At 69.7% G+C, this 115343-nt stretch carries 106 protein-coding genes, 1 tRNA gene and 1 riboswitch (2 of these 108 cut by a window edge); of the genes, 36 read left to right on the top strand and 71 right to left on the bottom strand.

The genetic code is table 11. The annotated features are described in order from the left end of the window. The 17 genes from rpsC to ncot_RS03400 all read right to left on the bottom strand — a co-directional run. Positions 1-16: the 5' end (the start) of a 30S ribosomal protein S3 gene (rpsC, locus tag ncot_RS03480; RefSeq protein ID WP_168616353.1), read on the bottom strand. It extends 821 nt beyond the left edge of the window; the window shows 16 of its 837 coding nt (coding positions 1-16); it begins with the start codon at positions 14-16; its stop codon lies beyond the left edge, outside the window. Next, positions 16-453 (bottom strand): 50S ribosomal protein L22, encoded by a 438-nt coding sequence (gene rplV / locus ncot_RS03475; RefSeq protein WP_168616352.1) that lies wholly within the window; start codon positions 451-453, stop codon positions 16-18. Before rplV ends, rpsC begins: the two co-directional genes overlap by 1 nt. Then, positions 450-731, bottom strand: coding sequence for a 30S ribosomal protein S19 (rpsS, locus tag ncot_RS03470; protein ID WP_056599671.1), 282 nt, complete (start codon positions 729-731; stop codon positions 450-452). Before rpsS ends, rplV begins: the two co-directional genes overlap by 4 nt. A gap of 5 nt (positions 732-736) precedes the next feature. Then, complete coding sequence (rplB, locus tag ncot_RS03465; protein WP_168616351.1) at positions 737-1573, bottom strand: 50S ribosomal protein L2; 837 nt, start codon at positions 1571-1573, stop codon at positions 737-739. Positions 1574-1605: 32 nt separating this feature from the next. Then, entirely contained in the window at positions 1606-1911 is a 306-nt protein-coding gene (gene rplW / locus ncot_RS03460; protein ID WP_168616350.1) for a 50S ribosomal protein L23, read from the bottom strand. Further along, positions 1908-2825, bottom strand: a complete 918-nt coding sequence (rplD, locus tag ncot_RS03455) for a 50S ribosomal protein L4 (protein WP_168616349.1) — start codon at positions 2823-2825, stop codon at positions 1908-1910. Before rplD ends, rplW begins: the two co-directional genes overlap by 4 nt. Then, positions 2822-3481, bottom strand: a complete 660-nt coding sequence (rplC, locus tag ncot_RS03450) for a 50S ribosomal protein L3 (protein WP_168616348.1) — start codon at positions 3479-3481, stop codon at positions 2822-2824. Before rplC ends, rplD begins: the two co-directional genes overlap by 4 nt. A gap of 11 nt (positions 3482-3492) precedes the next feature. Then, on the bottom strand, positions 3493-3801 hold the full coding sequence (rpsJ, locus tag ncot_RS03445) for a 30S ribosomal protein S10 (protein ID WP_008360994.1): 309 nt from the start codon (positions 3799-3801) through the stop codon (positions 3493-3495). A gap of 520 nt (positions 3802-4321) precedes the next feature. Beyond that, positions 4322-5041: a tRNA (guanosine(46)-N7)-methyltransferase TrmB gene (gene trmB, locus ncot_RS03440; RefSeq protein WP_168616347.1), complete on the bottom strand. Its 720-nt coding sequence runs from the start codon at positions 5039-5041 to the stop codon at positions 4322-4324. A 12-nt stretch (positions 5042-5053) separates the two neighbouring features. Then, a complete protein-coding gene (locus tag ncot_RS03435) occupies positions 5054-5626 on the bottom strand; it encodes a mismatch-specific DNA-glycosylase (RefSeq protein WP_206065128.1) in 573 nt (190 codons plus the stop codon). A 115-nt stretch (positions 5627-5741) separates the two neighbouring features. Then, positions 5742-6935 (bottom strand): elongation factor Tu, encoded by a 1194-nt coding sequence (tuf, locus tag ncot_RS03430; protein WP_168616345.1) that lies wholly within the window; start codon positions 6933-6935, stop codon positions 5742-5744. 75 nt (positions 6936-7010) lie between these two features. Continuing rightward, the gene (gene fusA / locus ncot_RS03425) at positions 7011-9122 is read right to left on the bottom strand and encodes an elongation factor G (RefSeq protein WP_168616344.1); all 2112 of its coding nucleotides are present in this window, start codon (positions 9120-9122) and stop codon (positions 7011-7013) included. A gap of 56 nt (positions 9123-9178) precedes the next feature. Next, positions 9179-9649, bottom strand: coding sequence for a 30S ribosomal protein S7 (gene rpsG / locus ncot_RS03420; protein ID WP_057323076.1), 471 nt, complete (start codon positions 9647-9649; stop codon positions 9179-9181). After that, a complete protein-coding gene (gene rpsL, locus ncot_RS03415; RefSeq protein ID WP_057323077.1) occupies positions 9649-10020 on the bottom strand; it encodes a 30S ribosomal protein S12 in 372 nt (123 codons plus the stop codon). The genes rpsG and rpsL overlap by 1 nt, the downstream gene beginning before the upstream one ends. A gap of 160 nt (positions 10021-10180) precedes the next feature. Beyond that, positions 10181-11482: an MFS transporter gene (locus tag ncot_RS03410; RefSeq protein ID WP_168616343.1), complete on the bottom strand. Its 1302-nt coding sequence runs from the start codon at positions 11480-11482 to the stop codon at positions 10181-10183. A gap of 8 nt (positions 11483-11490) precedes the next feature. After that, entirely contained in the window at positions 11491-11940 is a 450-nt protein-coding gene (locus ncot_RS03405) for a MarR family transcriptional regulator (RefSeq protein WP_240938043.1), read from the bottom strand. 159 nt (positions 11941-12099) lie between these two features. After that, positions 12100-13581 (bottom strand): NCS2 family permease, encoded by a 1482-nt coding sequence (locus ncot_RS03400; protein WP_168616341.1) that lies wholly within the window; start codon positions 13579-13581, stop codon positions 12100-12102. Positions 13582-13664: 83 nt separating this feature from the next. On the opposite strand from ncot_RS03400, the gene ncot_RS03395 reads away from it, so the two are divergent. Then, the gene (locus tag ncot_RS03395) at positions 13665-13961 is read left to right on the top strand and encodes a DUF2530 domain-containing protein (protein WP_240938042.1); all 297 of its coding nucleotides are present in this window, start codon (positions 13665-13667) and stop codon (positions 13959-13961) included. A gap of 11 nt (positions 13962-13972) precedes the next feature. Here ncot_RS03395 and ncot_RS03390 read toward each other — a convergent pair whose 3' ends face one another. Beyond that, entirely contained in the window at positions 13973-14767 is a 795-nt protein-coding gene (locus ncot_RS03390) for a DUF3027 domain-containing protein (RefSeq protein WP_168619145.1), read from the bottom strand. A gap of 103 nt (positions 14768-14870) precedes the next feature. Between ncot_RS03390 and ncot_RS03385 the strand changes: the two genes are divergently transcribed. Continuing rightward, the gene (locus tag ncot_RS03385) at positions 14871-16412 is read left to right on the top strand and encodes an MFS transporter (protein ID WP_168616340.1); all 1542 of its coding nucleotides are present in this window, start codon (positions 14871-14873) and stop codon (positions 16410-16412) included. 172 nt (positions 16413-16584) lie between these two features. Here ncot_RS03385 and ncot_RS03380 read toward each other — a convergent pair whose 3' ends face one another. Beyond that, positions 16585-16980: a cold-shock protein gene (locus ncot_RS03380; protein WP_168616339.1), complete on the bottom strand. Its 396-nt coding sequence runs from the start codon at positions 16978-16980 to the stop codon at positions 16585-16587. Positions 16981-17050: 70 nt separating this feature from the next. Further along, positions 17051-17713, bottom strand: coding sequence for an HAD family hydrolase (locus tag ncot_RS03375; RefSeq protein WP_168616338.1), 663 nt, complete (start codon positions 17711-17713; stop codon positions 17051-17053). Positions 17714-17921: 208 nt separating this feature from the next. Between ncot_RS03375 and ncot_RS03370 the strand changes: the two genes are divergently transcribed. After that, a complete protein-coding gene (locus ncot_RS03370) occupies positions 17922-19988 on the top strand; it encodes a S8 family serine peptidase (protein WP_168616337.1) in 2067 nt (688 codons plus the stop codon). 100 nt (positions 19989-20088) lie between these two features. Here ncot_RS03370 and ncot_RS03365 read toward each other — a convergent pair whose 3' ends face one another. From ncot_RS03365 to ncot_RS03345, 5 genes are read right to left on the bottom strand one after another with little or no spacing between them, the layout of a single operon-like run. Then, positions 20089-20931 (bottom strand): ABC transporter permease, encoded by an 843-nt coding sequence (locus ncot_RS03365; RefSeq protein ID WP_168616336.1) that lies wholly within the window; start codon positions 20929-20931, stop codon positions 20089-20091. Then, positions 20928-22082: an ATP-binding cassette domain-containing protein gene (locus ncot_RS03360; protein ID WP_168616335.1), complete on the bottom strand. Its 1155-nt coding sequence runs from the start codon at positions 22080-22082 to the stop codon at positions 20928-20930. The genes ncot_RS03365 and ncot_RS03360 overlap by 4 nt, the downstream gene beginning before the upstream one ends. Positions 22083-22107: 25 nt before the next feature. Continuing rightward, positions 22108-23661, bottom strand: a complete 1554-nt coding sequence (locus tag ncot_RS03355; protein ID WP_168616334.1) for an RDD family protein — start codon at positions 23659-23661, stop codon at positions 22108-22110. 17 nt (positions 23662-23678) lie between these two features. Then, a complete protein-coding gene (locus ncot_RS03350; protein ID WP_168616333.1) occupies positions 23679-25403 on the bottom strand; it encodes an FHA domain-containing protein in 1725 nt (574 codons plus the stop codon). Next, a complete protein-coding gene (locus ncot_RS03345) occupies positions 25400-26218 on the bottom strand; it encodes a protein phosphatase 2C domain-containing protein (protein ID WP_168616332.1) in 819 nt (272 codons plus the stop codon). The genes ncot_RS03350 and ncot_RS03345 overlap by 4 nt, the downstream gene beginning before the upstream one ends. 69 nt (positions 26219-26287) lie before the next feature. On the opposite strand from ncot_RS03345, the gene ncot_RS03340 reads away from it, so the two are divergent. From ncot_RS03340 to ncot_RS03330, 3 genes are all read left to right on the top strand, one after another. Beyond that, on the top strand, positions 26288-28240 hold the full coding sequence (locus tag ncot_RS03340) for a helicase C-terminal domain-containing protein (protein ID WP_168616331.1): 1953 nt from the start codon (positions 26288-26290) through the stop codon (positions 28238-28240). A 107-nt stretch (positions 28241-28347) separates the two neighbouring features. Then, positions 28348-28926, top strand: coding sequence for a CGNR zinc finger domain-containing protein (locus ncot_RS03335; RefSeq protein WP_168616330.1), 579 nt, complete (start codon positions 28348-28350; stop codon positions 28924-28926). After that, positions 28923-30596, top strand: coding sequence for a DNA repair helicase XPB (locus tag ncot_RS03330; protein WP_168616329.1), 1674 nt, complete (start codon positions 28923-28925; stop codon positions 30594-30596). The genes ncot_RS03335 and ncot_RS03330 overlap by 4 nt, the downstream gene beginning before the upstream one ends. A gap of 60 nt (positions 30597-30656) precedes the next feature. Here ncot_RS03330 and ncot_RS03325 read toward each other — a convergent pair whose 3' ends face one another. From ncot_RS03325 to ncot_RS03310, 4 genes are all read right to left on the bottom strand, one after another. Continuing rightward, complete coding sequence (locus ncot_RS03325; RefSeq protein ID WP_168616328.1) at positions 30657-31334, bottom strand: copper homeostasis protein CutC; 678 nt, start codon at positions 31332-31334, stop codon at positions 30657-30659. Between the two features lie 110 nt (positions 31335-31444). Further along, on the bottom strand, positions 31445-32164 hold the full coding sequence (locus ncot_RS03320) for a GntR family transcriptional regulator (protein WP_240938040.1): 720 nt from the start codon (positions 32162-32164) through the stop codon (positions 31445-31447). A gap of 79 nt (positions 32165-32243) precedes the next feature. Continuing rightward, positions 32244-34787 (bottom strand): FtsX-like permease family protein, encoded by a 2544-nt coding sequence (locus ncot_RS03315; protein WP_168616327.1) that lies wholly within the window; start codon positions 34785-34787, stop codon positions 32244-32246. Between the two features lie 6 nt (positions 34788-34793). Continuing rightward, positions 34794-35546: an ABC transporter ATP-binding protein gene (locus ncot_RS03310; RefSeq protein WP_168616326.1), complete on the bottom strand. Its 753-nt coding sequence runs from the start codon at positions 35544-35546 to the stop codon at positions 34794-34796. A gap of 133 nt (positions 35547-35679) precedes the next feature. Between ncot_RS03310 and ncot_RS03305 the strand changes: the two genes are divergently transcribed. Next, a complete protein-coding gene (locus ncot_RS03305; protein WP_168616325.1) occupies positions 35680-36399 on the top strand; it encodes an alpha-ketoglutarate-dependent dioxygenase AlkB in 720 nt (239 codons plus the stop codon). A 155-nt stretch (positions 36400-36554) separates the two neighbouring features. Here ncot_RS03305 and ncot_RS03300 read toward each other — a convergent pair whose 3' ends face one another. From ncot_RS03300 to ncot_RS03200, 21 genes are all read right to left on the bottom strand, one after another. Continuing rightward, positions 36555-37328, bottom strand: a complete 774-nt coding sequence (locus ncot_RS03300) for an SRPBCC family protein (protein WP_168616324.1) — start codon at positions 37326-37328, stop codon at positions 36555-36557. Between the two features lie 5 nt (positions 37329-37333). Continuing rightward, positions 37334-38188 carry a xanthine dehydrogenase family protein subunit M gene (locus tag ncot_RS03295; protein WP_168616323.1) on the bottom strand — a complete coding sequence of 285 codons (855 nt, stop codon included), beginning with the start codon at positions 38186-38188 and terminating at the stop codon, positions 37334-37336. After that, positions 38185-40665, bottom strand: coding sequence for a xanthine dehydrogenase family protein molybdopterin-binding subunit (locus tag ncot_RS03290; protein ID WP_168616322.1), 2481 nt, complete (start codon positions 40663-40665; stop codon positions 38185-38187). Before ncot_RS03290 ends, ncot_RS03295 begins: the two co-directional genes overlap by 4 nt. Further along, complete coding sequence (locus tag ncot_RS03285; protein WP_168616321.1) at positions 40662-41132, bottom strand: (2Fe-2S)-binding protein; 471 nt, start codon at positions 41130-41132, stop codon at positions 40662-40664. The genes ncot_RS03290 and ncot_RS03285 overlap by 4 nt, the downstream gene beginning before the upstream one ends. A gap of 162 nt (positions 41133-41294) precedes the next feature. Then, positions 41295-42548: a transcriptional regulator gene (locus tag ncot_RS03280; RefSeq protein WP_168616320.1), complete on the bottom strand. Its 1254-nt coding sequence runs from the start codon at positions 42546-42548 to the stop codon at positions 41295-41297. A 204-nt stretch (positions 42549-42752) separates the two neighbouring features. Then, positions 42753-43880, bottom strand: coding sequence for an XdhC/CoxI family protein (locus ncot_RS03275; protein ID WP_168616319.1), 1128 nt, complete (start codon positions 43878-43880; stop codon positions 42753-42755). Continuing rightward, positions 43873-44988, bottom strand: a complete 1116-nt coding sequence (locus tag ncot_RS03270; RefSeq protein ID WP_168619143.1) for a VWA domain-containing protein — start codon at positions 44986-44988, stop codon at positions 43873-43875. Before ncot_RS03270 ends, ncot_RS03275 begins: the two co-directional genes overlap by 8 nt. 2 nt (positions 44989-44990) lie before the next feature. Continuing rightward, on the bottom strand, positions 44991-45887 hold the full coding sequence (locus tag ncot_RS03265) for a MoxR family ATPase (RefSeq protein WP_168616318.1): 897 nt from the start codon (positions 45885-45887) through the stop codon (positions 44991-44993). Between the two features lie 124 nt (positions 45888-46011). Next, positions 46012-46569, bottom strand: a complete 558-nt coding sequence (locus ncot_RS03260) for a nucleotidyltransferase family protein (RefSeq protein ID WP_168616317.1) — start codon at positions 46567-46569, stop codon at positions 46012-46014. A gap of 69 nt (positions 46570-46638) precedes the next feature. Continuing rightward, positions 46639-46995, bottom strand: a complete 357-nt coding sequence (locus ncot_RS03255; RefSeq protein WP_240938039.1) for a hypothetical protein — start codon at positions 46993-46995, stop codon at positions 46639-46641. A 35-nt stretch (positions 46996-47030) separates the two neighbouring features. Beyond that, positions 47031-47579 (bottom strand): hypothetical protein, encoded by a 549-nt coding sequence (locus ncot_RS03250; protein WP_168616316.1) that lies wholly within the window; start codon positions 47577-47579, stop codon positions 47031-47033. Positions 47580-47813: 234 nt separating this feature from the next. Continuing rightward, a complete protein-coding gene (gene groL, locus ncot_RS03245) occupies positions 47814-49451 on the bottom strand; it encodes a chaperonin GroEL (RefSeq protein WP_168616315.1) in 1638 nt (545 codons plus the stop codon). A gap of 308 nt (positions 49452-49759) precedes the next feature. Then, positions 49760-50617 carry a hypothetical protein gene (locus ncot_RS03240; protein ID WP_168616314.1) on the bottom strand — a complete coding sequence of 286 codons (858 nt, stop codon included), beginning with the start codon at positions 50615-50617 and terminating at the stop codon, positions 49760-49762. Positions 50618-50628: 11 nt separating this feature from the next. Beyond that, on the bottom strand, positions 50629-50964 hold the full coding sequence (locus ncot_RS03235; RefSeq protein WP_168616313.1) for a cupin domain-containing protein: 336 nt from the start codon (positions 50962-50964) through the stop codon (positions 50629-50631). A gap of 13 nt (positions 50965-50977) precedes the next feature. Further along, positions 50978-51448 (bottom strand): hemerythrin domain-containing protein, encoded by a 471-nt coding sequence (locus ncot_RS03230; RefSeq protein ID WP_277345787.1) that lies wholly within the window; start codon positions 51446-51448, stop codon positions 50978-50980. Further along, positions 51441-52187 (bottom strand): respiratory nitrate reductase subunit gamma, encoded by a 747-nt coding sequence (narI, locus tag ncot_RS03225; protein ID WP_168616311.1) that lies wholly within the window; start codon positions 52185-52187, stop codon positions 51441-51443. The genes ncot_RS03230 and narI overlap by 8 nt, the downstream gene beginning before the upstream one ends. A 1-nt stretch (position 52188) precedes the next feature. Further along, a complete protein-coding gene (gene narJ / locus ncot_RS03220) occupies positions 52189-52923 on the bottom strand; it encodes a nitrate reductase molybdenum cofactor assembly chaperone (RefSeq protein ID WP_168616310.1) in 735 nt (244 codons plus the stop codon). Further along, a complete protein-coding gene (narH, locus tag ncot_RS03215) occupies positions 52920-54584 on the bottom strand; it encodes a nitrate reductase subunit beta (protein ID WP_168616309.1) in 1665 nt (554 codons plus the stop codon). Before narH ends, narJ begins: the two co-directional genes overlap by 4 nt. Beyond that, entirely contained in the window at positions 54584-58204 is a 3621-nt protein-coding gene (locus tag ncot_RS03210; protein ID WP_240938157.1) for a nitrate reductase subunit alpha, read from the bottom strand. The genes narH and ncot_RS03210 overlap by 1 nt, the downstream gene beginning before the upstream one ends. Positions 58205-58218: 14 nt before the next feature. Continuing rightward, positions 58219-59397, bottom strand: coding sequence for an MFS transporter (locus ncot_RS03205; protein WP_206065126.1), 1179 nt, complete (start codon positions 59395-59397; stop codon positions 58219-58221). A 171-nt stretch (positions 59398-59568) separates the two neighbouring features. Next, a complete protein-coding gene (locus ncot_RS03200; RefSeq protein WP_168616307.1) occupies positions 59569-60375 on the bottom strand; it encodes a DUF2249 domain-containing protein in 807 nt (268 codons plus the stop codon). Positions 60376-60494: 119 nt separating this feature from the next. On the opposite strand from ncot_RS03200, the gene ncot_RS03195 reads away from it, so the two are divergent. Together ncot_RS03195 and ncot_RS03190 are read left to right on the top strand one after the other, a co-directional pair. After that, entirely contained in the window at positions 60495-61139 is a 645-nt protein-coding gene (locus tag ncot_RS03195; RefSeq protein WP_168616306.1) for a helix-turn-helix domain-containing protein, read from the top strand. A gap of 65 nt (positions 61140-61204) precedes the next feature. Then, positions 61205-63868 (top strand): multicopper oxidase domain-containing protein, encoded by a 2664-nt coding sequence (locus tag ncot_RS03190; RefSeq protein WP_168616305.1) that lies wholly within the window; start codon positions 61205-61207, stop codon positions 63866-63868. On the opposite strand, the gene ncot_RS03185 is transcribed toward ncot_RS03190, so the two are convergent. Then, a complete protein-coding gene (locus ncot_RS03185; protein WP_168616304.1) occupies positions 63849-64694 on the bottom strand; it encodes an SGNH/GDSL hydrolase family protein in 846 nt (281 codons plus the stop codon). The genes ncot_RS03190 and ncot_RS03185 overlap by 20 nt on opposite strands. 133 nt (positions 64695-64827) lie before the next feature. Between ncot_RS03185 and ncot_RS03180 the strand changes: the two genes are divergently transcribed. Next, positions 64828-66441: an AMP-binding protein gene (locus ncot_RS03180; RefSeq protein WP_168616303.1), complete on the top strand. Its 1614-nt coding sequence runs from the start codon at positions 64828-64830 to the stop codon at positions 66439-66441. 37 nt (positions 66442-66478) lie between these two features. Here the strand turns inward: ncot_RS03180 and ncot_RS03175 are convergent, their stop codons facing one another. The 3 genes from ncot_RS03175 to thrC form a co-directional block, all read right to left on the bottom strand. Then, entirely contained in the window at positions 66479-66949 is a 471-nt protein-coding gene (locus ncot_RS03175) for an OsmC family protein (RefSeq protein WP_168616302.1), read from the bottom strand. 107 nt (positions 66950-67056) lie between these two features. After that, positions 67057-67335: a MoaD/ThiS family protein gene (locus ncot_RS03170; RefSeq protein WP_168616301.1), complete on the bottom strand. Its 279-nt coding sequence runs from the start codon at positions 67333-67335 to the stop codon at positions 67057-67059. A 124-nt stretch (positions 67336-67459) separates the two neighbouring features. Further along, positions 67460-68728 carry a threonine synthase gene (gene thrC, locus ncot_RS03165; protein WP_168616300.1) on the bottom strand — a complete coding sequence of 423 codons (1269 nt, stop codon included), beginning with the start codon at positions 68726-68728 and terminating at the stop codon, positions 67460-67462. Between the two features lie 9 nt (positions 68729-68737). Beyond that, a riboswitch (SAM riboswitch) is annotated at positions 68738-68887 on the bottom strand. Positions 68888-69062: 175 nt separating this feature from the next. Between thrC and otsB the strand changes: the two genes are divergently transcribed. Beyond that, positions 69063-69911 (top strand): trehalose-phosphatase, encoded by an 849-nt coding sequence (otsB, locus tag ncot_RS03160; protein ID WP_168616299.1) that lies wholly within the window; start codon positions 69063-69065, stop codon positions 69909-69911. Between the two features lie 180 nt (positions 69912-70091). On the opposite strand, the gene ncot_RS03155 is transcribed toward otsB, so the two are convergent. Further along, complete coding sequence (locus ncot_RS03155; RefSeq protein WP_168616298.1) at positions 70092-70586, bottom strand: LytR C-terminal domain-containing protein; 495 nt, start codon at positions 70584-70586, stop codon at positions 70092-70094. 4 nt (positions 70587-70590) lie between these two features. Next, complete coding sequence (locus ncot_RS03150) at positions 70591-70887, bottom strand: DUF3263 domain-containing protein (protein ID WP_168616297.1); 297 nt, start codon at positions 70885-70887, stop codon at positions 70591-70593. A 263-nt stretch (positions 70888-71150) separates the two neighbouring features. Here ncot_RS03150 and ncot_RS03145 point away from each other — a divergent pair, with 263 nt between their 5' ends. The 3 genes from ncot_RS03145 (at position 71151) to ncot_RS03135 (ending at position 74270) form a co-directional block, all read left to right on the top strand. Beyond that, entirely contained in the window at positions 71151-71573 is a 423-nt protein-coding gene (locus tag ncot_RS03145; protein ID WP_240938038.1) for a cyclic nucleotide-binding domain-containing protein, read from the top strand. 28 nt (positions 71574-71601) lie between these two features. After that, positions 71602-72696 carry an adenylate/guanylate cyclase domain-containing protein gene (locus ncot_RS03140; RefSeq protein WP_168616295.1) on the top strand — a complete coding sequence of 365 codons (1095 nt, stop codon included), beginning with the start codon at positions 71602-71604 and terminating at the stop codon, positions 72694-72696. 137 nt (positions 72697-72833) lie between these two features. Further along, positions 72834-74270, top strand: a complete 1437-nt coding sequence (locus ncot_RS03135; protein WP_168616294.1) for a trehalose-6-phosphate synthase — start codon at positions 72834-72836, stop codon at positions 74268-74270. A 48-nt stretch (positions 74271-74318) separates the two neighbouring features. On the opposite strand, the gene ncot_RS03130 is transcribed toward ncot_RS03135, so the two are convergent. The 3 genes from ncot_RS03130 to ncot_RS03120 form a co-directional block, all read right to left on the bottom strand. Continuing rightward, on the bottom strand, positions 74319-75668 hold the full coding sequence (locus tag ncot_RS03130) for an MFS transporter (protein WP_168616293.1): 1350 nt from the start codon (positions 75666-75668) through the stop codon (positions 74319-74321). Between the two features lie 153 nt (positions 75669-75821). Then, complete coding sequence (locus tag ncot_RS03125) at positions 75822-77657, bottom strand: GAF domain-containing protein (RefSeq protein ID WP_168616292.1); 1836 nt, start codon at positions 77655-77657, stop codon at positions 75822-75824. 11 nt (positions 77658-77668) lie between these two features. Next, positions 77669-79249, bottom strand: coding sequence for an FMN-binding glutamate synthase family protein (locus ncot_RS03120; protein WP_168616291.1), 1581 nt, complete (start codon positions 79247-79249; stop codon positions 77669-77671). Positions 79250-79304: 55 nt separating this feature from the next. Between ncot_RS03120 and ncot_RS03115 the strand changes: the two genes are divergently transcribed. The 13 genes from ncot_RS03115 to ncot_RS03055 all read left to right on the top strand — a co-directional run bounded on the left by ncot_RS03115 (position 79305) and on the right by ncot_RS03055 (position 94109). After that, positions 79305-80666 carry an alpha/beta fold hydrolase gene (locus ncot_RS03115; RefSeq protein WP_206065122.1) on the top strand — a complete coding sequence of 454 codons (1362 nt, stop codon included), beginning with the start codon at positions 79305-79307 and terminating at the stop codon, positions 80664-80666. A gap of 103 nt (positions 80667-80769) precedes the next feature. Next, positions 80770-82092 carry a hypothetical protein gene (locus ncot_RS03110; RefSeq protein WP_240938037.1) on the top strand — a complete coding sequence of 441 codons (1323 nt, stop codon included), beginning with the start codon at positions 80770-80772 and terminating at the stop codon, positions 82090-82092. Positions 82093-82262: 170 nt separating this feature from the next. Further along, on the top strand, positions 82263-83603 hold the full coding sequence (locus tag ncot_RS03105) for an MFS transporter (RefSeq protein WP_168616290.1): 1341 nt from the start codon (positions 82263-82265) through the stop codon (positions 83601-83603). Further along, a complete protein-coding gene (locus ncot_RS03100; protein ID WP_206065120.1) occupies positions 83600-85102 on the top strand; it encodes an aminotransferase class V-fold PLP-dependent enzyme in 1503 nt (500 codons plus the stop codon). The genes ncot_RS03105 and ncot_RS03100 overlap by 4 nt, the downstream gene beginning before the upstream one ends. Positions 85103-85474: 372 nt before the next feature. After that, on the top strand, positions 85475-86677 hold the full coding sequence (locus tag ncot_RS03095; RefSeq protein WP_206065118.1) for a substrate-binding domain-containing protein: 1203 nt from the start codon (positions 85475-85477) through the stop codon (positions 86675-86677). Positions 86678-86716: 39 nt separating this feature from the next. Continuing rightward, positions 86717-87481, top strand: coding sequence for an ABC transporter ATP-binding protein (locus tag ncot_RS03090; protein WP_168616289.1), 765 nt, complete (start codon positions 86717-86719; stop codon positions 87479-87481). Continuing rightward, complete coding sequence (locus tag ncot_RS03085) at positions 87478-88197, top strand: ABC transporter ATP-binding protein (protein WP_168616288.1); 720 nt, start codon at positions 87478-87480, stop codon at positions 88195-88197. The genes ncot_RS03090 and ncot_RS03085 overlap by 4 nt, the downstream gene beginning before the upstream one ends. Then, positions 88194-89075: a branched-chain amino acid ABC transporter permease gene (locus ncot_RS03080; protein WP_168616287.1), complete on the top strand. Its 882-nt coding sequence runs from the start codon at positions 88194-88196 to the stop codon at positions 89073-89075. Before ncot_RS03085 ends, ncot_RS03080 begins: the two co-directional genes overlap by 4 nt. Continuing rightward, positions 89072-90247, top strand: a complete 1176-nt coding sequence (locus tag ncot_RS03075) for a branched-chain amino acid ABC transporter permease (protein WP_168616286.1) — start codon at positions 89072-89074, stop codon at positions 90245-90247. Before ncot_RS03080 ends, ncot_RS03075 begins: the two co-directional genes overlap by 4 nt. Continuing rightward, positions 90244-91791, top strand: coding sequence for an AMP-binding protein (locus ncot_RS03070; protein ID WP_168616285.1), 1548 nt, complete (start codon positions 90244-90246; stop codon positions 91789-91791). The genes ncot_RS03075 and ncot_RS03070 overlap by 4 nt, the downstream gene beginning before the upstream one ends. Further along, positions 91778-92449: a TetR/AcrR family transcriptional regulator gene (locus ncot_RS03065; protein ID WP_168616284.1), complete on the top strand. Its 672-nt coding sequence runs from the start codon at positions 91778-91780 to the stop codon at positions 92447-92449. The genes ncot_RS03070 and ncot_RS03065 overlap by 14 nt, the downstream gene beginning before the upstream one ends. Beyond that, positions 92446-93198, top strand: a complete 753-nt coding sequence (locus ncot_RS03060) for a 3-hydroxybutyrate dehydrogenase (protein ID WP_168616283.1) — start codon at positions 92446-92448, stop codon at positions 93196-93198. The genes ncot_RS03065 and ncot_RS03060 overlap by 4 nt, the downstream gene beginning before the upstream one ends. Next, a complete protein-coding gene (locus ncot_RS03055; RefSeq protein ID WP_168616282.1) occupies positions 93195-94109 on the top strand; it encodes an alpha/beta hydrolase in 915 nt (304 codons plus the stop codon). Before ncot_RS03060 ends, ncot_RS03055 begins: the two co-directional genes overlap by 4 nt. Positions 94110-94164: 55 nt before the next feature. On the opposite strand, the gene ncot_RS03050 is transcribed toward ncot_RS03055, so the two are convergent. Beyond that, a complete protein-coding gene (locus tag ncot_RS03050) occupies positions 94165-94851 on the bottom strand; it encodes a uracil-DNA glycosylase (RefSeq protein ID WP_168616281.1) in 687 nt (228 codons plus the stop codon). Between the two features lie 129 nt (positions 94852-94980). On the opposite strand from ncot_RS03050, the gene ncot_RS03045 reads away from it, so the two are divergent. Further along, the gene (locus tag ncot_RS03045) at positions 94981-95754 is read left to right on the top strand and encodes a class III extradiol ring-cleavage dioxygenase (protein ID WP_168616280.1); all 774 of its coding nucleotides are present in this window, start codon (positions 94981-94983) and stop codon (positions 95752-95754) included. An 82-nt stretch (positions 95755-95836) separates the two neighbouring features. Here ncot_RS03045 and ncot_RS03040 read toward each other — a convergent pair whose 3' ends face one another. Together ncot_RS03040 and ncot_RS03035 are read right to left on the bottom strand one after the other, a co-directional pair. Then, entirely contained in the window at positions 95837-97396 is a 1560-nt protein-coding gene (locus ncot_RS03040) for a succinic semialdehyde dehydrogenase (RefSeq protein WP_168616279.1), read from the bottom strand. A gap of 14 nt (positions 97397-97410) precedes the next feature. Continuing rightward, positions 97411-99039 (bottom strand): GMC family oxidoreductase N-terminal domain-containing protein, encoded by a 1629-nt coding sequence (locus ncot_RS03035; protein WP_168616278.1) that lies wholly within the window; start codon positions 99037-99039, stop codon positions 97411-97413. 154 nt (positions 99040-99193) lie between these two features. Between ncot_RS03035 and pdxY the strand changes: the two genes are divergently transcribed. After that, positions 99194-100045, top strand: a complete 852-nt coding sequence (gene pdxY, locus ncot_RS03030) for a pyridoxal kinase PdxY (RefSeq protein ID WP_168616277.1) — start codon at positions 99194-99196, stop codon at positions 100043-100045. Then, positions 100042-100593, top strand: a complete 552-nt coding sequence (locus ncot_RS03025; RefSeq protein WP_168616276.1) for a hypothetical protein — start codon at positions 100042-100044, stop codon at positions 100591-100593. The genes pdxY and ncot_RS03025 overlap by 4 nt, the downstream gene beginning before the upstream one ends. A 161-nt stretch (positions 100594-100754) precedes the next feature. On the opposite strand, the gene ncot_RS03020 is transcribed toward ncot_RS03025, so the two are convergent. Further along, positions 100755-101327 (bottom strand): sugar O-acetyltransferase, encoded by a 573-nt coding sequence (locus ncot_RS03020; protein WP_168616275.1) that lies wholly within the window; start codon positions 101325-101327, stop codon positions 100755-100757. Between the two features lie 145 nt (positions 101328-101472). Here ncot_RS03020 and ncot_RS03015 point away from each other — a divergent pair. The 5 genes from ncot_RS03015 (at position 101473) to ncot_RS02995 (ending at position 106461) form a co-directional block, all read left to right on the top strand. Continuing rightward, a tRNA-Thr gene (locus ncot_RS03015) sits at positions 101473-101548 on the top strand. 57 nt (positions 101549-101605) lie between these two features. Beyond that, complete coding sequence (gene soxR / locus ncot_RS03010; RefSeq protein ID WP_168616274.1) at positions 101606-102061, top strand: redox-sensitive transcriptional activator SoxR; 456 nt, start codon at positions 101606-101608, stop codon at positions 102059-102061. A 50-nt stretch (positions 102062-102111) separates the two neighbouring features. Next, the gene (locus ncot_RS03005) at positions 102112-103917 is read left to right on the top strand and encodes an alpha-amylase family glycosyl hydrolase (protein ID WP_168616273.1); all 1806 of its coding nucleotides are present in this window, start codon (positions 102112-102114) and stop codon (positions 103915-103917) included. Between the two features lie 115 nt (positions 103918-104032). Further along, positions 104033-105238, top strand: a complete 1206-nt coding sequence (locus ncot_RS03000; protein WP_168616272.1) for a DUF4032 domain-containing protein — start codon at positions 104033-104035, stop codon at positions 105236-105238. 50 nt (positions 105239-105288) lie between these two features. Next, a complete protein-coding gene (locus ncot_RS02995) occupies positions 105289-106461 on the top strand; it encodes a GNAT family N-acetyltransferase (RefSeq protein WP_168616271.1) in 1173 nt (390 codons plus the stop codon). On the opposite strand, the gene ncot_RS02990 is transcribed toward ncot_RS02995, so the two are convergent. The 5 genes from ncot_RS02990 to ncot_RS02970 form a co-directional block, all read right to left on the bottom strand. Further along, entirely contained in the window at positions 106378-107964 is a 1587-nt protein-coding gene (locus tag ncot_RS02990) for a metallophosphoesterase (RefSeq protein WP_206065116.1), read from the bottom strand. The genes ncot_RS02995 and ncot_RS02990 overlap by 84 nt on opposite strands. A gap of 25 nt (positions 107965-107989) precedes the next feature. Then, positions 107990-108937: a 23S rRNA (guanosine(2251)-2'-O)-methyltransferase RlmB gene (gene rlmB / locus ncot_RS02985; protein WP_168616270.1), complete on the bottom strand. Its 948-nt coding sequence runs from the start codon at positions 108935-108937 to the stop codon at positions 107990-107992. Between the two features lie 2 nt (positions 108938-108939). After that, the gene (gene cysS, locus ncot_RS02980; RefSeq protein WP_168616269.1) at positions 108940-110373 is read right to left on the bottom strand and encodes a cysteine--tRNA ligase; all 1434 of its coding nucleotides are present in this window, start codon (positions 110371-110373) and stop codon (positions 108940-108942) included. Between the two features lie 84 nt (positions 110374-110457). Next, positions 110458-111225, bottom strand: coding sequence for an SDR family oxidoreductase (locus tag ncot_RS02975; protein WP_168616268.1), 768 nt, complete (start codon positions 111223-111225; stop codon positions 110458-110460). Beyond that, positions 111222-112745, bottom strand: a complete 1524-nt coding sequence (locus tag ncot_RS02970; RefSeq protein ID WP_168616267.1) for a molybdopterin-dependent oxidoreductase — start codon at positions 112743-112745, stop codon at positions 111222-111224. Before ncot_RS02970 ends, ncot_RS02975 begins: the two co-directional genes overlap by 4 nt. A gap of 29 nt (positions 112746-112774) precedes the next feature. Between ncot_RS02970 and ispF the strand changes: the two genes are divergently transcribed. After that, entirely contained in the window at positions 112775-113248 is a 474-nt protein-coding gene (ispF, locus tag ncot_RS02965; RefSeq protein ID WP_168616266.1) for a 2-C-methyl-D-erythritol 2,4-cyclodiphosphate synthase, read from the top strand. A 36-nt stretch (positions 113249-113284) separates the two neighbouring features. Here ispF and ncot_RS02960 read toward each other — a convergent pair whose 3' ends face one another. The 3 genes in view from ncot_RS02960 to nirB are tightly spaced (each overlapping or abutting the next) and all read right to left on the bottom strand, a layout consistent with a single transcriptional unit that may run on beyond the window. Next, positions 113285-114397, bottom strand: a complete 1113-nt coding sequence (locus ncot_RS02960; RefSeq protein WP_168616265.1) for a uroporphyrinogen-III synthase — start codon at positions 114395-114397, stop codon at positions 113285-113287. After that, the gene (gene nirD, locus ncot_RS02955; RefSeq protein WP_168616264.1) at positions 114394-114738 is read right to left on the bottom strand and encodes a nitrite reductase small subunit NirD; all 345 of its coding nucleotides are present in this window, start codon (positions 114736-114738) and stop codon (positions 114394-114396) included. Before nirD ends, ncot_RS02960 begins: the two co-directional genes overlap by 4 nt. Next, positions 114735-115343, bottom strand: the final stretch of a protein-coding gene (gene nirB / locus ncot_RS02950) for a nitrite reductase large subunit NirB (RefSeq protein WP_168616263.1). 1983 nt of this gene lie beyond the right edge of the window; only the last 609 of its 2592 coding nucleotides appear in the window; its start codon lies beyond the right edge, outside the window; the stop codon is at positions 114735-114737. The genes nirD and nirB overlap by 4 nt, the downstream gene beginning before the upstream one ends.

The following is a 115343-nucleotide window of genomic DNA, read 5'->3' as shown; positions in this document are numbered from 1 at the left end:
TGATTTTCTGCCCCATCAGGCAGTCCGTCCCTTCTTCACGTTCTTCTGCTCAGCGACGACGTCCGCCGGCTGGACAGCAAGGGTGATGTGGCTGGTGCGCTTGTTGATCCGGGTGGCCCGGCCCTGCGCACGCGGGCGCCAGCGCTTCATCGTGGGACCCTCGTCGACCATCGCGACCGACACGACCAGGGAACCGGCGTCCAGCCCCTCGGTGGTCTCGGCGTTGGCGACGGCGCTCTCGAGGATCTTGAACACGGTCTCGGCAGCCGCCTGCGGGGCGAACTGCAGCAGTGCGAGGGCATCCTCGACGGGAAGCCCACGAACCATGTCGACGACACGGCGGGCCTTCATCGGGGTGATCCGCACGAAGCGGGCGCTCGCGAAGGCTCCGGACTGGTCTCCGAGCAGCGACTCGCGGCGGGCGCTGGTGCGCTTGCGCTCTGTGACACTCATCGACGACGTCCCTTCCGGTCTTCCTTCACGTGCCCGCGGTAGGTGCGGGTCGGGGCAAATTCACCGAGCTTGTGACCGACCATGGAGTCGGTGACGAACACGGGAACGTGCTTGCGGCCGTCGTGCACGGCAATGGTGTGGCCGATCATGTCGGGCACAATCATCGACCGGCGCGACCAGGTCTTGATGACGTTGTGGCTGCCCTTCTCGTTCTCGGCGTCCACCTTCTTCTGAAGGTGGTCGTCGATGAAGGGGCCCTTCTTCAGGCTGCGTGGCATGTCGGTTACTTCCTACCCTTGCCGGACTTGCGACGACGGATGATCTGGGAGTCGGAGGCCTTGCTCTTGCGAGTGCGGCCCTCGGGCTTGCCCCAGGGGGACACGGGGTGACGTCCACCGGACGTCTTGCCCTCACCACCACCGTGCGGGTGGTCGACCGGGTTCATGACGACACCGCGGACGGTCGGGCGCTTGCCCTTCCAGCGCATGCGGCCGGCCTTGCCCCAGTTGATGTTCGACTGCTCGGCGTTGCCGACCTCACCGATGGTGGCGCGGCAGCGCACGTCGACGAAACGCATCTCGCCGGACGGCATGCGCAGCGTGGCGCGCGAGCCCTCCTTGGCGACCAGCTGGGCCGAGATGCCCGCGGAACGAGCGATCTTGGCGCCGCCGCCGGGGCGAAGCTCGACACAGTGGATGGTCGTACCGACGGGGATGTTGCGCAGCGGCAGGTTGTTGCCCGCCTTGATGTCGGCATTGGGACCGGCCTCGATGACCGTGCCCTGCTCCAGGCTGCGCGGCGCGATGATGTAGCGCTTCTCGCCGTCGGCGTAGTGCAGGAGCGCGATGCGCGCGGTGCGGTTGGGGTCGTACTCGATGTGAGCGACCGTGGCCGGCACGCCGTCCTTGTCGTAGCGACGGAAGTCGATGACGCGGTAGGCACGCTTGTGACCGCCACCCTGGTGACGCGTGGTGATGCGTCCCTGGTTGTTGCGGCCGCCCTTCTTGGGCAGCGGGCGGGTCAGCGACTTCTCCGGCGTGGTCCGGGTGATCTCGACGAAGTCGGCCACGGACGAGCCACGACGGCCCGGCGTGGTCGGCTTGTACTTGCGGATAGCCATTCTCTCTCAGTCCTCTGCTAGAAAGGCGCCGGTCAGGAGACCGGTCCTCCGAAGATGTCGATGCGGTGGCCCTCAGCGAGGCTGACGATGGCGCGCTTGGTGTCGGCGCGCTTGCCCATGCCGAAGCGGGTACGACGCGTCTTGCCCTGGCGGTTGATCGTGTTGACCGACGTCACCTTGACGTTGAACACCTTCTCGACCGCGATCTTGATCTCGGTCTTGTTGGCGTCGGGACGCACGATGAAGGTGTACTTGTTGGCGTCGAGGAGGGCGTAGCTCTTCTCGGACACGACCGGTGCGATCAGGATGTCGCGGTGGTCCTTGTGCAGGGTGCTCACTTGTCGTCCTCCTCAGTGGCAGCGGCCTTCTTGCCGGCCTCGACGAAGCCAGCGGCCTCGGCGTCAGCGGCAGTCTTGAACCAGACCTCGGCCACCGTGGCGTCGTACCAGCGGCCACCGGGGGCGTGGAACTTCATCGAGTCCTTGTTGCCCTTGACCTCGTAGCCCTCGGGCGCCTCGCCGTTCTCCAGCGGCTGCGCACCGCCAGCGTGGTCGGCGTCGGCGACAGCGGCGAACGACGTGACCTCGGCCGGGGCCTCGACGGTCTCGGACTCAGCGGCGACAGCCTTGACCGACTTGCCCTTGGGCGTGCCAGCCACCAGGGCGTCGAAGGCGCCCTTGGTGAAGACCACGTCGTCCGAGAGGAGCACGTCGTAGGTGTTCAGCTGGTCGACCGCGAGGATGTGGACCTCGGGGGCGTTGCGCAGCGAGAGCCAGGTGAGACTGTCGCTCCGCTCGAGCACGACCAGGAAGCGAGCGCGGTCGCTGAGCGAGGCCAGCGCGGCGATCGCGTCGCGGGTCGAGGGCTTCTCACCCGAGACCAGCGCCTCGACGACGTGCACGCGGCCGTTGGTCGCGCGGTCGGTCAGCGCACCCTTGAGCGCGGCAGCCTTCATCTTCTTGGGCGTCCGCTGGTCGTAGTCACGCGGCTGCGGGCCGTGGACGATGCCACCGCCGGCGAACTGGGGCGCGCGGGTCGAGCCCTGGCGGGCGCGACCGGTGCCCTTCTGCTTGTAGGGCTTGCGGCCACCACCGCGCACGTCGGCGCGGGTCTTGGTGGCGTGCGTGCCCTGACGAGCGGCGGCCTGCTGGGCGACGACGACCTGGTGCATCAGCGGAACGCTGACCTGGACGTCGAAGATCTCAGCGGGCAGATCGACGCTGACGACCTTGACATTGGCGTTGGCGCTCACTTGGAGCCCTCCTTCTTCACGGCCGAGCGCAGGACGACGAGTCCGCCCTTGGGGCCGGGAACGGCGCCCTTGAGCAGGACGAGGCCCTTCTCGGCGTCGACGGCGTGGACCGTGACGTTCTGGGTGGTGATCGTGTCGCCACCCATCCGGCCGGACATGCGCATGCCCTTGAAGACACGACCCGGGGTGGCGCAGGCGCCGATCGAGCCGGGCTTGCGGTGGTTGCGGTGGGCACCGTGGGAGGCAGAGACACCGTGGAAGCCGTGGCGCTTCATGACACCGGCGAAGCCCTTGCCCTTGCTGGTGCCGGTGACGTCGATCTCCTCGCCGGCGGCGAACAGCTCGGGGCTGATCTCCTGGCCGACGGAGTACGACGCGGCGTCAGCGGTGCGGATCTCCACGACGTGACGACGCGGCGTGACGCCGGCCTTCTCGAAGTGGCCCGCGGACGGCTTGGTGACCTTGCGTCCCTCGATCTCGCCGAAGCCGAGCTGGATGGCGTTGTAGCCATCGGTCTCGGGCTGGCGGACCTGGGTGACGACGTTGGTCGACGCCTGGATCACGGTGACGGGGACGATCTTGTTGTTCTCGTCCCAGGTCTGGGTCATGCCCAGCTTGGTGCCCAGAAGGCCCTTGATGTTGTGTTCAATAGTCATGACTCGCGACCTCAGAGCTTGATCTCGATGTCGACGCCCGCAGGCAGGTCGAGTCGCATGAGCGAGTCGACCGTCTTCGGCGTGGGGTCAATGATGTCGATGAGGCGCTTGTGGGTGCGCATCTCGAAGTGCTCGCGGGAATCCTTGTACTTGTGCGGCGAGCGAATGACGCAGTAGACGTTCTTCTCGGTCGGCAACGGCACCGGGCCGGCCACCTTCGCGCCCGTACGGGTCACGGTGTCCACGATCTTCCGCGCCGAGGTGTCGATCACCTCGTGGTCATAGGCCTTGAGCCTGATGCGGATCTTCTGTCCCGCCATAGGTCTCTCTCGTCCTTGTCTGTAGTACCGGTATGGGTACCGCGTGCAGTCCCACTCACCAAACTTCTGTCACGACACGGTCCCGGGTGGGTCCGTTCCGCCCTTGCTCCACCGACCCCCGCGGTCGGGCGTGTCGCGCTGGCTTTGCGCAACTGTGCCTTGTTCCTGAGCCCCTGGGGGCTTCGGATCCTGCGGTTCTGCTGGTGGCGCCCGACGGGTTCGTCGAGCTGATCGGGTCTCCTCATCGGTGCGGCCGCACGCCAACCACCGATTCACGAACTGGAGACGCGATTCAGTAGTCAAGTTTGGTCGCACCCCGGCAACCCGCCGGAGCAACCTGACTATCTTGGCAGACGCGACCCCGACTTACCAAATCGATTGGGTTGTGCTCCGCACAACACACCGGTCGGTCCGTCGGAGAGGCTCGGAGCCATGATGTCAAGGCCCCGAGTAGACCACGAACGGCCCCGCGGCAGCGATTCGTCGGCGTCCCCACGCTCGCGGTCACATGGCTACGCGGTCACACGCGGCGGTAGAGCAGGTCCGTCGGCTCGCGCCCCTCGGCGAGGCCGCGCCGTTCGAAGCGGGTCATCGGTCGCTCGTCCCACCGCGGCACGACGCCTCCCGTCAGCGCCGGTTCGCCATCAAGCACCGCGACCATCTGCTCGGCGTACTCGGCCCAGTCCGTGGCCAGGCGCCACACTCCCCCAACGGCCAGACGGCTCGCCACGAGTGCGGCGAACTCGGGGTTGACCAGGCGCCGCTTGTGGTGGCGCTTCTTGTGCCAGGGGTCGGGGAAGAAGGTCCAGAGCTCGGCGAGCTGCCCGGGGGCGACCAGGTGCTCCATCGACCAGACCGCGTCGACGCTGCACATCCGCACGTTGCCGAGGTCCAGCGCTCCCAGCCGGCCGATCGTGTCGGCGACGCCGGGGCGCCAGACCTCGAGTCCCACGATGTTGGACGTCGGGCGCGTGGTGGCCAGCGCGGAGGTGGCCTCCCCCACGCCGCAACCGATCTCGACGATCAGGGGCTGGTCCTGGGTGAACTCGCCGGCGAGCGAGAACCCCGGCTGGTCGACTGCGTCGTCCGCGATGACGTAACGGTCCGCGTACGCGTCCCAGGCCCGCTGTTGCTTGTCGGTGAACCGGCTCCCCCGACGCGAGTAGGTCAGCACCTCGCGCATCCGGCGACCGTCCTCGGTCAGCTTGTGGTGTGGGCGGGCTGGGCGCGATTCGTTCATGGTCGGGCGAGCCTATCCGCCCAGGAGTCCGGCCGCGCGTGCCGGTTCGGCGTACGCCAGCGCCAGTGTGTCCACGGTCTCGTGGGCGTTGAGGCCACTGGGGTTCGGCACCACCCAGAGCGTGGCACCGGCCAGGTCTTCCGGTTGCCGCCCCGCAACGGCCCTCGGCACCGCGAAGGCGGCACGGTAGGCCGTGATGCCGGCGACGGCCACCACGGCCGGCCGGTGACGGCCCACGAGGTCGACCAGGCGTTCGGCGCCCCTCCTCAGCTCATCCCGGTCCAGCTCGTCGGCCCGGGCCGTGGCCCGGCGCACCAGGTTCGTGATGCCGAGACCGCGCTCGACCATCGCCACGCGGTCCTCCGTGCTCATCCCGGCTGAGGGATCGATCGGCGCGGACGTCACCCCGGCCGCGTGCAGGGCGGGGTAGAACCGGTTCCCGGGATGCGCGAAGTGGGTCTGGGTCGCCGCGGTCCACAGACCCGGGTTGATCCCGACGAACAGCAGTCGCAGGCCGGGACCGATCAGGTCGGGGACCTCGGCACCACGGAACGACTCGAGTTCCGCACGGCTGAATCGGGGCACCCGACGATTGTGACCCATCAGCCTCCGCGCGAACCGCACCGGGGACCGGCCTCCACAAAGGCGAACGGCCCCGACTCCCTTGCGGGAGCCGGGGCCGTTCTGAGGTGCAGCTAGATCACTTGGTGATCTTGGTGACGCGACCGGCGCCGACCGTGCGGCCACCCTCGCGGATGGCGAAGCGCAGACCCTCGTCCATGGCGATGGGCTGGATCAGCTCGACGACCATCTCGGTGTTGTCACCGGGCATGACCATCTCGGTGCCCTCGGGGAGCGTCACAACGCCCGTCACGTCCGTGGTGCGGAAGTAGAACTGCGGACGGTAGTTGTTGAAGAACGGCGTGTGACGGCCGCCCTCCTCCTTCGAGAGGATGTAGACCGAGGCCTCGAAGTTGGTGTGCGGGGTCGTGGTGCCCGGCTTGATGACGACCATGCCGCGCTCGATGTCCTCGCGCTTGGTGCCACGGAGCAGGAGACCGACGTTCTCGCCGGCCTGGCCCTCGTCGAGCAGCTTGCGGAACATCTCGACACCGGTGACGGTGCTCTTCTGGGCGGTCTCGCGGATGCCGATGATCTCGACTTCCTCGTTCACCTTGATGATGCCGCGCTCGATGCGACCGGTGATGACGGTTCCACGACCGGTGATCGTGAAGACGTCCTCGACGGGCATGAGGAAGGGCTTGTCGGTCTCACGCTCGGGCGTGGGGATGTAGTCGTCCACGGCCTGCATGAGCTCGGCGATCGAGTCGCCCCACTTGGCGTCACCCTCGAGGGCCGGGAAGGCAGCAACCCGAACCACGGGGATGTCGTCGCCCGGGAACTCGTACTCGGAGAGGAGCTCGCGCACCTCCATCTCGACGAGCTCGATGAGCTCCTCGTCGTCGACCATGTCGCACTTGTTGAGCGCGACGACCAGGGCCGGCACGCCGACCTGGCGCGCGAGCAGCACGTGCTCGCGGGTCTGCGGCATCGGACCGTCGGTGGCGGCAACCACGAGGATCGCACCGTCCATCTGGGCCGCACCGGTGATCATGTTCTTGATGTAGTCCGCGTGACCGGGGCAGTCGACGTGCGCGTAGTGGCGGGCCTCGGTCTGGTACTCGACGTGCGAGATCGAGATCGTGATGCCGCGCTGGCGCTCTTCGGGCGCCTTGTCGATCATGTCGAAGGCCGAAGCCTCGTTCAGGTCCGGGAACTTGTCGTGCATCACCTTGGTGATGGCCGCCGTCAGCGTCGTCTTACCGTGGTCGATGTGACCGATGGTGCCGATGTTGATGTGCGGCTTGGTCCGCTCGAACTTCGCCTTAGCCACTGTGGGCTCCTCCTGGGTTGTTTGTTTCTTGACTCGTAAATGTGGGTGGTGCTGTGCCGAGGATCCGGACGAGGGTCACTCGCCGCGAACCTTCTTGATGATCTCGTCGGCGACGTTCGTGGGAACCTCGGCGTACGAGTCGAACTCCATCGAGTACGACGCCTGCCCTGAGGTCTTGGACCTCAGGTCGCCAACGTACCCGAACATCTCGGAGAGCGGCACGAGGGCGTTGACGACCATGTCGCCGTGACGCTCCTCCTGTGCCTGGATCTGGCCGCGACGCGAGTTGATGTCACCGATGACAGTTCCGAGGAAGCCGTCAGGGGTGGTCACCTCGACCGCGAACATGGGCTCGAGGAGGACCGGCTTCGCCATGCGAGCGGCTTCCTTGAACGCTTGGTTCCCGGCCAGCTTGAACGCCAGCTCGGACGAGTCGACGTCGTGGTAGGCGCCGTCCTCGAGGGTGAACTTCACGTCGACCATGGGGTAACCGGCGAGGACGCCGAACTCCATCGCCGCCTGGCCACCCTGGTCAACCGACGGGATGTACTCGCGCGGCACGCGGCCACCGGAGACGTTGTTGACGAACTCGTAGCCGGCACCCGTGCCGGTCTCCGGGTCGATGTTGGGGCCGAGCGAGATGACGACCTTGGCGAACTGACCCGAACCACCGGTCTGCTTCTTGTGGGTGTAGCTGTGGTTCGTGACGTCCTTGCGGATGGTCTCGCGGTAGGCGACCTGCGGCTTGCCGACGGTTGCCTCGACCCGGAACTCGCGACGCATGCGGTCCACGAGGATCTCCAGGTGGAGCTCGCCCATGCCGGCGATGATGGTCTGGCCGGTCTCCTCGTCGGTCTTGACCGTGAAGGTGGGGTCCTCGTCGGAGAGGCGCTGGATCGCGGTGCCCAGCTTCTCCTGGTCGGACTTCGTCTTCGGCTCGATGGCGACCTCGATCACCGGGGCCGGGAACGTCATCGACTCGAGGACCACGGGGTTCGCGGTGTCCGACAGCGTGTGACCGGTCTTGGTGTCCTTCAGGCCCATCACGGCGACGATCTGGCCAGCACCCACCGACGCGATCTCCTCGCGCTTGTTGGCGTGCATCTGGTAGACCTTGCCGACGCGCTCCTTGCGGCCGTTGACCGAGTTGAGCACGGTCGAGCCGGCCTCCAGCTTGCCGGAGTAGACACGGACGTAGATCAGCTTGCCCAGGTGCGGGTCGGAGGCGATCTTGTAGGCCAGCCCGGAGAACGGCTCGTCGTCCGAAGGCTTCCGGACGATGACCTCTTCCTCGTTGTTGGCCGCGTGGCCCTGGATGCCGTCGATGTCGAGCGGCGAGGGGAGGTACTTGACGACCGCGTCGAGCAGGGGCTGGACGCCCTTGTTCTTGAACGCGGTGCCGAGCAGCACCGGGTTGAGCTTGTCGGCGAGCGTCGCGCGACGGATGGCCGCCTCGAGCTCCTCGACGGTGAAGTCGCCCTCCTCGAGGTACTTCTCCATGATCTCGTCGTCGGCCTCGGAGAGCGTCTCGAGGAGCTTCACGCGCCACTCGTTGGCCTGGTCGGCCAGCTCGGCGGGGATCTCCTCGATCTCGTAGTCCTCACCGATCTTGGTCTCGCCGCGCCAGGTGAGCGCGCGCATGCCGACCAGGTCGATGACACCGAGGAAGTCGCCCTCGGCACCGATCGGGATCTGCAGGACCAGCGGGGTCGAGTTGAGGCGGTCGACCATCATGTCGACGCAGTTGAAGAAGTCGGCGCCGGTGCGGTCCATCTTGTTGACGAAGCACATGCGGGGCACGGAGTACTTGTTCGCCTGGCGCCAGACGGTCATCGTCTGCGGCTCGACGCCGGCCACACCGTCGAACACGGCAACGGCACCGTCGAGGACGCGCAGCGAGCGCTCGACCTCGGCGGTGAAGTCGACGTGACCCGGGGTGTCGATGATGTTGATCTGGTGGTCCTTCCACCAGCAGGTCGTCGCGGCAGACGTGATCGTGATGCCGCGCTCCTGCTCCTGCTCCATCCAGTCCATCGTCGCCGAACCCTCGTGGGTGTCGCCGATCTTGTAGTTGATGCCGGTGTAGAACAGGATGCGCTCGGTGGTGGTGGTCTTGCCAGCATCGATGTGCGCCATGATGCCGATGTTGCGGACCACATTGAGGTCCGTGGTGATGTCGACAGCCACTTAAGTGATGTCCCCTCGTGAAGAGTTGGTCGCGATGACGGGCTTGTGGGCCCGGGTCACCAGCGGTAGTGAGCGAAGGCCTTGTTGGACTCGGCCATCTTGTGAGTGTCCTCGCGCTTCTTCACAGCGGCACCGAGGCCGTTGCTCGCGTCGAGGATCTCGTTCATCAGCCGCTCGGACATCGTCTTCTCGCGACGGTCCTTGGCGTATCCGACCAGCCAGCGCAGCGCGAGCGTGTTGCCGCGGGTGCCCTTGACCTCGACCGGGACCTGGTAGGTCGCGCCACCGACACGGCGGGACTTGACCTCGATGGCCGGCTTGACGTTGTCGAGCGCACGCTTGAGCGTGACGACCGGGTCGGTGCCGGTCTTCTCCTGGCAACCCTCGAGCGCGGTGTAGACGATGCGCTGGGCGACCTGCTTCTTGCCGTCGACAAGAACCTTGCTGACGAGCTGGGAGACGACGGGCGATCCGAAGACCGGGTCGACGTCGATCGGGCGCTTGGGAGCGGGACCCTTGCGAGGCATTACTTCTCCTTCTTGGCGCCGTAGCGGCTGCGGGCCTGCTTGCGGTTCTTGACACCCTGGGTGTCGAGCGAGCCGCGAATGATCTTGTAGCGAACACCGGGGAGGTCCTTCACACGACCGCCGCGGACGAGCACGATGCTGTGCTCCTGAAGGTTGTGACCGACACCCGGGATGTAGGCGGTGACCTCGACGCCACTCGACAGGCGCACACGGGCGACCTTGCGGAGAGCGGAGTTCGGCTTCTTCGGGGTGGTGGTGTAGACGCGGGTGCAGACACCGCGTCGCTGGGGCGAACCCTTGAGGGCAGGCGTCGCGTTCTTGGACGCCTTGTCCTGACGGCCCTTGCGGACCAACTGCTGAATGGTGGGCACCTTGGTGGTTCCCCTTCGTTTTGTCTCTCAGAGCTCGACGCCTTGTCGAGCACGATGTGTGCTGCCGCCCGAGGTGGGCGTTCGTGTCCGGATGGTGCAGGCAAACCGTGTGTTGACGCCACCCCCGAGCTCGGGCGTGTCGACCTGATCTGCAGGTGAGCTACTTTCGAGCACGCACAACGGACCGGTTGTCCCAGACACGAGGGAACACGTTACCCGGTGCCCCAACGGGGGTCAAAATGACAGATCGGGCCCGTTGCATGCGCCAGAACACCAGGACCGCGAGGCCCACTCCGGCCATCGTGAGCAGCCCCCCGAGCACCAGTGTCCAGCGGGCCCCGAACGTCTCCCCCACCCATCCGATGATGGGCGACCCGATCGGCGTACCGCCCATCACGATGGTCATGTAGAGCGCCATCACCCTGCCCCGCAGCTGCGGGTCGGACTCGAGCTGCATGATCGCGTTCGCCGAGTTCAGCAGGGTCAGCACGAAGAACCCGATGGCCGGGCTGAAGAGCGCGAACGCGACGTACGTCGGGAGCAGGCCGGCGACGATCTCGGCCACACCGAAGCCGAGCCCAGCGAAGACCAGGAGACGCATCCGGATCCGCACCCGACGCGCCGCCATCAAGGCTCCGGTCAGCGAGCCGATCGCCATGGTGGAGCCGAGCAGGCCGAACTCGCCGGCGCCCTTGCCGTAGACCTCGGTGGCCATCAGGGCCGAGGTGATCTGGAAGTTCATCCCGAAGGTGCCGGCGAAGAACACGATGATCAGGATCATCACCATCTTGGGCTGGCCGCTGACGTAGCGGACCCCCTCGCGCAGCATCCCCGGCGTACGCGCCACGCGCTTGGGGCTGTGCAGCAGCTCGGGGTCCATCTTCTCGAGCTGCCAGATGACCGCGACGTAGGAGGCGGCGTTGATCAGGATCACCCAGCCGGTGGCCGCGGCGCCGCCCCCGAGGGCGCCGATCATCAGGCCTGCGAGCCCCGGGCCCATGATGCGGGCCATGTTGAAGGTGGCGGAGTTGAGCCCGACAGCGTTCGACACGTCCCCGGGGTCGACCATCTCCGAGACGAACGACTGACGTGCGGGGGCGTCGAACGCCGAGGCGATCCCGAAGACGAGGGCGATCGCGTAGACGTGCCAGACCTCGACCACGCCCAGGACGGTGATCAGGCCGAGCAGCAGGGAGGACAGGCCCATCGCGAGCTGCGTGAGCTGGAGGAGGCGCCGCTTCGAGAAGCGGTCGGCGACCACGCCGGCGTACGGGGAGAGCAGGAGGACCGGCAGGAACTGGAGGCCGGTGGTGATGCCGAGGGCGGTGCCGCTGCCGGTCAGTGCCAGGACCAGCCAGTCCTGGGCGATGCGCTGCATCCAGGTGCCGGTGTTCGACACGAGGCTGCCGGCGGCGTACCGCCGGTAGTTGGGGTTGTGCAGCGAGCGGAATGTGGGGCTCAACGGGTGGGTCAGTCCCCCTCTGCGAGGCGTTGGATGATCGGGGCGGCGGCACGGAGTGCGGCGCGCTCATCTGCGGTCAGCTCGGCGAGCCGCCGCGAGAGCCACGCGTCACGACGGGCCCGGTCGGCGCGCAACGTCTCGCGGCCCTTGTCGGTCAGCGCGACCACGACCTGGCGACCGTCGGTCTCATGCGGCCGGCGAGTCGCGTAGCCGCCGTCGACCAGGCCGTTGACGGTGCGGGTCATGGACGGCGGCTGGACACGCTCACGCCTCGCGAGCTCACCCACCGTGCTGTCGCCGTGGCGGTTGAGGCAACCGAGGACCGCCATCGTGGCGATGCTCAGCTCGTTGTCGGGGTGACGTTCCGAGGCCAGCCGCCGCCGCAGCCGCATGACGGACACGCGCAGCTCGGAGGCAAGTCCCGCACTGGTTCGCGCGGCGATCTCGACGGAGGGCATGTTCTTAGCATAGTTCATTACCCTTGCTAAGCAAAACGGCGAAGCCGCCGGCCGTGGTCCCGCCAACGCCGAGTCGGCACGAGGTGACGGGTTCTGCGTCACCTCGTGCCGACTGCACTCAGGCCTGTCCCCGCGTGCCGTCCCCGGCACCGGGGGTGATCAGCCGACCCAGGAGCTGATCGGGGTGTAGGCGAAGTAGACGACGAAGAGCGCGGCGACGAGCCACATCAGCGGGTGCACGTCGCGCACCTTCCCGACCACCAGCTTGATCAGCACGAAGGCGATGAACCCGGCACCGATGCCGACGCTGATCGAGTAGGTGAACGGCATCAGCACGATCGTGAGGAACGCCGGGATCGCGATCTCGGGTTCCCTCCAGTCGATGTCGGTCAGCTGCTGCATCATCAGGAACCCGACCAGCACCAGCGCCGGCACGGCGGCCTCGGACGGGATCGCCTTCACGACGGGGGTGAGGAACATGGCGACCAGGAACAGCAGGCCGGTGACCACGGAGGCGAGCCCGGTGCGGGCGCCCTCCCCCACACCGGATGCCGACTCGATGTAGGAGGTGTTCGACGAGACTCCGCCGGCGCCACCGGCAATGGCGGCCACCGAGTCGACGATCAGGATCCGCTGGGCGTTGGGCGGGATGCCCTCCGTGTCGTTGAGCCCAGCCTCGGCACCGATGGCGGTCATCGTGCCCATGGTGTCGAAGAAGTCCGCGAGCATCAGCGTGAAGATCAGGAGCACGGCAGCGAGGAATCCACCCTCGACCGTGTCGAAGGCACCGAACAGGTTGAACTCACCGAGCGTGGCGAAGTCGGGCGCCTCGAAGATCGAGCCGTCCAGGGTGGGGGCACTCAGCGCCCAGCCGTTGGGGTTGCTGCCGTCGGGCTGCACAGTGCCCAGGTCTCCGATCGCCTCGACCACGACGGCCAACACCGCGGTGACCGCGATGCCGATCAGGATCGCGCCTCGGACCTTGCGCACCCACAACGCAATCATCAGGAGCACGCCGATGATGAACACCAGCACCGGCCAGCCGAGCAGGTGTCCGTCGGGGCCGAGCTGCACCGGGACCGTCGTGCCGAACTCGTTGGGGATGCGTGTCACGAACCGGGCGTCGACCAGGCCGACGATGGTGATGAACAACCCGATGCCGACCGAGATCGCCACCTTCAGCTGTTGCGGCACCGCGTGGAAGACCGCCGTCCGGAAGCCGGTGAGCACCAGCACGAGGATCACGATGCCCTCGAGCACGACCAGTCCCATCGCGTCGGCCCACGTCGACTGGCGGGCGATGGCGTTGGCGACGAAGACGTTGAGTCCCAACCCGGTGGCCAGTGCCAACGGGAAGTTGGCGACCGCGCCCATCAGGATGGTGAGCAGTCCAGCGATGAGCGCCGTCCCGGCCGCGATCGCCGCAACGCCGGATCCCTCGGTCGTGCCGCCCCCCAGGTAGTGACCGGTCGAGTCGGGCACGTAGCCGAGGATCAACGGGTTGAGCACGACGATGTAGGCCATCGTCAGGAACGTGACGAGACCGCCGCGCAGTTCCTGTCCGACCGTCGAGCCGCGTTCCGAGATCTTGAAGAAGCCGTCGATTCCCTTGGCCGACCGGGCCTTTGCAGAAGAGTTCACGCAGCGAATGCTCGCAGATCGTCAACCCCGCGGTCACCCGGGTCGTTCACGCCCCGGTCATCGGGTGGACTAGGTTTCGTCCTGTGGAGCCCGAGGACAAGCCCCAGACGCACGAGATCGGCCGGCGCACCTACATCGTCGCGCCGGTCGAGCCACTCGACGTGGACGGCGTACGCACCCTCGAGGTCGGCACCGGGCTCTGGTTGCTGGGCTTCATCGCACTGCTGCCCTTCTACGGCCAGCTGGCGGACAACGGCCACCTCTGGTGGCTGTGGACCTGCATGGCCGGCTTCGGCCTGGGCCTCTTCGGGCTCGAGTTCTGCCGACGGCGGCGGCACTCACGCCGCGCTGGCGGCCGGGTCGACCCGCCCCTCCCCTGACCGACGGGTCCTCAGAAGTCCTCGAGGTCGTCGGTGGAGACGGTGTCGATGACGTGGTCCGGCAGCGGCACCGGCTGCTGCTTCTTCGAGAGCTGCACCTCGGAGTGGGCGCCGCACCCGTGGGAGAACGCGACCACACGGCCGTCGTCGTTGGCGTTGCCGTTGGCGCAGACGCCGAAGGTGCCCGAGAGCGACCCTGCGATTCGCAGCAGGAAGCCGCACGAGTGGCAGGAGGCCGGCGCCGACTGGGCGAGCGGGCTCTCCGGGCCGCCGTCGCCGGCGTACCAACGCTCGGCGGCCTGGTCGAGGCCCTCCACCGACAGCGTGCGGACCCTCCCGAGGCCGAGGTCGTCGGCCACCTGGCGGATCTGGGCCTGGTCCTGCTGGCTGAGCGGGTCGATGGCGTCGTCGCCCACGAGGTACGTCGGCACGAGGCGTACGTCGTCGTCCTCGACGGGGAGCAGGTCACCGGCAGACATGTCACCGGGCTGGATCCGGTCGCGGTAGGGAACCCACTCGGGGGCGGTGATCGCGTCGGCGCCGGGGATCAGCACGATCTCGTCGACCGTGGCGACCTTCTGACGGGACGCGCGGGTGACGGTCACCGACCAACGCCAACCCCGATAACCGGGCAACCGGCAGTCGAAGTAGTGGCTGACCACGCGCTCGCCCTCGACGTCGTGACCGAGGTGGTCACCGATGGCCGCGGCGTCGACGTCAGCAGCCAGCGCGGCACGGGCCGCGTCGACGGCGTCGACGAGCACGCTGTCGGTCTTGGTTCGAGAAGTCACAGACACGTGCGTGATTGTGTCCCATCCGGCCACGTATTGTCTTGCCGGGTGGTGATCTGCGAGACGACACGAGGGGATCGGCGCGAATGACCGGGTCAGCAACGGGCAGGATGGACGCATGAGCACGCGGCCACCTGAAGGTTCCCCCCAGGGAGATCCCCGCGACTCCGAGTGGGACGCCTCGCGCGACGATCGCTCGACCAGATCCTGGGGCCCACACGGCCAGGAGGCGCCGGCCGACGACCCGAACGCCGGCCCGCACCGCAGCGCCGGCGAGAACGCGGTGCGGGTCGCCAAGGGGACGGGTCTGGCAGCGCGCGCGATGGCCAGAGGCACCGCGAAGGCCAGCAGGGCCACCTTCCGGGTGGCTCGCCGGGCCTCCCACGCACAGGGGGCCGGCGACTCCGGCCTCTTCCGCCTGATCGAGCTCCACGCCTTCAACGCCGCGGGCGACACCGCCGTGGCGATCTCGCTGGCCGGCACCCTGTTCTTCCAGGTGCCCACTGGCGAGGCCCGCGGCCAGGTGGCCCTGTTCCTGGCCATGACGATGCTCCCGTTCGCGATCGTCGCCCCGTTGATCGGTCCGTTCCTCGACCGCTTCAGCCACGGGCGGCGGTGGGCCATCGGCAGCACGATGGCGATCCGGGCCTTCCTGTGCTGGGTGCTCGCCGCCGCCGTGGTCACCGAGTCGACGTGGCTCTTCCCGGCCGCCCTGGGCGTCCTCGTCTCGTCGAAGGCCTACGGAATCACCAAGGCCGCTGCGGCACCGCGCCTGGTGCCCGAGGGAGTCACGTTGGTCAAGGCCAACGCCCGCATCGGGCTGGCCGGGGTGGTGGGCGCCGGCGTCTCTGCGCCCCTGGCAGGCCTGGCGGCGACCTTCGGCCCGGAGTGGTCGCTGCGCTACGGCTTCCTGGTCTTCGTCGGGGCCACCATCCTGGCCATCCTCCTGCCACGCAAGGTCGACTCGTCGGCCGGCGAGGTGCGTCTCGAGCTGATGCCGGGCCCCTCGGCTGCTGCCAACCCACAACGACCCAACGTGCGCATCCCAGCCCCCGTGGCCTTCGCCCTGCGCGCGAACTGCGGGCCTCGCTTCCTGTCCGGGTTCCTGACCATGTTCATGGCGTTCCTGCTCCGCGAGAACCCCATCGACGGGTGGGAGGACAGGCCCGAGCTGCTCCTCGGGGTGGTGATCGGTGCCGCGGGCATCGGCAACACCCTGGGGATCTTCCTCGGCTCCGTCCTGAAGAAGGTCAACCCCGCGGTCACGGTCGTGGTCGCCCTGCTCGCCGACGCTGCGATGGCGCTGGTGGCCGCACTGTTCTACGGGTTGATCCCGCTCGCTGCCCTCGGGCTCACCGCCGGACTCGCCCAGTCCCTGTCCAAGCTCTCGCTCGACTCGACCATCCAGACACACGTGCACGACCGCGTGCAGACCTCGGCATTCGCCCGCTCGGACACCACGCTCCAGCTGGCCTGGGTGATCGGAGGATTCGTGGGCATCGCGATGCCGCTCATCCCGCAGCTCGGGCTCGGCGTCGGGTTCGGCATCCTCGCAGCCTGGGCGGCCCTGGTGATCATCGTGCGCGGCGGCCCCCTGCGCCGACCCCCGCAGCCCCCGGCGGCCCCGCGGCCGAGGACGGTCCGGGGCGAGGCCTGCTGAAGCCCGGTCCCGCGGGAGGTCACCGGTGGTGCCACCACGGACGATCGCGGGCCACCGACACTCCGTGACTGCAGACCGCACGCGAGTCACCGGTCGGCAGCTCGCCCCCGACCGGGTCGATCAGCAAAGAGGACCCTCCCGGGATCGCCGGCGGCGAGCGCCAGGGGGAAGCTCAGAGCTCGAGCTCCGAGGCCAGGGCGCGCAGCAGCTTGGCGGTCGGACGAGCCGTCCTGGCATCCGGGTGGTGGCCCCGGCGGTAGCCCTCGCCGACATCGTCGAGGAGACGGATCAGGTCTTCGACGATCGTGACCATCTCCTCCGGCTTCTTGCGCTGCGCCTTCGACTTGTTGCGCGACACCGACGCCGGTGCATCGAGGACCCGCACCTGCAGGGCCTGGTCGCCCTTGCGTCCCTGCGCGATGCCGAACTCGACCTTCGTGCCGGCCTTCAGGACCGTGACACCCTCGGGGAGGGCTTCGGCGCGCACGTAGACATCGGGTCCGTCCTCCTGTGACAGGAAGCCGAAGCCCTTCTCGCCGTCGTACCACTTCACCTTGCCACTGGGCACTGGATGCCCCTTCCTGGGTGTGCTGTCTGATGCTGCCTGCACCGGGCCACGTTGGCCGCGGCAGCAAAGCCTAGGCCATCGGTGTTGCGCCGTGGGACCGAGTATTTGTCCCGGTGCCGTCCCGAGGGGATCGGTGCGACTCCAACCACTCGGGGAACTGGCCCAGGTCGTCGAGAACGACGTGGGTCCCGGCCGCCTCGAGCTCGTCGCGGCTGCATCCTCCGCTCAGCACCGAGACGCTCGTGACACCCGCCGCCAACGCGCCCTCGACGTCATGGACGTGGTCTCCCACATAGACCGACGCACCCATCTCCTTGAGGATCGCGGCCTTCCCGACGCCCCAGACCATGCCCTCCAGGTGGTCGATCTCCAGGCCCAGGTGGTCGACGTGCAGCTGGGCGTTGGGGGTGAACTTGCCGGTGACCACGATGCTTCGACCGCCAAGGCGGCGTACGGCGGCCAGCGCCTCGTGGGTGCCCGGGAACGCGGTGACCGGGGTGATCGCCGAGCCCGGGTAGAGCTCGCGGAACCGGTCGACCGCGGCCGGGATGCGGTCCGCGGACAGGTACTCCTCGAGCATCGACCCGAGAGGCGGCCCGAGCCTGGCGGTCAGCGTCTCGACCGGGAAGTCGACGTCGAGCTCCAAACCGAGGGCGACGAGCGTGGCCGAGAAGCCCGGGACGGTGTCGATGAGGGTCATGTCCAGGTCAAAACCCACCACGAACGGATCCATGTGTGACAGCCTAGGCAACGACCGGCGACGACCGAGCAGGGCGTGGGACCTGCGGGTCCGAGGCCTGTGCAGAAAGAATTGAATCCGGTTCCGATGGCTGCCACCATGGTGACTTCGGCAACCCGTGCGACTGGTGGGACTCGTGATGCGACGCGTGCTCGTGGGCTGCGCCCTTGGTGGCGTGACGCTCCTCGCTGCGCTCACACCCTTGGCATCCACCCCGACGGCGCATGCCGACGAGACCACCGGTCTCTATCTCGTCACCCTGTCAGGCCCGGGCACCGCGGGCTACCGCGGCGACCTGAGCGCTCCTGACTATCGCACGACCTTGGTGGCCGAGCAGGACGCCACGCTGGCGCGTCTCGGAGTCGATGAGCCGACCTATCGCTGGACCGCCGCGCTGAACGGCTTCGCCGCCGAGCTCACCGCGGAGCAGGCGAGCCAGGCACGCTCGATCTCCGACGTGGTGCGGGTCGAGCACAACTCCCTGCGCCGGGTCGCCGGCCACACTGCCCCGGCCGCCGCACGAGTCGCGTCGCCCACGACGGGCACGGGCGGGAAGGGCACCGTGATCGGCGTGATCGACACCGGCGTCTCCCCCGGCACCCCGGCCCTCGGTGTGAGCACCACCCTGGGCCGGCTCCCCGCGACGTTCTCCGGCAGCTGCGAGCCTGCCCAGGGCTGGTCCGACGATGCCTGCAACGACAAGATCGTGGCGGCGAGCTGGTTCGTCGAGGGCTTCGGCGCGTCCAACCTGCGCTCCGGCGCCTCACTCTCTCCCCGTGACGACTCCGGGCACGGCACCCAGGTCGCCTCGGTCGCCGCGGGCAACAGCGACGTCACCGCGCTCGCGTCCGGAGACCGGCTCGGCACGTTCTCCGGTGCAGCACCCGACGCCCGCCTGGCCGTCTACAAGGCGTGCTGGTCGGCGCCCGACCCCGAGGACGACGGCTGCGCGACCGCCGACCTGGTCAGCGCGGTGGACAGGGCAGTGGCGGACCGGGTCGACGTCCTCAACCTCTCGGTGGCCTCCAGCCCCGGCACCGACACCCTGGACCTTGCCCTGCTCGGCGCCGCTGAGCGCGACATCGTCGTGACCACGGCGGCGGGCAACTCGAGTGGCCGGACGGGCTACCAGCAGCCGTGGGTGACCACGGTCGCCGCCAGCTCCGGTCCTGACCGCACCGGAGCGCTGAGCCTGCCGGGGCAGGCCCCGATCCCGGGCATCCTGACCGCGCAGGAGCTGCCGAGGGCGGCCCGCGTCGTGCTGGGCGGCACCATCCCGGCTCCCGGCCACCGCCGCTCCGAGGCACGGTTGTGCATCCCCGGTTCCCTCGACGCGGCCCGGGCCAGTGACGCCATCGTGGTGTGCGCCCGCGGCAGAATCGCTCGCGTCGACAAGTCGTCGGCGGTCGACCTGGCCGACGGTGTCGGGATGGTCCTGGTCAACGCCGTCGGCGAGGAGCTCAGCACCGACTTCCACGCCGTGCCGACCCTCCACGTGAAGGCTGCCGAAGGTACCCGTCTGCGTCGTGCGGTGCGCGCCACTCCTCGTCTCGAAGGCCGCCTGGTGCACACGCCCGGGGCGGCAGGGCCGGCGCGGGTGATGCCGTGGTCGGCCACCGGCTCGCCCCGCGCCGACGTGGCCAAGCCAGACCTCGCAGCGCCGGGCTTCGGGCTGCTCGCCGCATCCACGCCGGCCGCGGACGGCAGCGGATGGGCCCTCCTCAGCGGCACCTCCGGGGCTGCCGCCAAGGTCAGCGGGCTGGCTGCTCGCCTACGCTCGGCCCACCCGGGCTGGAGCGCGAACCGAGTGCGTTCAGCCCTGATGACGAGCGCACGCTCCGCCGCTGGCCAGCCCGGTGCGCTCAAGCAGGGAGCCGGCATCGTGAAGGCTCGCACCGGCGTCGCTCCCGGGCTCGTCTACGACCTGTCCCCCACGGCCTACCGCCGCGCCCTCAAGAACCGCAGCGACTACTCCCGGCTCAACCTGCCCTCGGTCCAGCGGCGCGTCCCCGCACGCGGCACCGTGGTCACCCGGCGCGTCACCAATGTCGGGCACCGACCGATGTACTACTCCTCCGGCGCCTCCGGCTTCGACCGGCACCAGGTCTCGGTGCGGCCGGCCGCGATCAAGATCGCCCCCGGTGAGACCCGCAGCTTCCGGATCCGGGCCACCCGGGCGGGCACCGGAGCAGAGCCCGACAGCGGGTGGGTGACCTGGCGCGGCGCCAACGGCACGCGCGTGCGCATCCCTGTGGTCCTGACCCGCTGACCGAGCGTGCGCCGTCCCCGCACCCACTGGGACCAACAACCTGGTCGGGTCCGAGTCCGGGAACCGACCAATCCGTTGGTCTCAGCCCGGGGCTCGCGGGTCAGGCGTCGCGGGTCCTGAAGCTGAAGAGCGACCCGGCCATCACCAACGCCGTGATGCCACCGAAGATGATGGCCCCGCCCAGGGCGCTCAACGGCGAGTCGAAGACGCCGTCCACGGACTCATAGCCGTTGATCAACGAGAAGTCCTGGATGATCCGGCTGCCGGCGTTGAACGGCATGAACCGGGCCGCGTCGTTGATGCCCTGGTTGAACTGGCCGAAGATCAGGAAGAACAGGCGCAGCAGGCTCTCCACGCCCAGCGGCCAGAGATAGAGCAGCACCAGCGCAAAGGTCTGGTGACGGATCAGCTCGGTCACGGCCATCACCAACCAGGTCAACAGCACCGAGAACACGATGCGCTGGAAGACCGAGAGGAACAGCTCCCCCCAGTCGTAGTCGAAGTCGAGCGATCCGAAGAAGAGCATCGTCACCATCAGCGACACCACGCAGCTGATCACCACCACTGCCGCGACCCACGCCCCGATCGTGACGAACTTCGCGGCCCAGACCGCCGTCCGGTTGGGCACGGCGGTCAGCGTCGCGCGGATCATTCCGTGGCGGTACTCGTGGCCCCAGGACAGGACGCCCAGGATGGCGATCGCGAAGGCGACCAGGTAGTAGAACGGATCGACGTTGGAGAACTGCGTCATTCCGGCCTCGAGGAAGAACCGTGAGTCGTCCTTCGAGACGTCGCCCTTGAGCTCTCCGGGCAGGTTGAACCGGATGAACATGCAGACCAGCAGGGTGAAGCCGACGCTCACGCCCACCGAGGTGCCGGTGATCCACCAGGTGGAGGCCAACGACGTCAGTCGCCTCCACTCGTACTTGAACGCGGCGGTCATGCCCGGCCTCCTGCGTTGTCCTCGGGGTTCTGCGGTGTCTGCGGTGTCGGTTGCCCGGGGGTTCCCCACGGGACGCCCTGCTGGGGAGGGTGGGGCTGCCCCTGGCCGGCGTACGGCGGCTGCGGCTGCCCCTGGCCGGGGTACGGCGGCTGCGGCTGCGGCTGCGGCTGGCCGGGGTACGGCGGCTGCGGCTGCGGCTGCGGCTGGCCGGGGTACGGCGGCTGCGACGGCATCGGCGCGTGGGCCTGGAACTCCTCGGAACCACCCGTGAGCTCGAGGAACGCATCTTCGAGGGAGGCCTGGATGGTCGACAGCTCGTGCAACCGGATCTGACTCTCGAAGGCCATGTCACCGATGTCGTCGGCGCTGAGCCCGATGACGGTGAGCTCGCTGGGGCCGACAGCCTTCACCGATCCGTGACCGGCCAGTCGCTGGCCGATCATCGAGGCCAGCCTGGTGGCTTCGGGGCTGCGCACCTTCACGTGGTTGGCGCGGCTCTGCTTGGTGAACTCCTCGACGGGACCGTTGGCGATCATGCGCCCGCGCCCGATCACCACCAGCTCGTCGGCCATCAGGGCCATCTCGCTGAGCAGGTGGCTGGAGACGAAGACCGCACGTCCTTCGGATGCCTGCGCCTTGAGCAGGTCGCGCATCCAGCGGATCCCTTGCGGGTCGAGGCCGTTGGCCGGCTCGTCGAGGATCAGGGTGTGGGGGTTGCCGAGCAGCGCCGCAGCGAGGCCGAGTCGCTGGCCCATGCCGAGGGAGAAGGTGCCAGGTTCCTTGCCGGCCACGTCGGAGAGACCGACGATGTCGAGGACCGTGTCGACCCGGTGGTCGGGGATCGCGTTCGGGGCCGCGATCATCCGCAGGTGGTTGCGTGCCGTGCGAGTCGGGTGGAACGGCTTCGCCTCGAGCAACGCCCCCACGTGTTGCATGGGGTTGTCGTAGGCCGCGAACGGCCGACCGTCGAAGGTGCAGGTGCCGACCCCGGAGTCGAGGCCGAGCATCAGCCGCATGGTGGTCGACTTGCCCGAGCCGTTGGGACCCAGGAAGCCGGTGACGGTCCCCGGGCGCACGTCGAACGACAGGTTGGACACGGCATTCTTGCCTTTGTAGGCCTTTCCGAGCCCCCGGGCCTGGATCACCGCCATGAACACATCTCCTTGCGCATCTGCTTCATGAACCTTCCCTGGTGACCGTCATCTGGCGATCACCGAAGCACACCCGGTCACCGTCGACCAGCGTGGTCGGTCGACCCGCCGACAGCTCCCGCGACACTCCCTTGCGGAGCAACAGCGATCCATTCGTGGAGCCGCGGTCGATGACGACCAGAGCCCCGTCGGAGGCGATGTGGAACTGCGCGTGGGTCTTGGAGATCGACATGTCGTCGGAGCGCAGCGGCACGACGTGGCGCACCGGCTCCCCCGGTCGACCGGAGGGCTGGCGTCCGACCAGGCCCAGGCCCTCCACCACGAAGGACTCCCCCGTGTCGAAGGTGACTCGCCAGGTGATCGGCGGACGCGAGGGCTGCGCCCTGCGCTGACCCGCTGGCTGACCCGCTGGCTGGCCAGTCGGCTGGCCCGTGGTTGCCCGGGTGCTCGAGCCACTGGACCGGGGCGGCGGCCCAGCGTGCCGACCGGGGACAGCGCCGATCACACCGCTCCCGTCGTGCCGGGGTGGCGGCGGCGATGCTTGCTGTGCCCCCGGGTGAGGGGGCGGTTGGCCGGGCGAGCTCGGACTTCCCTGCTGGCCCTGGAGAGAACCGGAAGCGGCGGGTTGCTGGGGGCCGGGCTGCTGCGGTCCGGGCTGCTGGGGGCCGGGCTGCTGGGGCCCGGGCTGCTGCGGCCCCGACTGCTGCGAACTGGGCTGTTGCGGCCCCGACTGCTGCGAACTGGGCTGCTGCGACTTCCACGGCACGGACTGCCCGGACTGCCCGGACTGCCCGGGTTGCCCGGGTTGCGCAGGCCCAGCCGGCCGGTCCGCGCTGGGAGCAGTCGACGGTTGCGGACCAGGCGCAGAACCGGTCGCGGACGCATCTGTGTGCCACGGGGCATCGATCCTGCGACGCCTGGCCTCGGGGGTCTCGAACCCGCTGGGCGGCTTCATCGACTCGCCGACGGGCCGGCCGTCAGGCTGACCTGAGGGCGACGGGGTGGGGGCAGGCTCGGGCGCCGGGACGACGGGCGCACTCTGCTGGCGCACCGGCATCAGCTTCATCGCAGTCAGGTTCACGACATGGCGCGGCCGTTCGTCGGCCTCGACCTCCGCCACCGGACGCGGACGCACGTCGAGCACCACCGATCGGGCGACGTGGTCGTGCCAACCGCGGCGCTCGCGGGTCCGGTCCTCGACCGCCGTCCAGGCCAACGTGGCCAACCCGAGCCCGAACATCGGGAGCGAGCCCACGCCCAGGATGAGGCTACGGACCAGGGCACGTGGGATCCCGATGGGCTCACCGCCGTCGACGCCGACCACCCGCAGGCCGATCATCGACCTGCCGGGGCTGGTGCCCTTGATGCCCAGCACCACGACGAACGCCAGGCTCACCACCACGACAGTGGCGACGATGATCGCGATCCCGGGCCAGACCTCGTCCTCGCGGAAGAACCACCACCACCCTGCGACCGCAGCGGCCGCGAACAACGTCCACGCGATCGCGCGGTCGACCGCAAAGGCCCGGAACCGGCGTTCGGGCTCGGCGACCAGGGCGGTCTCGGAGGTGATGGCCATGGTGATCGCGAGGCGCCTCAGACGCTGGTGACCTGGATGGTCACACCGTCACCCAGGTCGATGACGGATCCCGGCAGCAGCTGCACGGCGATTCCCGGCTGGAGGTCCTCGGGAGCGAAACCCGGCTGGGTCAGCACGGTGCCGTTGGTCGATCCCATGTCGGTCACGATGGCGCTGCCGTGATCGACCCCCGAGCCCGGACGAACCTCGAGGTGAGTCGAGGAGATCTCCTGGTTGGGGCTGGTCACGGTCACCAGTCGCGGCTGGTCCGTCGAGGTGAACCGGCGGGCCTCGGGCGCCCGTCCGACCAGGACGGCCCGGTCGACGTCGACGGTCTCGCCGTTGGAGAAGACCAGCTTGGCCACCGGCTGTGCGGTCACGCTCGGCGCCTGCGGCTGGCCGGGGATCCCGGGGTGCTGGCGGGCGAACTCACCGGAGTTGAAGTTGCCGGCCTGCGTGTGTCCGTCGTGGTCGATGTTGCCCTGGTCGGGCTGCTCGCCCCATGCCGGAGTATCGGCCGGCGCACCCCACTGCGGTGCCTGCTGCTGCTCGGGGGGCGTCCACATCGGGGGCTCGGCGGATTCCGCGCCCGCGAACGGGTTCGACGGCGCTTCCGGAGGCGTGTAGACGTTGCCCTGCGGCGCTTGGCCCCAGATCGGTTCGGACGGTGCTGCCCCCTGGCCGCCCGGAGCGCCAGGTGTCCCCTCGGCGCCGTGCTGTGCGTCGGCCTCGGGCTCGACCTGCGCCGCGTCGGGCTCTGGGTCGTTGAAGAACGGGAAGGCGTGTGCCTCGGTCGGCTGCTCATCGACGAACGCAGCACCCTCGGTTCCCTCAGCGGCGTGCACCGACTCAGCCTCCTGCTCGTCGGCGTACGACGCCGACTCGGCCTCCGGCTCGGCGTACGACGCCGGCTCGGCGTGCACCGGCTCCGCCTCCGGCTCGGCGTACGCCGCCGGCTCGGCGTACGACGCGGGTTCCACGTCCGACGACTGCTCGACGTTCGACGACTGCTCATCCTCGCGCTGCTCGGCTGCGTGCGCGCCGCCGACCGCTCCGACGGAGAAGGCGCCGACCACGGGAGCGGCGTACGCCCCACCGACCGGCGCGGAGTCCTCACCGGCGGTGTCGCGCCCCGCGGCGGACGACTCGGCGGGCTCGACGGGAGACTCGTCAGACCCAGCAGGTGACTCCGGCTGGCGCTCGTCGTCGGCGACGGGCACGGCACCGGCATCGCTGGACACCGCGGCTGGAGCATCAGCGGCAGCACCTTCGGAGGCATCGCCGGAGCGCTCGGCGTACGGCGGCTGGTCGACCCGTGAGGCGCGGACCAGCCCTCCTCGGATGCCGAAGTCCACGGCCTCGCCGTCGTCCTCGAGCACCAGCTGCAGGCTCGCCACGTCGGACAGTGCCTTCTCGACCCACGTCGCGGCGGCGCCACCGTCGACACTGGCCCGCTCGCCGTTGCCGAGGGTGACCTCGGCCCGGGCCGAGCCACGCAGCACGATGCGAGTCGGCTCCTCGGCGGTGCTGACCAGCACGAACCCGGGGAGGCTGCGCAGACCCGTGGCGATCAGGGCATCGAGCAGCTCGTCGAAGCCGGCCTCGGAGTCGACCAGCTCCCACAGTGCCGCGACGCGGGGCTTCTCGCTCTCCGGCAACAGCACGCTGGCGTGCTCACCGAAGATCGCGTACCAACCGCCCGGGCGGTAGCTGCGGATCGCGTTCTGCGCGTTCTCAGTCATGGGAGGGCTCCCAACTTCTCTTCCAGGCTCACGGGCTCGGTCCGCGACGCATCGAGCATCGCGCTTTCGGTCAATCCCACCACATCGACCACAACCGCAGTCGCGTTGTCCTCGCCGCCCGCAGCGACCGCTGCGGCGACCAGTGCCTGCGCTGCGTCGCGGGGATCATCGGTGGTGCTGACGATGCGGTGGATCTCGGTGTCGTCGATCATCCCGCTCACCCCGTCGGAGCACAGCACGACGCGCTCGGCAGAGGTCAGCGGCAGGACGAAGAAGTCCGGTGCGCGGAAGACGGGGCCACCCAGGGCGCGGGTGATCACGTGGCGCTCCGGGTGCACCGCCGCTTCAGCGGCGTTGATCTCGCCGGCATCGAGCAGCTCCTGGACGAGGGAGTGGTCCACGCTGACCTGGTCGAGGCGGTCGTTGTGGAGCTTGTAGATGCGTGAGTCGCCGAGGTTCGCCAGCAACCACTTGGCCCCCTCCTCGTCCTCGCACAGCAACGCCGCCGCCACTGTCGTGCCGGCGTACCACTCGCCGTCTCCCTCGGAGCGGTGCTGCTCGCCGTAGGCCTGGATCCTGCGCTGGCACTCCATCAGGGTGGCGGAGACGACCTCGGTCGCCTTCGTGGAGTCATAGCCGTCGTGGGCCAGCCGGGCGAACTCCTCGACGGCGATCGCACTGGCGATCTCGCCGGACTGGTGTCCACCCATGCCGTCGGCGACCACGAAGACCGGGGAGGACGCGAAGTGGGAGTCCTCGTTGATCTCGCGGACCCGGCCGACGTCGCTGGCAGCGCCGCAATGGAGATGAACCACGCCTACGCCACTCCTCACTGGTTGCCCACCATGCTCGTTCCGCGACCTGACACTAGTAGCGTGGACGGGATGGCCGGAAACCCTGTCTTCCGCTCGCTGGCGGACCAGTTGCGCGCGTGGCCCGAGAATCGCCTCGCGCAGCTGTTGCGCGCCCGTCCAGATCTGGCCACTCCCGCTCCTCAGGATTCGTCTCAACTTGCCTCGCGGGCGGCCACTCGGGCATCGGTCCTGCGTGCCCTCGACCGACTCACCCATGCCGAGCTGTGGTTCCTTCATGCCCTCGTCGTCGGCGATGAAAACCTGCCAGCCGAAATCGATTCCCCTCCCGCACGCCGACTCCTCGACCTGGCACTGGTCTGGGAGTCCTCGACGGGGCTGCGGCCGCTGAGCGTCGTGGCCGAGCTGCTGCCCCGCAACGAGGACGGTGCCGGGCCGTCCACGGCCCTGCCGGACCTGCTGACCAGCGAGCGCGACCCACAGGTGTGCTCCCGAGCCGCAGCCGGAGCCGCGTTCGACGTCGTACGCCGCGTGGAGCTGTTGCTCGACCACTGGGGCACCCACCCACCAGCGGTCCTGCGCACCGGGGGGCTGGCGGTGCGTGACCTCAGGGCCACCGCGCTGCTGCTCCACGTCGACGACCGCACGGCCGCCTTCCTCGTGGAGCTCGCCGCCTCCGCGGGGCTGCTGGCCTCGGGCTCGCCCGGGGAGCTGACCGACAGCTGGCTTCCCACCGATGCGTACGACGCGTGGTGTCGCGCCTCGTTCGCCCAGCGGTGGACCGAGCTCGCCAAGGCCTGGTCGGCCTCTGCCCGACTCGTCTCACTCGTCGGCGCGAAGGACTCGACGGGCAAGTCGCTGAACGCACTGGCTCCCGGCCTGGTCGATCCCCACCTGGTCGACACGCGTGCACTGACGCTCGCCCAGCTGGCCGACCTCCCCGCCGGCACCGTGCTCGCCACCGGCACCGGGGTCGCATCGCTGGTCGCGCGGGTCCAGTGGCTGCGGCCCCGTCGTCCGTCGAGCCTGGCTCGACTCGTGGCCTGGTCGACCGAGGAGGCTGCGCTGCTCGGGGTCACCGGGCTGGGTGCGCTCTCCGACTTCGGTCGCCTTCTCGTCGACGGCGACCACGCCGCGGCAGCGAAGGCGCTGGCTCCGTTGCTGCCGGAGCCGCTCGACCACATCCTGGTCCAGGGGGACCTGACCGCGATCGCCCCCGGCCCCCTCGAGAGCACTCTCGCGGCGAAGCTCCAGCTCGTGGCCGACGTCGAGTCACGGGGCGGCGCCACCGTCTACCGCTTCTCATCGACCTCCGTCCGCCGCGCCCTCGACGCGGGCTGGGGTGCCCACGACATCCACGAGTTCCTCTCCTCGGTGTCGCGCACCGACATCCCGCAACCGCTGGCCTACCTGGTCGACGACACGGCCCGCACCTTCGGATCCCTGCGGGTGGGCTATGCCGAGGCGTTCATCCGCACCGACGACGAGGCCGAGCTGGAGGCCCTGCTGCGGGCTCGGGGCGCCTCGGCGCTGGGCCTGCGCCGGATCGCGCCGACGGTGTTGATCAGCACCACTCCGATCGACGTGCTGCTCCCACGACTGCGTGAGCTGGGTGCGGCTCCCGTCGTCGAGGCCGACGACGGCACCGTCCACGTCGCGCGCCCCGACGTACGCCGGGCACGCACGCCGAAGCAACGCTCCACCGGGCGCGACGCGGCCCGCGAGGTGGCCCAGGTCGGCCACGCGGTGTCGGCGATCCGGGCCGGGGACCGGGCCCGCGACCTGCGCCCCGAGGACCAGACCGCCACCACGCCGGCCGACTCCTTGGCCCTGCTCCGAGCCGCGATCGAGGCCGGCACCAACGTGTGGATCGGCTATCTCGACAACCACGGCACCTCGACCGAACGCGTCGTCCAACCGATCCGGGTCGAGGGTGGCCAGCTCACGGCCTTCGACCAGCGCAGCGACGACCAGCGCACCTTCGCGATCCACCGGATCCAGGCCGTGCGACACGTCAAGGGCTGATCCGCAGGGTCGAACGCGATCCGTGCGGTCGATGGAGGATGCCACGCACCTGCTGCGGGACGTCCTCCACGGTCGGGCGTCGCTGGACCGGCCCGTAGACTGGGGCCGTGGATTTCATCAGGTACGCCGAGTCGGCGGCGAGTCTGCTCAACGCGGACCTCGCCGATCTCGACGACCTCAATGCGTTCCTCGAGAGCCGGGCCTGGCTGCAGCGCCAGACCACCGAGAAGGACGTCGCCCACCTGCGCCACTTCGCGGCCGACCTGCGGCCGGTGTTCGTGGCCTCCGGCGACGACGACGTGCAGGTGGTCGTCGACGGCCTCAACGAGCTGCTCGACCGGCACCCGGTCACCCCGATGATCTCCACGCACGACTTGGGCAACCTGCACCTCCACGTCGCCAACCGTGCCGCATCCGTCTCCGAGCTGCTGGTCTCCGAGGCACTCCTGGGCCTGGCCACGCTGGTGTGCGACCTCGGCCCCAGCCGGCTCGGCGTGTGTGCCGCCTCGCCGTGCACCAACGTCTACGTGGACACCTCGCCCAACCAGTCGCGACGCTACTGCTCCGACCGGTGCTCCTCGCGTGCCAACGTCGCGGCCTACCGGGCGCGCAAGAGGATCGCCGCGGTGTCCACGCCGGTGGAGCCGGCCGATGCCCCGACTGCCCGCGAGAGTCGCGCCCTGTGAACGGTCCCCTGATCGTCCAGTCCGACAAGACACTGCTGTTGGAGATCGACCACGAGGACGCGCCCGACTGCCGGCGCGCGATCGCGCCGTTCGCCGAGCTCGAGCGCTCTCCCGAGCACGTGCACACCTATCGGCTGACCCCGTTGGGCCTCTGGAACGCGCGGGCCGCCGGTCATGACGCCGAGCAGGTCGTCGACACGTTGTTGAAGTACTCCCGCTACCCGGTGCCCCACGCCCTGCTGGTCGACATCGCCGAGACCATGTCGCGCTTCGGCCGGCTGCGGCTCGAGAAGCACCCGGTGCACGGGCTGGTGCTCTCCTCCAACGACCGCCCGGTGCTCGAGGAGGTGCTCCGCGCCAAGAAGATCAAGGGCATGATCGGCGAGCGGATCGGCACCAGCGATTCCGTCGAGGACGGCGACAGCGTGGTCGTGCACGGCTCCGAACGCGGCAACCTCAAGCAGGCCCTGCTCAAGCTCGGCTGGCCGGCCGAGGACTTCGCCGGGTATGTCGACGGCGAGGCCCATCCGATCGCGCTGCGCGAGGAGGGTTGGGGCCTGCGCCCCTATCAGGCCGAGGCAGCCGAGTCCTTCTGGCACGGTGGCTCCGGGGTCGTCGTGCTCCCCTGTGGCGCGGGCAAGACCATCGTCGGCGCGGCCGCGATGGGCCATGCCCGGGCAACCACGCTGATCCTGGTCACCAACACCGTCTCCGCGCGGCAGTGGAAGGACGAACTGGTCCGGCGCACGACGCTGACCGAGGACGAGATCGGCGAGTACTCCGGCGCCGTCAAGGAGATCCGGCCGGTCACCATCGCGACCTATCAGGTGCTCACGCTGAAGCGGAAGGGCGCCTATCCCCACCTCGAGCTTCTCGACGCGCGCGACTGGGGGCTGATCGTCTATGACGAGGTGCACCTGTTGCCGGCGCCGATCTTCCGGATGACCGCCGACCTGCAGGCTCGTCGTCGACTGGGGCTGACCGCGACGCTGGTGCGTGAGGACGGCCGCGAGGGTGACGTGTTCTCCCTGATCGGCCCGAAGCGCTTCGATGCGCCGTGGAAGGACATCGAGTCTCAGGGCTACATCGCGCCGGCCGACTGTGTCGAGGTGCGGGTGACGCTGCCGTCTGCGGAGCGCATGGCGTACGCCGTCGCGGAGCCCGAGGAGCGCTATCGCCTCGCCGCCTGCACGCACCACAAGATCGACGTCGTCCGACAGCTGGTCGAGCAGCACTCCGGCCAACCCACGTTGGTGATCGGGCAGTACATCGACCAGCTCGACGAGCTGGCCGCCGCGCTCGATGCCCCGGTGATCAAGGGCGAGACGACGGTGCGCGAGCGGCAACGCCTCTTCGACGCCTTCCGCTCCGGGGAGATCGACCTGCTGGTGGTCTCGAAGGTGGCGAACTTCTCCATCGACCTGCCCTCGGCCGAGGTGGCGATCCAGGTCTCCGGCTCGTTCGGCTCGCGCCAGGAGGAGGCCCAGCGGCTGGGCCGGCTGCTGCGGCCGAAGTCGGAGGGCAAGTCGGCGCACTTCTACACGATCGTCTCCCGCGACACCGTCGATGCCGACTTCGCGCAGAACCGGCAGCGGTTCCTCGCCGAGCAGGGCTATGCCTACCGCATCGTCGACGCCGACGACCTCTCCTCCACCCCCGACAGCCCCTGACGTCTCGATCCTCCGCGGGAAACAGTCCCTGACGTCTCGGTCCGCGGCAGAACGTGCCCGTCAGGAATCGAGCAGCAGCCGCCAGGAGCGGACGTGGCCGGAGTCGACGTACGCCTTGTAGGACGCACCGGGACGAGCCTGCACGCCGACGTGGAACTGGCCGATGCCGGCCCGCGCCAGCCACGGCACCTGCTCCGGCAGCAGGTCGGTGCCGGGCAGCATCAGGGCTGCCGCACGTTCGTCGCCCTGCGCGGTGGCCAGCAGGTCGTCGTAGCCGACGCCCAGCCCGCGCGGCGACCCCGAAGCGTGTACGGCGTCGAGTCCCGGGAGCTTGAGCAGGTCCCGCCAGGCGCGGCGACTGTCGAGACAGGAGTCGATGGCGTGGTGGAACGTCCACGGCACACCGGGCAGCCTGCCGGCGAGCTCGCGACACGTCGCGACGTCGACCTCGAGGTCGGCGTCGAGGAATCCGAAGGCCACACCCTGCGCACCGAGTGCGACGTACTCCTCGGCCAGTCCGACCAGGCGGGTGAACTCGCCGCCGTTTGTGGTGAACGAGTCGTTGAGCCGGAGCATGACGCGCACCGGGACCTGCGCGACACGCAACACCGCGGAGGTCGCGGCCAGGTCGGGCGAGAGCCCCTCGTTCCCGGTGAGGAACATCCGGTCAGCGCCGCCCTCCTCGGCTCCGGGGACGTCACGCTCGCTGCGGATCGCGACTTCGAGGAGAACGCTCATGGGGGCAGCCTAGACGCCCGCACTCGTGCGGCGGTGCTGACGAAAACGCGTGTCACAGCGCGTGTTGAGCGAGAGGACCACGCGTTGCTCGCGGGAAGGGGGAAGGCAGGTCAGCCGTGGGAGAACTGCACCCAGAGCGTGAACCGGTCGGCTCGATAGGTCGAGCGGGAGACCTCGATGACCTTGTCGTCGCGCAGTGCGCGACGCTCGATGCGCATCACCGGCGATCCGGGCTCGATCGACAGCACGGCCGCCTCCTGCGCAGAGGCCAGGTCGGCGCGCACCGAGTCCTCGGCCCAGGTGGGACGCAGGCCGCGCTCGTCCAGGTCGGCGTAGAGGCTGGTGGGCATCGCGGTCTCGAGGAAGCCGGGCAGCAGCACCTCGGAGAGGTAGGCGTTCTCCAGGCACATGGTCTCCCCGTCGGCACGACGCAGCCGCTGCCAGTGGATGACCGAGTCGCCCTCGGTGATCCGCAGGGCACGCGCCACTCCCGGCCCGGCCTTCTCCTGGCGCAGCACCAACGTCTGCGACTCCGGGAGCAGACCACGGTCGTGCATCTCGTCAGTGAAGCTGCGCAGCTCTCCGACGCGCGTCGGCGGCCGCATCACGAACGTGCCCTTGCCGGGCATCCGCTCCAGCAGGCCTTCGGCGACCAGTGCCTCGATGGCTTGGCGCACCGTCATCCTGGCCACGCCGAAGCGCTGCACGAGCTCACGTTCCGAGGGAGCGGGAGCTCCGACGGGCAGCCCGGTGATCACGTCGCGGACGTATTCGCGCACCGCGACGTGCTTGAGCTGCGTTGCCCGTCTCGCCGGGATGACCGGATTCACGTCCGGAGTGTAGGCAGCCGCACCCCCCGCTCATCCCCGGATTGCGCCAAAGATGGCCCGAGTGGGCTAGACATGCTGGCTATTCGGTTGCGATGGCCTTGAGCACGTCGAGGCGCGCCGCACGCCGAGCCGGGAAGACCGCGGCGAGCACGCCCAGCACCGCCGAGGCCAGCACGAAGATCGCCAGCATCCCCCAGGGGATCGAGAGCTCGGTGAGCCCTTGGTCCTCCAGGGCCCAGACCAGGGTCGAGCCGAAGACCACACCCATCACCATGCCGAGCAGCGCCCCGAAGACCGCGACCACCACCGACTCGAGTCGGATCATGGTGCGCAGCTGACGCCGACTGAGCCCGACGGCCCGGAGCAGGCCGACCTCGCGGGTGCGCTCGATCACCGACAGGCTCAGCGTGTTGACCACCCCCAGGATCGCGATGATCACCGACAGCCCGAGCAGGCCGTAGATCATGTAGAGGAACTGGTTGATCTGGGTCTTCTGCTCGTCGGCGAACCCCTCCGGGTCCTTGACGGTGACGGTGGGCAGGTCCTCGGTGATGCGCTCGATTCCGGCCTCCAGGTCCGCGGTCTCGGCGTCGTCCTTCTTGGTCACGAAGACCATCGAGTCGAGCGGCACCATCCCGCCCTTGACGAAGGTGTCGGGCGTGACCATGTAGTTGCCGGGAACGACGCCGCCGTCGAGGAAGGTGGCGACCACCTTCAGCGTGACCTCGCCGGCCTGGAACTCGAGGGTGACAGGGTCACCGATGTCGAGCCCCAGGTTCTCGGCCTGGTTCGCGGAGATCGCCACGGTGCCGGGCTGGAGGTCGTCGAGGCTCCCGGACGCAACGGGCACGCGGAAGGCGAACCTCAGGTCCTCGGCCTTCACCGCAACGGCGTAGACCACCTTCCCGTCGACCTTCGGGAATGCCTGGCGCAGGGCCGCGACGCCCGCCACGGTCGGCAGCTTGCGGATCTGGCGGGCCACGTCGGGAGAGAAGGGCTGGCCGACCGCGTTGGAGACGATGAACTGCGAGGTCAGCGACTTGCCGATGGTCGCGTCGGTCGAGGCTGAGGCCGACGAGCCGAAGATCGACATCATCGACATGAGGGCCAGCCCGATCATCAGCGCACTGGCGGTGGCACCGGTTCGCCGCGGGTTGCGCAGGGTGTTCTGCGCGGCGAGGTTGCCGACACTTCCGAAGATCCGGCGGTAGGCCACGGCGAAGAGGCTCAGGAGGGGCCGACCGAGCAGCGCACTCATCAGCGCCACCCCGATCAGGATGAACAGGATGCCCGCGCCGATCAGGACCAGGCCGGTGGTGCCGGATCCGGCGAGGCCGCCGATCATGCCGCCCGCGCCGAGCACGACGAGCACGGCGCCGGCGATCATCCGCTTGCGCAGGGTCGCCTCGGGCAGGGCGACGTCGTCGCGCAGGGCGGCCATCGGCGGGATCCGCGAAGCGCGTACGGCGGGGAGCACCGCCGCGATCGTGGTGACGACCAGACCGACCGCGTAGGACCAGAAGATGGTCCAACCGCTGACCGGGAACTCGGCTCCCCCGAGATCGAGCCCGAAGCGGCCGAAGAGGAACCTGAGGAGGAGCGCGAGCAGGTAGCCCAGCCCGAGGCCGACGGTCGAGCCGACCAGGCCGACCACCAGCGCCTCGGTGATCACCGACCGGTTGACCTGGCCGCGGGACGCGCCGAGGGCGCGGAGCAGGGCGAGCTCGCGGCTGCGCTGGGCGACCAGGATCGAGAAGGTGTTGATGATCAGGAAGATGCCGACCACCAGGGCGACACCCGCGAAGACGAGCAGGAAGGTCTTGAGGAAGCCCATGATCTCGTCGAGGCTGGCCTTGTTCTTCTTCACGGACTCGTCGCCGGTGCGGGCCACGACGTCCTTCGGCAACACCTCCTGAGCGGCCGCGGCGAGCTCCTCCTGGGAGACACCATCGGCTGCGTTGAGGGAGATCGAGGTGTAGACGTCCTTGCCACCGAAGAACGTGTCCTGCAGGAACTTCGTGTCGAAGACCGTGAGGGTGGCGCCGTTGAGCCCACCCGAGCCGAACTCGACGAGACCGGTCAGCTTGACCTTCATCGTCGGCGGCGTGCCGCTGGTGGCGAGGGTGACGGTGTCACCGACCTCGTAGCCGGCCTTCTCGGCGGCGTCGACGTCGATCGCCACCTCGTTGGGCCCGTCGGGCAGCTCTCCCTCAGCCGTGACCAGGATCGGCTTGCCGGTCAGGGAGGTGGCGGTGGTCGGGTTGAAGGCGAGGCCGGGTGGCCCGTTGCCGCCGACGACCTTGCCGTTCTCACCGATGATGTAGATCGACTGCAGGGCGTTCTGCGGGTGCACCGACTCGACCTCGGGCAGTGCCTCGAGGTCGTCGACCACGCTGGCCGGCATCGTGCGGTTGTCCTGGGCCGAGTCGAAGTCACCGGCCCCGGCGAAGCCGATCTCGACGTCGGCGGTCGATCCCTCGATGATGTCGTCGAACGCACCGCCCATGGCATCGGTGAAGATCATCGTGCCGGCGACGAACGCGACGCCCAGCACGATGGCGAAGCCGGAGAGCATCAACCTGACCTTGCGGGCCAGGAGGTTGCGCCAGGTGACCTTGAGCATCGGCGCTCAGACCCCGAGCTCGCGCGCGGTGAGGTCAGCCATCTTGTCGAGGATCGCCTCGCGGTCGGGGTGGCGCAGCTCGTCGACGATGCGACCGTCGGCGAGGAAGACCACCCGGTCGGTGTACGCCGCGGCGACGGGGTCGTGGGTGACCATCACGATGGTCTGGCCGTGCTGGTCCACGCTGTCGCGCAGGAGGGTGAGCACCTCGGCGCCGGACCTGGAGTCCAGGTTGCCGGTGGGCTCGTCGGCGAACACGATGCTCGGCCGGCTGGCCAGGGCGCGGGCCACCGCCACGCGTTGCTGCTGACCACCGGAGAGCTCGCTGGGCTTGTGCTTGAGCCGGCTGCCGAGGTCGACGGTGGAGATCACCGTGTCGTACCACTCCTGGTCGGGCTTGCGGCCGGCGATCGCCATCGGCAGCTTGATGTTCTCGTCGGCGGTCAGCGTCGGCACCAGGTTGAAGGACTGGAAGACGAAGCCGATCTCGTCGCGTCGCAGCCGGGTGAGCTGCTTGTCGTTCATGTCGGTGAGCTCGTGCTCCCCGATGTGCACGGTGCCGCCGTCTGCCGTGTCCAGGGCCGCACAACAGTGCATCAGCGTCGACTTGCCCGACCCGCTGGGCCCCATCACCGCGGTGAACTCCCCCGCACCGATCTCGAGCGTGACGTCGTCGAGGGCACGCACGGTCGCTTGTCCGGTGCCGTAGGTCTTGGTGAGGTTCGCAACGCGTGCCGCGGGCGCGGCGTCGGTGGTCATGGGCACCAACCTAGAGGATCGCGCCGACAGCCGAACATGGATCTGTGCGGAGTTCAGGGTTGGTTCCGGGACACCCCTGACACCCCGAGAACTGTTCGAACGGTTGTTCGATCAATCTGTTATCGTCGGCTCCATGAGCGTCGAGTTCCAGGCCAACCTCTTCGACGTCGCCCCCGCGCCCGAGGTCGGCTCGCTCGCGCCCACTCGGCGTACGCCGCTGGCCACACCCGGCGGCCGGGCAGCTTGGGTCGACGTACGCCCCAACTGGATCACCGGCGCCGACGAGGTCTTCGCCCGCCTGGTCGCCGACGTGCCGTGGCGTGCGGAGCGCCGCGAGATGTGGGACCAGGTGGTCGACGTGCCACGGCTCCTCCACACGTACGCCGCGGGCGAGGCCCTGCCGCACCCGACTCTGGTCGAGGCCCGCGAGGCCCTCAGCAACCACTACCTGCCGGAGTTGGAGGAGCCGTTCGTCAGCGCCGGCTGCTGCTACTACCGCGACGGGCGCGACTCGGTGGCATGGCACGGCGACACCATCGGTCGCGGCCGTCACGAGGACACCATGGTCGCGATCGTCTCGTTCGGCGACCCGCGTCGCCTGGCCCTGCGTCCGCGGCGTGAGGCCGCTGCGGGCCGGAAGCCGACCCGCGACCGTGAGACGGCGACCGAGCGGCAAGGGCGCCACACGAGCAGTCCACGGGGTGGCGGGGAGTCGATCTCGTTCACCATGGGCCACGGCGACCTGCTGGTGATGGGCGGCTCCTGCCAACGCACCTGGGAGCACTGTGTCCCGAAGACGGCCCGATCGGGCCCGCGCATCTCGGTGCAGTTCCGTCCGCTCAACGTCTTCTGAGATCGGGGTCGGCGTTCACTCCGACTCGGGACGACGATGCGCGCGATCCACTGTCACCAGGTGACTGCAAATCGCGCGTGAAGGTGGACCGGCGAGATGGTCGAACAGTTGATCCCTCGCTGCGACGAGGCGACCTCCGCGGGCGGGGCGGGAAGTCAGCGGCGGCGGGCGATCCACACGATCAGCGCGAGGACGCCCAGTGCCGCGGCCAGCTGCTTGCCGTAGGTCTTCAGCAGGATCGGCACCACCGTCGCACCCAGGTCGAGGGCGTCGTCCTGACCGGGTGGTGGCGAGGCACTGCCTGATGGGGCACTGCCTGATGGGGCACTGGCCGGTGGGGCACTGCCTGATGGGGCACTGGCCGGCGGTGCGGACGAGGGTCCGGCATCCGGGTCACCATCCGGTCCGGACACTGCCGCCGCACCCGTCGGCACCGAGGCCGGAGTGGCCTCGGCGTCCTCGGGTTCCGAGGCAGCTTCGGGCTCTCCCCCGACCTTGGTCTTGAGGCACTCCACGAACTGGCCGAGCAGCTTGTCGCTGATGTCCTGGATGACACCGCGGCCGAACTGCGCCGGCTTGCCGGTGATGCTCAGGTCGGTGACCACCTTGACGCTGGTCTCGGTCGGGCTGGTCTCGGTGATCGTGGCGACCACGTCGGCGCCGGCGGTGCCGTTGCCGCGCTTGTCCTTGCCCTTGGCCTCGATCTTCATGATGCCGGCGGCCTCGTCCTTCTCGGTGAAGGAGCCGGAGCCGTTGTAGACCAGCGCGATCGGGCCGAGCTTGACCTTGCACGACCCGGTGAACGTGTCGCCCTCGACGGACGACACCGTGGCACCCGGGAAGCACCCGGCCACCGACTCGAGGTCGTTGAGCGCAGCCCAGGTCTCGGCCTTGGTCGCGGGAACGGTGAACTCGTGCGTCAGGTCCACCGACCTCACGCCCCCGCAGCAGCGAGCACGGCTCGTCGGGTCAGCACGGTCGCCAGGTGCTTGCGGTAGTCGGCGTCGCCGTTGAGGTCGGAGGGCGGGTTGGTGCCCTCGGCGGCGGCCGCCGCTGCCCGGCGTACGGCCTCGTCGGTGGCGGGTTGGCCGACCAGCGCCTGCTCCACGGCGGTCGCCCGCAACGGGATCGAGCCCATGTTGGTCAGGCCGACGCGGGCCTCGGAGATGGTGCCGCCGTCGGTCTTCACGGTCGCTGCGACCGCGACGATCGGCCACTGGTGGGCCACCCGCACGAACTTCTCGTAGTGGGCGCCCCAGCCGGTGTGCTTCGGGATGCGCACCGAGGTGAGGATCTCGTCCTCGGCGATCGCGGTGGTCATGAAGTCCTCGAAGAAGTCGGCCGCCGAGACCCGGCGCTCTCCCCCGCTCCCGGTGATCACGAACTCCGCGTCGAGGGCCAGTGCCGGCGCACCGAGGTCGCCGGCCGGGTCGGCGTGGGCCAGCGCCCCACCGAACGTGCCGCGGTGGCGGACCTGGGCATCGGCGAGGTGCTCGATCGCCTTGGCTACCAGCGTCGCGTGCTCGGCCACGAGCGGGTCGTTGCCGACGTCGGTGTGCGTGGTCATCGCCCCGATCACCAGGGCGTCGCCGTCCTCGCTGACGCCGCGCAACGACTCGATGCGCCCCAGGTCGATGACGAGCTCGGGTGCGTTGAGCCGCATCCGCAGCACCGGCAGCAGGCTCTGACCGCCAGCGATGATCTTCGCGTCGTCACCGTGCTCGGCCAGGGCCGCCAGGGCCTCCTCCACCGTGGTGGGCGCCAGGTAGTCGAACTGTGCGGGAATCATTCACTTGCTCCGTCCGTGCGGTCTGCCGTGCCCTCGTCACCCGAGGCCGGATCGAAGTGGGGCTTGGCTGCCTCCGTGGTCGGCTCGCCGCCGCCACTGTGGTGGATCGCCTTCCACACCCGTTCGGGCGTGCAGGGCATGCGTACGTCGTTGACACCGAACTTGCGGATCGCGTCGACGACGGCATTGACCACCGCCGGCGTCGACGCGATCGTGCCCGCCTCGCCAACCCCCTTGGTTCCGAGTGTGTTCGTCAGCGCCGGTGTGGTCGTGTGGTCGATGTCGAAGCTGATCGTGTCGGCCGCGGTCGGCACCAGATAGTCGACGAACGACGCCGAGACCAGCGTGCCGTTGTCGTCGTACACCGCCTCCTCCCACAGCGCCTGAGCAATGCCCTGCACCAGCCCGCCGTGCACCTGACCGGCCACGATCAGCGGGTTGATCACGTTGCCGATGTCGTCGACGCAGGTGTATTTGCGCATCTTCACGGCGCCGGTCTCGGTGTCGACCTCCATCGCACACAGGTGGGTGCCGTGCGGATAGTTGAAGTTCACCGGGTCGTAGGTCGCGTCGCTGTCGAGGCTCGGCTCCACACCGTCGGGCAGGTTGTGCGCCGCGAAGGTCGCCAACGCCACCTCGGCCATCGCCAGGCCCTGGTCGGTGCCGCGGACACCGAAGCGGCCGGCCTTGAACTCGATGTCGTCGGGCGAGGCCTCGAGCAGGTGCGCCGCGATCGGCTTCGCCTTCTCGATCACCTTGTCCGCCGCCCTGACCAACGCCTCACCGCCGACCACGAGCGAGCGCGAGCCATAGGTGTCGAGGCCCTTCGGCGCCACCATCGTGTCGCCGTGGAGCACCTCGACATCTTCGAAGGGTACGCCGAGCCGGTCGGCCACGATCTGGCTGAAGGCCGTTTCGTGGCCCTGCCCGTGAGCACTCGCACCGGTGATCACCTCGACCTTGCCGGTGGCCAACATCCGCACCGTTGCGTGCTCCCAGCCACCGGCGCCGTAGTCGAGACTGCCGAGCACCCGTGACGGAGCGAGACCGCACATCTCGGTGAAGGTGGAGACACCGATGCCCAACTGGACGGGGTCGTTGCTCTCGCGTCGTTGCTGCTGCTCGGCGCGGAGTTCGTCGTACCCGAAGTTCTCCTTGGCCTTCGCGGTCGCTGCCTCATAGTTGCCGGAGTCGTATTCGAGGCCGGCCACGGTGGTGAACGGGAACTCCTCGTGCTTGATCCAGTTCTTCTCGCGGATCTCGAGCGGGTCGACACCGAGCTCGGCGGCCAGCTCGGTCATCATCCGCTCGATGCCGAAGGTCGCCTCCGGTCGGCCGGCGCCGCGGTAGGCGTCGGTCCAGGCCTTGTTGGTCAGCACCGTCTGCACGGAGAAGTGGTACGCCGGGAACTTGTAGATCGCGTTGAACATGAACGCGCCGAGCACGGGTACGCCGCCACCGATCAGGCTGACGTGTGAGCCGAGGTCGGCCGTCAGCTCGACCTTGAAGCCGGTGACGGTGCCGTCCTTCTCGGCACTCAGGGTGAGCTTCTGCCACTGGTCGCGGCCGTGGTGGGCGGCCATCATCGACTCGGAGCGGGTCTCGGTGAACTTGATCGGCTTGCCCAGCCGGCGGGCCATCACCATCGTGATGAACTCCTCCGGCGTGGTCTGCAGCTTGCCCCCGAAACCACCACCGACATCAGGCGCGATCACGCGCACCTTCGACTCGGAGACACCGAGCACCGCGGCCAGCAGGAACCGCAGGATGTGCGGGATCTGGGTGGCGCTCCACATCGTGATCTGCTCGCCGGTCGGGTCGACCACCGTGGAGCGGGGCTCCATGAACGCGGGGATCAGCCGCTGTTGGCGGAACTCGCGCTCGATGACGATGCCGTCGCCGTCCCTGGCTTTCTGGATGGCCTCGTCGACGTTGCCACCGGTGCCAGCGTCGCCGGAGTCGAAGACCCACTTGGCCGACTTGTTGGTGCCGAGGTCGGGGTGCGCGAGGGTGGTGTCGTTGGCCGCCTCCTTGAGGTCGAGGGCCGCGGGGAGCTCCTCGTAGTCGACGTCGACCAGCTCGGCCGCATCCCTCGCCTCGGCGGCACTCCTGGCCACCACGACGGCCACGATCTCGCCGGCGAAGGTGGCCCGGTCGATCGCGACGGGCGGGTGCGCAGGCGCGACCTGGTCGGGTGTGATCGGCCAGGCGTTCGGCAAGCTCCCCTGTTCCTCACCGAGATCCTTGCCGGTCACCACGGTCACCACGTTGGGGGCCTTCTTGGCCTCCTCCGTGTCGATGCTGGTGATCTTCGCGTGGGCGAACGGGCTGCGCACCATGGCCAGGTGGAGCATGCCCGGGAGGGTGATGTTGTCGGTCCAGCGGGTGCGGCCGGTGATCAGGCGCTGGTCCTCCTTGCGCCGTCGGTCCCTGCCGATCTCGAGCTGCTCGCTGGGAGCATCCTGTGTGGCGGTCACTTGTTGACCTCCTGCCCGGAAGCGGTCTGCACCGCGCGAACGATGTTGTGGTAGCCGGTGCACCGGCACAGGTTGCCCTCGAGCCCCTGCCGGATCTGTTGCTCGTCGGGCTTCGGGTTGTCGTTGAGCAGGTCGATCGACTGCATCACCATGCCCGGCGTGCAGAAACCGCACTGCAGGGCGTGGCACTCGTGGAAGGCGGCCTGCATCGGGTGCAGCTCACCGTCCTGGGCGAGGCCCTCGATGGTGGTCACCTCGTGACCGTCGGCCTGCACCGCCAGCACGTTGCACGACTTCACGCTGCGCCCGTCGAGGTGGACCGTGCAGGCGCCGCAGTTGCTGGTGTCGCACCCGATCACGGTGCCGGTCTTCCCGAGCTTCTCCCGCAGGTACTGCACCAGCAGCATCCGCGGCTCGACCTCGTCGGAGACCTTCGCCCCGTCGACGGTGACTTCGATCCTGGTCATGGACGACTCCTCGCAGGCGTGAACGCTGTGACGCCGCTCACGTTAGGGCTGCGAGGTTGGCGAATGGTTGGCCACGCACCAAATTCCGGATAGTCCCCAACGTCTCACAGGTGAAATGGCTGTTCGGACCTGCGAGACGTTGGGGACTATCGAGGAAATGGCTCAGCGGGAGGCGGCGGCGAGCCGTCCCCTGAGCAAGGGCTTCAGGGGGTGCGGCGACTCCCCCAACCGGGCCAGGCACGCCTCCACGACCTCGGTGTCGTACGGCGCCAGCTCGGTGTAGCGGGCCACGGCTGCGGGGACCGGATCGCCCAGCAACGCCTCCCGCACAGCGACGGCCAGGTAGTCGGCGTACTCGCCCAGCCCGGGGGAATCGGTGCCGGGGAGCAGGTCACCGCCGTACGCGGCGACGGCCTCGCGCACCCGCCCCTGGCGCAGGCAGCACACGACCGTCTCGACGTCGGTCTGCACCGGCAGCGTCAGCCGGTAGGGACGCGAGGCGAGCTGGCCGCCGACCGCGTGCCGCAGGTGGGAGACCTCGGCCTTGAGCGTCGACGGGCTGATCGACTGGTCGCCGTAGAGGAGTGCGTGCAGCTGGTCGAGGTTGAGGCCTTCGGGGTGGAGGGTGAGCAGGGCCAGGATCTCGGTCTGGCGACGGTTCAGCAGCAGCCGTTCGCCGTCGAGGCGCACGTCGGCCGAGCCGAGCAAGCGCAGGTCGAGGCCACACTCGGACGACGTCCGGGCGCCGGGCACGACCAGCGTGGACGACTGCCGGGGAACCACCTGGGCCATCGCCGACTCGATCAGCCGCGCCATCATCCGCGCCGTCGCCAAGCCGATCGGGTGGGAGCGGTCCCACGTCGTCGACAGGTCGATCACGCCCAGCTGCTCCCCGGTGGCCGGGTTGTGCACCGGGGCCGCCCAGCACACCCAGTTGTGCACGATCGGGGCGTAGTGCTCGGCGCTGAACACCATCGAGGGGGCACCGGTGTGCAGCGCGAGGGCGAGCGCGTTCGTCCCGACACTCGACTCGTCCCACTTGCCCCCGGCCACGAAGTTCACCGACTCGGCCTTGTGTCGCATCACGCGTCCGCCGTACGTCCAGAGGATGCGGGTCTCCGGGTCGGTCACCGCAAGCACGAGGTCGCCGTCATCGGCCGTACGCCGCAGCTCGTCCTCGACCTGCTCGACCGCCCGCTGGAGCGGTGAGCCCGCCCAGTAGGCGGCGGTGTCGGACTCGTCGGCCAGCGGAGCCTCGGTCACGTCGGGGGTGAGCACGGCGCCAGAACGCACCCACGAGTGGAGGATCTCCGGACGCACGAACCGCTCGGCCCGGTCGCCCTGCTCGACGAAGGCCGTCCACGCGCGCACGGCATCGAGCCTGCGGGTGTGCAGTTCGTGGCGATCGACGGACATCGGCTCTCCTGGCGGTCTGTCGCCACCGTAGCCCAGGCACGGGCAGGCGTCAGCCGTTCCGGACCCTGCACTTGTGCGGTGCTGCTGTCACCTCACGGGTGACTGGTCGCTCGTGACGTGGCACGGACACCGCGTTACTCGGAAGCGGCAGGACGGGGCGGGGGCGGGCGGGGGCGGAGCGGCGGCGGGGGCGGGGGCGGGCGGTCAGGCGTCGTGGTGGTGGATGGTGCCGTCGGTCTCGGCCAGGCGTTGGCCGCTCCCGCCCCAGGTGAACGAGATGATCTCGGCAGCCACGCTGATCGCGGTCTCCTCCGGCGTGCGCGCCCCGAGGTCGAGCCCGATCGGGCTGGAGAGCCGGTCCAGCTCCTCCGCGGTGAGGCCCGCCTCCTTCAACCGGTCCATCCGGTCGTCGTGGGTACGCCGCGAGCCCATCGCCCCGACGTACCCGACCTCGGGCAGCCGCAGCGCAACCTCGAGGAGCGGTACGTCGAACTTGGGGTCGTGGGTGAGCACGCAGAGCACGGTGCGGTTGTCGATCCGGCCACCCTCCTGCTCGGCGGCCAGGTAGCGGTGCGGCCAGTCCACGACGACCTCGTCGGCCTCGGGGAACCGCGTGTTGGTGGCGAAGACGGGACGGGCATCGCAGACCGTCACGTGGTAGCCGAGGAAGCTGCCGACCCGGGCCACGGCGGCGGCGAAGTCGATCGCACCGAAGACCAGCATGCGTGGCTTGGGCGCGAACGCCCAGACGAAGACCCGCATGCCCTCACCACGACGTTCCCCGTCGGGGCCATAGGTGAGTGTGCCGCTGTGCCCCGAGGCGAGCAGGCCGAGCGCGTCGTCACGCACCGCGTCGTCGGCCCGCCGGCTGCCGAGGGAGACGCTCGACTGCTCGCCGGGGTGGATCAGCATCCGGCGGCCGAGCCACGCAGGATCGGGATGCTCGACGACGGTGGCCACCGCCACCGGCCGCCCGGCCTCGAGGTCCTCGGCGATCGCACCCAGCTCGGGGAAGGTCTCCTGGTTCACCTTCTCGACGTAGACGTCGAGGATCCCGCCGCAGGTCAGGCCGACCGCGAACGCGTCGTCGTCCGAGATGCCGTAGCGCTGCAGGACGGGCGTGCCGGCCTCGCCGACCTCGGTCGCGAGCTCGTAGACCGCGCCCTCGACGCAGCCGCCGGACACCGATCCGACCGCGGTTCCCTGCGGGCCGACCAGCATCGACGCGCCCGCAGGACGGGGCGCCGAGCGGAACGTCGCGACCACGGTGCCCATCCCGACCGTCTCGCCGGCCCGCCACCACTCCAACAGCTCCGGGAGCACCTCACGCATGCGCCACCACCTCCACCAGCTCGTCGTACGTCGCCAGCGTGTGGCCGGCGAGGAAGTCATCGAGGTGCGGCAACGCGGCAGCGATGCCCTGCTGCACCGGCACGTAGCCGTCCTTGCCGCGGTGGGGGTTCACCCACACCACCCGGTGCGCGAGCCGCTGGAGCCGGGCCATCTGCTCGCCGAGCAGGGCGGCGTCACCGCGTTCCCACCCGTCGCTGCACAGCACGACCACCGAGCCGCGGGCCAGTCCACGCGCGCCCCACCGGTCCAGGAAGACCCGCATCACCTCACCGAGGCGGGTGCCACCCGACCAGTCAGGCACGGTCTCACCGGCGGCGATCAACGCCCGGTCCGGGTCGCGCTGCCGCAGGGCGCGCGTGACGTGGGTGAGCCTGGTGCCGAGGGTGAACACCTCCACGTGGCGCCCGTCGTCGGCGGTCACGAACCGGTGGGCCAACCGCAGCAACGAGTCGGCGTACGCACTCATCGAGCCGGAGACGTCGATCAGCAGCACCACCCTCCGCGGACGGGTGCCGCGGCGGCGCCAGGCCAGGTCCGCCGGCTCACCCATGCGGCGCAGGCTGTCGCGCAGGGTACGCCGCGCGTCGACGGTGCCGCGGTGCCAGCGCTGGTGGCGCGAGGCCCGCCGCTGGGGCAGCCGGGGGTTGATGCCCGAGAAGAGCGAGGACAGCAGGCGTTTCTCGGCGGTGCTCATCGCCGCGACGTCGCGGTGCCGCAGGCGCTCGGTGCGACTGGCCATCGCGCGCACCGGGTCCTGGTCGTCCTGGTCGTCTGCCCCGCCCGCCTCGTCGTCGCCCTCCGCCAGGTCGGAGGCGATCGGCCGCGGTGGGTCAGCGGACGGCACCGTGCGCGGCAGTCCGTCCCGGTGGTTGAACCAGGCTTCGAAGACCTGGTCGTAGCGAGCCAGGTCGTCGGGACAGGAGCAGAGCGTGGCCCGCCCCGACCAGTAGGTCGCCCGCTGGTCCGCCAGTCCGACCAGTGCCACCGCCCGGGTGAACTCCTGGGTCCGGTCCTGGGTGACGGGCACACCGGCAGCGCGCAGGGCCCGGGCGAACCCGAGCACCACCTCGTCTGCCTCGTGCCGCATGCTCACACCGCCATCATCCGGTCGAGGGCCTGGCGCACCCGGTCGCCGTCCTCGCGGTACTTCACCAGCGCCCCGAGGGTCGCCGATGCCGTGGCGAGGTCGAGCTCGGTGGCGCCGAGGGCCTCCAGGGCCCGTGCCCAGTCGAGTGTCTCGGCCACCCCGGGTGGCTTGAGCAGGTCGTCGCGCCCGCGCAGGCTCTGCACCACGGTGGCGACCTGGCGGGCCAGCTCCGCGCTGACCTCGGGTGCGCGCGAACGGAGGATCTCGACCTCACGCTCCAGGCCGGGGTGGTCGATCCAGTGGTAGAGGCAGCGCCGCTTCAGCGCGTCGTGCAGCTCGCGGGTGCGGTTGGAGGTGAGCACGACGATCGGCGGTGTCGCCGCCCTCACCGTGCCGATCTCGGGGATCGTCACCTGATAGGTCGAGAGCACCTCCAGCAGGAACGCCTCGAACTCGTCGTCGGCCCGGTCGACCTCGTCGACCAGCAGGACCGCCGGGGTCTCCCGGAGCGCCTTGAGGACGGGGCGGGCGAGCAGGAACCGTTCGTCGTACAAGCTCTTCTCGGCGTCCTGGACGGAACGGCCCGCGGCACTGCCCGCCACTGCTTCGATCGCTCGCAGGTGCAGGATCTGGCGCGGGAAGTCCCAGTCGTAGAGCGCCTGGGTGGCGTCGATCCCCTCGTAGCACTGGAGCCGGATCAACGGCAGGTCCATCGACTCGGCGATCGCCTCGGCGAGCGCGGTCTTGCCGGTGCCGGGCTCTCCCTCGAGCAGCAGCGGGCGTTGCATGCGCAGCGCGAGGAACACGACGGTGGCCAGCGACTCGTCACTGACATACCCGGTCTTGCCGAGGAGTCGCTCGACCTCCTCGACGTCGGCCGGAGCTGGTTGGTTGCCCATGCTCCCGAGGGTACCCAGCACCACGTTGGCGCCCGGTTGGACCTCGCCGATACCCCACCCCTCACTGCCCCCCGATAGTCCCCAACGTCAGACAGGTCTCAAGCGCCGATCGGCATGCGTGAAGTTAGGGAGTATCCCGGGTGTCGACGTCGTGGCCGGTGGCGAGATCGCCGCACTCGACGAGCTCGACCTCGTGCGTGGCCAGGTAGCCGCGAGCACCGCGGTCCCCCGTCGCCTCGGTTCGTACGCCGCCCCAGTGGTCGCGACCGATCAGCACCGGGTGGCCCGGCCGGCCGACGTACGACGCCCGGCGCAGGACGTCCTTCCCCGCGGCGCCTGCCAGCACCCGGCGTACGACGTCGGGCCCCACGTCGGGCAGGTCGACGAGCGTGACGAGGACCGCGTCGCACCGCGCGGGGTCCTCCTCCACAGCGGCCAGCCCTGCCCGGAGGGAGGCGCCCATCCCGTCGGCCCAGTCGGCGGCCTCGACGATGCCGACCTGAGCGTCCACCAGCAACGCCCGAGCCCGCTCGGACTCGGCGCCCAGCACGACGGTCACGTCGTCGCAACCACCGGCCCGCAGGCCCTCGACCGAACGCTCCAGCCAGTCGTCGACCAGCGCCTTCGGTGTTCCCATCCGGCGACCTGCGCCTGCAGCCAACAACAGTCCGTGCACCGTCATGCCCTCACCCTAGTGACGCGAACGGTCACTTCTTGCTGCGCGAACGGTCACTTGTTGCTGCGCGAACGGTCACTTGTTGATGGCCGAACCTCCGAGTTCGCCGAGCGGCGCCACCGTGGCTCCCGATTCCTCGCAGACCCAGACAGGGTCGGGGCCGCCGAGCTCGGGGTGGATGTAGAGCGCGTGCACGGCGGCGTCGCAGCGCGGGCAGACCGGCCAACGGCCCATTCGCTCGAGGAGCGCGTCCTGCACGTCCTGGGCGACCAGCCCACCGACGTACGACGCCCCTGCGGGCCATTGCTCAGCCCACCATCGTCGCTCGCTGACTGCGTCCTCCAGCACGGAGACGATCTCGGGGTTGGCGACCCCGGTGGCCTCGAGGTCACGCATCACGACGGCGCGGGCGTTGAGGAGTCGGTCGGTCACGAGTCCATTGTGCGTCGTGGGCGGTGACGACGGGCTCAGTGCTTGGTGAGTTCCTTCGGCAGCAGCGACCTCAGCTCGCTGGGGAGTTCCTTGAGCGCCGGCACGATGTCGGCGATCAGGTTCTTGCCGCAGGTCGTGGTGAGGTAGGCTGCGAGGGAGTTCACGTTGCTGCGTTGGGTCGAGCTCAGGTCGGTGTAGGCCTGGATCGCCGTCGATGCCTTGTCCAGCTGCGGGGCGATGTCGATCAGGACCTGGATGCCGTCGACCGCATCCTTCGGCATGTCCTCGGGAAGTCCGTCGGCCACGACCTGAGCCACTTGTTGCAGGATCTGGTCGGACGAGCTGCCGTGCAGTGCTTCCTGGGTGTCGGTGCAGAACTGCTCCCCGGTGACCGGCTGGGTGGTCTGAGCGGTCGGCTCCTCGGAGGGCTCCTCGCTCGGGGCGTCACTCCCCTCCCCACCCGGTGCAGCGCTGGCCGAGGTGGTCGGCTCCGGGCTCGAGTCGCTGTCCTTGTCGTCGTCGCCGCACCCGACGGTCACGGTGAGCACGAGCAGGAGCGGCACAGCCACGAGAGATCTACGCATGGCCTCGATCCTAGAGGTCGGCCCAACCCGTTCTTGTCTCCAGTCGTCAGGAGGCGGGCCGCAGTTCGACTTGGGCAGGCACCAAGAACTGCCCGCTCGCGCCACAACAACTGCACGCTGGCGCAGCAAGAATTGCCCGTTCGCGGAAAATGGGGAACGACCCCCGGGACGAATCCCGGGGGCCGTTCGGTGAAGCTGTCTCGCGTGGTGGCGAGGACTCCGATCGGGAACCGATCAGAAGTCCATGCCGCCCATGCCGCCCATGCCACCGGTCGGGTCGCCCATCGGGGCGGCCTTCTCCGGCTTGTCGGCGACGACGGCCTCGGTGGTGAGGAACAGCGCGGCGATCGACGCGGCGTTCTGCAGGGCCGAGCGGGTCACCTTGGCGGGGTCGATGATGCCTTCGGCGATCATGTCGACGTACTCGCCGGTGGCCGCGTTGAGGCCGTGGCCCGACTCGAGGTTGCGGACCTTCTCCGCGATGACGCCACCCTCGAGGCCGGCGTTGATCGCGATCTGCTTCAGCGGGGCGTCGGTGGCGACGCGCACGATGTTCGCACCCGTGGCCTCGTCACCCTCGAGCTCGATCTTCTCGAACGCGAGGTCGGCGGCCTGGACCAGCGCCACGCCACCGCCGGCGACGATGCCCTCCTCGACGGCAGCCTTCGCGTTGCGAACGGCGTCCTCGATGCGGTGCTTGCGCTCCTTGAGCTCGACCTCGGTGGCCGCGCCGACCTTGATGACTGCAACGCCGCCGGCCAGCTTGGCCAGGCGCTCCTGCAGCTTCTCGCGGTCGTAGTCGGAGTCGGAGTTCTCGATCTCGGCACGGATCTGGTTGACCCGGCCCTCGATCTGGGCCTGGTCGCCCGAGCCCTCGACGATGGTGGTCTCGTCCTTGGTGATGACGACCTTGCGGGCCTGGCCGAGGAGCTCGATGCCAGCCGACTCGAGCTTGAGGCCGACCTCCTCGGAGATGACCTGGCCACCCGTGAGGATCGCGATGTCCTGCAGCATGGCCTTGCGGCGGTCACCGAAGCCCGGAGCCTTGACGGCCACGGACTTGAAGGTGCCACGGATCTTGTTGACGACCAGCGTGGACAGGGCCTCGCCGTCGACGTCCTCGGCCAGGATCAGCAGCGGCTTGCCGGACTGCATGACCTTCTCGAGCAGCGGGAGCAGGTCCTTGACGTTGGAGATCTTGGAGTTCGCAATGAGGACGTAGGCGTCCTCGAGGACCGTCTCCATGCGCTCGGGGTCGGTGACGAAGTAGGCCGAGATGTAGCCCTTGTCGAACCGCATGCCCTCGGTCAGCTCGAGGTCGATGCCGAACGTGTTCGACTCCTCGACGGTGATGACGCCTTCCTTGCCGACCTTGTCCATCGCCTCGGCGATGGCGTCACCGACGGTGGTGTCGCCACCGGCGGAGATGGTGGCAGCAGACGCGATCTGCTCCTTGGTCTCGATGTCCTTGGCCATGCCGAGCAGCTGCTCGGACACGGCGGCGACAGCGGTCTCGATGCCACGCTTGAGACCCATCGGGTTCGCACCCGCGGCCACGTTGCGCAGGCCCTCTCGGACCATCGCCTGGGCGAGCACCGTGGCGGTGGTCGTTCCGTCACCGGCGACGTCGTCGGTCTTCTTGGCGACCTCCTTGACGAGCTCGGCCCCGATCTTCTCGTAGGGGTCCTCGAGCTCGATCTCCTTGGCGATCGAGACACCGTCGTTGGTGATCGTGGGGGCGCCCCACTTCTTCTCCAGGACGACGTTGCGGCCCTTGGGGCCAAGCGTCACCTTGACGGCGTCGGCGAGGGTGTTCATGCCCCGCTCGAGACCGCGGCGCGCCTCTTCGTTGAAAGCAATCAGCTTCGGCATAACTCCTGCGATTCCTTGGTGCTAAGAGTTGGAACGGAGTCGGAGAGCTGCCCGCGACGGACGATCCGGCTGACCCGGCGGACCCTTCCCGCCGACGCTTCGGACCTCAACTCACCGGTCCCGTTGTTGTCACTCTCATGACGAGAGTGCCAGCCTCATGTTTAGCACTCGACCCCGGCGAGTGCAAATGTACGTCGTTCCGGAAGGTGACCGACCGGAGAGCCGACCGAGCAGGGCGAACCGTCGAGGATGCCCGTTCGCGCATCAACAATTGCCCGTTCGCGCATCAACAATTGCGCGTTCGCGCATCAAGAGTTGCCCGTTCGCGCGACGAGGTCGGCGAAGGGATCGGCGTTGCCGGGGAGCAGGTCGAGATAGAGGCCGGGCTCGATCAGCTCGAGCTCGCTCACGGCCAGCGTGCCGTCGGCCAGGCGCATCATGTCGACGCGGGCGTAGTCGAGACCGGCGCCCGTGATCGCCTCGGCGGCCGCGACTGCCGCCAGGGCGAGCTCGGCGTGCTCGGGCACGATCGGGACAGGCATGCTGCGACCGCCGTACTCCTCGTGGACCCGGATCTCACCGTCTCCCGGCAGCTTGTTCACCTGGGAGACCACCTCTCCGCCGATCACGAAGACGGACGCCTCCCCCTCGGTGCGCACCGACTCGACCAGGGGCTGCACCACCCACGGGCCGACGGTCAGGCCGGAGAGGCGCTGGTCGTCGGCGGCCTCGACCACCACGACGCCCACCCCCGCGGCGCTCACCCGGCCCTTGAGGACGGCCGGGTTGTGGCGGTCGAGGGCGGCCTCGAGCCCGCCGCGCAAGTTGCTGTCGTCGAGCAGGCCGGTGGGTACGACGGCCACCCGCTCGCCGAGCTCGATCAGGTAGGACTTGTCGGCGTTCCACTCGAACACCGCGGCGCCGTTGAGCAGCGTGGTCAGCTGGTCCACGCGACGGGCCCACGCCATGAAGTCGTCGTGGCGGCGGTGGTAGTCCCAGGTGGACCGCACGGCGATGACGTCGGCGGCGGCCCAGTCGACCTCGGGGTCGTCCCAGCTCACCCAACGGGACTCGACGCCCCGCTCGGCGAGGGCAGGGACCAGGGCCTCGCCTCCGTGCTCACCGTCCGGCAGCAACGAGAAGGTCACCAGGAGCGCACGGGTCATCCGGGTGGCGGTCAACTCGCACGGGTGGCCACGGTGAGCAGCACGGCTGCATCGGTGACCGCCTCGAGGTCGTGGCGCTCCTGCGGGATCAGCAGGTAGTCACCCTCGGCACCCTCCCACGTCGACCCGCCGGCGTGCAGCCGCACCTGGCCACGCAACACCTGCAGAGTCGCCTCTCCGGGGGACTCGTGCTCGCCGAGCGAGCGGCCCTCCACCAGGGCGATCACGGTCTGGCGCAGGTCGTGCTCGCGCCCACCGTGGACGGTCGATGCGGACCGGCCGGCAGAGGCCGCTCGGGCCGCCTCGATCTGGGTGTCGACCAGCTGCTTCAGTGATGTGCTCTCCATGGACCCACCCTACTCAGTCGTGGAGGCTCGGAAGGAAGGACGGAAGCTCGTCCCGAGCCTGCTGCACCAGCTCCCAGCCCGAGGCACCGAGCGTGACCACGGAGACCGGGAAGATGCCGAGGTTCTCGCGGTCGATGTGCTCGGACAGCTCGCGGAACAGCTCGGAGACCACGTCGTCGAATCCCGGGTCCTCCGGGTCCAGGCCGCCGATGGCGGCGTCGAGGGAGCGGTGCTCGCCCTCGAGCTGCTGGACCTCCTCGACGAACTCCCCCTGGCTTCGCATGGCGGTGAAGATTCCTCGTTCCTCGCGCCGGACGTGGACGTCGAGGTGCGCCACGAGGCGCTCCATCAGCCGGCTCGCACCGGCCCGGTCGCCCGCCCCGAGCGCGCGGCGTACTTCGTGGGCGTCGTCGAGCAGCGCGTAGTGCTCGTCCATCAGCTCCGCGATCGGAGGCACCCCACGGCAGCCGCAGTGCTCACACATGTCGGTCCGCGCCCCGGTCGGCGGGATCCCACCCGCGCTGCGGCGCCCGGGCACCGGCATGGGCGTCGCGGGAGCGATAGACGATGTAGGGGCGGGTGAGGTAGCCCAGCGGAGCACTGAAGACGTGCACCAGGCGGGTGAACGGCCACAGCGCGAACAGCAGCATCGCCGCCATCCCGTGGATCTGGAATCCGATGGGTGCCTCGCCCATCAGGCCCGGGTGCAGGTCGAAGCGGAAGATGCCGCGGAACCAGACCGAGACGCCTTCGCGGTAGTTGTAGTGGCCGCCGAGGTTGAGGATCCCGCCGGCGATCGTGTTCCAGATGCCGAGCAGGATCACGATCGCCAGGACGGCGTACATCACCTTGTCCATCACGGTCGTCGCGGAGAAGACCGGGCCGACCGTGCGACGTCGGTAGACCAGGATCGCCAACCCGGCCAGGGTGGCGGCACCGGCGAGCACGCCACCCCCGACGGCGAACGCGTGGTAGACCTCGTCGCTGATGCCGACCGCATCGGTCCACGACTGCGGGATGCCGAGCCCCATGACGTGGCCGAAGAAGACCCCGATCATGCCGAAGTGGAACAACGGACTTCCCCAGCGCAGGAGGCGCTTCTCGTAGAGCTGCGAGGATCGGGTGGTCCACCCGAACTTGTCGTAGTTGTAGCGCCAGACGTGCCCCAGCACGAAGGTCGTCAGGCACACGTACGGAATGATCACCCAGAGCAACTCGTCCATCTCAGGCACTCCTCCACGTCGAAGCGGTCGACCCTGATCCTTGCGACCCGATCGGCACCGTCGGCATCGGCAGGTCGACCGGACCGCCGGAGGTGCGTTCCATCAGCGCCGCGTCGAACGACGGCGTGCCGTACGGCGTCAGGCCGACCTCCTCCTTCGGGGGTCCCGCCGCCACCAGCCGGCGGATCGCCTCCTCCTCGTCGCCGGCCAGGGTCGGCAGCGTCTCGGCGACGGCGTCGAGCAGGCTCACCCAGGGCGAACCCGCGGTGCGCAGGTGGAGTCGCAGGACCTCGAACCCGGCACGGTGGTCAAGCAGCAGCGCACGACCGCTCTCGAGGTCGACCGTGCCGGCGAACTCGAGCACGACGCACAGGTGGTCGGGCAGCTCCCCCGGGTCGAGGTCGACGCCGGCGGCCTCGTAGGTGTCCTTGAACCTGAGCAGCGCCATCCCCCGTTGACGGGTGTCACCGTGCACGAAGTAGGTCAGGAACAGGTTGCCGCGACGCCGGGTGTCGAAGGTCTCGACGTAGTCGGCGCGCAGCTCCACGATCGGGGTACCGTCCCGGTGCGCCAGGAACGTCTCCAACGGTTCCCGCACCGGGTCGGGCAGGTGCGGGACCGTGTGGCGGACGGCCTCGACGTCGTCGGCGGGGTAGTCCAGGAGGAGCGAGACGCACTGCCACGTCGCGCGCACCGCGTCGTCCTCCAGCCGCGGCTGGCGCTTCCAGAGCTTCATGACTCGTCCTCGTCACGCGGCGGGAAGAGCCCACTCGGGGTGCCCTTGCCGTCCCAGTTCAACAGGTTGATCCTGCTGTGCTTGTCCGGTGGGGACGCCACCGAGTCACTGGTCTGCCGGTCCTGGAGGACGGCGAAGTTCTCCACCGCGACCGGGACCACCTGTGAGCCGGAACCCTCACCGAACGGACCGGAGCCGCCCATCCCCGGCCCGCCCTCGAAGTCGAGCGAGCACTCGGTGGCGAGCTCCTCCAGCGAGTGGGCCTGCTCCACGTGTGCCGCCGGGATCACGTAGCGCTCGTCGTACTTGGCCAGCGCGAGCAGGCGGTACATGTCGTACATCTCCTCCTCGCCCATCCCGACCGCCTCAGGTATGGCGGCATTGGGCTCACGGCCCATGTTGATGTCGCGCATGTAGGAGCGCATCGCCGCCAGCTTCTTCAGCACGGCGTCCACGACGGTGGTGTCGCCGGCGGTGAACAGCTCGGCGAGGTACTCGACCGGGATCCGCAGGGCGTCGATCGCGGCGAACAGGTTGGTGTCGTCCTCGGCGTCCTCGCCGGTCTCCTTGACCACGTCGATGACCGGCGACAGCGGCGGGATGTACCAGACCATCGGCATCGTGCGGTACTCCGGGTGCAGCGGGAGCGCCACCTTGAAGACGTTGATCAGCGCGTGGATCGGTGACTTCTGCGCGGCCTGGATCCAGTCGAACGGGATGCCGTCGCGCTCGGCTGCCTTCACCACCTCGGGGTCGTTCGGGTCGAGCAGCACCGAACGCTGCGCCTCGTAGAGGTCCTTGTCGTCCTCCGTGGCCGCGGCCTCGAGAACCGCGTCCGCGTCGTAGAGGACGAGGCCGAGGTAGCGCAGCCGACCGACGCAGGTCTCCGAGCAGACCGTCGGCAGGCCCACCTCGATCCGCGGGTAGCAGAACGTGCACTTCTCGGCCTTGCCGGTGCGGTGGTTGAAGTACATCTTCTTGTAGGGGCAGCCCGAGATGCACATCCGCCAACCGCGGCACTTGTCCTGGTCGACCAGGACGATGCCGTCCTCGCTGCGCTTGTAGATCGCGCCGCTGGGGCACGACGCCACGCACGAGGGGTTGAGACAGTGCTCGCAGATGCGCGGGAGGTAGAACATGAAGGTCTCCTCCAGGGAGCGCTTCACCTCTCCCGAGACCTTGGACAGGACGGGATCGTTGGCCCAGGTCTCCTCGGAACCACCGAGGTTGTCGTCCCAGTTGGCCGACCACTTGATCGTCATGTTCTTGCCGGTGAGCAACGACTTGGGCCGGGCGACCGGGGTGTGCTCCTGGGCCGGGGCATCGGTCAACGTGGCGTAGTCGTAGGTCCACGGCTCGTAGTAGTCCTCGATGGAGGGCATCTTCGGGTTGCTGAAGATGGTGAACAGCTTCTTGACCCGGTTGCCGCTCTTGAGGGTCAGCTTGCCGCGCTTGTTGAGGGTCCAGCCGCCCTTCCAGGTCTCCTGGTCCTCGTAGCGGCGCGGGTAGCCCTGCCCGGGCCGGGTCTCGACGTTGTTGAACCACACGTACTCGGTGCCGGCCCGGTTCGTCCAGGCCTGCTTGCAGGTCACCGAGCAGGTGTGGCACCCGATGCACTTGTCGAGGTTCATCACCATCGCCATCTGCGCCATGACCTTCATCAGTACTGAACCTCCTGCGACCGCTTGCGGATCACGGTCACCTCGTCTCGCTGGTTGCCGGTCGGTCCGATGTAGTTGAACGCCCAGGACAGCTGGGCGTAGCCGCCGATCAGGTGACTGGGCTTGATCAGCAACCTGGTCAGCGAGTTGTGGATGCCGCCCCGCTTGCCGGAGGTCTCCGTGATCGGCACGTCGATCAGCCGGTCCTGCGCGTGGTGCATGTAGACCGTTCCCTCCGGCATCCGGTGGCTGACGATCGCGCGCGCGGCGACCACGCCGTTGCGGTTGACCGCCTCGATCCAGTCGTTGTCCTTGACCCCGACCTTGGCCGCGTCGGCCTCGCTCATCCAGATCGACTGGCCACCCCGCGAGAGCGAGAGCATGAACAGGTTGTCCTGGTACTCGGAGTGGATCGACCACTTGTTGTGCGGGGTCAGGTAGCGCACCGTCACCCCCTCGACCCGCGCCCCGCCGGCGTCGGCGACGTCGCCGATCGCGGGTTCGTCGAACAGGGCGGCCATGTTCAGCGGTGGTCGATAGACCGGGAGGCCCTCCCCGAGCTCCAGCATCCAGTCGTGGTCGAGGTAGAAGTGCTGCCGTCCGGTGAGGGTGTGGAACGGCTTGAGCCGCTCGATGTTGACCGTGAACGGTGAGTAGCGGCGTCCGCCCGACTCCGAGCCGGACCACTCCGGCGAGGTGATCACCGGCGCGGGCGCGGCCTGGGTGTCGGCGAAGGTGACCTGCTTGCCCTCGTGCTCGGCGGCCAGGTCGTGCAGCTGCTTGCCCACGCGCTTCTCCAGCTGCTTGAAGCCCTCGGTGGCCAGGTGGCCGTTGGTGGTGCCGGACATGGCCAGGATCGCCTCACACATGTGGACGTCGGTCAGCAGCGCCGGTCGGCCGTCCCCCGGCCCACCGCGCACGGCGCCGTTCTTCGCCCTGAGGTAGTCGATCGAACGGGTCAGGTCGAAGGTGATCCCCTTGGTGGTGGCACCGAGCTTGCTGGCCAGCGGACCGAGCGAGGTCATCTTCGCGTGGATCGCTCCGTAGTCGCGCTCGACCTCCACCAGCTTCGGCATGCTCACCCCGGGCACCGGCTCGCACTCGCCCTCACGCCAGTCGCGGACCACTCCGTGCGGGTTGGCCATCGCGTCGGGGGTGTCGTGCGACAGCGGCACCGCCACCACGTCACGGCGTACGCCGAGTCGCTCGGCCGCGAGCTCGCTGAACCTCGCGGCGACCGTCTTCCAGATCTCCCAGTCGGTGCGGGTCTGCCACGGCGGCGAGATCGCCGGGTTGAAGGAGTTCACGAACGGGTGCATGTCGGTGGTGGAGAGGTCGTGCTTCTCGTACCAGGTGGCGGCCGGGAGCACGACGTCGGAGAAGAGCGTCGTCGAGGTCTGCCGGAAGTCGAGGGTGAGCAGCAGGTCGAGCTTGCCCTCGGGGGCCTTCTCCTTCCACGTCACGTCACGCGGTCGCACGCCTTCCGGGGTCTCCTCCGCGCGCACCGAGGAGTCGGTGCCGAGCAGGTGCTTGAGGAAGTACTCGTTGCCCTTGGAGGAGGATCCGAGCAGGTTGGCGCGCCAGATCGAGAGGATCCTCGGAAAGTTCTCCGGGGCGTCGGGGTCCTCCCCCGCGAAGCCGAGGCGTCCCTCCTTCAGCTCCGTGACGATGTGCTCGGCGACCGGTTTCCCGGCCGCGGCCGCCTCGTCGGTGATGGCCAGCGGGTTGCGGTCGAAGGTCGGGTAGGACGGTGACCAGCCCATCCGGGCGGTCTTGGCGATCACGTCGGCGGTGGAGAGACCCGCGAGCTGTCCCTGCCCGGTGGTGGCCGAGAGGGTGTCGGCGCCGAACTGGTCGTAGCGGAACTGGTCGGTGTGCAGGTACCAGTAGGCCGTCTGGTTCATGTTGCGTGGCGGTCGACCCCAGTCGAGGGCGTTGGCCACCTGGTTGTAGCCGGTGAGCGGACGCACCTTCTCCTGCCCGACGTAGTGCGCCCAGCCGCCACCGTTGACGCCTTGGCAGCCGGTCAGCGTGGTCAGCGTGAGGAAGGCGCGATAGATCGTGTCGGAGTGGAACCAGTGGTTGGTGCCGGCTCCCATCAGGATCATCGATCGCCCGTTGGACTCCTCGGCGTTCTGGGCGAACTCACGTCCGATCCGAGCAGCAGCAGCTGCCGGCACGCCCGTGATCGGCTCCTGCCACTCCGGGGTGTAGTCGGCGAACTGCGCCAGCATCATCTCGAAGACCGTGGTGACGAGGTGGCCACCGACCCGGCGGGCGTTCAGGGTGGCCGTGGTGCGGGTCGGCTGGCCGTCGATCTCGCCGAAGCGGGGCAGCTCGACCTCGACCTGCTCCGTGCCCTCCCCGGTGAGTCGGAGCGCCGGGTCGACGCCGTCGAGGTCGAGGTTCCACCTGCCCTCACCGTCGGCGCCGTAGCGGTGGCCGAGGGAACCGTTCGGCACGACCGGCTGGTTGGTGGCGGAGTCGAGGAGCACGGTGCGGAAGGCGGCGTTCTCCTGGCCGGCGGTCTCCTCGAGGTCCTCGGCGGTGAGGAACTTGCCCGGCCTGCCGTCCTCGATCCTGACCAGGAACGGCAGGTCGCTGAACCGCTTCACGTAGTCGGAGAAGTAGGGCACCTGCCGCTCGAGGAAGAACTCCTTGAGGATCACGTGGCCCATCGACAGCGCGAGCGCCGCGTCGGTGCCCGGGTTGACGGCCAGCCAGTCGTCGGCGAACTTCACGTTGTCGGCGTAGTCGGGCGAGATCGCGACGACCTTCTGGCCGCGGTAGCGGGCCTCGGTCATCCAGTGCGCGTCGGGGGTGCGGGTCACCGGGACGTTGGATCCCCACATGACCAGGTAGCCGGCGTCCCACCAGTCCCCCGACTCGGGCACGTCGGTCTGGTCGCCGAAGACTTGTGGCGAGGCGACCGGCAGGTCGGCGTACCAGTCGTAGAAGCTCAGCATCGAGCCGCCGATGAGGTGCATGAAGCGGGCACCCGAGGCGTGGGAGACCATCGACATCGCCGGGATCGGCGAGAAGCCGGCCACCCGGTCGGGGCCCCACTTGTCGATCGTGTGCACGTGGGCCGCCGCGACGATCTCGACCGCCTCGTCCCACGTCGCGCGGACCAGCCCGCCCTTGCCCCGGGCCTTCTTGTACGCCGCGGCTCGCTGCGGGTTCTCGACGATGTGTGCCCACGCCCTGACCGGGTCGCCACCGTGCTGCGACTTGGCCTCACGGAACATCTGGAGGAGCGTTCCGCGCACGTAGGGATAGCGGACCCGGGTCGGCGAGTAGGTGTACCAGGAGAAGGCGGCACCGCGCGGGCAACCTCGGGGTTCGTACTCGGGGCGGTCGGCGCCCGTCGAGGGATAGTCGGTCTGCTGGGTCTCCCAGGTGATGATCCCGTTCTTGACGTAGACCTTCCACGAGCACGAGCCGGTGCAGTTCACCCCGTGCGTGGAACGGACCACCTTGTCGTGGCTCCACCGGTCGCGGTAGAACGAGTCCGAGTCGCGCCCACCCTTGAGCTGGATCGTGCGACGGTCGGAGCTGACTGTGCCCTTGGTGAAGAACCGTCGGGTGCCCACGAGAGCGTGGGTCAGCGGGTTGTCCAGTCCGGGGTCCGTGGTCACGGGATTGCCTCCTGAGTGGTGGTGCGTCGGACGATCGTGAGAGTGAGGACCAGGGTCAGCGCCGCGGTCACCGCGAGCAGCACCAGGCCGATCGCGTAGGAGTCGGTGCGGCCGTAGACGTAGCCCATCAACAGCGGCGGGACGAAGCCGCCGAGCCCGCCGGCGGCGCCGACGAGTCCGGTGACGCCACCCACGCGGGCCGGCTCGGTGACCTGGGCGATCAGCGCGAACGTGGCTCCGCTCCCGGCCCCGAGGGCGGCTGCCATCAGGAGGAACGCGCTGGTGCCGCGGATGTCGAGGGGCGGGTGGGTCGCGGCGACGCCCGCGCAGACCGTCACGACGGCGTACGTCGCGGCGAGCACCTGGACCGTGGGCAGCTTGTCGCACAACCAGCCACCCACCGGGCGCATGATCACGGCCAGGACGACGAAGCCCGCCATCCGGGTGCTGGCGTCGGCGGCGGTCAGGCCGTGCCCCGTCTTCAGGTAGGCCGGGAGGTAGACGGAGAACGCGACGTACCCGCCGAACGAGACGGCGTAGAGGATGCCGGCCTGCCAGGCGATCGGCAGGGCGGCGTTGGCCCGCAGCCGGGTCAGCATGCTGGTGGTGGGGACCTGGCGTCCCGGCGCGTCGCGCAGCACGAACCAGGACAGCAGCGCGTAGGCGACCAGGGCCGCGGCCGCGAACAGGAACGGTGCCCGGTGGCCGAGCCCGTCCCAGATCTGCACGGTGGTCAGGGCGCTGATCGCGGTGCCGCCCATGCCGGCACCGAAGATGCCGGTGGCGAGACCCCGTCGCTCGGGCGGGAACCACGCGTTCACGAACGGGACACCGATCGCGAACGTGGTGCCGGCGATGCCGAGGAAGAAGCCACCGAGCAGGATCAGGGCGAAGGAGTCGAGCGCGACGAACGCCAGGAACAGCACCGGCAGGACCGTGATCAGCGAGACCAGCGGGAACATCACCCGGCCGCCGTACCTGTCGGTCAGCGCACCGACGACGATGCGACCGATGGAGCCGACCAGCACCGGCACGGCGACCATCAGCGCGACGTCCGACTCGGTCAGCGAGCCGACCTGGCCCGTGTCACGGAACTTCGGGCCGAGGGGGCTGAGCAGTGCCCACGCCCAGAAGTTGACGGCGAAGCCGAGGGTGGCCACGACCAGCATGAGCATGGGCGATCCTGACGGAGCGCCACCCCCGCTCGGGGAGCCAGGTGTGAGACCCGATTCTCGACTCGCGACCAATTTCGCCACCTCCCGAGCACCACCATGTCGGCATTCGCCGGATAGGACAACCGTTCAGGGCAGTCGGGGCCGAAAGTCCCGTCGAAGAGGGGCCGAAGGTCAGGCGGGCCTGCGCGTCACCAGGAGCCGCCACGCCTCGGGGCCGCGCTGCAGGTACTCCACCTCGAAGACACCGGGCTGGCGCCCCTCGAGCTGGCGCAGCAGCGGGATCGGGTCGTGGGGTGCCAGGAGGACCAGAGCCTTCCCCGGCCGTACGGCGTCCAGCGCACCGAAGACCGTCGCGTGACGGATCGCATGGGGAACCGCACGCGCGTCGAGCTCGGGGAATGCCGAGGTGTCGCGCTCGTTGCAGGAGCACGCGGCCTCGTCGTGCACCGGGTGGCCGTATCCGTCGTCGGCCTCACTCGCCTGCTCGGCGAGCGTCGCGGCCTCTCCCCGGAGCTCCTCGAGGAGCTCGTCGACCGGGACGTCGGGGTCGCGGACCACCAGTGGCAGCAGCTGGTCGTTGACCTTGCTCAGGTGGACCGCGAAGAGCTGACGCAGGGAGTGCGCGAGGACCATCGTGTCGAGCACGTCGTCGGACTCCTCGACCTGGCCGACGATGTCGCGGATGACCCGGTGCTCCACCACCATCGCCTCGACAAGCAGGCGCCCGGCCGGGATCCCGGCGGCCGCCCGGCACAGCGTCGCCTCCGCGGCCATGACGTGCGGCACCAGGGTCGTGCGACACCAGTCCAGGAGCGCCTTCCGTGCGGCCACGGCGGCCTCGTGCTGCCCCGACCTGGCGCCGGTCGTGACCAGGTCGACCTTGAGCGCCAGCGTCGCGTCGATCTCCGCATGGTGTGTCACCAGCTGCTCGGCCGCCTGCGCATCGGCTTCCGTCGAAGCCAGAACCACGTCTTCCATCTCGTGCTCCTCGGGTCTCGTGGACCACCGCCTGGTGATCACGCGATCAATTTACTACACTCCATTCCGTGAAAAATAATTCACTCGCGGGACCCGGTCCCGGGCTGCCTCGACGACCCATGTCGACCTCGCGACGAGCCGTCCTCGAGATGCTGCGCGACCAGCCCGAGCCGACCACCCTGGCCGCCCTCGTCAAGCTCTCCGGACTGCACCAGAACACGGTCCGCGAGCACCTCAAGGCCTTGGTCGCGCACGGCTTCGTCCGCCGCGAGCGGGCCCTGCCACAGGGGCGCGGCCGCCCCGCCTGGCTCTACGAGACGACCGGCCCGGTCGGCCAGGCCGGCAACGAGTACGCCGCCCTCGCCTCGGTCCTGGCCACCAGCCTGGCCGAGACGAGCACCGACCCGGCCCGAGCAGGCACCGACGCCGGCACCTCCTGGGGCCGGCAGCTCACCCGCGATCGCGGGATGGTCGCCGCTTCAGAGGCGGCCGCGCGCGAGGGCGTGCTCGCCCTCCTGGACGACCTGGGCTTCGCACCCGAGTCCGGAGCCGAGGACCCGCGCGAGGTGCGCCTGACGCGGTGCCCGCTCCTCGAGGCCGCCCACCGCCAGCAGGACGTCGTGTGCGGGGTCCACCTCGGCATCGTCCGGGGCGCCTACGCCGAGCTCGGGCACGACGCCGACGGGGCCGAGCTGGAGCCGTTCGCCGAACCCGGCGCCTGCCAGCTCACCCTGCCCACCGTCACGGACCCGACACCGGCATGAATCCCGCCCTCGGGTCGACCGCAGGGTCCCCGCAACGATCCGCCAACGGCCGCGGGTTCTGGCCGATGCGTGACCTGCCCGTGGTGCTCTGGTTGGTGGCTGCACTGGTGGTGGCCCTGGCCCACACCTGGATCCCGGCGCCGCGATGGCTGCTGATCCACCTCACGCTGCTCGGCGCGGTGACCCACTCCATCCTGGTGTGGAGCCGCTGGTTCACCGACACGCTGCTGCGCACCTCGACCGATCGCACCCTGCAGAACCGTCGCCTCTCGCTCCTCGACCTGGGGGTGCTCACGGTCCTGGTCGGCGTGGTCGGCGGTTGGTGGCCGGTGACCCTGGTCGGCGGGGCAGCAGTGCTGGCCGCGGTGGCCTGCCACGGAGCCTCGTTGCAGCAGGCACTGCGCTCGTCGCTGGCCCCGCGCTTCGGGATCGTGGTGCGCTTCTACCTGGCCGCTGCTGCCCTGCTCCCGGTCGGCATCGTGATCGGCGTGCTGCTTGCCCGGACCCAGACCGATCCGTGGCACGAGCGGTTGCTGGTCGCCCACGCCGCGGTGAACCTGCTCGGCTGGATCGGGTTCACCGTCACCGGGACGCTGATCACCTTGTGGCCGACCATGCTGCGCACCCGGATGGCCGACGACGCCGAGCGGGTGGCCGCCCGGGTGCTCCCGGTGATGCTGCTCGGGACTGCCGTCACCCTCGCCGGCGCCCTGGCCGGCCTGCCGCGCGTCAGCGCGGTCGGTCTGGCCACCTACCTTGCCGGCCTGCTGCTCCTGGCCCCGGGATTCGTCCGAGTCGCCCGCCAGCGCCCGCCGTCCACCTTCCCCGCTGTCTCGGCGCTGGGCGCGCTCTGCTGGTTGGCCGGGTCACTGGTCGCCCTCGTCGTCGCGTTCGCCACCACCGAGTCGTGGGCGGTCGCCGGGGGTCGCTTCACCTGGTTCACGCCCTTCCTGGCCGCCGGCTTCGGGGCACAGATCCTGCTCGGCGCGCTCTCCTACCTGATCCCGGTGGCACTGGGCGGAGGGCCGCGCTCCGTTGCTGCCGCGACGAACGTCCTGGGCCGTGCCGGGATCTTCCGGGCCACGGTGCTCAACGGATCGCTGCTGGCCTGCGTGCTGCCCGTCCCACCCGCCGTGCGCGTCGCCTGCTCGGGTCTGGCGCTGTTGGTGCTTGCCTCGTTCCTTCCCCTGCTGGCGCTGGCGATCCGGTCCTCGCTGGCCGTACGCCGCACCCCGGCCGACCCGGTGGCGGGCCGCGGTCAGGGCACCGGCACGGTCGCGCCCACTCCCGTCACCGGCCCACCGCCGGGCACCGCCCTGGCGCTCGGCCTGGTCACTGTCCTGGTCGCCACCGTGGGCGGCATCGTCGCCGACGGGGAACTCGCGGCTGCCGGCCCCTCAGCGGCGGCGGGCGTGGTCGCCACCGGTGAGACGACCGTCGTCGAGGTCGAGGCGCACGACATGCGGTTCACCCCTGCCACCATCGAGGTGCCCGCCGGGGACCGCCTGGTGATCGACCTGACCAACACCGATGCGAGCGAGGTCCACGACCTGGTGCTGGACGACGGCACCGACAGCGGCCGCCTCGCGCCCGGCGAGAGCGCTCGCGTCGAGGTCGCGGTCGTGGGACGTGACGTGGCGGGCTGGTGCTCGGTGATCGGGCACCGCCAGATGGGGATGACCTTGCGGATCGTCGCCGTGGGGGCCACCGCGGAGACCGGTGAGTCCACGGAGCCGGGCGGCACGGAGCCGGGCGGCACGAAGGACAACGCGGGACCGGGCGCCGGCGCCCACCACGGTCCGGCGGGCGCCGGCGGTTCGGCGGGCGCCGGCGGTTCGACGGGCCAGCCCGCACCGCTGGACCCGCATGCCGTCCCGGGCACGGGCTTCGTCGCCCGCGACCCGGTGCTGCCGCCGCTCACCGGCGAGACCGTGCACCGGCACACGTTCCACATCCGTGATGCGCAGGTCGAGGTCGCTCCCGGCGTCACCCAGACGCTGTGGACCTATGACGGGACCGCACCCGGCCCGGTGCTGCACGGCCGGGTCGGCGACACCTTCGTGGTCACCCTGGTCAACGACGGGACGATCGGGCACTCTATCGACTTCCATGCCGGATCGCTCGCCCCGGACCGACCGATGCGCACGATCGCGCCCGGCGCCCGCCTGACCTACCGGTTCACCGCGCGCAGGGCCGGGATCTGGATGTACCACTGCTCCACGATGCCGATGGCCGCCCACATCGCCAACGGCCTCTTCGGAGCGGTGGTGATCGAGCCCGACGGACTCGCGCCCGTGGACCGCTCGTTCCTGCTGGTGCAGTCCGAGCTCTACCTGGGCGCCGAGGGCGGGCCGGTCGACATCGACAAGGTGAACGCCGAGGCGCCCGACCTCGTCGTGTTCAACGGCTACGCCGACCAGTACGACCACGACCCGTTGCGCGTGGACGTCGGTGAACGCGTGCGAATCTGGGCGCTCGACGCCGGCCCCAACCGGAGCAGCGCCTTCCACGTCGTCGGCGGGCAGTTCGACACGGCGTACGCCGAGGGTGACTACCTGCTGCGCCGCGGCACGGGCGGGAGCCAGACGCTCGGGCTGCTGCCCTCGCAAGGAGGTTTCGTCGAGCTGGAGTTCCCCGAGGCCGGGCACTATCCGTTCGTATCCCACGTGATGGTCGACGCCGAGCGTGGCGCGCACGGTGTCGTCGAGGTCACCCAGCCGGGTCGGTGAGACCGGACGACGGCGGTGGGACATGGTGGCCGAACGGGACCCGCTCGGCCACCCCGAGCGCCGCCAGCACCGACGGCAGGACCGCCTTCGCGGTGCGCTTGTAGCCCAGGGACGAGGGGTGGAAGCGGTCGAGGCTGAACATCTCGTCGGGATTCGTGATGAAGAACGGACCCACCACGTCGGCCAGCGACACCGCGCGAGCCCCGAGGGCGAGTGCCGCCTCTCGCTGTGCCGTCGCCAGCTGCCGCGACGCGCGCGAGCCCAGCGCACGCAGGGGCTGCGGAACCGGTCGCACCATCCCCAGGTCGGGACAGGTGCCGACCACGACCGCCGCGCCCCGCTCCTGCAACGTCGTGACGCACACCTCGAGGTGCGCCACCGACTCACCCGTCGGCACGCGATGGGTGACGTCGTTGCCACCGACGATCACCACGGCCACGTCGGCCCGGTAGGACGGCTCCAGCGTGGCCAGCTGGGCCTCGAGCATCGAGCTCTCCGAACCGACCCGGGCCACGGTGCGCAGCCGGACCGAGCGCTGGGTGGCCTTGGCGACGTACTTCGCCAGCCGGGCTCCCGGCGTGTGGCTCGGCAGCTCCGCTCCGAGACCGGCCGCGATCGAGTCCCCGACGACCAGCAGGTGGATCGGGTCGCCGTACCTCTTCTTGAAGGTGCGGTCGGCGTCGAGGGCGTCCTCACCGAGCGGCTTGCCGATCACCGCGCGGGCCTGGGCGGCCTGGTGGCGCAGGAGCTGGTGCGAGCCCACGAGGAAGCCGGCGGTCCCGACGCCCAGGATGCCGGCAAGGAGCGTGATCGGTCGAAGTCTCATCCCCGCCGTTGTCGCACGCCGATCCGTCCGCTGCCCCAACGGCCCGTGAGCACCGGGTGAATCCTGCGGCGTTCCACCCACGTGGCGGGACGGGCCATTTACGTGGCGCCCTCCAGCGGTCACCCTGTGCGGTGTGACCGAGACCACAGCCACCCCAGCCGTCCCTGCTGCTGCCCCGCGCCCGATCACCCTCGGCGACCTCGTCGAGGCCATGGCCGACGCCGTTCCCGACCGCCCGGCGGTCAGGACGATCGATCGCGACCACACCTTCGCGGAGATCGACGAACGCAGCACCCGGTTGGCCAACCACCTGGTGTCCATCGGCGTGCAACCCGGTGAGCACGTGGCCGTGCACTCCACGAACCGCATCGAGTGGGTCGACGCGTTCTACGGCTGCCTGAAGGCCCGTGCCGTGCCGATCAACATCAACTACAAGTACAAGCACGACGAGCTCGCCCACCTCTACGACGACGCCGAATGCGTCGTGTCGATCATCGAGGCCGAGTTCGTGGGCGCCGTCGACGCGTTGGACCTGCCGCAGCTGCGAGAGCTGATCGTGCTCGGCGAGGAGTACGACGCCGCCCTGGCCGCGGCCTCCCCGGAGCGTTCGGTGACCGGTCGCAGCGGCGACGACCACTACGTCATCTACACCGGAGGCACCACCGGCAGCCCCAAGGGCGTGGTCTGGCGCAACGAGGACATCATGCGGGCAGCGATGAACGCCAGCCGCTTCGGCGCTCCGTTCGACTCCATCGAGCAGCTGGTGGCGGAGGCCGCGGCCAACGAGAACCCGATGGTGCTGCTGGCCTGCGGGCCGATGATGCACGGCGGCAGCCAGTGGATCCTCGGCAACGCCCACGTCGCCGGCTCCCCGGTGGCACTGTTCACCGAACCCAACTTCGACCCGGTGAAGATCCTCGACCTGGTGGAGAAGGCCGGGGTGGTCTCGTTGACCTTCCTCGGTGACGCGATGGGTCGACCGGTCGCCGAGGCGATCCTGGCCGAGCCCGATCGGTGGGACCTGTCCTCCCTGGCGGCAGTCTCGAACGGTGCCGCACCGCTCTCGGAGGGCGTGCGCGAGGAGATCCGGCGGGCGTTGCCGGGTCGCTTCATCCTCGACTCGTACGGCGCCTCCGAGTCCGGCGCGACCGGGTCCCAGATGGACGACGGCACCTCCGGGGCGACGGGAGCACCACGTTTCGGGGTCGGCCCCGACGTCGAGGTCTTCGACGCTGACCTGGTGCCGTGCCCGCCCGGCGTCGACGGGCTGCTCGGTCGTTCAGGCGCCGTCCCGCTCGGCTACCACAACGACCCGGTGAAGTCGGCAGCCACCTTCCCGGAGATCGACGGCGTGCGCTGGTCGATCCCGGGCGACATGGCGCGACGCGAGGACGACGGCACGGTCACCGTGCTGGGCCGCGGCTCGGTCTGCATCAACACCGGAGGCGAGAAGGTGCACCCCGAAGAGGTCGAGGCAGTGCTGCTGCGCCACGACGAGGTCTTCGACGCCGCGGTGGTCGGCGTCCCCCACGAGCGCTGGGGCCAGCAGGTCACCGCACTGGTGCAGCGCCGTGACGGGTCCTCGGTCACCGAGGAGGCGCTGCGGCAGCACTGCCACGAGCTGATCTCGAACTACAAGGTGCCGAAGGCGATCCTGTTCGTCGACCAGGTGCCGCGCACCCCGGTCAGCAAGGTCGACTACCGGGCCAGCGCCGCGCTGGCCGCCGCGCGGACCGCGGGTTCTTGAGGCGCGGACCGCGGGTTGTTGAGGCGCGAACCGCGGGTCAGAGCGGGCGTTCGACCGACACCACCGGCTCGTGCGTCACCGGGAAGTTCACCGATGCCGCGATGAAGCAGTTCTCGCTCGCCTCGTGATGGATGCGCATCGCAGTCCCGACCTGGTCCTCCGAGGCCACGCTCACCCGGGGTCGCAGCACCACCGAGGTGAAGCGACCACCTTGGCCTGACTGCTCCATGGTGCCGACCGGCGAGTCGGCGTACGCCGTCACGAGGACGCCGTGGGTGACCGCCGAGTGCAGGTAGGACAGCAGGTGGCACTGGGCCAGCGCGGCGAGCAGCAGCTCCTCGGGGTTCCAGCGCGACGCGTCACCGCGGAAGGTGGGGTCCGCCGACCCTTCCAGCGCCGGCTTCCCGTCGGCCCGGAGCAGCACGTCGCGGGCGTAGTCGCGGTAACCGCTCGTGCCGGTGCCCCGATTGCCCTGCCAGGTCAGGTCGAGCGCATAGGTGTGGTCCATGTCGCCATCCTTGCTCATCCACGAACGGGCAGTTCTTGCTGCGCGAACGGGCAGTTGTTGCGCCGCGAACGGGCAGTTGTTGCTGCCAGCCCCACCCGTGGTGGTGCTCAGCAGCCCCCGGCGACCGCGGGAATGATCGAGACCTGGGTGCCGTCCTTGACGGGCGTCTCGAGGTTCTCGAGGAAGCGAACGTCCTCGTTGCCGACGTACACGTTGACGAAGCGACGCAGGGCACCGTTGTCGTCGAGCACGCGGGCCTTGATACCGGCGTGGTTGGCGTCGAGGTCGTCGAGCACCTCGGCGAGCGTGGCGCCCTCGGCGCTGACCTCGGACTCGCCGCCGGTGTAGGTGCGCAGGATGGTCGGGATGCGGACGGAAACGCTCATGGTGCTGGAACTCCTGGATGTGGTGGTGGGGTCACGCGACAACAATTGTCCGCTCGGGGCGCAAGCATTGCCCGTTCGCGCAGCAAGCGTTGCCCGTTCGCGCAGCAAGGGTTGCCCGTTCGCGTCAGATGAGGTCGGCGGCGACGAAGGCGTCGTAGGTCGGGGCGATGGTGGCGCGGGCGCTGACTCGGTCGGAGACCGCGTCGAGAGTCTTGAGGCCGTGGCCGGTGTTGATCACGACGGTCTCGAGCGAGGTGTCGAGCTGGCCGGTCTCGACCAGCTTCTTGAGCACGCCCACCGTGGTGCCGCCAGCGGTCTCGGTGAAGATGCCCTCGGTGCGGGCCAGGAGCACGATCGCGTCGCGGACCTGGTCGTCGGTGATGTCCTCGACCGCTCCGCCCGTACGCCGACAGACGTCGAGCACGTAGATGCCATCGGCCGGGTTGCCGATCGCCAGCGACTTGGCGATGGTGTCCGGCTTGACCGGACGGATCGCGTCGACCCCGGCCTTGTAGGCCACCGAGACCGGGGAGCAGCCCTCGGCCTGGGCGCCGAAGACGCGGTAGGCCTTGTCCTCCACGAGGCCGAGCTTGATCAGCTCCTGGAACGCCTTGTCGACCTTGGTCAGCTGGGAGCCGGAGGCCACCGGGATGACGATCTGGTCGGGCAGGCGCCAGCCGAGCTGCTCGGCGATCTCGTAGCCCAGGGTCTTGGAGCCCTCGGCGTAGTAGGGGCGGACGTTGACGTTCACGAACGCCCAGCCGTCCTCCTCGCCGGCGATCTCGGAGGCCAGCTTGTTGACGTCGTCGTAGTTGCCGTCGACCGCGACCAGGTTCTCGGTGAAGACCGCGGAGTTGACCTGCTTGGGCTGCTCGAGGTTGCTCGGGATGAACACGACGGTCTTGATGCCGGCACGGGCACCCGCGGCCGCGACCGCGTTGGCCAGGTTGCCGGTGCTCGGGCAGGCGAAGACCTTGGCGTCGAACTCGCGGGCGGCGCTGAGCGCACAGGCGACGACACGGTCCTTGAAGGAGTTGGTGGGGTTGGTCGAGTCGTCCTTCACCCACAGGTTGTCGATGCCGAGCTCGCGACCGAGGTTGGCGGCCTTGAGCAGCCGGGTGAAGCCCGGCTCCGTGTTGGGGCTCAGCTCGATGTCGTCCGGCACCGGCAGCAGCGCCTTGTAGCGCCAGATGTTGCGTGGCCCGGCCTCGATCTGCTCGCGAGTCACGGCCGGGAAGTCGTAGGAGATCTCCAGGGGACCGAAACACTCAGGACAGGCGTAGTTCGGGCCGAGCTCGATCTGGTGGCCGCACTCGCGACACGACAAGCCGGTCGCGTTGCCGAATGCACCTTCGCGGAGAGTCCTGCTGGTCTCGACGGTTGTTGCGCTCATGAGTCCTCCTTCTCATCTTCCCCGCGTCGTATTTCGCCGTGGGCCGGAATTGGCACCGTTTCCACGACTGGCCACGCCCGTGGTGGTGGGCGGGTCAGGGGGCTCGTGGCGGTTGCCGGGACTTCACTGGGCCGTTCCCTCAGTCCCTCTCGATGAGCTGTGGATCAGACTACGCAGGGCGTCTCACGATGTGCACATCGAGTCCGGGATGCGGACACGCGCGGGGCGCTCCCGCTGAGGGGGCGCCGTCCGGCGACGTCGCCCGGGATCGGGGCGGTGCTCCCTGCGGCGAGCACCCCTCCCGGCCGCCGGCGGCACATGGTTGGCTGGTGCCATGGAGTTCATCTCCGCCTCCGGCGAGGACAGGTACGCCGCGCTCGTGCGCGCGGCACGCGAATCCGTGATCGGCCTCGACCTCGACGGCACCCTCTCCCCCATCGTCGACGACCCGACACGGGCCAGGATCCACCCGGAGGCCGCCGAGGTGTTGATCGACCTTGCCGACCAGGTCGCCGCGATCGCGATCATCACCGGCCGACCCGCTCGCCAGGCCCTCGCACTGGCTGACCTCGACCACGTCGGCGAGGCGATCGGCGAGCACGGCAAGCAGCTGCACCTCTTCGGGCAGTACGGCAACGAACGATGGTCGTCGCTCAGCCAGAGGATCGTCTCACCGCGCCCGCCCCGCGGCCTGAGCAGCTTCCTGAGCGGCCTGCCCGCGGTCCTCCGCGGGGCCGATGCCACCGATGCCTACGTCGAGGAGAAGGGCCTGGCCGTCGCGGTGCACACCCGCCGGCTCGATGATCCCCACGCGGCGTTCGACCGGCTGCTCGCTCCACTGAGCGCGCTGGCCACGGCCAACGGTCTGGCCGTCGAGCCGGGGCGCAGCGTGATCGAGGTGCGCGCCCCCGGGACCCACAAGGGCGACGCCGTGCGCACCATCGCGGCCGAGATCGGCGCGAGAGGATTTCTCTTCGCCGGCGACGACCTGGGAGATCTCGAGGCGTTCTCCGCCGTGGACGACCTGGCCCGCGCCGGCGTGGCCACCCTGCTGGTCTGCTCGTCCTCCGACGAGCACGATGCGCTGCTGGGGCGGTCCGACCTCGCGGTCGACGGGCCGGTCGGCGTGCTCGCGCTGCTGCGCCAGCTCACGACGGACGCCGCCGCCGTACGCCGGCACTGAGCGTCGCCGTACCCCGGCACTGAGCGTCGCCGTACGGCGGCACCGAGGGGCGTCGTACGCCGACACTGAGGGGCGTCGTACGCCGGAACGGGCGCGGTGCCGTCCGACGCAGTGAGGCGTCAGGCACGTGCCCAACGACCGTGGCCGCGTTGCTCGCGAGCAGGGCAGGAACGCGACGGGTCAGCCGGAGTAGCTGGCGGTCAGGATCACCGTGAGCCGGTCGAAGTTCATCGGGTCCACGGCCGGCATCAGGCGGGTGATGTCGAGGTCCTTGGCGAGCAGCTTCGCGGCGGCCTTGAGCCGGGGTGGGTAGTAGACCGTGGGGGCCGGGATCATGCCCATCCAGTTGTCGGACCCGACCACCTGCCACCCGGCGTCGCGCGCGGTGGAGGCCGTCGAGCCGGCCAGGCCGGAGATGTTGGAGTTGTTGAAGATGGCCACGTAGACCTTGGCCCGGTTGACCTTCTTGACCTTCTTCTTCACCGGCTCCGGCTCGGGCGCGATCGTCGGAGAAGCGGTCGCCGAGGGCGCCGGCTTCGACACTGGCTCCATCTCGGAGGAGCCACCGCTGCCGGACGTGGCGACATAGGCGATCACCGCCATCGCGACGGCGACGATGCTCAGGATGACGAGCGGAGAGGGGAAGGCGACGCCACGGTCGTCTCTCGCGCGCACGGGATCAGACCTCGAAGCCGAGGCGGCGGGCCGAGCGCTGGCGCTGTCGGGCCGCACGGAGACGTCGGAGACGGCGGACCAGCAGCGGGTCGGAGGCCAGTGCTTCCGGCTTGTCGATCAGCGCGTTGAGGACCTGGTAGTAGCGGGTCGACGACATGTCGAACTTGTCGCGGACGGCCTGTTCCTTCGCGCCGGCATACTTCCACCACTGGCGCTCGAACTCGAGAATTTCGCTGTCGCGCTCGGAGAGCACCGAGCTTTCGGCGGATTGCTCCTGGTTGACGGACTCTGCGGCACCCACGTGGTCGACCCCTTCACTACTGATTTGCCCAAAGGGCAGTGATGCCATAGTAAACAACTGAATCACAAACCTGTCATTCGATTCCCGGCGAGTCCCCCGAGACTCGCCGGGCGCCGTTCCTCCCGGCCGAAGTGAGAGCCTCCCGGCCCATGACCGACCAGCGGACACAGCGGCCCGTTCTCTGGACAGGGCGGGGCCCGAACGGGAAGATCGGGGCGGGACGGAGCCCGACGCACTGCGTCGACCCTCGAGAGGATCCAGACGTGACCAGTTCACCCGAGCAGGCGGAGCTCACCCGCCTCGACCGATTCGCCAACCTCAGCGACGCAGAGATCCAGTCCATCGTGGACCACGGCACCGCCGTGAACGTTCCCGCCAACTGGTCGCTCATCTGGGAGAAGACTCCCGCCGACAAGGCCTACATCCTCCTCGACGGCGAGGTCTCCGTGCGTCGCGGCGGCCAGGAGGTCGCCCGCCTCGGCCCCGGCGACACCGTCGGCGAAGCCGCCATCGTGAGTCGCAGGCTCCGCAACGCGAGCGTGGTGTCACTGACCCCCCTGCGGGTGCTGCACTTCACCAGCGAGGCCGTTCAGGACCTGATCGACACGGTGCCGACCTTCCGCACCGCCCTCGAGCAGACGACCGCCGAGCGCCTGCCGGACTCCGCCGGCGGTCCTGCCTCATGAGCGGTCCGCATCACGAACGATCGTCGCCGTGAACGACGACTCCTCGGCCGACCGGCCCTCAGGTACCGACCGGCCCTCAGGTGCCGACCGGCCCCCAGGTACCGACCGGCCCCCAGTTGCAGACCAGGCTGCCCCCGGGCCCAGCATCGACGCGGACCTCTTCGCGGGTCTCGAGGCCACCCTGCTCGGGCAGGCGCCCCACCTCAGCCGCCTCGACGTGATCGCGCAGACCGGGGTGACCTCCGAGCGCGCCCGCGACCTGTGGCTCTCGCTCGGCTTCCCCTCCCCTGCGTCCGACGACGAGGTGCTCTTCACCGACGAGGACGTCACCGCCGTGCGCCTGCTCGGCGACCTCGTCGAGGGCGGGATCGTCGATCCCCGCACCGAGTTCGCCCTCACCCGCAGCATGGGACGCAGCTTCTCCCGGCTGGCCGAGTGGGAGATCGCGGAGGTCGCCGAGATGCTCGTCGAGCACGAGGTCCCGCTCGACATGGCCGAGATCGAGCCGATCATCTCGCGCACGCTGCCCACCCTGAGCAAGCTGCAGGAATACGTCTGGCGCCGTCACCTGGCCAACGCGGCCGGCCGGGTCCTGCTCAACGCCGACACCGACGCCGTCGTGCAGTGCGTGGGATTCGCCGACATCGTCGGCTACACACGACGCACCCGCAGCCTGTCCGCGGAGGAGCTCGCCGAGATGGTGGAGCGCTTCGAGTCCACGGTCAACACGGTCATCTCCGACCACGGCGGTCGCATCATCAAGACGATCGGCGACGAAGTCCTCTTCGTGGTCGACGAGCCGACCGCCGGCGGTCGCATCGGTCTGGCACTGGCCGGTGCGCACGAGCTCGACGACGAGTTCCCCGAGGTCCGCGTCGGCATGGCGCACGGCCGCGTCCTCGCCCGGCTCGGCGACGTCTTCGGCGAGACCGTCAACATCGCCTCCCGGCTCACCTCGCTCGCGCGCCCCGGGCGGGTGCTGGCCGACCGGGAGCTGGCCGACGCGTTGCGCGACCAGGAGACCGAGTTCCGCGTACGCCGCGCGCGAACCACGCCGGTCAAGGGATACACCCGACTCGAGACCTGGTCGGTCAAGGCCCCCAAGGCCCCGCGCAACCCGTGACGCCGTACGCCGTCGCGAACGTCGAGGGCACGCCGAGGGGGCACGTCGAGCCTCACGTCACGGGGCACATCGCCGAGCACGTCGCCGCGTGGGGAGACGACGTCCGCGATCGACCCGGATGCCCTAGGGTTCGATGCGTGACGACCGGATCCGCAGACCTCGTGATCGTTGCCAACCGCCTGCCCGTCGACCGGGTGACCCTGCCCGACGGGTCCCTCGACTGGCGGCGCTCCCCCGGCGGGCTGGTGAGTGCCCTCGAACCCGTCATGCGCAGCAACGACGGAGCCTGGATCGGTTGGCCCGGAGTGGCCGGCGAGGAGATCGAGCCCTTCGTCGACGACGGGCTCTCCTTGGTGCCGGTGGCCTTGACCGAGTCGGAGGTCGAGGAGTTCTACGAAGGGTTCTCCAACGGCACGCTGTGGCCGCTCTACCACGACGTGGTCGCGAAGCCGGAGTTCCACCGTGAGTGGTGGGACGCGTTCGTGACGGTCAACCAGCGGTTCGCCAACAAGGCCGCCGAGGTGGCCGCCAAGGACGCCACCGTCTGGATCCAGGACTACCAGATGCAGCTGGTCCCGCAGATGCTGCGCGACCTGCGCCCCGACCTGCGCATCGGCTTCTACCTGCACATTCCCTTCCCCCCGGCGGAGCTCTTCCAGCAGCTGCCGTGGCGTCGCCAGATCCTCGAGGGCCTGCTCGGCGCCGACCTGGTCGGCTTCCAGCTGTCCGGCGCGGCGCAGAACTTCGTGCGCCTGGTCCGCCAGCGGGTCGGGCACAAGACCCACCGGGACATGGTCTACCTGCCCGACGGCCGCAGCGTCCGGGCCGCGGCCTTCCCGATCTCGATCGACGCCGATGACTTCGAGAAGCTGGCCCGGTCGGACTCGGTGAACGAGCGGGCCGCGCAGATCCGGACTGCCCTGGGCAACCCCAAGCGGGTGCTCCTCGGCATCGACCGCCTCGACTACACCAAGGGCATCTACTCGCGACTGCGCGCCTACTCGGAGCTCGTCAAGGACGGTCACTTCGACGTCAACGACAGTGTCTTCGTGCAGGTGGCGACGCCGAGCCGTGAACGCGTCGAGCAGTACCGCGTGCTCCGTGACGACATCGACCGCCTGGTCGGTCGCATCAACGGCGACCTGGGCCGCATCGGCCAGCCGGTGATCGCCTACCTCCACTCCTCCTACCCCCGCCACGAGATGGCCGCGCTCTACCGGACTGCCGACATCATGGTGGTCACGCCGTACCGCGACGGGATGAACCTGGTCGCCAAGGAGTACGTCGCCTGCCGCTACGACAACGACGGCGCCCTGGTGCTCTCCGAGTTCGCCGGCGCGGCCAACGAGCTGCGCCAGGCATGGCAGGTCAATCCCTACGACATCAACGGGATGAAGTCGGCGATCCTCGACGCCGCCACCTCGGACGAGAGGGAGCGCTCCCGCAGAATGAAGGCGATGCGCAAGACCGTCAGCGAGCACGACGTGGCCAGCTGGGCCGACGGCTTCCTCGCCGAGCTGGCCGCCGTACGTCCCTCGCACGGCAAGCCGGTGCGACCGGTCCGGCCCAGCTGACACGGCACCCCACCGTGGCCGGTGGGGTGCCGTGGTCGACGGGTGGGCTCAGAGGACGCGGTCGTGGCGCAGCGAGCTGCGGCTGGTCTCCTTCGCAGCGAGCACCGCGACGATGGTGACCACTGACGCGATCGCGACATAGATGCCGACCGCGGTGGTGTTGCCGTCATCGACGTCCCCGAGCAGCTTGAGCGCGATGATCGGCGCCAACGCCCCCGCGAAGATCGAGGCCAGCTGGTAGCCGACCGAGGCCCCGGTGTAGCGCACCGACGTGCCGAACAGCTCGGAGAAGAAGGCCGCCTGCGGTGCATACATGAACGAGTGCAGGACCAGTCCGACCACGACCCCGAGCAGGATCCGGCTCGGCGATCCCGTGTCGACCAGGTGGAAGAAGACGAAGGTCCACACCCCCACACCCACGGCACCGAAGAGGTAGAGCGGTCGACGTCCGACCCGGTCGGAGAGCGCGCCGACCGCCGGGACCACGAAGAACTGGATCGCAGCGCCGATCAGCAGGGCCTTGAGCACGATGGCCTTGTCGATCGCCGCGTACTCGGCCGCGTAGGTGAGCACGACGACGGTGAAGATGTAGTAGGAGATGTTCTCCGCCATCCGCATGCCCATCGCGATCAGGACCTCGCGGGGGTATTCACGGATCACCTCCATGATGGGCAGGTGGCCGGCGTCCTCGGCCTTGGCCGCGAGGTCGGCCTTCGCCTCCTTGAAGACCGGTGACTCCTCGATCGAGAGCCGGACCCACAGGCCCAGGACGACGAGCACGGCGCTGAGCAGGAAGGGCACTCGCCAGCCCCACTCGAGGAACGCCTGCTCGCTCTGCACCGCGGCCAGCACCCAGAGCACGCCGGTGGCGAGCAGGTTGCCGAGCGCCACACCTGCCTGCGGCCACGAGGACCAGAAGCCGCGGTGGTCGTCATGGCCGTGCTCGGCGGCCATCAGCACCGCACCGCCCCACTCACCCCCGACCGCGAAGCCCTGCACGAGTCGGCAGACCACCAGCAGGATCGGCGCCCCCATCCCGATCGTGGCGTACGACGGCAGCAGACCTATCGCGAACGTGCCGAGCCCCATCATCAGCAGCGACACGACCAGCATCGTCTTGCGACCGACACGGTCACCGAAGTGGCCGAAGACGATGCCGCCCAGGGGCCGGGCGACGAACCCCAGTGCGTAGGTCATGAACGCATAGAGGGTGCCGTTCGTCCCGCCGATCTCTCCGAAGAACACGTCACCGAAGACCAGCGCTGCCGCCGATCCGAAGAGGAAGAAGTCGTACCACTCGACGGCGGTGCCGACCAGGCTCGCAGTGACGATGCGGACGATCGACCGCTTCCCGGGTTCGGACCCGACCACGTCGGAGGTGGGGGTCTGGGTGGTCATCGGATCACCCGCTCGGGGTGCGACGTGGCGCCGCTCGGGCGCGGACTGGTCAACGTGACAGAGGTCTCAGGCATGTCGCGGACGCTACGGGAGCACCACACCCACGTCCTATGGGTTGCGGGCACATGATGCGCCCGGTTGTGTGTGCTCCGATCACTGGACACGACGAAGGTGCAGCCACCGCAGGGCCAGCTGCAGGTCGAGCTGCCGCTCCGGATCCCGCCAGCCGCGGCCCAGCAGGGCGTCGACCCTCTCGAGCCGCTGGCCGACGGTGTTCGGGTGCACGTGCAGCTGCGCGGCCGCCCCCTTCAGCGACCCACCCGCCCGGAACCAGGCCTCCACGGTGTCCACCAGGGCGGTCCCGCGCTGGCGATCGTGGCCGAGGAGGGGGCCGAGCTCGGCGGTGAGGAAGTCGTCGAGGTGCCCGCTGCCACCGCCGCCCAGCAGCATGCGCGCCACACCGAGGTGCGCCGGGTCGCTGGCCTCGCCGGCGCGCCCCAGGGCGATGAGTGCGTCCACACATCGCCGGGCCTCGGCATGGGTGGCCGCAATGCCCTCGGGGCCCGGGGCGCCGGAGGCGACCCCGACCGTGCACCGCCCGCGGTTCTCGACCAGCCTGGCCTGCAGCTCACGTGCCACCTCGAGAGGTTCGTCCGCGGCGACCAGCAGCACCACGTCACCCTGGTGCGCGACCGCCAGGCCCTGCCACTCGCCGGCGAGGCGACCCGCCACCCGCACGGCCCGGTGAAGCTCGATGCCCTCGACCCGAGCAGCGATCACGCACGTCGCCAGTTCAAGGTCGGCACCTTGGCGCCGGGCCCGCTCGCGGAGCCGGTCCCCCGCTCCGTCGCGTCCCGAGAGCAGGTCGGTCAACAGCTCTCCCCGGACTCGTCCGTCGGCCTCCGCCTCGGTCCGGGCGAAGAGCAGGACCAGCGCGGTGACGATCGCCGCGCGTTCCAGCGTCCGGCGCTCTGCCGGCGCCAAGGTGACGCCATCGACGACCAGGCTGCCCAGGTGTTCCTCCCCCGCCGCCGCGGCGACCACGTACCTACCCGGCTCGAGCTCGATGCTGCGTCCGGATCGTCGGGCCTGCTCGACGCTCTCGGCCAGCCGGTCGTCGGCCGGAGCGTCCCCCGCGAGTCGCCGCTGCCGCTCGTCGTGGATGGTGACGCTGCCACCCAGGAGCTCGCCCAGGACCTCGGCGATGCCGGCCACCCCACCGCCGTGCAGGAGCACGTCGGTCAGCCGGTCGTGGGACAGGGCCGCGCGCTCGGCGGCGGCCGACCGGGCCCGCAGCTCCTTGTTGGCCGCGTCGACCTCCCCGATCGCCTCACGCGCCTGGTCGAAGAGCCGGGCATTCTCGAGTGCCACCGCCGCGTGGGCCGCGAAGGAGGTCAGCAGGCTGATCTCGCCCGGAGGGAACCGTCGGACCGTCCGGTGGACGGCCAGCAGGGCTCCGATCACCGTGCCGTCGACGATCAGAGGCACCCCGAGGATGGCCCGGATGGACTCCCCGGAGACGGCGGTGTCGATGTAGTCGCGGTGCAGGAACCGAGCGTCGGCCTGGTAGTCCTCGGTGAAGTACGGCGCCCCGGACTGCGCGACCAGGCCCAGCAGCCCGGTGCCCAACGGCAGCCGCAACTGCCGGAACTCGGCTGTCAGTGCACCGTCGGTGACCTTCATGTACGACGCGCCCTCGGCGACGTCGTTCAACGACAGGTACGTCATGTCGGCGTGCAGCAGCTGGCGGGCCCGCCTCACGATGGCGGCCAGGATCGTGTCGAGGTCACGGATGGCGGCCAGGTCGTTCGCGGTCTCGTAGAGCGCGGAGAGCTCCGCCTCACGACTGCGGTGCCGGGTCAGTCGCTCACGCATCTGCAGGGCGATGCGGTGCTGGTCGCGCGCGTCGTCGCCGAGCTCCCCGAGCAGGGCGTCGTAGGCCGACCTCGGGGCCTCGTCGTGAAGCAGGTCGAGGAAGGTGGGGTCCATGGTCGGGTGCGCTACGGCGTACGCCGCTCCGCGGTCTGGTCGTCGGCATCCGACCGGGGCTGCAGCGCCTGCATCAGGTCGACGATCTCCTTCTGCCGATGTTCGGGGAGGACGCCCCAGCCCGGCTCGTAGCCGTAGACCTCTGCCAGCGAACGCGTCGAGAGCAGGCCGTCGACGATGTCGATGTCAGCGGCGGAGACCATGGACGGGTGGACCACCCCACAGGCCTCGGAGAGCTTGAGCAGGTCGCGGCGCAGGGTCTTGATGTAGTTGGCCACCCGCACCGACTTCGACGCCGGATCCAGGCCGTGCGCCAACCACGGGTCCTGGGTCGCGACACCGGTCGGGCAGCGGTCCGTGTGGCACTTCTGGGCCTGGATGCAGCCGATCGCCAGCATCGCTCCGCGCGCGGTGTTGATCAGGTCGGCGCCCAGGCCGAAGGCGACGAAGGCGTTCTCGGGCAGCCCGAGCTTCGCCGAGCCGATCCAGGTGATGTCGTCGGTCAGGCCGGCCTCGGCGAACAGCTTGTAGACGCTGCTGAAGCCCAGGCGCCACGGCAGCGCCACCGAGTCACTGAAGACGAGGGGCGCGGCACCGGTGCCACCCTCACCTCCGTCGATGGTGATGAAGTCGACCGATCGTCCGGGCCCGGTCTGGTCGCGCAGGTCCTCCCAGAACTCCATGTTGCCGACCGCGGACTTGATGCCGACGGGCAGGCCGGTCTCCTGCGCGATCCTCTCGACGAAGTCGAGCATGCTGTCGACGTCGTCGAACTCGGTGTGCCGTGACGGGCTGGAGCAGTCCTGGCCCATCGGGATCCCGCGGATCTCGGAGATCTCCTTGCTGATCTTGGCGGCGGGCAGCATTCCACCCAGCCCGGGCTTGGCTCCTTGGCTCAGCTTGACCTCGATCGCCTTGACCGGGGCCGAGGCGACCACGTCCTTGAGCCGCTCGAGGTCGAAACGTCCCTGGTCGTCGCGGCAGCCGAAGTAGGCGGTTCCGATCTGGAACACGAGGTCACCGCCTTGGCGATGGTGCTCGGAGAGAGCCCCCTCGCCGGTGCTCTGCATGACGCCGGCCAGCGCGGCTCCCTTGTTGAGCGCCTGCACAGCCGCTCCGGAGAGCGAACCGAAGCTCATCGCGGAGATGTTGACGATCGAGTCGGGCCGGAACTTGTGCTTGCGGTCGCGCCGCTCGCCCACCACCTTGGCCCCGGGGACGGGGACGTTCTCATGGGCGTGGATGTCCGTCGGTGGTGCGGTGTCGGAGAAGGTGCGGTGCCGGATGATGGGATAGCCGACCACGTTCTCCATGTCGTTGTCCGTGCCGAAGCCGAAGTAGTTGTTCTCCAGCTTGGCCGATGAATAGATCCAGCGTCGCTGGTCTCGGCTGAACGGCCGCTCCTGGTCGTTGGAGGTGACGATGTACTGGCGCAGCTCGGGGCCGATCGCCTCGAGGAAGTAGCGCAGGTTCGCCACCACGGGGAAGTTGCGCTTCAGCGCGTGCTTCGTCTGGGTGAGGTCGCGCACTGCCAGCGCTCCGATGGCGGCGGCCCCGGCCGCGCCCACTGTCGTGATCGCATTCCACTTCATGGTCAGTGTCTAGTCGCCCGGCCCACGAATGTCGAGGTTCGGGTACTTTGCGAGCATGGATCTGATCCCGAAACCCGATCAGGTCGTCGCAGCCGCCAGCAACGTCGCTCACGCAATGTTGTACGGCGGCGTGGCGGACCTCCGCAAGATGCCTCGCACGCTGATCGACGAGGGACTGCTGCGACAGGTCTACCACTACCGGCCGGCCGGCAAGGTGAAGGACGAGGGCGACCCGATCCTCCTCGTCACTCCCCTCGCCGCACCGTCGAGCTGCTTCGACCTGCGCCGTGGGTGCTCGCTCGTCGAGCACCTGGTCTCGGGCGGCAGGCCCACCTACCTGGTCGAGTACGGCGAGGTCTCCTTCCGCGACCGCAACCTCGGCATGGAGCACTGGATCGACGAAGTCGTGCCCCAAGCGATCCGGCAGGTCTCCGAGCACGCCGGCGGACGCCCCGTGCACGTGATCGGCTGGAGCCTGGGCGGCATCTTCCTGACGCTGGCTGCCGCCGACAACCCCGACCTGCCGATCGCCTCCATGACCATCGTCGGCTCGCCGTTCGACGTGACGAAGGTGCCGTTGGTCGCTCCGTTGCGCCCGCTCCTCAAGTTTGCCGACGGTCCGGCCATGGGTGGCCTCACCCGCAGCGGTCGTGGCCCGGTGCAGCGCATCTACCAGGCGTTGGGCGGCGCACCGAAGCCCATCGTGCGTTGGGCCTTCCAGCTCTCCGCCGCCCAGAAGCTGGTCTCCAAGCCGCTGGTGAAGCTGCAGAACCTCGACGATGCCGACTACCTCGCCCAGATCGAGGCGGTCGACGACTTCACCGCGCACATGATGGCCTACCCGGGGCGCACGTTCGGGCAGATGTACCACCGCCTGATCAAGACCAACGACCTCAAGTACGGCCACTTCGAGTTCGGTGACCGCCGGATCGAGATCAAGGACGTCAAGGTGCCGGTCCTCATCTTCGGTGGGGCAACGGACGGCATCGCGCCCGCCGCCAGCGTGAGGGCCGGGGTTGCCCTGTTCAGCGGGTCGCCCGACGTGCGCTTCGAGATCGTTCCGGGCGGCCACCTCGGCATGCTCACCGGTCGCGCGGCACGCGGCACGACGTGGAAGTTCATCGACGCGTGGGTCGACGAGTGGTCCAGCGACCAGGACGCGCCCTCCACCGACGCGAAGGAGGTGTCAGCCGGCCGGCCGGCCGGGAAGAAGGCGACCAGGAAGCCGGTCGCGAAGAAGGCCACTGCGAAGCAGCCCGGCGCGAGGAAGGCCGGCGCGGGGAAGGCCGGCGCGGGGAAGTCCAGCGCGAGGACGCCCGGTGCGAGCACCAAGCCCGGTGCGACCGACGCGTCGGGGATCGGCGCCAACCGCCACCGACGCTACGGCTCGGGTGGGTCGCGCTCCTTGGCCCGCTGACACCCCGTCCCGCACGGGCCACGCCCTTGGGGATGACACGTTTGGAACCGCGCCGCCGGTGCAACAATGCAGCAGATGATCGACACCAAACTCGGAGGTTACGATGTCTGACGACGCACCGGTCAGTGGCAACGGCCAGGACCAGCGCCCACGCTGGCAGGTCCAGCCCGGCCCGATCGGCGGTCCAGAGGCACAGTTCACCGCCCCGGGCACGAACGGCCCCCGAGGCCCGTCGACCAACCCGAACCACCAGCCCGTCGCGCCCCCGCCGGGCGCCCCGCAGTCGCCGTACGACGGTGGGCCGACGTCGCACTCCGGCCGCCGGGCGCAGCAGGGCCCCCCACCCGGACACGAGGCGCAGCCCCGGCAGCATGCTGGCCCGCCCCAGCGGCCCGGGCACCATGCTGCCCCGCAGACCAGCCACCCCGCTCCTGTCCCACCGCAGCAGGTGGGCCAGCAGATGGGCCAGCAGATGGGCCAGCCCGAGCCGGTCCCGACGGCCCAGGACTTCCTGCGCAACCGGCACCAGACGCTCGACATCGGCCCGGCCACGTGGGGGTGGCGTGGCGTCATCCGCAGGATGACCTTCGGGTTGGTCAAGCCCAAGATGGGCAAGGCCGAGCGCGCGTTCCGTGAGGCCCGCGCCACCGTCCAGCGCTCCTTCTCCGGTCCGCGCACGATCGTGTTCGCCAACCCGAAGGGTGGCGCCGCCAAGACCACGTCCGTCCTCGCCGCCGGCTACATCTTCGGGACGGTGCGCGGCGGCGGCGTGGTGGCGTGGGACAACAACGAGACCCGCGGCACGCTCGGCATCCGCGGCGAACCCGCCAACCACCAGAACACCACGCGCGAGCTCCTCGACGACCTCGAGCGGTTCCAGGACGTCTACGAGTCGCGCATCGGCGACCTCGGCGCGTTCGTGCGCAGCCAGGGTGACGCCCACTTCGACGTGCTCGCCTCCGACGAACGAGCCGATGTCACGGGCACGATCAAGGCCAGCGACTTCGGTGCGGTCCACCGGCTGCTCGAGCGCTTCTACCACCTGATCCTGATCGACACCGGCAACAACCTGCGCGCCGAGAACTGGCTCGCTGCCGCCCAGACCGCCGACCTGATCGTGGTCACCTGCACGGTCCGCGAGGACACCGGCTACTCCGGCCTGTGGATGCTCGACGCCCTCGCCGACGCGGGGCACACGCAGATCAAGGAGAAGACGATCACGGTGCTGGCCGACCCGTCGCCCAGTGTCGACGCACAGCTGGCCAAGGACCTCACCGACGTCTACGCCCAGCGCACCCGGGCCGTCTTCCGGATCCCCTACGACCCGGCCCTGGTGGCCGGATCCGTCGTCCAGTACGGCCAGCTCTCCCAGGACACCCGCGACGCGTGGCTGAAGGCCTGCGCGGCGATGGCCGAGGCCCTCTGACCCCTGCCCGAACGGGCAACTCTTGCTGCGCGAGCGGGCAACTCTTGCTGCGCGAGCGGGTAACCATTGCTGCGCGAGCGGGCAACCATTGCTGCGAGAGCCTCGAGTTCTTGCTGCGTGAGCCTCGGCAAAGCGCCATGCCCGGCATCCGCCGTGGCTAGTGTGCTGGCATGTCCGAGCCCCTGACCCGCGGCGTACGCGTCGGCTATGCGACCGGCTCCGTCGCGACGGGCGCGTTCGGCACCGTGCCGGGACTGATGCTGCTGCCGTTCCTCACCGACAGCCTCGGGATCGGCGCCCTCTACGCCGGGATGATCGTCTTCCTTCCGAAGGCGTGGGACGTGGTGCTCAACCCGATCGCGGGACGCATCAGTGATCGCACCGACGATCCGCGTGGCCCCCGTCGTCCCTGGCTGCTGCGCGGCGGAATCTCGTTGTCGGTGGCGTTCGCGCTCCTCTTCGCCGGGCCGACACTCGGCTCCCAGCGGCTCGATGCGCTGTGGGTGTTGGTCTGCTTCCTCGGCTGCGCGACGGCGTACGCGTTCTTCCAGGTGCCGTACGTCGCGATGCCGGCCGAGATCACCGACTCCTACGACGAGCGCACCCGCCTGATGTCCTGGCGCGTCGCCATCCTGGCCTTCACGATCATGCTGGCCGGCGCCACCGCGCCGTTGATCCGTGACGCCGTCGGTGGCCGCGACGGCTACCGCGTGATGGGGGTGGCGATGGCGCTGCTGATCGCGTTCGGGGTCGTGGCGACGTACGCCGGGACCTCCCGTGCACCCCGCGTCGCGCTCGGTGCAGGCTCCGGCTCACTGCGCGACCAGCTGAGGATCGTCAGTCAGGCAAGGGACTTCCGACTCCTGCTGATCACTTTCGTGCTGCAGGCCTTGGCCACGGGGTGCATGCTCGCGGGCGTCGACTACCTCGCCGGTGACGTGCTCGGCAAGCAGGGGGCGTCGACGATCCTGTTCATCTGCTTCGTCGGGCCCGCCCTGGTGCTGACGCCCCTGTGGGCCCGCTTCGGCACCCGGGTCGGCAAGAAGCGCGGTTATGTGGCCGCTTCGTCGGTCCTGGCCGCCGGGGCTGCCCTGTCGGTCGTCTCGCGGGAGGCTCCCGCCGTTGTCGTCTTCGCCGCCGTGGGGCTGATCGGCGTCGGCTACGCCGGTGCGCAGGTGTTCCCGCTGGCGATGCTGCCCGACGCTGCCGCGGCCGACGCGATGCGCACGGGATCCAACCGAGCCGGCGTCTTCACCGGCGTGTGGACCGCGGGAGAGACCCTGGGCCTGGCGCTCGGCCCCGGGTTGTTCGCGCTGATGCTGGCCCTCGGTGACTACCGGTCGTCGACCGACGGGGACGCGGTCCAACCCGACTCCGCCGTCACCGCGATCGTGCTCGGCTTCTCGCTCGTGCCCGCCGCCCTGACCCTGGCATCGCTCTGGTGGCTCTCGCGCTACTCGTTGGGCGACCCCACCCGGACCGTTGCCGCCAACTCCCAGGAGCTCCCGTGACCGACGTACTCGCCCGGCTGCGGGCCATGCAGGCGAGCGACCTCCCGGTCCACGGCGGCCGCACGCTCGCCTACGTCTACGACTCCGGACTGCCCGACGTCGACGAGGTCGGTCGTGCCGCAGTCGCCACGTACGCCGGCTCCAACGGACTCGACCCGACGGCCTTCCCCTCGCTGCTCACGATGGAGAACGAGCTCGTCGGCTTCGCCTGCGACCTGTTGGACGCCCCCGGGACCGCCGTCGGGACGGTGACCTCCGGCGGCACCGAGTCGGTGCTGCTCGCGGTGCAGGCCGCGCGCGACGCGAATCCGTCGATCGCGCATCCGACGATGGTGTTGCCGTCGACCGCACATGCCGCATTCCACAAGGCATCTCACTACTTCGGTGTCGAGGCCGTGGTCGTTCCTGTGACGTCCGACTTCCGCGCAGACGTGGCCGCGACGGCCGCTGCGATCGACGACCGCACGGTGCTCGTCGTGGCCAGCGCACCGTCGTACGCGCACGGGGTCGTGGACCCCGTCACGGAGCTCGCGGGGCTTGCCTCGGCGCACGGCGTGCGGTGCCACGTCGACGCCTGCATCGGCGGCTGGGTGCTGCCCTACGCCTCCCGGCTCGGTCGTCCGATCACCCCGTGGACGTTCGCTGTCGAGGGTGTCACCAGCATCTCGGTCGACCTGCACAAGTACGCGTACGCCCCCAAGGGCACCTCGATCCTGGTGCACCGCACCCCGGCGCTGCGGAAGCCGCAGTTCTTCGCCTCGGCCGCGTGGCCCGGCTACACGATGCTCAACGCGACGATGCAGTCGACGAAGTCCGGCGGGCCGCTGGCCGCCGCGTGGGCCGTCGTGCAGACCATCGGCGACGACGGCTACCTGTCCTTGGCGCGTGACGTCTTCGATGCGGTGGACCGGCTCGTGGTCGGCATCGAGGCGATCCCCGGGCTGCGCGTCGTCGTACCCCCCGACTCGACACTGATCGCGCTGGCGACCTCGAGCGCCTGCGACCCGTTCACGATCTGTGACGAGATGGCGGCCGCGGGCTGGTACGTCCAACCCCAGATGGCGTACGCCGACTCGCCGGCAACGATCCACCTCTCGGTGTCCGCCGCGACCCTGGCCCACGTCGACGACTTCCTGGTGGCCCTGTCCGCAGCGGTCTCGGCCGCACTCGACGCCGGTCCCGTCCTGGTCGACGAGGAGGTGGTCGCCTTCATCTCCGCTCTTGACCCGGCGACGCTGAGCGACGAGGACTTCGACGGCCTCCTCGCCGCCTCGGGCCTGGTCAGCTCCGGCGCGGGCGGCCCCGGCGCGGGCGGCTCGGGCACGGGCGGCTCCGGCGCGGGCGGCCCCGGCGCGCGCGGCTCCGGCGCGGGCGGCCTGGTCCTCCCGGAGCGGATGGCCGAGGTCAACGCGATGCTCGACGTCGCGGCTCCCGAGATGCGCGAGGCGTTGCTCGTCGCCTTCCTCGACCGCCTCTCCCGCCCGACGCGCACCACGTAATCCCTGACGCGCGCGAACGGGCAGTTCTTGCTGCGCGAACGGGCAATCCTTGCGGTCCCAACGGGCAATCCTTGCGGTCCGAACCCTGCATTCTTGATGCACGAGCGGCACGTCCCGGCCCGGATCCCGAACACCAGCACCGAGCCCCTCGCTCATCTGACACGGCGGGTCCGGGCGACGTACAGGTGCCCGCCCTGGACCGTGACTGCCCCATCAACAACCCACAGTTCGAGCGACAACAACTGCCCGTTCGCGCAGCAACAACAGACCGTTCGCGCAGCAACAACTGCCCGTTCGCGCATGAGCCTTGACAGGAACGACAGGGGCGACATACGTTTCCTGCACCCTGAATCACCTTTCAGGTTCCTGGAAATGAAGGGCACTGGGATGCGGATCAACATCAAGCACACACTGGTCTCGGCTGTGGTCGCCGCGGCGCTGGGGCTCAGCTCCTGTGCCCCGGCCGCTGACGGCGCCGGCGGCGACGACGACGGCACCATCGAGGTCGGCATCATCACCTCGGAGAGCGGCCCGCTCGCCTCCTACGGAAAGGCCTACCTCGCCGGGTTCGAGGCAGGTCTCGACTACGCGACGGACGGCACCAACGAGGTCGACGGGACCAAGATCGAGCTCCGCGTCGGTGACGACGCCGCCGACGCCGACAAGGCCGTGCAGCTCGCCAAGGAGTACATCGGCGACGGGGTGAACATCCTCGCCGGCACCACCTCCTCCGCCGTGGCCCTGTCGATGGCCGAGCAGGCCGAGCTGAACAAGGTCCTCTACATCTCCGGTCCCGCCGCGACCGACGCCCTCACCGGCATCAACGACTACACCTTCCGCTCCGGTCGCGAGACCTACCAGGACGTTGCCACCGCCGGTGACCTCCTGGGCGACGTCAAGGGCAAGAAGGTCGTCATCTTCGCCCAGGACAACGCGTTCGGCCAGGGCAACGAGGCCGCGGTCAAGGGCATCCTCGGCGGGCAGGGCGCCGACGTGGCCTCGGTGATGGTCGGTGAGGACGTCAAGGAGTTCACCTCCTTCGCCCAGCAGGTCAACGAGCACCGGCCGGACCTGGTCTTCGTGGCCTGGGCCGGCGAGACGACCGGCAGCATGTGGCAGTCCCTGCAGCAGCAAGGCGTCTTCGACAAGGCTCCCGTCGTCACCGGCCTCGGCGACATCGCATCCTTCGGCGCCTACGGCCCCGTCGCCAAGGACATCCAGTTCCTCGCCCACTACTTCGCCACGGCGCCCGACAACGAGGTCAACGACGCCATGGTCAAGGCGGTGGAGGACGCCGGGGAGCAGGCCGACCTGTTCACCCCCGACGGCTTCGTCGCCGCACAGATGGTCGTCCGCGCGATCGAGGAGGGCGACGGTGACGTCGACGCGATGATCGATGCGCTCGAGGGTTGGAGCTTCGAGGGTCCCAAGGGCACGACGACCGTTCGCGCGGGCGACCACGCCCTGATCCAGGACATGTTCCAGGCCAAGCTGGCCAAGCAGGGCAGCTCCTACGTGCCCGAGCTGGTCAAGGTGCTCCCCGCCGACCAGGTCGCCCCGCCCGAGGCAGACTGAGCCAGCGCGCCCAGCGCCCGGACCCAGGAAGGCAAACCCGTGTCACCCACCACCCCGCCCGCGCTCGCGGTCGACGGCCTCGGTCTCCAGATCGGCGGCGCGACGATCCTGCACGACGTGAACCTCGACGTCGCGCCGGGCTCGTTCGTTGGAGTCATCGGCCCGAACGGCGCCGGCAAGACGACGTTGTTCAACCTCGTATCCGGGGTCATGCAGCCCACCAGCGGCACCATCCGCCTGCATGACCAGGACATCACCCGCCAGCCGGTGCACCGCCGGGCGCGGGCGGGGCTGGGACGCACCTTCCAGACCTCCAACCTGTTTCCCCAGCTCACCACGCTGGAGAACGTCAGGATGGCGGCCCAGGTCGAGCTGGGCGGCAGCCTCTCCCTGCTGCACTTCCCCCGGCGCAACGACCGCGCCACCACGATCGCCCGGGAGAAGCTCGAGTACGTCGGCCTGGCCCACACGATCGGTGCCCGTGCCGGAGATCTCTCCCACGGCGACAAGCGCAAGCTCGAGATCGCCGTGCTGCTCGCCTCCGACCCCGACGTCGTGCTCCTCGACGAACCGATGGCCGGTGTCGGCTCCGGCGACGTCGCGGGGCTCACCGAGATCATCCGCACCATGCACCGCGACCAGCAGTGCACGGTGCTGATGGTCGAGCACCACATGGACGTCCTGATGGGGCTGGTCGACAAGGTCGCGGTCATGCACCAGGGCTCGGTCCTCGCCTACGACACCCCGGCGGAGGTCATGGCGAACGACGTCGTGCAGAGCGCCTACCTGGGAGTGGCCCCATGAGCACCCCGATCCTCGAGGTCCGCCACCTGCGCGGCCACATCGCCGGCCAGCAGGTCGTCGAGGACGTCAGCTTCGACGTCCCGGCCACCGGCATCACCGCAGTCCTGGGGCGCAACGGCGTCGGCAAGACCAGCACGCTCAAGTCGGTCCTCGGCCTCATCGGCCGTTCCGGCGAGGTGCTGCTGGACGGCCGGCGCATCGACCGCCTGCCCACCCACAAGATCGTGCGCCGCGGCGTCGGCTACGTGCCCGAGGACCGCGAGGTCTTCGCCGGGCTGACCGTCGCGGAGAACCTGGCGCTCGCCGAGCGCGACGCCCACCCGCGACGCGACTTCGTGGCCGACCTCTTCCCCGACCTGGTCGAGCGGCGCAACCAGATGGCCGGCACGCTCTCCGGCGGCCAGCAGCAGATGGTGTCCCTCGGCCGGGCCCTGCTCAACGAGAACCGGTTGCTGCTCGTCGACGAGCCCACCAAGGGACTCGCCCCGCGCATCGTCCAGCAGGTTGCCGACGCTCTCGAGGCCGCCTCGTCCGATGTCCCGATCCTGCTCGTCGAGCAGAACCTCGAGGTCGTGCGTCAGCTGGCGAACGACGCCATCGTCATCGAGAGCGGCCGGGTCGCCTGGTCCGGGGACGCGCGGACCCTCCTCGACGACGAAGCCCTGACCAAGAAGCTCCTCGGCGTCCACGCCGAGACCCAGGTGGAGGTGTCATGAGCACGATCGTCCTGCTCGCCGTGACCGGCATCGGGCTCGGCGCGCTCTACTTCCTCAGCGCTTCCGGCCTGTCCCTGATCTATGGCCTGATGCACGTGTTGAACTTCGCCCACGGCGCGTTCCTGACGCTGGGTGCGTTCGTCGGCTGGGAGGTGGCCAAGGCGATCGGTCCCGACACGTGGGCCGGTTTCCTCGCCTCGATCCTGGCCGGTGCCGTGGCCGGTGCCCTGATCGCGATCCTCACCGAGCTGCTCCTGATCCGGCCGCTCTACGAGCGCCACATCGAGCAGGTGCTGGTCACCGTCGGGCTCTCCCTGGCCGCGGTCGCCCTCTTCGAGGGCGTCTGGGGCTCCGACTCGATCACCATCACCGGCCCGGGCTGGCTCTCCGACACCACCCGGGTGCTCGGCGCCAACATTCCCAACAACCGCTTCGTGATCATCGGCCTGGCCCTGCTCGTCCTGCTCGCCATGGTGCTGTTCCTGCGCCACACCCGCTACGGGATGATCATCCGTGCCGGCGTGGAGAACCGCAGCATGGTCACCGCGCTGGGCATCGACGTCCGCACCGCGTTCACGATCGTCTTCGCGATCGGTGGCGCAGCCGCCGGTCTCGGTGGCGTGCTCGCCTCGAGCTACTTCCGCTCGGTCTCCCCGAGCACCGGGAGCTCGCTGCTGATCTTTGCCTTCATCGTGACGGTCATCGGCGGCCTGGGCTCGCTGCTGGGCGCTGCCATCGCCTCGATCGGCGTGGCCCTGCTCCAGCAGTTCGCCAACTACTACGGTTCCGGAACCGGAGACTTCGTCATCGTGCTCGCCCTCGCCGTGGTGCTGCTGGTGCGGCCCTCCGGCCTCCTCGGAAGGCAGGTCGCCGCATGAGCACCACCCAGGACGTGCGCACCACCCCGGCCCCCCGGCGTACGCCGGCCGTCGACGCGCCTGCCCCACCGCGGCGCCGGCTCCCGCTCACCGCCATCGGTGGAGTCGCCCTGCTGGCGCTGATGGTACTGCTGCCCTTGGTCAACCTGACCGTGCCCGGCGTGCTCCCCGGGCCGACGTACACCGCCGGATCGCTGAACCTGCTGGCGCTGTGCATGGTCTATGCCTCGCTCGCGCTCTCCTACCACCTGCTGCTCGGCACCGGCGGCATGCTGTCCTTCGGCCACGCGCTCTACTTCGGCGCCGGGGCCTACGGCCTGGGCATCATCCTGGCCCAGACCGGCATCCCGCTGTGGCCGGCCGTGCTCGTCACGATCCTCGGCGTGATGATGCTGGCGGTGGTGACCGGCGCGATCAGCCTGCGCGTCACGGGCATCCCGTTCGCGATGGTCACCCTGGCCTTCGCGGAGGCCGGCTCGGTGCTGGTGCGCCGCAACCCCCGCGACCTCACCAACGGTGGTGACGGCCTGATCATGAACAGCGACCCTGTCCCCGAGTGGATGCTGGGCGTGGTCAACACCCGCAACCTCTACTGGATGTCGTTGGTGCTGCTGGCTGTCGTGTTCCTGGTCGTGGTGTGGATCGACCGCTCGCGCGTCGGCCACGTCACCGCCGCGGCCCGGGAGAACGAGCTGCGGGTTCGGGTGCTCGGACTGCGCCCCTACACGGCCAAGCTCGTCGTCTTCGCGGTCTCCGGGCTGCTGGCCAGCACCGCCGGGATCATGTACCTGTTCCTGCACAGTGGAACCACGCCGACGAGTGTGTCGGCGAACCTCACCATCACCGTGCTGCTGATGGTCGTCATCGGCGGTGTCGGGTCCCGCTGGGGCGCCGTGGCGGGTGCCGTGGTCTACACGCTGTTCAACCAGCGCCTGACCAAGCTCGCCGAGTCGGACTTCGTGGCCGGGTTGCCCGACGCGGTGCGGATCCCGCTGTCCCAGCCGCTGTTCATCCTCGGCACCGTGTTCGTGCTGATCGTGCTGTTCCTCCCGGGTGGCATCGCCGGCACCCTGTCCGCAGTGACCGCACGCTGGCGTCGTACGGACCGGGGAGCCCCGCACGGCGCGCACCGCCTCGAGCAGGCCGCGTCCGAGAGCGGGCCGATCGGATGAGGCCCGACGGACCACACACCCTCGGCCGCTGGCTGAGCGACAGCGCGGCCAACCACGCCACCAAGGTCGCCATCGACGACCGCGGGGTCACCATCACGTACGCCGAGCTGGAGCGTCGGAGCACGGCCCTGGCCGACGCGTTGGTCGAGGCAGGCCACGGCCCGCGTGACCGGATCGCCACGTTGACCGGCAACTCGATCGATCACGTCGTGGTGCTCTTCGCCTGCGCCAAGGCCGGACTCACCCTGGTCCCGATCTCGTGGCGCCTCACGACGCCCGAGCTGGCCGACTGCCTGGAGGCCGCGAACCCCGACCTGGTCCTGGTCGAGGACCCGATGGCCTCCTCCACCCGCGCCGCCCTGCAGCTGACCCCTCTCGGACGCAACGCCACCGGCCCGCGCGTGGCGACGTTGGGCACCACCGGGGTCGAGGCCGACGTCCCCCTCCGACGTTCGCGACGTACGCCGGAAGCCGCGCGCCCGGTCCGGGACGACGACCCGCTGCTGGTCATCTTCACCTCGGGCAGCGAGGCGCGACCCAAGGGCGTCGTCCTCACCCACGCGAACTGCTTCTGGAACAACCTGTCGCTCGCCCGGGTGCTCGACATCTCGTCGTCCGACGTGGTGCTCGCGATGCTGCCCCAGTTCCACGTCGCGGCCTGGAATGTCCAACCCCTGTTGGCGTTGTGGCACGGAGCGACCGTCGTCCTCGAGCGCACCTTCGAGCCGTCGCGCGTGCTCCAGCTGATCCGTCAGCGACGCGTGACGACGATGATGGCGGTGCCGACGCAGTACCACCTCCTGGCCAGCGAGCCCGGCTTCGCGGCCGCGGACCTCTCCTCCCTGCGCACCGCGGTCGTCGGCGGCTCGGCGATGCCCGAGTCAGCACTCCTGAGCTGGGCCGAGCACGGCATCACCGTCGCCGCCGGCTACGGACTGACCGAGGCCTCTCCCAACGTGCTCATCGGCCCCAAGGGCGAGGCTGCCCGCCCGTATCCCTATGTGGAGGTGCGGATCGTCGACCCCGTCTCCGACGCGGAGCTCTCCGGCACCGCGATCGGCGAGCTCGAGGTCAGGGGCCCCGGTGTCTTTGCCGGCTACCTCGACGACCCGGTCGCCACACAGCGGACCATGCACGACGACTGGCTGCGCACCGGGGACCTCGCGTCGCGCGATGCCAACGGCGGCTACCGGATCGTCGACCGGATCAAGAACATCTACATCTCCGGCGGCGAGAACGTCTCACCCGCCGAGGTCGAGGCCGTGCTGACCGCCCATCCGTTCGTCGCCGACGCCGCCGTGCTCGGCGTACCCGACCCGGTGTGGGGTGAGGTCGGCGTTGCCTTCGTCGTCCCCCGCTCGGGGGCCGCGCTCACCGAGGACGAGGTCCTCGAGCACGCCTCCGCCCACCTCGCCAGGTTCAAGGTGCCACGCGCGATCCACGTCGTCGAGGAGCTGCCACGAACGGCACTCGGCAAGGTCGCGCGCGCACAGCTCCGCGACTCCGCCTACATCAACGAAGGGCCCGACCATGAGCGCTCCTGACTTCAACAGCACCCCCGGAAAGGTCGACGCACCGCAGAGGAAACCGCTCACCAAGCGAGGCCTCGCGACGCGCACCAAGCTGCTGACCGCCGCCGAGAAGGTCTTCGCCGACCTCGGCTACCACGAGGCGTCGATCGTGAAGATCACCGAGCAGGCCAGCGTCGGACTCGGCACGTTCTACCTCTACTTCGAGAGCAAGCAGCAGATCTTCGAAGCCCTCGTCGAGGACCTCAACCGCCGCGTCCGACACTCCATGGCCCAGGCGATGGAGGGGGCGCCCGACCGGCTCGCAGCCGAGCGTGCCGGCTTCGCCGGGTTCTTCCGCTTCACCGCCGAGCACCCGGCGCTCTACCGCGTCGTCCGGGAGGCAGAGTTCGTCTCGCCCCAGTCGCTCGAGCTGCACTACAGCCGGATCGTCGACGGGTACGTCGAGGGGTTGCGCAAGGCGCAGGCCGTCGGCGAGGTGGACGACATCGACCCGACCGTGGCCGCCTGGGCGCTGATGGGACTGGGCGAGCTCATCGGCATGCGCTACATCCTCTGGGAGCGCGACGCCGACGGGAACCCGCCGACCGAGCTGCCGCCCGACGTCTTCGAGGACCTGATGCGCTTCATCAACAACGCACTGGCGCCCCGACCCGGGAAGGACAAGCCATGAGCGAGCAGGACCTGGCCGGGCGCACCGCGGTCGTCACCGGAGGCGCCAGCGGCATCGGGCGCGCCTGCGCGACCGAGTTCGCCGCCCGTGGCGCCCGTGTGGTCGTGGCCGATGTCGACGCTGATGCGGCCAAGTCCGTTGCCGACGAGGTCGACGGCGAGGTGTGGGAGGTGGACTTCTCCGACACCTCCTCCCTCGACGACCTGTCGCTGGAGGCCGACATCCTGGTGAACAACGCCGGCATCCAGCGGGTTGCACCGATCCACGAGTTCGACCCCGACGGTTTCCGGCTGATCCACCGGATCATGCTCGAAGCGCCGTTCCTGCTGGTCCGCGCGGTGCTGCCTGGCATGTACGAACGCGGATGGGGCCGCATCATCAACGTCTCCAGCGCGCACGGGCTGCGCGCCAGCGCGTTCAAGTCGGCCTACGTCTCGGCCAAGCACGGGCTCGAGGGTCTCTCGAAGGTCACCGCGCTCGAGGGTGGACCGCACGGCGTCACCAGCAACTGCGTGAACCCCGGCTACGTGCGCACTCCCCTGGTCGAGAAGCAGATTGCCGACCAGGCCGCCACGCACGGCATCCCCGAGAGCGAGGTCGTCGAGAGGATCATGCTCACCGAGAGCGCGATCAAGCGCCTGGTCGAGGCCGACGAGGTGGCGTCGTTGGTGGGCTGGCTGGCCTCGGACAGGGCCGGCATGGTCACCGGGGCGTCCTACACGATGGACGGTGGGTGGACGGCCCGATGACGCACACCTTCTCCACGGTCGACGTGGCCGTGCCCGGCGGCGACCTCAGGGTCGGTGCCTGGGACGTGGACGGCCAACCGGATGCGCCCACGGCGCTGCTGATCCACGGGGTCACGGCCTCACACCGCAGCTGGCCACTGGTCGCCGCGCACCTGCCCGACGTACGCCTGGTCGCTCCGGACCTGCGCGGGCGGGGACGCAGCAACGAGGTGGCCGGGCCAGCCGGCATGGCCACCCATGCGGCCGACCTGGTCCGGGTGCTCGATCACTTCGACGTCTCCTCGGCCGTGGTCGTCGGGCACTCGATGGGCGCCTTCGTCTCGGTGGTGCTGGCCGACCTCTTTCCCGAGCGGGTGGAGCGACTGGTGCTGGTCGACGGCGGCCTGCCCCTCGAGATCCCCGACGGGCTGAGCAGCGACGAGATCGTGTCGTTCCTGCTGGGGCCCGCCGCGGAGCGCCTCGCGATGACCTTCCCGAGCGTCGAGGCCTATCTCGACCACTGGCGGACGCACCCCGCGTTCGCGGACCACTGGTCAGCGGCGGTCACCGACTACTTCGCCTACGACCTGGTCGGCTCCGAACCGGCACTCCGACCGTCGACGCGCTACGGGGTGATGAGCGACGACACGGTCGACCTCAACACCGGGCAGACCATCGTGGACGCGGTCTCCGGGCTGCGCCACCCGACCCGGTTCCTCACGGCACCGCGCGGGCTGCTGGACCAGACGCCCGGCCTCTACTCCCCCAGCCGGGTCGCGGAACTGATGGCGGCGCTGCCCGCCGTACGCCACACGGAGATCGCGGACACCAACCACTACACGATCACGCTGTCGGAGGCCGGTGCCGGAGCCACGGCGGCCGTGGTGCTGGAGGAGCTGGCGGCGGCGCCACGCGTGGCGAGCCAGGCCTGACCCGCACCGAACCCACACCGGGCCAGGCCGCTCCCCCGGCGAGGCGCGGGCGCGGTCAGACGAGCGACCAGTTCACCGGGGTGCCGCCCTGCTCCTCGAGCAACCGGTTCACCCGGCTGAACGGTCGCGAGCCGAAGAACCCGCGTCGCGCGGAGAGCGGCGACGGGTGCGCCGACTCCACCCACGGAACGACGCCCAGCATCGGCTTGAGCGACTGGGCGTCACGCCCCCAGAGGATCGCGGCGAGCGGGCCACCCCGACGTACCAACGCCTGGATGGCGCACTCGGTGACCGGTTCCCAGCCGCGGCCGCGGTGGGAGGCGGCCTCGCCCGGGCGCACCGTGAGCACGCGGTTCAACAGCATCACGCCCTGGTCGGCCCAGGCCGTGAGGTCACCGTGGGGTGCACGCTCGAGACCGAGGTCGGTCTCCAGCTCCTGGTAGATGTTGACCAGGCTGCGCGGGATCGGGCGTACGTCGGGAGCCACCGCGAAGCTCAACCCGATCGGGTGGCCCGGGGTCGGATAGGGGTCCTGGCCGACGATCAGCACGCGTACGTCGGCCAACGGGCGCTGGAAGGCTCGCAGCACGTGGTCACCCTGGGGCAGGTAGGGCCGACCGGCTGCCAGCTCCTCGCGCAGGAACCGCCCCATGGTGGCGATCTGCTCGTCGACCGGAGCCAATGCGTCGGCCCAGTCCTCGGCCACCAGGCCCTTCTCGACCAGCCCTCGCAACGCACTCACGCGCCGACCCTAACCGCGATAGTCCCTAACGTCTCGCAGGCCTGAAGCTCGACTTCGCATGTCAGGCGTTAGGGACTATCGAGCAGAAGACACTGGAATAAAGTTGAAGGTTTAAGTATTGTGGAGGGCATGGACACAACGATGCCGGCCCTCTACATCGGCCACGGAGCCCCGCCCCTGCTCGACGACCCGGTGTGGTCAGGCCAGCTCGCCGCCTGGGCGAAGGACCTCCCGCGCCCCAAGGCGATCCTGATCGTCAGCGCCCACTGGGAGTCCGCCCCGGTGAGCCTGACCGCGTCCGGCGCGCCCCTGGTCTACGACTTCGGCGGGTTTGCTCCGAAGTACTACCAGATGACCTACCAGACCCCCGATGCCTCCGCGCTGGCCAAGCGCGTGGCCGCGATGATGCCCGACAACGAGCCGGTGCACCAGCACCGCAGCCGCGGGCTCGACCACGGTGCCTGGGTGCCGCTGAAGATCATGTACCCCGAAGCCGACATCCCGGTCCTGCAGATGTCACTGCCCACCGAGGACCCCTACAAGCTGCTCAAGCTCGGCGAGCGGCTTCGTCCACTGCGCGACGAGGGCGTGCTCATCATCGGCTCCGGCTTCCTGACCCACGGGCTCCCGTTCCTCAAGGACTGGAGCATCGAGGCGGCCGCACCGGGCTGGTCGAAGGACTTCGACCACTGGGCCGGCGAGGCGCTGCAGCGTGGCGACATAGACGAGCTGGCGGCGTACAAGTCGAAGGCGCCGGGCATGCCCTACGCCCACCCGACCGTGGAGCACTACATCCCGCTCTTCATCACCCTCGGCGCCGCTCGCAAGGCAGACGACCCGGGCGACCAGAAGATCGACGGCTACTGGATGGGCCTGTCCAAGCGCTCGCTGCAGGTGGCCTGACCCCGGTCGCACGGAACGAGTGAGCGGGCAGTCAGGTCGAGCAAGAGTTGCCCGTTCGCGCAGCAAGAATCCACCGTTCGCGTCAGCGGATGTTGAGCTTGCGCATCACGCGCAGGCCGAGGATCTGCTGCTTGACGTTCTCCGCGAACGGGACGCCCTCGGGGGCGCCCATCACCTGCTTGCGCAGGATGCCGACGTTCTGGCAGTCGGTGTACTTCAACATCCCCTGGTCGCCGTGGCGCGCGCCGACGCCGGACTGCTTGACGCCGCCGGAGGGCGAACCCTTCGAGGCGTAGGCCGTGGCCAGGATGTCGTTGATGTTGACGTTGCCCGAGTGGATCCGTCGTCCGACGCGGATCGCGTTGTCGATGTCGCCTCCCCACACCGAGGCGTTCAGCCCGTAGTCGGTGTCGTTGGCCAGCGCGATCGCCTCGTCCTCGGTCGAGTAGCGGTGCAGCGCCACCACCGGACCGAACGTCTCGCCGACGCCGGCCAGCATGTCCTTGGTGACGCCCTCGAGGATCGTGGGCGCGAAGAACGCCGGGCCGACCTCGGGCAGCTCGCGACCGCCGACGAGCACTGTCGCCCCCTTGGCCACCGCGTCCGCGACGTGGGAGGCGACCCGGTTCTTCTGGTCGACCGAGACCAAGGAGCCCACCTCCGGCTCGAAGTCGTACGCCGCCCCGACCTGGAGGTCCTTCGTCGCCTCGACGAAGCGTGACTTGAAGTCGTCGTAGATCGAGTCGTGGATGTACATCCGCTCGATGTGCATGCAGATCTGGCCGGTGTTGCCGAAGGCCCCGAACAGCGCCGCCTTCACGGTCTCGTCGAGGTTGGCGTCGGGCAGCACGACCATCGGGTTCTTGCCGCCGAGCTCGAGGCAGGCACCGATCAGGTTGCGGCCGGCGCGTTCGCCGATCACCCGGCCGGTGGCCGTCGAGCCGGTGAACATCACGTAGTTGGCGTTGTCGATCAGTGTCGGCCCGACGTCGGGACCCTCACCGCAGACCACCTGGAACAGCCCCTTCGGGAGCCCGGCCTTCTCGAGCAGCTCCACGCCGTACAGCGGCGAGAGCGCGGTCTTGTTGTCGGGCTTGACCACGACCCCGTTGCCGGCGATGAGCGCCGGGATGGCGTCGGAGATGCCGGTCGCGAACGGGAAGTTCCACGGCGCGATGATGCCGACGACGCCCTTGGGCTGGCGCACCTCCAGCGAGGAGGAGACCACCGGGACCGGCCCGGCGTGCTTCTTCGGCGCCAGGATCTTCGCGGCCCGCTTGATGTAGTAGCCGGCCACCATCGGGATGTCGAGGGTCTCCTCGAAGGCCATCCGGCGGGCCTTGCCGCTCTCGACCTGGATCAGGTCGACGATGGTCTCGTTGTGGTCGAGGACCAGCTTGTGGAACGTGCGGAAGACCTTCAGCCGCTTCTTCAACGGCCACTGCGACCACTCGGCCTGCGCGGCCCGCGAGGCGGCGAAGGCGGACTCGATGTCGGCCGGGGTCGACTGCGGGAGCTCGACGAGCACGTCACCGGTGTAGACCTCGGTGAGCTTCCACGTGCCGCCGGCGGTGGACGGGACGCGGGAGACGAGCCGGTCGAGGAAGTCGTCGGTGACCGATGCGGGACGCTGGATGCTCATGGTTCCTCCGCTGCTCAGACGTCGAGGCCGAGGATGATCCCGGCCGCCTTGTCACCGATCATCATCGACGGCGCGTTGGTGTTGCCGCTGATGATGGTCGGCATGATCGAGGCGTCGGCGACCCGGAGGCCGTCGACGCCGCGGACCTTGAGGTCGGACCCGACCACGGCCCGCTCGTCGACACCCATCCGGCACGAGCCGACCGGGTGGTAGACCGTGGTGACCCGGCGCAGCAGCTCCTCGCGCAGCTTGTCGCCGGTGCACGCAGGGCCCGGTTCGTACTCCTCCTGCACGTGCCGGGCGATCGCGTTGTCCGCCATGATCGTGCGGATCATCTCGACGCCCTCGAGGATCACCTTGGCGTCGTCGGGCTCGGCCAGGAAGTTCGGGTCGATGATCGGGGCCGCCAACGGGTCGGCACTGGCCAGGCGCAGGGTGCCGCGCGACTTCGGCTGCACCAGCGTGGAGAAGACCGACAGCGAGTTGCGCTTGTCGGGGCTCAGCCTGACCGGCTCGTCCTGGAAGGGCGGGTAGGACCACGGGATCGCGAAGAGCTGCAGGTCGGGGGCGCCACCGTCGGAGAGCGAGGTGTGCGCGAAGCCGCCCGCCTCGAAGACCGAGTGCGCCATGAACGTGCGGCCGGGCTTGATCCGGTCTCGGAGGATGCTGGTGCCGAAGTAGGCCGGCGAGCTCTTGTGCGGCGAGTTGTCGACGGCGTACGTCATCGGCATGAACATGTGGTCGTGCAGGTTGTCGCCGACCGGGAGGTCCTCGCGGACCTCGATGCCGTGCTCGGCCAGGTGGGCGGCCGGGCCGACGCCGGAGAGCATCAGGATCTGCGGCGAGCCGAAGGCGCCAGCGGAGAGGATGACCTCACGACCGGCCTTGACCAGTCGCAGCTGGCCCTTCTCGTCGCGCACCTCGACGCCGGTCGCGCGGCCGTTCTCGATGACGACCCGGGTGACCGTGCCACGCTGCTGGACCTCCAGGGTCGGCAGGTCACGCTCGGTGAGGTAGCCACGCGAGGAGGAGAACCGGATCCCGTCGCTGGTGTTCTCCTGGATGACGTGCATGCCCTCCTGGGCCTCGCCGTTGTAGTCGGCGTTGACCGGGATGTCGAGGGCGGAGGCGCCGGCCTCGATGAAGGTCTTCGCCGCGTCGCAGATGTGCGGGTTCTCGAGGACCTTGACCGGCCCACCCGTGCCGCGGAACTCGCTGGCCGGCCCCTGCCAGTCCTCCATGCGCTTGTAGGACGCCAGGACGTCGTCGTAGCCCCAGCCCTTGTTGCCCTCGGCCTCCCACGAGTCGAAGTTGGCCTTGTTGCCGCGCACGAAGATCATCCCGTTGACCGAGCCGGAGCCACCCATCACCCGACCACGGGTCGCCGGGATCTTGCGTCCGCCGACGTGCGCCGCGGGGGCGTTGTAGTAGCCCCAGTCGAACTTCTGCTTCAGCTTCGGCTCGCTGTGGATCATCGTGATCATGCCGGGACGCTTGAACATGATCGACTTGTCGGGGCCACCGGCCTCGATCAGGATCACGCTGCTGCCGGCCTCGGCGAGGCGCCCCGCGACAGCGCATCCGGCGGATCCTGCGCCCACCACCACGTAGTCGGCTTCGTTGGAGAACGGCTTCTTGCCCATGCTGCTACCTCATCTGCTCCCGGTGTGGCGCGGCCCACACGGAACTGACTGTAACAAGTTCTAGTTTGGGATTCCATACCTTCAGTACGTCGAGTGTCCGCGACCCGGCGTGCGTCGGGGTGGACGTGGTCGCCGACGGTGAGAAGATGACTCGGTGAAGGTTCTCTCGATCCAGTCCTCGGTCGCCTACGGCCACGTCGGCAACTCGGCCGCCGTCTTCCCGCTCCAGCGTCTCGGTCACGAGGTCTGGCCCGTGTTCACGGTGCACTTCTCCAACCACACCGGGTACGGCGCGTGGCGCGGTCCGCTGCTGGCCGCCGACGACGTGCGCGAGGTGATCACCGGCATCGAGGAGCGCGGGGTCCTCGACCAGGTCGACGTGGTGCTCTCGGGCTACCAGGGCGGCGAGGAGATCGGCGACGTGATCCTGGACGCGGTGGCCCGGGTGAAGCAGGCCAACCCGGCCGCGACCTACACCTGCGACCCGGTGATGGGCAACGCCAGGAGCGGCTGCTTCGTCAACCCTGCGATCCCGCCGCTGCTGCGCGACCGCGTGGTGCCGGCCGCCGACCTCATCACGCCGAACCAGTTCGAGCTCGGCTTCCTCACCGACACCACGCCGGCCACCCTCGAGGAGACCCTTGCGTCGGCCGACCTGGCCCGCGCCATGGGCCCCTCGACCGTGCTGGTGACCAGCGTCGAGCAACCGTCCGCAGCTGAGGACACGATCGAGATGCTCGCGGTCACCGACGACGGCGCCTGGCTCGTGCAGACCCCGCGACTCCCGATCAAGTCCAACGGTTCCGGCGACCTCACCGCCGCGCTCTTCACCGCCCACCTCCGGACGACGAAGGACCCCGCCTTCGCCCTGGGGGCGACGGCGACCGCCGTGCTCGGCGTCCTCCGGACCACGATCGACTCCGGCGAGCGCGAGCTGCAGATCGTGGCAGGCCAGGATGCCGTGGCTCGCGCCACGTCCGACTTCGAGGTTCGTCAGGTCCGATGAAGCTCTCCGTGGTCCTGGTCCTCCTGCTCGGCCTGCTGGTCTCGGGCTGTTCGTCCGACTCGACGGACTCCGCCGAGGGCGACGACGGTGGAGCCAGGATCACCGACCGGGTGGAGTTGGTCACGCAGATGATCCACCGTGACGCCGCGCTGCTGAGCCTGTTCGACGCGGGGCTCGGGAAGCCGGTCCCGGCCCGGGTCGGCGGAGCGGTCGAGCTGGCCCGCACCAATGCGTCCGCACGCATCGAGACTGCTGCCGACCTGCTCGAGGAGTGGGGCGAGGAGGTCCCGGTGACCGTGCGCGACCACGGCATCGACCACGGCATCGAGGTCGATGCCCCGGAGCTCGTGGGGGCTCCCACGCAGGACGAGATCCACGCGCTCGCCGACTCCGTCGACTTCGCCGGCGACTTCACGGCGTTGTTCCGCGCGGCGCTGGAGTCCACCCGGGACACGGCCGCCTCATACGCGGGCGACGACTCCGACGTGATGTCCTTCGCCGACGGCGCGGAGCGGTCCTCGCAGGACACCCTCGACGCGTTCAGCTGACCACCGCCGGCTCACCCCGCCCAGCGCGGATCGCGGCCAGTGAGAGCGACCAGCTCCTGGTGGTGGCGACCGGGGCCACCACGGCATCGGCTGCGGATCCGAGATCGTGCCTCAGCCCTGGGGTCAGGGGACTCACCGGCGACGCCCGGCGAGCTCCGCGCTCACTCCTCGATCGAGCGGAGCACGCGGGCCGGGTTGCCGACCGCCACCACGTTGGCCGGCAGGTCCTTGACCACGACCGAACCCGCGCCCACCACGGTGTTGTCGCCGATCGTGACACCGGGACAGACGATCGCGCCGCCACCGAGCCACACGTTGTCGCCGATCGTGATGGGTTGCGCGGCCTCCCACTTCTCGCGCCGCGGACCGGGCTCGACCGGGTGCGTGGGGGTGAGCAGCTGGACGTTGGGCCCGATCTGCACGTCGTCGCCGATCCTGATCTCGGCGACGTCCAGGGCGACCAGGCCGAAGTTGGCGAACGTGCGGGCCCCGATGGTGATCTGGGTGCCGTAGTCGACGTACAGAGGCGGGCGAAGGATCGTCTCCTCACCGATGCCGCCGAGCATCTGCTCCAGGATCGAGCGCTGCAGCGGCTCCTGGCGAGACGTGGTCGCGTTGTAGGCCGCCATCAGGTCACGCGCCCGTTGGCTCGCCTCGGCGAGCTCGGGATCGTCGGCGATGTAGGGGTCGCCCGCCATCATCCGCTCGCGCATGGTGCGGGTGTCCTCACTCATGCGACTGCTCCCGGGTCGGTCTCGGTGCACGCCGCTGCCGGCGCCTGGATGCGGATCGGGTTCGCCATGCACCCAGCGTAGAGGGGATGCCACCACGATGGGCCAACCGGCGGATCGGCGGTTAGACTTTGCTCGCTCAATGCACGCCGGTGTAGCTCAGTTGGTAGAGCGTCGCTCTTGTAAAGCGAATGTCGCGGGTTCGACTCCTGTCTCCGGCTCCACTCCCTCGTGGCACCATGGTGATACAAGCTCAAGGTCACTTGAAGTCCGAGGTCCCCATGAAGCAGCTCACCATCGGTCACCTGTCCGAGCGTTCTGGGGTCGCGACGTCCGCGATCCGCTTCTACGAGTCGCGCGGCCTGGTCCACTCCGTGCGTACGTCGGGCAACCAGCGCCGCTACGACCAGTCCACCCTGCGCCGGATCGGCTTCATCCGCAGCGCCCAGACCGTGGGGCTGAGCCTGGAGGAGATCGCCGAGGCCCTCGCCACGCTCCCGGAGAACCGCACCCCGAACAAGGCCGACTGGACGCGACTGAGCCGGCTGTGGCGCACTCGGCTCGACGAGCAGATCGAGCGCATCGAGCGGCTCCGCGACAAGCTCGACGGCTGCATCGGCTGCGGCTGCCTGAGCCTCAGGAACTGCGCCCTCAACAACCCCCACGACGAGGTGGCGCCGCGTGGGCCGGGTGCGGTCTTCCTCGAGCCGGCCGGGAAGCCGAGCGGCAAGCGGTAGCACCCGGCCGGCTTGCACGGACCCGGCTCGATCAGGCCACACTGGTGCCCATGGACCTGTTGCACTCCCCCCACCACGACGGCTCCCCGATCCATGTCTCCGACGAGTCCCCCGAGCTGGGCGACGTGGTCGACATCCGGTGCAGCACGGCCCTGGCTGACGACACCCGGGAGGTCTGGGTGCGAACCGTCACCGATGCCGAGCCGATCTTCCTCCGCGCGGCGGCCGTCCGGGACGAGAATAGCGTGTGGTGGCAGGCGAAGCTGCCGATGCACAACCCGGTGATGAACTACCGCTTCCTGCTCGTCGGCGAGGACGGCGACCAGCGCTGGCTCACCGCGGCGGGACTGCACGACCACGACGTCCCCGACGCCTTCGACTTCAGGCTCAGCTCGCACGGGCCTGCCCCGGACTGGTCACGTGACGGCGTCGTCTACCAGGTCTTCCCGGACCGCTTCGCCCGATCGGATGCGACCGCCGAGCGCGAGACCCCCCACTGGGCTGTCCCGGCCGCCTGGGACGACGTGGTGGTCTTCGAGGGCAGCGACCCCCGCACTCCCCTGCAGCTCTTCGGCGGCGACCTCGACGGCATCACCGAGCACCTGGACCACGTGGCCGAGGTCGGCGCCGACATCGTCTACACGACACCGGTCTTCCCTGGGGAGTCCAACCATCGCTACAACGCATCGACGTTCGACCGGGTCGATTCCCTCCTCGGTGGCGACGAGGCCTACCGGCGCCTGGTCGACGCCGTGCACGCACGCGGGTGGCGGATCCTCGGCGACCTGACCGCCAACCACACCGGTGACACCCACGAGTGGTTCACCTCCGCCAGCTCCGACGACCAGGACCCCCACCGCGGGTGGTACCACTTCCGACCCGACGGCAGCTACGCGACATGGATGGGGCACCACACGCTGCCCAAGCTCAACCACGCCGATCCCGCGCTCCGTGCCGCCTTCACCGAAGGCCCGGACTCCGTCGTCGGGCGGTGGCTGCAGGCGCCGTACGACCTCGACGGGTGGCGCATCGACGTCGCCAACATGACGGGGCGCCTGCACGAGGTCGACCTGAACCACGAGGTGGCCAGGACCATCCGTCGTACGGCGACCGCGGTGCGCGAGGACGCCCTGGTGCTCGGGGAGCACAACCACGACGGGTCGAACGACGTCCCCGGGGACGGTTGGCACGGCATCATGAACTACTCCGGCTTCTCGTGGCCCGTGTGGGAGTGGTTGCGCGCCGACGACACCCCGGCGCGCTCGTTCGGCACCCCCGTTCCGGTCGCACGACGCACCGGGCCGCAGGTGGTCGCCTCGATGCGGATGTGGCTGGCCCGCTACGGCTGGCGCGCGGTCTCGTCGTCGTGGAACATCCTCGGCTCGCACGACAGTGCTCGGATCCGCACGGTGACCGGCTCGGCCGCGCGACACCAGGTCGCCGCGGCCCTCCAGTTCACCCTGCCCGGGGTGCCGATGGTGTTCGCCGGCGACGAGATCGGCCTGGAGGGAGTGCTCGGCGAGGACTCCCGCCGCCCCATGCCGTGGGAGCGCCGCGACGACTGGGACACCGACACCCTGGCGGTCTACTCCGCGCTGTCGCGGATCCGGCGCCAGCACCCGGCGCTGCGACGTGGCAGCCTGCGCTGGGCGCACGTCGACGACGACGCACTGGTCTTCCTGCGCGAGCACGCCGACGGCAACGTGCTGGTCTGCGTGCGTCGTGCCGCGGGCGAGCCCGTCGCGCTCGACCCGATCGTCACCGGTGACACGCTCCTGAGCACCGGAGGGGCAGAATTCTGCGACGGCAGGCTGACCTCGGGCGAGGGGCCGAGCCTGCAGGTCATCGCCGTCTGACCACCGCGCTCCGACCGGCGCTGTGGTTTCGAGACGCTCGCACCTCGCTCCTCAACCACCGTGAGGTGGGCCGACCTGGACGGCGGGAGTGCCCGGTTTGTGCCAGCATGGGCAGATGCCCCTCCGCGTCGTGGCGAGCCGACCTGACCCGGCCCTGCTCCCCCTGCCGTGGTCCGAGCCCCTGGCCGACTGGGACGACGTGCACCTCGTCCCCCTGCCGCAGGGCCTGTCGCGCCACGTCGTACGCATCATCACCACCGGGGCCGGTGGCAGCACCTACGTCGCCAAGGAGACCGAGGAGGAGCTCGCCCACCGCGAGTACCGGATGCTCCGCGAGCTGCGCTCGCACAACCTGCCCAGCGTCGAGCCCCTCGGCGTCGTCACCGGCCGCACCGACGACGACGGGAACCCGCTCCCGTCGGTCCTGATCACCCGCCACCTCCGCTTCTCGCTCCCCTACCGCTGGCTGTTCTCCCACGGGCTCGGCGCCAAGGAGCTCCCCGCGATCATCGATGCGATGGTGGTGCTGCTGGTCCGGTTGCACCTGGCCAACTTCTACTGGGGCGACGTGTCGTTGTCGAACGTCCTCTTCCGCCGCAACGCCGGTGAGTTCGCCGCCTACCTGGTCGACGCCGAGACCGGCGAGCTCAAGTCGACCCTGTCGGACGCGATGCGCGAGCACGACGTCACCGTGGGCTGCGAGAACGTGTACGCCGAGCTGCTCGACCTCACCGCAAGCGGTGACCTCGTCGACTCGGTCGACCCGGGCGACGTCATCGGCCTGCTCCAGGAGCGGTACGACGCGTTGTGGGGTGAGCTGACCGGCGCCGAGGAGTTCGACCGCGAGGAGATGTGGCACGTCGAGCAACGCATCGAGCGGCTCAACGAGCTCGGCTTCGACGTCGACGAGATCGAGATGGTCGGCACCCCCACCGGAGACCGCTACAGGCTGCAACCCAAGGTGGTCGAGCTCGGCCACCACGCCCGGGAGCTGGCCGGCCTGACCGGGCTGCACGTCGAGGAGAACCAGGCCCGCCGGCTGCTCAACGACCTGGCCGCCTTCACCGCCCACTTCGGGCTGGGCGACGAGGACCCCGAGCTGGTGGCGAACAAGTGGTTGGTGAAGGTCTATGAACCGATCAAGTCGATGGTGCCGACCGAGCTGCGCGGACGCCTGGAGCCGGCGGAGCTGTTCCACGAGATCCTCGAGCACCGCTGGTTCCTCTCCGAGGCCGCCGGCCACGAGGTCGACATCTTCGACACTGCCCGGGACTTCATCTCCACGCAGCTGCCGCAGCGTCCGCCGCTGCCCAACGGCTGACGCACGAATTCGATGGCGCGCGGTCGACGTCGGGCAATAGGTTCGACTCCGTGCACACGACCAACCGACGACTGGCCCGCGACGACTGGCACGAAGCCCTGCGCCTGGGCATCGAGGGCTTCGGTGGCGACCGCTCCCGGAGCCAGCCCGACGTGTGGCCCGCGAAGGGACAGTCCTGCTGGGGCACCTTCGACGGCGACCGGATGGTGGCCCGCCTGGCCGGGAACAGCTATCACTCCTGGTTCGACGGAGTGGAGGTGCCGACGCTCGGCGTCTGTGGCGTGACCGTCGAGGCCGAGCAACGTGGCCGCGGCTTGCTCGCTCCTCTCTTCCACGAGCTGCTGGCAGAGTCCGACGCCCCGATCTCCACGCTGTACCCGACCGCCCCGGGCATCTACCGCGGCTTCGGCTACGAGCTCGTCGGCACCCTCCGGACCATCGAGGTCCCCACCGCCCATCTCACCGCAGTGCGCCCTGCCACCGGTGTCACGACCCGGCGTGCCACCGAGGCCGACATCCCGGCGATCGTCGCCTGCTACACCCGGTGGGCGGCCGATCAGAACGGCCCGCTCACCCGCACAGGACCGCTCTTCGACCACCAGGAGATCCTCACCTCGTCCACCGGCGCCACCGTGGCCGTGGACGCGGACGCGGACGACCGGGTCCTCGGGTTCCTCCTCTGGCAGCGCGGCAACGGCTACGATCAGTCCTCGACGATCACGGTCGACGACCTGGTCCCCGACACCGCCGAGGCGGCACGTGCCCTGTGGCGGGTGCTCGGCAGCTTCGCATCGGTCGCCGGTCAGGTCCGGGTGACCACCTCCGGTGACGACGGCATCCGTCTCGTGCTGCCGACCGTGGCCTGGCGCGAGGTGGGCACGCATCCCTACATGCTGCGGATCCTCGACGTCCCGCAGGCGTTCTCGTTGCGCCGCACCAGCCCGGCCGTGCGTGCCGACCTCGCGTTCGCCGTACGTGGTGACCGGCTCGGCAGCACCGACGGTGACTACGCCCTCCGGGTCGCCGACGGTGGCCTGACGTGCACGCCAGGCTCCGCGAGCGACCGTGTCTACACGCCCGCCGGCATCGCGCTGGCGTACGCCGGGGTGCAGTCGTCGGCGAACCTGCGACGGGCGGGGCTACTGACCGGTCCGACGACCGACGACGTGACCTGGGACCTGCTTCTCGGCGGGCGTTCCTTTCACGTTCGAGACCATTTTTGAGCCATAGGTCAGCGGGATGTAGTCGTGCACCCGGAACACCCCGTTGGTCTGCAACGTCACCGGCTGGAGACCGACCGGCCGGCCGTCGCGATAGGTCGCGAGGGTCACCTCCGCCGGGCGTCGCAGCTTGCTGCCCACGGCCACGGCGTACGCCGCACCACCGGTGGTGCCGTTGGTGTAGTTGTAGCCGAGCTCACCGTTGCTGCCCGTGACGCGATCGGGTCCCACCTGCACGTGCACGTGGCCGGAGACGACCAGGTCGACGCAGCCGCGCTCGAGGGTCGGGGTGCCCATGTCGATGTCGTGCACCAACAGCGTGTTCACCCGCTCCTCGGCCTCGCAGACCTTGTCGGCGATGTCGATCGCGAGCTCGTCGATGGTCAGGCCGGGGGTGTCGCGCCAGGAGCCGAGGCCGCTCGAGCGCGGGTCGTTGAACGCCATCAGGCGACCACCACCGGGACCCTCCAGCACGGTTGAGCTCGCGGTCTGCCAACCGCGGTCCTCGAGGTAGCCCTGGACGAAGGAGCCGTGGTCGTGGTTGCCCTGCACCGCGAACCGGTCGAAGTCCTCGAAGGCGTCGGCGAGCGAGTCGAGGGAGAACGCCTCCCACTGCTGGCCCGTGGAGGTGTCGTCGCCGGCGTCCAGCACGGCCGTGGCGCCGCCCTTGTCGGCAATCGCGCGGGCCACCGAGTCCATCCCGATGTTGTCGTGGCGGTCCGAGACGATCAGGGCGACGGTCTCGCCCTCCTGGGGTTCGCGCAGCTCGAGGTCGGCGACCTTCTCGACCGCCCCGTCGTAGAACGTGCGGCTCTTCTGATAGGTGTCGACCGCGCTCATCACCAGGCGCTTGGTCCCTGTCGCGCTCAGCGTGCCCTGGACCTCGATGCCCTTCGCCTCGTCGGGGATCTGGAACTCGGGCAGGTAGGTCTGGAGCGACTGCCAGGTGTCCTTGTCGACGACCTTCGGCTCGTCGTCGGCCCGGGGCATCACGACCAGGCCGACGACCGCCGCCAGCGCGGCACCACTGGCGACGACGACGGCCGAGCGCCGGACCGGGGTGGCCCCGAGCAGCTCGCGGCGCCGTTGCCGGCCGACCAGGGCCCACATCAGGAACGGGAAGAAGGCGAAGACCGCTCCCCGGGCGAGCGCGTTCCACGCCAGGTCGACCACCGCGTCGCGCACGATGGCCACCTGTGACTCGGGCCGGCTGGCGATGAAGGCGTAGCGCTCGACCAGCTGCTCGGTGGAGTCCGCCTCGGTCTTGCCGAGCCTGATGTCGACGCCGATCGGGCCGCCGTAGTCACGACGTACGTCGGGCAGGAACGGGCCGGTCCGGATCGTGACGTACGTGCCCAGGGTCGGGCTGATCTCGGCGTCGTGGCTGGCCAGGGTGACGGTGGTGCTCGAGTTGAGGAAGATCGCGAACCCAGCGCTCAGCGCGAGCACCAGCCAGGCCAGCACGATGCCGGCCCAACGCAGCGCCTTTCGTCTCCCCACCGCCATGCTCCGACCCTAGCCAACCGCCGGGTCAGCGGCGGGCCTGGGAAATCGCGTAGAGCGACACGGACGCGGCCACGCCGGCGTTGAGCGACTCGAGGCTGTTGGCCATCGGGATCGAGAGCAGCTGGTCGCAGGTCTCGGCGACCAGGCGGGACAGGCCCTTGCCCTCCGAGCCCACGACCACCACCAGCGGGCCGTCGGCCAGGTCGAAGTCGGGCAACGAGACGTCGCCGTCGGCGGCCAGGCCGACCACCATGCAGCCGGCGGCCTGGTAGGCCTTGAGCTGCCGCACCAGGTTGACCGCCTGCGCGACGGGGATCCGGGCCGCGGCACCTGCGGAGGTCTTCCACGCACTGGCCGTCATGCCGGCCGCCCGACGCTCCGGGATGAGCACGCCGTGGGCCCCGAAGCCCGACGCCGAGCGCACGACAGCGCCGAGGTTGCGGGGGTCGGTGACCGAGTCGAGCGCCACGATCAGGGGCTTCTCACCGTTGGCGGCAGCTGCGTCGAGCAGGTCGTCGGGGTGGGCGTACTCGTAGGCAGGCACCCGAGCCGCGAGGCCCTGGTGGACGGCGCCCCCGGTGAGTCGGTCCATCTCGTTGCGGGAGATCTCCAGCAAGGACAGCCCTTGGTCGGCGGCCAGCTCGAACGTCTCCTTGAGGCGACCGTCGCGCTCGATGCCCTCGACGACGTACACGGCACTCACCGGCATCCGTGCCCGCAGCGCCTCGACCACCGAGTTGCGTCCGGCCACCCACTCGGCGTCGGTGCCCTTGGTGACCTTGCGCGGCCGCTTGGCCGCAGCCTTCTCCGCCTTGACGACGCGCTTGTGGGCCTGGTGGTAGGGCCGGTCCTTCGCCTTCGGCGTCGGGCCCCTGCCCTCGAGCCCTCGCTTGACGCGACCCCCGGAGCCGGCGGTGGGGTTGCCCTTGCCGGTCTTCTTGATGGCGCCCTTGCGCTTGGAGTTTCCGGCCATGGTCAGTCAGTCCCCTGCTGGTCGCGCAGTGACCACTTCGGGCCGCTGGGTGTGTCCTCGACGTCGATGCCCGCCGCCTTGATGCGGTCGCGGATCGCGTCGGCGCTCGCGTAGTCCTTGTCGACACGGGCCTGGTTGCGCTGCTCGAGCAACCCGCGGACCAGGGCGTCGACGGCCTCCGTCAGCCGGGCCTCGTCGCTCCCACCGGTGGCGTACGCCGGGTCGGCCGGGTCCAGGCCGAGCACGTCGAGCATTGCGCGCACCGACGCGGCACAGCCACGGAGCGCGTCGGTCGCGTCGCCGAGCAGCTTGTTGCCCTCGCGCACGGCGTCGTGGATGGCGGCAACCGCTGCCGGAGTGCCGAGGTCGTCGTCCATCGCGGTGACGAAGTCGGCGCAGAGGGTCCCACCGGTGGGGACCTCGCCCAGCTCGGCTGCCGCCCGGTCGAGGAAGTTCTCGATCCGGCGGAACCCGGCGGCCGCCTCGTCGAGCGCCTCGAAGGAGAACTCGACGTGGGAGCGGTAGTGCGCGGAGACCATGTAGAAGCGGAGCTCGACGGCCCGCACCCGCTCGAGCACGTTCGGCACCAGCAGCGAGTTGCCGAGCGACTTGCTCATCTTCTCGCCGGAGGTGGTGATCCAGGCGTTGTGCAGCCAGTAGGACGCGAACGGGTGGCCGGCAGCCCGGGACTGGGCCTGCTCGTTCTCGTGGTGCGGGAAGCGCAGGTCGAGGCCACCGCCGTGGATGTCGAAGGCCGGGCCGAGGTACTTCCCGGCCATCGCCGAGCACTCGATGTGCCAGCCGGGGCGCCCTCGGCCCCACGGGGACGGCCAGCTGGCCGTGTCGGGCTCGCTGGCCTTCTTGCCCTTCCACAGCGCGAAGTCGCGGGGGTCCCGCTTTCTCGAGACCTGGTGCGGGTCGACATCAGCACTCGCCTCCATGTCGTCGACCTTCTGCCCGGACAGCTCGCCGTACGACGGCCAGGAGCGGACGTCGAAGTAGACGTCGCCGGAGTCGTCCCCTGCGGCGTAGGCGTGCCCGCGCTCGATCAGCGACGAGATCATCTCGACCATCTCGGGGATGTGACCGGTCGCTGCCGGCTCGTAGGTCGGACGGGCGACGTTCAGGGCGGCGTACGCGCGGGTGAGCTCGCCGGACATCTCATAGGCGAGGTTGTACCAGGGGCGACCCTGCTCGGCCGACTTGGCGAGGATCTTGTCATCGATGTCGGTGGTGTTGCGGATGAACGTGACGTCATGGCCTCGCGCCCGCAGCCACCGCTGCAGCACGTCGAAGTTGACGCCCGAGCGGATGTGCCCGACGTGCGGCTCGGACTGGACGGTCAACCCACACAGGTAGATCCCGACCTTCCCCTCCTCGAGGGGGACGAAGTCACGGACTTCGCGGGTCGCGGTGTCATAGAAGCGGAGGTTCACTCGCCCAATCCTAGGCGCCAGCCCACCCGCCTGACGATTCGATGGTCCTTGGCGTTTCGGTCCTCCCAGGCCGATCGTCGCTGACTAGCCAGCGGAGTAGCCGCCGTCGACGTCGAGCTTCTGACCGGAGATGAAGTCGGCCGCGTCGGAGGCGAGGAAGCAGACGGCCTCGGCGATGTCGTGGGCATTGCCGAAGCGGCGCAGGGGGATGTTGGCGCGGGTGACGTCGAGCGCCTCGGGCGAGAGGTCGCCGGAGTCGATGAGGCGGGCCGCCATGCCGTCGGTGAGCATGCCGGGGCCCACCGCGTTGACGCGTACGCCGTAGCGTCCCTCCTCGGCGGCCAGGCCACGCACGAGTGACTCGACCGCGCCCTTGGGGCCGGCCGAGAGCCCGTCGCGCACGGGGAATCGCGAGGTCGCCGCCGTGGTGATCGCGACGACGGAGCCCTGCGACTCGCGCAGGAACGGCAGTGCCGGGTGCACGACGTTGAAGAAGCCGGCCGGGTCCGCGGCCAGCTGGCTGGCCATGTCGTCGGGCGAGACGCGCGAGAGGTGCACCATGGGCACGTGCGGTCCGGCCGCATGGACCAGCGTGTGGATCCCACCGAACTCCGCTGCCACTGCCGTGACCAGCTCCGCACAGGACGCCGACGAGCCCACGTCGAGCCGGTGGGCCGAGCTGCGCACGCCCCATTCACGACAGGTCGTGGCAATGGCCGAGCCGGCCGCCTCGTTGGCGTGGAAGGTCACCGCCACGTTGCTGCCCCGTGAGGCGAGCAGTCGTGCGCTGGCCGCGCCGAGACCCCCGCTGCCGCCGACCACCAGGGCCACACCGTCCGAAGAGAACCTCATGTCGCACTCACCTGTATCTCGTGCCATCCAGTTGCACCGTCCGGGAGCACATCACGCTCCACACCGGTCTGTACCTCACCCGCGGCGCCGATCGCCCGGACCCGCACCGTGTGGTCGCCCTCCTCGAGCTCCACCTCGGTCCGCCACTGCACCCACGTGTCGACGTTCGGGACATGACCGAGCTCCACGCTGCGCCAGGCGCCACCGTCGACGGCGATCTCCACCCCGGCTATCCCGGTGTGCTGCTTCCAGGCGTGGCCACCCACCACGACCACACCCTTCTCGACCTCGTCGCCGTTCTGCGGCATGTCAATGCGGGAGGCGATCTTGACCGGGCCGTGCTCGGACCAGCCCTTCTTGGTCCAGTAGGCATCGACCTGGTCGAACGTGGTGACCTTCATGTCGACGACCCACTTGCACGCCGAGACATAGCCGTAGAGGCCGGGAACGAGGGTCCGCACCGGGAAGCCGTGGTCGATCGGCAGGGGTTCGCCGTTCATCGCGATGGCCAGCATGGCCTGGCGATCCGGGTCGGTCAGCGCCTCCAGGGGGGTGCCGCAGGTCCAGCCGTCGTGGGAGGTCTGCAGGACCGCGTCGGCCCGGTCGGAGACGCCGGCCTCGGCCAGGATCTGCGCGAGGGGCACGCCACTCCACCAGGCGTTGCCGATGAGCGGACCGCCGACCGGGTTGGAGACGCAGTTCAGCGTCATCCAGCGTTGCACGATGGGCCGGTCGACCAGCTCCTGATAGCTCAGGGTGATCTCGCGGTCGACCATGCCGTGGATCCGCAGCGACCAGTCCTGCGGCTCGACGGTCGGCACCACGACCGCGGTGTGCACCTTGTAGAACTTGCCGATCGGGGTGCGCCACGGCGGCATGCCCTCGACCCCCACGTTGGCGCCGCCGGGGGCCGGACGATCCGTGACGGGGAGGTTCAGCAGGCGCCGGGTCTCCTCGACGTGCCGGCGACGGGCCCCGAAGTTCTGCCCGAAGACCGCCACGCCGGCGCCGGCGAAGCCGAGCAGCGCGGTCCGGATCAGGAAGCTGCGGCGCGACTTCCCCTGGGCAGGAGTGGACTCCTCGGCGTCGACGTCGTGCAGCGGCTCGGTGATGAACGAGAGGACGACGATCCACGTGACCAGTCCGGCAGCCACCGGCAGGAAGTCGAGCGACGACGCGTCGAAGCGGGTCAGGACCGCCAGCAGGCCGATCCCTGCCAGGCCGACCCAGACCAGGACCGGCTTCCACCACGACCGCTCCGCCAGCCGTCCGGCCCACATCGCGAACAACATCGTCAGCAGGAAGATGACGACCACCAGGACGGGCTTGTCCTTGCTGCCCAGGACCTGGATCGCGCGCTCCGCGACCACCCCGGGGACGTGCTGGATCACCATCTCGGCGACCGCGACCAGCGGGGAGGAGCGCAGCGTCAGCACCATCGTGGCAGCGTGGCTCACCGCCAGGCCAGCCACACCTGCCACGGCTCCGGCGGCCGACCAGGCTCCTCGTGGGGTCGTCACCCCACCATCGTCTCAGGCATGATCGACCTGTGAACACGACCCCCCGCACCGGAATCGGCACGGACGTCCATCGCTTCGCGGTCGGACGCCCGATGATGTTGGCCGGGCTGTCCTGGCCCGACGAGGAAGCCGGGCTGGAGGGTCACTCCGACGCCGACGTCGCCGCCCACGCGGCCTGTGACGCCCTGCTCTCCGCGGCCGGCCTGGGTGACCTCGGCACCAACTTCGGCACGTCCGAGCCGGAGTGGGCCGGCGCCGCCGGGACCGCCCTGCTCGCCGAGACCGTACGCCGTGTGGGCGCGGCCGGCTTCACGATCGGCAACGTGGCGATCCAGGTGATCGGCAACCGACCACGTCTCGGCTCTCGCCGGACCGAGGCCGAGCGGGTCCTCTCGGAGGTGGTCGGTGCCCCGGTCTCGGTGTCGGCCACCACCACGGACGGCCTCGGCCTGACCGGTCGTGGCGAGGGCGTGGCCGCCATCGCCACCGCACTCATCGTCTGACAGGTCGTGCCGCGGCCGGAGGTCCGGTCCCGCCGGTCAGGAGGTCGCCAACCGGTAGCCGCGCTTGACCACCGTCTGGACGACGCCGGTGCCGAGGGCGGACCGCAGTCGGGCCACCGCCATCTCGACGGCGTGCTCGGACGAGGCAGTGCCGGTCGGCAGGCAGGCCAGGAGATCGCGCCGGGAGACGACATGTCCGGGATTGACCGCGAGCGCGTGCAGGACCGCCCGCGGCGACGGTGAGAGGTGCACGGGCAGGCCGTCCAGCAGCACCTGCTCGCCGTGCAGCAGCAGGAGGCGACCGGCGACGTCGAACGCGACACCGGATCGGCGCGAGGGCAGCTCGGTCTCGAGCAGCTTGACCATCGCCGCGGTGCGGGAGCGCTCCGGGTGGATCGTCGGGACGCCCCACATCTCGAACGCAGCGGAGGTGACCGGGCCGACACAGGCCGCGACCACGTCCGCCCGGAAGGCGGCCACCACCTCGTCACGGCGGCCGACGGCCGCGGCGAGGTCCATCAGGGCGGCCACCGCCGGGGCCGAGGTGAACGTGACCGCGTCGAGCTTGCGTTCGGCGACCAGGTCGACCATCCGGAACGTGGCGGTCGGGTCCTCGACGCCCTCGACCCTGTAGACGGTGACCACCTCGACGGACGCACCCTGCCGACGCAACGCGTGCGCCGCGTTGGACAGGGACTGCCCGTGCTCCTGGACGACGATGCGCTTGCCCGTCAGGTCACGCCCGCGCAGGTGCGAGAGCACGTCCTCGAAGCACTCCGACTCCGGTGCCCAGAGCTCCCGCAGGCCGGCCCGGCGCAGGGCACCGACGGACTTCGGTCCCCGGGCCAGGATCTCCGAGCGGTCGAGGGCCGCCCGCAGCGCTTCGCCGAGCCCCCACTCCTCCGCCGCCGAGAACCACGAGGTGATGCCGACTCCGGTGGTGGCGACGAAGAGGTCGACCGGCTCGAGCAGCACCTGCTCGGTGGCCGCCCTCAGCCCGACCTCGTCGATCCGGTGCGGCTCCACCGAGAGCACCGGTGTCCACTCCACCTCGGCTCCGCGCCGTTGCAGCAAGGCGCACTGCTCCGCCGCCTTGCGGGCCGCGGTCACTCCGACCCGGAATCCGGCCAGCGGCTTGTGCGTGGTCATGCGAGCTCCCGGCGCGGGCCGACCTCGACGACGCCCTCGACCACCCGGACGTCGTACGACGCCACGTGGACGGACTCGTCGTCGAGGCACTGACCGGAGCGCAGGTCGAAGGCGTGCTTGTGCATCGGGGAGGCCACGAAGGGGATGTCACCACGGGTGCCCACGATGCCGCGGGCCAACACGCTGGCGCCCGAGAACGGGTCGTGGTTCCCGAGGGCGAACAAGCGGTCGTCGTGGGTCCGGAAGATCGCCACCGCCCGGCCGTGGGCGAGGACGGTGGCGCCACGCTCCACCTCGAGGACCTCGAAGGGGCAGATCGACTCCCACCCTGCGTCGTTCATCGTGCGCCCACCTCGGCGCCGCTGGGCGCACCGACCGGGATCGTGGCGCCGAGCGAGACCGGCTGGTCGTTGGCGGCGGGCCTGATCTGGCCCCTGCTGGTGTCGAAGCTGATGTTGGGATCAGGCACACCGGGGGCGTTGACGAAGGAGACGAAGCGGGACAGCTTGTCGTGGTCCTCGATGGTTGCCTTCCACTCGTCGAAGTAGGAGTCGACGTGTCGTGCCATCTCTGCCTCCAGCTCGGCACCCAGGCCGAGCGTGTCGTCGACCACGATCTCACGGATCCGGTCGAGCCCGCCATCGATCGACCCGAGCCACGTCGACGTGCGTTGCAGACGGTCCGCGGTGCGGATGTAGTACATGAGGAAGCGATCCAGGTAGCGCACCAGCTCCTCGCCCGTCAGGTCACTGGCCAGCAGCTGGGCGTGGGCCGGGACGGCGCCACCGTTGCCGCACACGTAGAGGTTCCAGCCCTTCTCGGTGGCGATCACCCCGAAGTCCTTGCCGCGCGCCTCCGCGCACTCCCGGGCGCAGCCGCTGACGCCGCCCTTCAGCTTGTGGGGGCTGCGCAGGCCGCGGTAGCGCAGCTCGAGGTCGATCGCCAT

This window comes from Nocardioides sp. JQ2195 (genome assembly GCF_012272695.1).
Taxonomy (GTDB): Bacteria; Actinomycetota; Actinomycetes; order Propionibacteriales; family Nocardioidaceae; genus Nocardioides.
The sequence above is the reverse complement of the archived record's forward strand: the minus strand, read 5'-3'. Positions and strand labels throughout refer to the sequence as shown.

Bases quoted from the DNA above. Each gene is read 5' to 3' on its own strand.
- rplV (WP_168616352.1), bottom strand. From the start codon at position 453: ATGAGTGTCACAGAGCGCAAGCGCACCAGCGCCCGCCGCGAGTCGCTG.
- rpsS (WP_056599671.1), bottom strand. From the start codon at position 731: ATGCCACGCAGCCTGAAGAAGGGCCCCTTCATCGACGACCACCTTCAG.
- rplB (WP_168616351.1), bottom strand. From the start codon at position 1,573: ATGGCTATCCGCAAGTACAAGCCGACCACGCCGGGCCGTCGTGGCTCG.
- rplC (WP_168616348.1), bottom strand. From the start codon at position 3,481: ATGACTATTGAACACAACATCAAGGGCCTTCTGGGCACCAAGCTGGGC.
- rpsJ (WP_008360994.1), bottom strand. From the start codon at position 3,801: ATGGCGGGACAGAAGATCCGCATCAGGCTCAAGGCCTATGACCACGAG.
- trmB (WP_168616347.1), bottom strand. From the start codon at position 5,041: ATGAACGAATCGCGCCCAGCCCGCCCACACCACAAGCTGACCGAGGAC.
- rpsG (WP_057323076.1), bottom strand. From the start codon at position 9,649: ATGCCTCGCAAGGGTCCCGCTCCCAAGCGCCCGATCGACGTCGACCCG.
- ncot_RS03405 (WP_240938043.1), bottom strand. From the start codon at position 11,940: ATGCCCTCCGTCGAGATCGCCGCGCGAACCAGTGCGGGACTTGCCTCC.
- ncot_RS03385 (WP_168616340.1), top strand. From the start codon at position 14,871: ATGAGCACGCGGCCACCTGAAGGTTCCCCCCAGGGAGATCCCCGCGAC.
- ncot_RS03375 (WP_168616338.1), bottom strand. From the start codon at position 17,713: ATGGATCCGTTCGTGGTGGGTTTTGACCTGGACATGACCCTCATCGAC.
- ncot_RS03365 (WP_168616336.1), bottom strand. From the start codon at position 20,931: ATGACCGCCGCGTTCAAGTACGAGTGGAGGCGACTGACGTCGTTGGCC.
- ncot_RS03360 (WP_168616335.1), bottom strand. From the start codon at position 22,082: ATGGCGGTGATCCAGGCCCGGGGGCTCGGAAAGGCCTACAAAGGCAAG.
- ncot_RS03355 (WP_168616334.1), bottom strand. From the start codon at position 23,661: ATGGCCATCACCTCCGAGACCGCCCTGGTCGCCGAGCCCGAACGCCGG.
- ncot_RS03350 (WP_168616333.1), bottom strand. From the start codon at position 25,403: ATGACTGAGAACGCGCAGAACGCGATCCGCAGCTACCGCCCGGGCGGT.
- ncot_RS03340 (WP_168616331.1), top strand. From the start codon at position 26,288: ATGGCCGGAAACCCTGTCTTCCGCTCGCTGGCGGACCAGTTGCGCGCG.
- ncot_RS03325 (WP_168616328.1), bottom strand. From the start codon at position 31,334: ATGAGCGTTCTCCTCGAAGTCGCGATCCGCAGCGAGCGTGACGTCCCC.
- ncot_RS03315 (WP_168616327.1), bottom strand. From the start codon at position 34,787: ATGCTCAAGGTCACCTGGCGCAACCTCCTGGCCCGCAAGGTCAGGTTG.
- ncot_RS03310 (WP_168616326.1), bottom strand. From the start codon at position 35,546: ATGACCACCGACGCCGCGCCCGCGGCACGCGTTGCGAACCTCACCAAG.
- ncot_RS03305 (WP_168616325.1), top strand. From the start codon at position 35,680: ATGAGCGTCGAGTTCCAGGCCAACCTCTTCGACGTCGCCCCCGCGCCC.
- ncot_RS03295 (WP_168616323.1), bottom strand. From the start codon at position 38,188: ATGATTCCCGCACAGTTCGACTACCTGGCGCCCACCACGGTGGAGGAG.
- ncot_RS03285 (WP_168616321.1), bottom strand. From the start codon at position 41,132: ATGACCAGGATCGAAGTCACCGTCGACGGGGCGAAGGTCTCCGACGAG.
- ncot_RS03280 (WP_168616320.1), bottom strand. From the start codon at position 42,548: ATGTCCGTCGATCGCCACGAACTGCACACCCGCAGGCTCGATGCCGTG.
- ncot_RS03275 (WP_168616319.1), bottom strand. From the start codon at position 43,880: ATGCGTGAGGTGCTCCCGGAGCTGTTGGAGTGGTGGCGGGCCGGCGAG.
- ncot_RS03270 (WP_168619143.1), bottom strand. From the start codon at position 44,988: ATGCGGCACGAGGCAGACGAGGTGGTGCTCGGGTTCGCCCGGGCCCTG.
- ncot_RS03265 (WP_168616318.1), bottom strand. From the start codon at position 45,887: ATGGGCAACCAACCAGCTCCGGCCGACGTCGAGGAGGTCGAGCGACTC.
- ncot_RS03260 (WP_168616317.1), bottom strand. From the start codon at position 46,569: ATGACGGTGCACGGACTGTTGTTGGCTGCAGGCGCAGGTCGCCGGATG.
- ncot_RS03250 (WP_168616316.1), bottom strand. From the start codon at position 47,579: ATGCGTAGATCTCTCGTGGCTGTGCCGCTCCTGCTCGTGCTCACCGTG.
- groL (WP_168616315.1), bottom strand. From the start codon at position 49,451: ATGCCGAAGCTGATTGCTTTCAACGAAGAGGCGCGCCGCGGTCTCGAG.
- ncot_RS03240 (WP_168616314.1), bottom strand. From the start codon at position 50,617: ATGACCCGTGCGCTCCTGGTGACCTTCTCGTTGCTGCCGGACGGTGAG.
- ncot_RS03235 (WP_168616313.1), bottom strand. From the start codon at position 50,964: ATGGAGAGCACATCACTGAAGCAGCTGGTCGACACCCAGATCGAGGCG.
- ncot_RS03230 (WP_277345787.1), bottom strand. From the start codon at position 51,448: ATGTGTGAGCACTGCGGCTGCCGTGGGGTGCCTCCGATCGCGGAGCTG.
- narI (WP_168616311.1), bottom strand. From the start codon at position 52,187: ATGGACGAGTTGCTCTGGGTGATCATTCCGTACGTGTGCCTGACGACC.
- narJ (WP_168616310.1), bottom strand. From the start codon at position 52,923: ATGAAGCTCTGGAAGCGCCAGCCGCGGCTGGAGGACGACGCGGTGCGC.
- narH (WP_168616309.1), bottom strand. From the start codon at position 54,584: ATGAAGGTCATGGCGCAGATGGCGATGGTGATGAACCTCGACAAGTGC.
- ncot_RS03205 (WP_206065126.1), bottom strand. From the start codon at position 59,397: ATGCTCATGCTGGTCGTGGCCACCCTCGGCTTCGCCGTCAACTTCTGG.
- ncot_RS03200 (WP_168616307.1), bottom strand. From the start codon at position 60,375: ATGGAAGACGTGGTTCTGGCTTCGACGGAAGCCGATGCGCAGGCGGCC.
- ncot_RS03195 (WP_168616306.1), top strand. From the start codon at position 60,495: ATGTCGACCTCGCGACGAGCCGTCCTCGAGATGCTGCGCGACCAGCCC.
- ncot_RS03190 (WP_168616305.1), top strand. From the start codon at position 61,205: ATGCGTGACCTGCCCGTGGTGCTCTGGTTGGTGGCTGCACTGGTGGTG.
- ncot_RS03185 (WP_168616304.1), bottom strand. From the start codon at position 64,694: ATGAGACTTCGACCGATCACGCTCCTTGCCGGCATCCTGGGCGTCGGG.
- ncot_RS03175 (WP_168616302.1), bottom strand. From the start codon at position 66,949: ATGGACCACACCTATGCGCTCGACCTGACCTGGCAGGGCAATCGGGGC.
- ncot_RS03170 (WP_168616301.1), bottom strand. From the start codon at position 67,335: ATGAGCGTTTCCGTCCGCATCCCGACCATCCTGCGCACCTACACCGGC.
- thrC (WP_168616300.1), bottom strand. From the start codon at position 68,728: ATGAGCGCAACAACCGTCGAGACCAGCAGGACTCTCCGCGAAGGTGCA.
- otsB (WP_168616299.1), top strand. From the start codon at position 69,063: ATGGAGTTCATCTCCGCCTCCGGCGAGGACAGGTACGCCGCGCTCGTG.
- ncot_RS03130 (WP_168616293.1), bottom strand. From the start codon at position 75,668: ATGACCACCCAGACCCCCACCTCCGACGTGGTCGGGTCCGAACCCGGG.
- ncot_RS03125 (WP_168616292.1), bottom strand. From the start codon at position 77,657: ATGGACCCCACCTTCCTCGACCTGCTTCACGACGAGGCCCCGAGGTCG.
- ncot_RS03120 (WP_168616291.1), bottom strand. From the start codon at position 79,249: ATGAAGTGGAATGCGATCACGACAGTGGGCGCGGCCGGGGCCGCCGCC.
- ncot_RS03115 (WP_206065122.1), top strand. From the start codon at position 79,305: ATGGATCTGATCCCGAAACCCGATCAGGTCGTCGCAGCCGCCAGCAAC.
- ncot_RS03110 (WP_240938037.1), top strand. From the start codon at position 80,770: ATGTCTGACGACGCACCGGTCAGTGGCAACGGCCAGGACCAGCGCCCA.
- ncot_RS03105 (WP_168616290.1), top strand. From the start codon at position 82,263: ATGTCCGAGCCCCTGACCCGCGGCGTACGCGTCGGCTATGCGACCGGC.
- ncot_RS03095 (WP_206065118.1), top strand. From the start codon at position 85,475: ATGAAGGGCACTGGGATGCGGATCAACATCAAGCACACACTGGTCTCG.
- ncot_RS03085 (WP_168616288.1), top strand. From the start codon at position 87,478: ATGAGCACCCCGATCCTCGAGGTCCGCCACCTGCGCGGCCACATCGCC.
- ncot_RS03080 (WP_168616287.1), top strand. From the start codon at position 88,194: ATGAGCACGATCGTCCTGCTCGCCGTGACCGGCATCGGGCTCGGCGCG.
- ncot_RS03075 (WP_168616286.1), top strand. From the start codon at position 89,072: ATGAGCACCACCCAGGACGTGCGCACCACCCCGGCCCCCCGGCGTACG.
- ncot_RS03070 (WP_168616285.1), top strand. From the start codon at position 90,244: ATGAGGCCCGACGGACCACACACCCTCGGCCGCTGGCTGAGCGACAGC.
- ncot_RS03065 (WP_168616284.1), top strand. From the start codon at position 91,778: ATGAGCGCTCCTGACTTCAACAGCACCCCCGGAAAGGTCGACGCACCG.
- ncot_RS03060 (WP_168616283.1), top strand. From the start codon at position 92,446: ATGAGCGAGCAGGACCTGGCCGGGCGCACCGCGGTCGTCACCGGAGGC.
- ncot_RS03055 (WP_168616282.1), top strand. From the start codon at position 93,195: ATGACGCACACCTTCTCCACGGTCGACGTGGCCGTGCCCGGCGGCGAC.
- ncot_RS03045 (WP_168616280.1), top strand. From the start codon at position 94,981: ATGGACACAACGATGCCGGCCCTCTACATCGGCCACGGAGCCCCGCCC.
- ncot_RS03040 (WP_168616279.1), bottom strand. From the start codon at position 97,396: ATGAGCATCCAGCGTCCCGCATCGGTCACCGACGACTTCCTCGACCGG.
- ncot_RS03035 (WP_168616278.1), bottom strand. From the start codon at position 99,039: ATGGGCAAGAAGCCGTTCTCCAACGAAGCCGACTACGTGGTGGTGGGC.
- ncot_RS03025 (WP_168616276.1), top strand. From the start codon at position 100,042: ATGAAGCTCTCCGTGGTCCTGGTCCTCCTGCTCGGCCTGCTGGTCTCG.
- ncot_RS03020 (WP_168616275.1), bottom strand. From the start codon at position 101,327: ATGAGTGAGGACACCCGCACCATGCGCGAGCGGATGATGGCGGGCGAC.
- soxR (WP_168616274.1), top strand. From the start codon at position 101,606: ATGAAGCAGCTCACCATCGGTCACCTGTCCGAGCGTTCTGGGGTCGCG.
- ncot_RS03005 (WP_168616273.1), top strand. From the start codon at position 102,112: ATGGACCTGTTGCACTCCCCCCACCACGACGGCTCCCCGATCCATGTC.
- ncot_RS03000 (WP_168616272.1), top strand. From the start codon at position 104,033: ATGCCCCTCCGCGTCGTGGCGAGCCGACCTGACCCGGCCCTGCTCCCC.
- ncot_RS02990 (WP_206065116.1), bottom strand. From the start codon at position 107,964: ATGGCGGTGGGGAGACGAAAGGCGCTGCGTTGGGCCGGCATCGTGCTG.
- rlmB (WP_168616270.1), bottom strand. From the start codon at position 108,937: ATGGCCGGAAACTCCAAGCGCAAGGGCGCCATCAAGAAGACCGGCAAG.
- ncot_RS02975 (WP_168616268.1), bottom strand. From the start codon at position 111,225: ATGAGGTTCTCTTCGGACGGTGTGGCCCTGGTGGTCGGCGGCAGCGGG.
- ncot_RS02960 (WP_168616265.1), bottom strand. From the start codon at position 114,397: ATGACCACGCACAAGCCGCTGGCCGGATTCCGGGTCGGAGTGACCGCG.
- nirD (WP_168616264.1), bottom strand. From the start codon at position 114,738: ATGAACGACGCAGGGTGGGAGTCGATCTGCCCCTTCGAGGTCCTCGAG.